This window comes from Kitasatospora sp. NPDC127116 (assembly GCF_042677365.1).
Classification (GTDB): domain Bacteria; phylum Actinomycetota; class Actinomycetes; order Streptomycetales; family Streptomycetaceae; genus Kitasatospora; species Kitasatospora lactacystinica.
This window is the reverse complement of record NZ_JBHXTL010000019.1, coordinates 1-92,315: the sequence shown is the minus strand read 5'-3', so window position 1 is coordinate 92,315 and position 92,315 is coordinate 1. Positions and strand designations below refer to the sequence as shown.

Genomic DNA, 92,315 nt, shown 5'->3' with positions numbered 1-92,315 from the left:
GGCGCGCTCCTCGGCCGACAGCAGCTCGATCCGGCCGATCGGCAGCTCGGGCCGGGCGGCCACCGCCGCCAGCAGCCGGCCGAGGCGCACGGCGACGGCCTCGACGGTCTCCCGGTCGAAGAGGTCGGTGGCGTAGTCGAGGGCGCAGTCGATCCCGGCGGGCTCGCCGTCGGGGCCGAAGGACTCCTCGGCGATCAGGCTGAGGTCGAACTTGGCGGAGCCGTTGCCCGCCGCGAGCGGCTCGACGTGCAGGCCCGCCGTGGCCGGCTCGGCCCGCTCGTTGCTCTGGAGCACCAGCATGATCTGGAACAGCGGGTGGCGGGCCAGCGAGCGGGCCGGCCTGAGCTCCTCCACCAGGCGCTCGAACGGCACGTCCTGGTGGGCGTAGGCGCCGAGGGCGGTCTCCCGGGCGCGGCCGAGCAGTTCGGCGAAGCTCGGGTTCCCGGACGTGTCGGTGCGCAGCACCAGGGTGTTGACGAAGAAGCCGACCAGCTCGTCCAGCGCCTCGTCGCCGCGCCCGGCCACCACCGAGCCGATCGGGACGTCGGTGCCCGCGCCGAGGCGGGTGAGCAGCGCGGCGAGGGCCGCCTGCACCGTCATGAACAGGGTGACCCGGTGGGCCCGGGAGAGGGCGACCAGTTCGCGGTGGCACTCGGCGTCCAGGGTGAGCGCCACCCGGTCGCCGCGGTGGGAGGCGACGGGCGGGCGGGGGCGGTCCAGCGGCAGCGTCGCCTCGTCCGGGAGGTCCGCCAGGGTCTCGCGCCAGTGGGCGAGCTGGCGGGCCGCCAGGCTCTCGGGGTCGCTCTCCTCGCCGAGCAGCTCGCGCTGCCAGAGCGCGTAGTCGGCGTACTGGACGGGCAGCGGCGCCCGGCCGGGGGCGGTGCCCTCGGTGCGGGCCGCGTAGGCGCCGGTGAGGTCGCGGACCAGCGGGCCGAGGGACCAGCCGTCGCTGGCGATGTGGTGCAGCGCCAGGACCAGCACGTGCTCCTCGGCCGCGACCCGCAGCAGGGCGGCGCGGACGGGGAGTTCGGTGCGCAGGTCGAAGGCGTGGCGGCACAGCCCGGCCACCGTGGCGGCCACCTCGTCGGCGGGGCAGTCCCGGGTGTCGAGCGGGACCACGGCCTCCCCGGCCGGAAGGACGCGCTGGTAGGGGGTGCCGTCGAACTCCTCGATCAGGGTGCGCAGGCTCTCGTGCCGGGCGACCACGTCGCCGAGGGCGAGCTCCAGCGCGGCGGCGTCCAGCTCCCCCGTCAGGCGCAGCGCCAGCGGCGCGTTGTAGAGGGCGCTCGGGCCTTCCATCCGGTCGATCAGCCACAGGCGCTGCTGGGCGAAGGACAGCGGGACGCGGTCGGGGCGCTCACGGCCCGTACCGAGCGCCGCCCGCTCGGAGCCGGCGCCCAGGCGGGCGGCCAGCCCGGCCGCGCTCGGCGCCTCGAAGACGTCCCGGATCCCCAACTCGGCACCCAGCGCCGCCCGCACCCGGCTGAGCAGCTTGGTGGCCAGCAGCGAGTGGCCGCCCAGGTCGAAGAAGTCGTCGTCGATACCGACGCCCTCCAGGCCGAGCACCTCCGCGAACAGCCCGCACAGGATCTCCTCCTGCGGGGTGCGCGCCGCACGACCGGCCGACAGCGCCCCGAAGTCCGGTGCCGGGAGGGCGGACCGGTCCAGCTTGCCGTTGGCGTTCAGCGGCAGCGCGTCCAGCGGCACGATCGCGGCCGGCAGCATGTAGCCGGGCAGCGTCCGGGCGGCGGTGGCGCGCAGCTCGGCCGGGTCGAGCGGGCCGTCGGCGACCACGTACGCGACCAGGCGCAGCCCGTCCCCGTCGGGCAGGACGGCCGCCTGGAGCACCCGCGGGTGGGCGGTCAGGGCGCGCTCGATCTCGCCCAGTTCGATCCGGAAGCCGCGGATCTTCACCTGGTGGTCGGTGCGGCCGAGGTACTCCAGCTCCCCGTCACGGGTGCGGCGCACCAGGTCCCCGGTGCGGTACATGCGCGCGCCCGGCTCGAACGGGCAGGCCACGAAGCGCTCCGCCGTCAGGCCCGGCCGCGCCAGGTAGCCGCGGGCCAGGCCGGCGCCCGCGAGGTACAGCTCCCCCGGCACCCCCGCCGGGACGGGGTTGAGGTACTCGTCGAGGACGTGGCAGCGGGTGCCGGCGACGGTGCGTCCGAGGACGGGCCGCCCGGTGGCCTCCAGCGGGTGGGTCAGGGCGTCGACGGTGCACTCGGTCGGGCCGTAGAGGTTGTGGGCGGCGGTGCCCGGGGCCTCGCGCAGCCGCGTCCAGAGCGCCTGGCCGACGGCCTCGCCGCCGAGCAGCACCAGGGCCGGCGCGGGCTCCTCCAGCAGGCCCTCCTCGATCAGCTGCTCGGCGTAGGAGGGCGTCACCTCCAGGACGCCGATGCCCTGCCGGCGCGTGTGGCGGACCAGGGCCCGGGCGTCGCGCCGCACGTCGCCGCCGATCAGGTGCAGCTCGTGGCCGGCGACCAGCCACAGCAGGCCGTCCCAGGAGGCGTCGAAGCAGAGCGAGGCGGTGAGCGCGACCCGCTGCCGGGCGACCCCGGCCATCACGCCCGCGCGGTGGGCGGCCAGCAGGGCGGCGATGCCGCCGTGCGGCACCACGACGCCCTTGGGGCGGCCGGTGGAGCCGGAGGTGAAGATGACGTAGGCGGCGTCGGCCGCCGTGGCCCGCGGGGCCGGGTCGGTCTGCGGGCCTTCCGCGCCCTCGGCGAGGTCGAGCGCGGGGTGCCCGTCGAGCACCTCGGGCAGCGGCCAGCGGTCGTCGGTGAGCACCAGCGCCGGGCGGGCCTCGGCCAGCATGTGCGCCGTCCGCTCGGCCGGGTACTCGGCGTCCAGCGGCAGGTGGGCGCCGCCGGCCTTGAGCACCGCGAGGACGGCCACCACCGTCTCGGCCGAGCGCGGCAGGGCCAGCGCCACCACGCGCTCGGGGCCGATGCCCCGGGCGATCAGCGCGTGGGCGAGCCGGTTGGCGCGGGCGTTCAGCTCGGCGAAGGTCAGCGAGAGCTCGCCGCAGACCAGGGCCACCGCGTCCGGGGTGGCCGCGGCCTGTGCCTCGAAGACGGCCGGCACCAGGGGCACCGTCGCGGGCGGCGGGGTGTGGTCGGCCGCCTCCGCGGCGCGCCGCCCGGCGGGCAGGACGTCCAGCTCGGCGACGGACCGCCGGGGGTCGGCGGCGACCTGGCGGAGGACCGACTCCAGGGCGGCGGTCAGCTGTTCGGCGCTCTCGCGGTCGAACAGGTCGGTGGCGTACTCCAGGACGCCGGCCAGCCCCGCGGCGGCGCCCTCGGCGCCCTGCCGCTCGACCAGGCGCAGGGTGAGGTCGAAGGTGGCCGTCCCGAAGTCGACCGGCTCCTCCGTCACCGTCACGCCGGGCAGGTCCGGGCCGTCCTCGGCGGCGCCCGCGAAGGCCAGCATCACCTGGAACAGCGGGTGGCAGGCGGTCGAGCGGGTCGGGTTCAGCTCCTCCACCAGGCGCTCGAAGGGCACGTCCTGGTGCGCGTGGGCGGCCAGGTCGCTCTCCCGGACCCTCGCCAGCAGCTCGGCGAAGCTCGGGCGGCCGGACAGGTCGGTGCGCAGCACCAGGGTGTTGGCGAAGAAGCCGACCAGCTCCTGCACGGCCTCGTCGAGGCGGCCGGCCAGCGGGGTGCCGATGGGCAGGTCGGTGCCCGCGCCGAAGCGGTGCAGCAGGGTGGCGTACGCGGCCCGCAGGACCATGAAGAGGGTCACGCCGTGCTCGGCGGCGAGCTCGGCGAGCCGGGCGTGCAGGTCGGCGTCGAACTCCAGCGGGACGACCGCGCCGCGGTGGGTGGCGACCGGCGGGCGGGGGCGGTCCAGCGGCAGCGGGAGTTCCTCGGGCGCGCCGGCCAGCGCCTCGCGCCAGTGGGCGAGCTGGCGGGAGAGCGGGCTCTCGGGGTCGTCCTCGTCGCCGAGCAGTTCGTGCTGCCAGAGCGCGTAGTCGGCGTACTGGACGGGCAGCGGCTCCCACGGCGGGGCGTCGCCGGCGAGGCGGGCCCGGTAGGCGTCGGTGAGGTCGCGGTAGAGCGGGCCCAGCGAGGCGCCGTCCCCGGCGATGTGGTGGACGACCAGGACCAGCACGTGCTCCTCGGCCCCCTCGGGCCGCAGGTAGGCGTGGACCGGGAGGTCGGTGGCGAGGTCGAAGGTGTGGCCGGCGAGTTCGTCGCTCGGGCGGTCGGTGACGGTGAGCAGGCCGGTCGCGGGGGCGTCGAGGACGCGCTGGTACGGGGTGCCGTCGTGCTCGCCGAAGACGGTGCGCAGGGCCTCGTGCCGGTGCACGACGTCGCCGAGGGCGGCCTCCAGGGCGGCGGGGTCGAGCGGGCCGCGCAGCCGCAGGGCGAGGGTGACGTTGTAGGTGGCCGAGGGGCCGTCGGCCCGGGCCAGGAACCAGAGCCGGCGCTGGGCGAAGGAGAGCGGCACCCGCTCGGGCCGGACGACGGGCCGCAGCGCCGGGCGGGCCGGGGCGGGGGTGCCGGTCGCGCGGTCGGCGAGCCGGTCGGCGAGCCCGGCGACGGTCGGGGCCTGGAAGAGGTCGCCGATGGCGAGTTCGACGCCGAGCTCGGTGCGGGCCCGGCCGACCAGGCGGGTGGCGAGCAGGGAGTGGCCGCCGAGGGCGAAGAAGTCGTCGTCGATGGTGATGTCGTCGATGCCGAGGAGTTCGCCGTAGAGCTCGCAGAGCACCCGTTCGCGCTCGTCGCGCGGGGCGCGCCCGGTGTCGTCGGCGGCGAGGTCGGGGGCGGGCAGGGCGCGGCGGTCGACCTTGCCGTTGGCGTTGAGCGGCAGCGCGTCCAGCAGGACGACCACGGCGGGGACCATGTAGCCGGGCAGCGCGGTGCCGGCGAAGGCGCGCAGCTCGGCCGGGGCGAGCGAGTCCTCGGCGGTGCAGTAGGCGACCAGCCGGGTGTCGCCGGGGCGGTCCTCGCGGGCGATCACGATGACCTGGCGGACGGCGGGGTGGCGGGACAGCGCCGCCTCGATCTCGCCGAGTTCGATCCGGAAGCCGCGCAGCTTGACCTGCCCGTCGATCCGGCCGAGGAACTCCACGGCGCCGTCGGCGCGCAGCCGCACCAGGTCCCCGGTGCGGTACATACGGCCGCCGGGCAGGTACGGGCAGGCGACGAAGCGTTCGGCGGTCAGGCCGGGACGGCCCAGGTAGCCGCGGGCCAGGCCGGCGCCGGCGAGGTACAGCTCGCCGGGGACGCCGGGCGGGACGGGGCGCAGCCGGGCGTCGAGGACGTAGCTGCGCATGTTGTCGAGCGGGCCGCCGATCGGCACCCGGGGGCCGTCGAGGTCGGCGGGGGCGAGCGGGTGGTGGGTGGCGAAGGTGGTGGTCTCGGTGGGGCCGTAGACGTGGGCGAGCAGCAGCCCGGGGCAGGCCTCCAGGACCCGGCGCAGCAGCACCCCGGAGGCGGCCTCGCCGCCGGTGCAGACGACGCGCAGGGCGGCGAAGGTCTCCGGGGCCTGCTCGGCGACGAGGTCGAACAGGGCCTTGGTGAGGAAGACGGCGGTGACGTCGTGGCGGGTGGTGACGGCGTGCAGGGCGGTGGCGTCGAGGGCGCCGGGCGGGGCGACCACGACGGTGCCGCCGGCCAGCAGCGGCGTCCAGATCTCGTAGGTGGCGGCGTCGAAGGCGTGCGGGGAGTGCAGCAGGACGCGCTGGTGGCGGCCGTCCTGCCAGCGCCGGTCGGCGGCGAGGTCGAGCACGTCGCGGTGGCGCACGGCGACGCCCTTGGGGCGGCCGGTGGAGCCGGAGGTGTACATCGCGTAGGCGAGCTGGTCCGGGTGGACGGGCACGCCGGGGCGGTGGGCCGGGGCGCCGGCCTCGTCGCCGGGGCGGACCACGGCGGCGCCGTGCGGGAAGCCCGGGTCGGCGCGGTCGGTGAGCAGCACGGGGGCGCCGGTGTCGGCGAGCACGCCGGTCATCCGCTCGGGCGGCAGGCCGGGGTGCATGGGGACGTAGCAGCCGCCGGCCTTGAGGACGGCCAGGGTGGCGACGACGACGTCGGCGGAGCGCTCCATCAGCATCGCGACGGGGGTCTCGGGGCCGACGCCGAGGGCGGTGAGGTGGTGGGCGAGGCGGTTGGCGCGGGTGTCGAGTTCGGCGTAGGTCAGGGTGCCGCCGTCGTGGACGAGGGCGGTGGCGTGCGGGGTGCGGTCGGCCCGGCGCTCGAAGGACTCGACGAGGGTGCCGCTCCACCGGGGGGCCTCGGTGGCGTTCCATTCGACGAGGATGCGGGTGCGCTCCTCGGGGGCGAGCACGTCCAGGGTGGCGATGGGCGCGTGCGGGTCGGCGGCGGCGCCGGCCAGCAGCCGGCCGAGCCGGTCGGCGAGGGCGGTGACGGTGGCGCGGTCGTAGAGGTCGGCGGCGTACTCGATCGAGCCGGTGAGCCCGGCGGGGGCGCCGTCCGGGCCGTGCTGTTCGGCGATGCCGATGTTGAGGTCGAACTTGGCGACGCGCAGGCCGATCGGTTCCGGTGCGCTCTCCAGCCCGGGCAGGTCGGGTGCGGCGTCCTGCCCGTGGTTCTGCAGCACCAGCAGGGTCTGGAACAGCGGGTGGCGGCCGAGCGCGCGGGGCGGGTTGAGCTCCTCGACGAGGCGCTCGAAGGGGAGGTCCTGGTGGGCGAAGGCGTCGAGCTGGGCCTCCCGGACCCGGCCGAGCAGCTCGGCGAAGCTCGGGTCGCCGGACGTGTCGGCCCTCAGCACCAGGGAGTTGACGAAGAAGCCGACCAGGTCGTCCAGGGCCTCGTCGGCGCGCCCGGCGACGCCGGTGCCGAGCGGGATGTCGGTGCCGGCGCCGAGCCGGGTGAACAGGGCGGCCAGGCCGGCCTGGAGGACGGTGAACAGGGTGGTGCGGTGGGTGCGGGCGAGGGTGAGCAGGGCGGTGTGCAGACCGGCGTCCCAGGCGAGGTCGACGGAGTCGGCGGCGCCGGTGGGGGCGGGCGGTCGGGGGCGGTCGGTCGGCAGCTCCAGTTCCTCCGGCAGGCCCGCCAACGCGGTCCGCCAGTAGTCGAGTTGACGGGCGAGCAGGCTCTCGGGGTCGCGCTCGTCGCCGAGCAGGTCGCGCTGCCAGAGCGCGTAGTCGGCGTACTGGATCGGCAGCGGATCCCACGACGGGGCGCCGCCGGCGAGGCGGGCCCGGTAGGCCTCGGCGAGGTCGCGCAGCAGGGGGCCGAGCGACCAGCCGTCGCCGGCGATGTGGTGGAGCACGACGAGCAGCACGTGCTCGGTCGGGGAGAGGGTGAACACCGTGACCCGGATGGGCAGTTCGCGGCTCAGGTCGAAGGTCTCGGCGGCGGCCGCGTCCCGGTGGGCGGGGTAGTCGGCCGGTGCGCGGTCCAGCACCAGGAAGCGCGGCCGCGCCTCCTCGGCGGGCAGGATCCGCTGCACCGGGACTCCCCCGACCACCGGGAACACCGTGCGGAGGGCCTCGTGCCGGGCGACCACGTCCGCCGTCGCGGCGCGCAGCGCGGCGGTGTCGAGCTCGCCGCGCAGGCGCAGGGCGAACGGCAGGTTGTACAGCGCGGTCGGCCCCTCGATCTGGTCGATCAGCCAGAGACGCTGTTGGGCGTACGAAACCGGGATCACGGTGCTTCCTCTACTCACGTCACGGCACGGCACGGGGTGTTCGGGATGGGGACGGTCGGTCGGCGGTCAGACGGCGGCCAGGTCCGGGCGGACGCTGGGCCGGCAGTCCAGGACGTCGACCGGCTGTCCCATCGAGACGGCGATCCTGCGGTCGCCTCGGTACGGGTCCCGGCCGTGTGCGCAGAGCACGTTGTCGACCAGCATCACGTCGCCGACCTGCCACCGCTCGCGAACGGTCGCGGCGTGGTACGCCTCGTTGAGGGCGTCGACGTCGGCGCTCCCGAGCGGTTCGGCGTCACCGAATCCGGTGTTGAACGGCAGGCCGTCCGGGCCGAACTCCTCGGTCATCGCCTCGTGGATGTCCGGGTCGAGCGACCACTCGTTCCAGAACGCGAGGTGGTTGAACCAGACCTCCTCACCCGTGCGCGGGTGGTGGATGGTGGCGGGGCGCAGCTGGCTGGTGCGCAGGTTGCCGTCCGGGCGCCACTCGCAGGTGATGCCGTTCTCCCGGCAGTAGGCCTCGACCTCGGCGGGGTCCTCGGTGGCGAAGGCGGTGCGCCAGCCGAGGGAGACGTAGTCCGAGTAGGCGCGGGTGAGCGTCCAGCCGGAGGTCCGCCCCCGCTCGACCAGGTGTGCCGGCAGGTGGTCGAGCACCTTGCGGCAGTCGGCGGTCGGGGTGGCCCCGCCCTCCTCGGGGGCGATCAGGCAGGCGAAGAGCAGCCGGCCGGGGAACGTGAGGGTGTAGCTGTTCTCGTTGTGCATCCGGATCGGCTGGGCCGGCGGCAGGTCGGTCGAGGAGAAGACCCCGTTGCCGTAGTCGCTGCGCGGGGTGGCCTTCTCGCGGTAGGGGGTGCGCTCGGGGATGAGCACGTCGCGCACGGCCGCGACGTCCTCGGTGCTCGCGACCGGCAGGCCGCGCAGGAAGATAGTGCCGTGGCGGTGCAGGGCGTCGGTGAGCTCGGTCTCGTTCTCCCGCAGCCAGTCGCAGGCCTCGCCGAGGTCGGCGGTGCGCGGGGCGTGGGCGAGGGCCGGGCGGCCGGGGTTCAGTTCCCAGGTCGGCATGGCGGCGCTCACTGGTGGGCGAGGGAGGCGACCAGGCTGGCCGGCCTGATGTCGGTCCAGTTGGCCTCGATGTAGTCGAGGCAGCCCTGGCGGGTGTCCTCGCCGTGGACGGTGGTCCAGCCGGCGGGCACGTCGATCCAGACCGGCCAGAGGGAGTGCTGGTTCTCGTCGTTGGCCAGGACCAGGTAGCCGGCGTTGTCGTCCTCGAACGGGTTGCTCATGGTGTCCTCCTTGGGTTGATTCGAAGGTACGGGCGGCCCGGGGCCCGCAACGGCAGGAGGCGAGGCAGGTACGCGGCAGTTCGGTGCGGGTGGCTGCCGCCGTCGGACGTCAGCGCGGGAGGAGGCGGACCGGGAAGCGGTCCAGGCCGAAGTTGATGATCGAGCGGTTGTGGGTGACCGGCCCGGTCGGCTCGATGACGGCGACGCGTTCCAGCATCGCCGTGAACAGGGCGCCGAGTTCGGCCTTGGCCAGCGGTGCGCCGATGCAGTAGTGGGCGCCGAGGCCGAGGGCGAGGTGCTTGTTGGGGCTGCGGTCGAGCAGGATCTCCTCGGGCCGGTCGAAGGCCTCCGGGTCCCGGTTGGCGGACCACACCCAGACGGCGACCCGGTCGCCGCGCCGGATGGTGTGGCCGTCGAGTTCGGTGTCCCGGCTCGCGGTGCGCAGGGTGTGCAGCCCGACCGAGGTCCAGCGCAGGAGTTCGTCCAGGGCCGAGTCCATGCCGACCTCGCCGCGCTGCAGCTTCCGCCACAGTTCCGGGTTCCGGGTGAGGGTGTGCAGGCCCATGGCGGCGGTGTGACGGACCGTCTGGACGCCGCCGACCACGATGTTGTCCAGGTTGAGCACGACGTCCTCGACCGGCAGCAGCTTGCCGCCGACCCGGTAGGTCGCCATCTTGCTGATCAGGTCGTCCTTCGGGTTCGTCCGGCGCAGCATCACCTGGTGCAGCAGGTACGGGATGAGCTGCTGGTGGCCGGCCCGGCGCTCCTCGGGGGTGTTGCCGAGGAACGCGACGTCGCAGACCCGTTCGACCATCTCGCGGTCCTGCTCGGGGACGTCCAGGAGGTCGCACATGACGGACAGCGGGAGGGCGGAGACGGCGTCGACGAGGTCGACCTCGCCCAGTTCGACGGCCTTCTCGACGATCGAGGCGGCGAGGTCGGTGATGCCGCGGGCGGCGCCGCGCACCGGGCCGGGGGCGAAGAACGGGTTGGCGGGGGCGCGCAGTTCGCGGTGCCGGGGCGGGTCGGTGAGGGCCATCATCCGGCCGGAGCCGACCGGGACGTTGCCCTCGCCGGCGCCGAGCAGCGAGCCCTGTTCGGAGCTGTAGAGGGCGGCGTTGCGCAGCACCTCGGCGGAGTGCCGGTAGGAGAGCACCGACCAGACCTGCCCGTCGTCGACGGTGTCGGTGCGGTGGACGGCGGACTCCCGGCGCAGCTCCGCGACCAGCGCGGGGGTGTCGGGGCGGGCCCACAGGTCGGGGTCGGTGAGGTCGACCGCGGTGGTGGTTGGCATCAGTGCTCCGTCGTGGACTGGTGGGCGGCGCCGGGCCGCGCGATGAGGGAGGAGAGCAGGTCGACCGGGCCGGGCCGGTCGACGGTGGCGAGCAGGTGGCCGCCGGGGACGACGTGGTGGCCGGAGCCGCCGCGGGTGTGGGCGGCCCAGCCTTCGAGGCCGCCCACGGCGAGGAGGGGGTCCTCGACGCCGACGACGGTGTGCAGGGCGGAGCCGATCGGCGGGTGGGGCCGGGGCCGGTAGGTGTCGACCACGGCCAGGTCGGTGCGGATGCCGCGCAGCGCGTTCTCCTTCAGGTCGGCGTCGCCCTCGACGAGTTCGCCCATCCCGGCCAGCCGCAGCAGTTCGTCGGCGGTGTACCGGGGGCGGTCCGCCCCGGCCCAGGCGGCGGGCGGCGAGGCGGCGGCGGCGACGACCAGCTCGGGGCGCCGCTCGGCGGGCAGCGCCCGGGCGACCTCGTAGCCGAGCAGGGCGCCGAAGCTCTGCCCGTAGAAGCCGAACCGGCCGGTCAGGTGCGGGGTGAGGGCCTCCAGGACGGCGTCGACCAGCAGGTCGAAGCTCGCGGGCATCGGGTGGCCGAGCCGGCCGCCGCGGGCCGGCGGTCGCAGTGCCCAGACCTCGGCGGCCGGGGCGAGGGCGCGGGCCAGCGGGGTGTAGGCGGTGGCGTCGCCCCCGGCGTGCGGGAAGCAGAACAGCCGGTAGGGGCGGTGGGGTTGGGGCACTGGGACGAACAGCCAGTCCCCCTCGACGCGGGGCCGCACCCGCAGCGCGGTGGTCATGCGCCGGCCGCCCGGGCGCGGGCGGTCAGGGCGGGCCGGGGGGCGGCGGCGCCGGCCGCGGCGGCCTGCCCGACGGTGGCGGTGAAGGCGGCCAGGTCGGCCGAGTCGAGCAGGTGGCGCAGCTGGAGTTCGATGCCGAGCCGGCGGCGCAGCAGGTGGACGACCCGCAGCGCGGCGATCGAGTGGCCGCCGAGCGAGAAGAAGTCGTCGGTGGGCCGGACGCCGGTGACGCCGAGCACGGTGCTCCAGACCTCGGCGACCTGCTCCGCCAGTCCGCCGGTGCCGGCCGCCGCCTCCTGCGCGGGGGCGGCGGGGGCGACGGGGACGGGCAGCGCCGCCAGGTCGACCTTGCCGTTGGGGGTGAGCGGCAGGGCGTCCAGCACGGTGATCACCGAGGGCACCAGGTGGGCGGGCACGGTGGCCCGCAGCCGCTCGGTCAGCTCGGCGGCGGTGACGGCGCCGGTGACGTAGCCGGCCAGGCGCCGGTCGCCGGGGGCGGGCTCGTGGACGGTGACGGCGGCGGCCTGGACGCCCGTCAGCCGGGCCAGGGCGTGCTCGACCTCGCCGAGCTCGATCCGGTAGCCGCGCAGCTTGACCTGGCGGTCCACCCGGCCGACGTACTCCAGCCGGCCGCCCTCGCCGCGCCGGGCCTGGTCGCCGGTGCGGTACATCCGGGCTCCCGGCCCGCCGGACGGGTCGGCGACGAAGCGCTCGGCGGTCAGTGCGGACCGGCCGACGTAGCCGTGGGCGAGTCCGGGCCCGGCCAGGTACAGCTCGCCGACGACGCCGTCGGGGACGGCGGCGAGCTTCTCGTCCAGCAGGTGCAGGCGCACCCCGGGCAGCGGTTCGCCCAGGTGCGGCCCGGGGCCGCTGATCGGCGCGGTGACGGCGTCGACGGTGCACTCGGTGGGCCCGTACAGGTTGAGCGCGTCGATGCCGCCGTCGGCCAGCTCCCGCCAGGTGCCCTCGGGGACGGGCTCGCCGCCCATGAACAGCCGCGGCACCCGGGCGCCGGCGAGCGGCTCGCGCAGCAGTTCCCAGTGCGAGGGGGTCAGGTCGAGGTCGGTGACGGCGTGCTCGGCCAGCAGGGCGGCGACCCGGGCCGGGTCGGCGCGGTGCTCCTCGCCGATGACCAGGACGGTGTCGCCGCGGCAGATCCGGGCCCACTGCTGGACGGAGGCGTCGAAGGAGACGCTGGCGTTCCAGCCGACCACGCCGGGCTCGGCGCGGTAGGCGCCGGTGGCCTCCAGGGCCTCGACCAGGGCGGCGACGGCGCCGCGCGGCACCTCGACGCCCTTGGGGCGGCCGGTGGAGCCGGAGGTGTGGATGACGTAGGCCGGGTCGAGCGGGTGCGCCCCGGCCGGCAGGTCGGGCCCGTCGGCGGCGGCGTCCGGGCGCAGCACCGGCACGCCCTCGGCGGCCGGGAGGCCGTCGGCGCTGATCAGGGCGGCGAGCCCGGCGTCGGTGGCCATGAAGGCGAGCCGCTCGGCGGGGTAGGCCGGGTCGAGCGGGACGTAGGCGGCGCCGGCCCGCCAGACGGCGAGCAGGGCGACCGGCAGGTCGGCGGTGCGGCCGAGGTGGACGCCGACCCGGTCGCCGCGGCCGACGCCGAGGGCGCGCAGGGCGCGGGCCAGGGCGGCGGTGCGGCGGTCGAGTTCGGCGAAGTCCAGGCGGTCGGCGCCGGCCAGCACGGCGGTGCGCCCGGGGTGGGCGGCGACGGTGGCGCGCAGGCGGTCCAGCAGATCGGTCATGACGGGTCCTCAGAGGTCTCGGGCGGCGGCGGCCATGGTGTGCAGGGCGGTGGCGTAGGTGTCGATGAACTGCTCGGCGGTGCTGTCGGTGACCAGCGAGCGCTGGTGGTCCACCGCGAGCAGCACCCGCTGGGTGACCGGGTCCTGGATCACCGAGGCGCCGAAGGCGAAGCTGTTGGGTTCGTGGCGCAGGGTCGGCTCGGTGCCGATCCGGCCGTCCACGATGCGGGCCGAGCTGAGCCGGCCGAGGGCGTGGAAGCGCAGGTAGCCGAACTGGCTGTCCAGCGCGGTGTCGGTCATCAGCCGGGCGAGCCGGGCGAAGGGCACCCGGCGGTGCGGCATCATGTCCAGCTCCTCCCGGTGGACCTCGCGGACCAGGGCGAGCAGGTCGCCGGTGGGCTCGCAGCTCAGCGGGACGGTGTTGAGGAACAGCCCGTACACCTCGGTGCCGCCGAGCCGTTCCAGCCGGCCGTTGACGGCCAGGCCGGTGGTGACGCGCGGCTTCCCGGTGACGGCGGCGAGGGCGTGCAGGTGGGCGGCGAGCGCGACCGACTTGACCGGCACGCCGAGCGCGTCGGCGACGGTCCGCAGCTGGTCGGGCGCCTCGGGCAGCACCCGTTCGACGGTGCGCGGCGCCTCGTGCACGGACTCGCTGCCGGGGAACAGCTGGCCGCTGACGCCGGACAGCCGCTCGCGCCAGTAGCCGAGCGAGCGCTCGTCCCCGGCGGCCTGCCGTTCGACGGCCACGAAGTCGCGGAAGGCGGTGCGCGGCGGCGGGGTGGGCGCGCCGAGCGGATCGGCGGCGAGGGCGCCGTGGCGCTCCAGGATCTCGGTGAGCAGCGAGGTGAAGCTCCAGCCGTCGAGGATCGCGTGGTGCTCGGAGACGGTGAGCTGGAAGGCGTCCTCGGCCAGGCGCTGCACGGTGATCCGGAACAGCGGCGGGGCGGTGAGGTCGAAGGGCGTCCACCGGTGGGTGTCGAACACCTCGCGGATCGCGGTGTCCTGGTCCGCTTCGGCCGCGCCGCGCAGGTCGGCGAACTCAACGGGGGCGGGCAGCCGGCCGTGGACGAGCTGCAGCGGTTCGCCGTAGCCGGACAGGTCCAGGCCGGTGCGCAGCACGGCGTGGCGGTCCAGGGCCTCGGCGACGGAGCGGCGGAAGGCCTGTTCGTCGAGGTCGCCGGAGATCCGGTAGGAGTTGACGTTGTGGTAGCTGTCGGTGCCGCCGGCGATCTCCATGTGGAAGACCATGGAGAGCTGCATGGACACCATCGGGTAGGCGTCGACGACGCCGGGCGGCAGGTCGGCGCGGTCCTCCGGGGTGATCAGGGCGAACGGCTCGTGGGCGTCCGGGTCCTCGGTGACGGGCTTCGCCAGCGGCAGCAGGGCGGCGACGGTGGGGGCGTTGAAGACGTCGCGCAGGCTCAGCCCCCAGCCGCGCTCGTGCAGCGCGCCGGCCAGCTGGACGGCCCGGATGGAGTCGCCGCCGAGGTGGAAGAAGTCGTCGTGGACGCCGATGCCGTCCACCCCGAGGACCTCCGTCCAGACGGCGGCGAAGGCCTCCTCCTCCGGGGTGCGCGGCTCGACGTGGCGGCCCGCCGCGGCGGCGCTGCGCTGTCCGGGGGCGGGCAGGGCGGCGCGGTCCACCTTGCCGTTGACGGTGAGCGGCAGCGACTCCAGCACGGTGAAGGTCGCCGGGACCATGTACGGGGGCAGCGAGCGGCCGAGGAAGGCGCGGACGTCGGCGGGCTCGCGTCCGGTGACGTACGCGGCGAGGCGGTCCTCGTGCACGGTGACGACGCAGGCGTCGACGTCCGGGTGGGCGGCGAGGGCGTTCTCGATCTCGCCGAGCTCGATCCGGAAGCCGCGCAGCTTGACCTGGAAGTCGGCGCGCCCGATGTACTCCAGTCCGCCGCCGGGCAGCCGCCGGGCGACGTCGCCGGTGCGGTAGAGCCGGGCCCCGGGCGGGCCGTACGGGTCGGCGACGAAGCGCCCGGCGGTGAGGCCGGGGCGGCCCCAGTAGCCGTGGGCGAGGCTGCCGCCGCCGATGTACAGCTCGCCGGCCGCGCCGGGCGGCACCGGCCGCAGCCAGTCGTCCAGGACCTGGGCGCTCAGGTGCGGCATGGGCGTGCCGATCAGGCTGCGTTCGAAGCCCGCGCTGCCGGCCAGGTCGTGGGTGGTGACGTGGACGGTGGTCTCGGTGATGCCGTACAGGTTGCAGAGCCGGGCCGGGGGCGGCGGGTCGAGTTCGAACCAGCGCTGGACGACGGCCGGGTCCAGCGCCTCCCCGCCGAGCATGATCCACTTCAGCGCGGGCAGGGCGCGCGGGCTGCGGCGCAGCACCGGCTCCAGCTGGCGCAGCGCCGAGGGGGTGAGGCAGAGGCGGGTGACGCCCTCCTCCTCCAGCAGCTGGGCGAACTCCTCGGGCGAGCGGCTGGTCACGTACGGGACGACGACCAGGCGGGCGCCGTGCAGCAGGGCGCCCCACATCTCCCACACCGTCCAGTCGAAGGCGTAGCTGTGGAAGAGCGTCCAGGTCTCCTGCGGGCCGAAGCCGAAGTGCCGCTCGCCGTCCGCCATCAGCCGGCTGACGTGCTCGTGGGCGACGGCGACGCCCTTGGGGCGGCCGGTGGAGCCGGAGGTGAAGATGACGTAGGCGACGTCGCCGGGGCGGCCGGCGGCCGGCGGGCGGGTGTCCGGCCGGGCGGCCAGGTCGGCGGCCCCGGCGCTCAGGTCGTAGGCCTGCCAGGGGCCGTCGGGCACCAGGTCCGGGCGGTCGGTGACCACCAGGGCGACGCCGGTGTCGCCGAAGACCAGGGCGGCCCGGTCGGCGGGGGCGGCCAGGTCGACGGGCACGTAGGCGGCGCCGGTCTTGAGCACGCCGAGGACGGTGACCAGGACGTCGGCGGTGCGCTCCAGCAGCATGCCGATCCGGTCGCCGGGGCCGGCGCCGCGGGCGCGCAGGGCGTGCGCGAGGCGGTTGGCCCGGCGGTCCAGTTCGGCGTAGCTCAGGGTGCGGTCGGGGTCGCTGACGGCGGGCCGGTCGGGGTGGGCGTCGGCGGCCCGCTCGAACAGGTGGTGCAGGCAGTGGCCGGGGGTGTCGGTGGCCGTGCCCGCGTCCACGGGGCGGGTGGTCAGCCGCAGCACGGTGGCGTCGGGGTCGTCCAGGGCCGCGGTGAGCAGGGCGTCGTACTCGGCGGCCAGCCGGCGGACGGTCTGCGGGTCGAACAGCTCGCTGCGGTACTCGGCCTCGCCGCGCAGCTCGCCCCCGGCGTCCCCGCCGTCGAACACGGACCAGGTGAGGTCGAACTTGCTGGTGCCGTTGGAGCGCACCCGGCTGCGGGCGGTGGCCGCCGGGCCGAGCGCCAGCGGGCTGCGGTCCTCGCCGTGGGCGCCGAACACCACCTGGACCAGCGGCGGGTGCTGGGCGCTGCGGGCGGCGCCGAGCCGGTCGACGATCTGGTCGAAGGGCAGGTCGAGGTAGCCGTACGCCTCGAAGGCGACGTCCTGGACGTGCTCCAGCAGGTCCCGGAAGCCCAGCGCCGGCGCGAGCCGCAGGCGCAGCGGCAGCAGGTTCACGAAGTAGCCGAGCAGGTGCTCCAGTTCGGGGCGGTCCCGGGTGGTGACGGGGGTGCCGACCACCAGGTCGTCGGCGCCGGTCCAGCGGTTCAGCAGCAGGGCGAAGGCGGCCAGCTGGACGGTGAACGGGGTGACGCCCTCCGCCTCGGCCAGCGCGCGGACCCGCGCCGCCGTCCCGGGCGCGAGGCCGAACTCCTCGGTCCGGCCGGCCGCTCCGCGCTCGGCGGGCCGGGGCCGGTCGGTGGGCAGCTCCAGCAGGGCGGGGGCGCCGTCCAGCTGCTGCTTCCAGTAGGTCAGGTGCTCCTCGTAGGAGGTGCCGAGCTCCTCCTCGGCGCAGTCGGCGTACTGCACGGTCAGCTCCGGCAGCCGGGCCTGCCCGCCCCGCACCGCCGCGCCGTACAGCTCGGCGAGCTCGCGTTCGAAGACTTCGGCGGACCAGCCGTCCCAGACGATGTGGTGGACGGTGAACAGCACCGTGGTGCGCTCGTCGGCGAGCCGGAAGGCCTCGGCGCGCAGCAGCGGGCCGGCGGCCAGGTCGAAGGGCTCGGCGCAGCGGGCGGTGAGCAGGTCCTCCAGGCGCTCCTCCTGCCCGGGGCCGCTCAGCGGGCGCAGGTCGGTCACCGCGAGCGGCACGGCGAGGCGGTGGTGCACCTGCTGGCGGGGGCCGTCGGGGTGCAGCGCGAAGGTGGTGCGCAGCGTCTCGTGCCGGGCCGTGACGGCGTCCAGCGCGCGCTGGAGCAGGGCGAGGTCGAGCGGGCCGGTGACGTCGAGGGTCCAGGGGGTGCAGTAGGTGACGGCCCGCGGGTCGAGGCGGTCGAGGAACCAGAGGCCGCGCTGCAGCCCCGAGACGGGCGCGGTGCGCGCCGGGCGGTCGGACGGGCTCACGGCCTCGTTCCCTTCGTGTGCGGTGCGGCCCGTCATCGGGCGGCCAGCCGTTCGGCGATGGCGCTCACGGTCCGGGCCCGGAACACCAGTTGCGGGGGGACGCGGCTGCCGGTCTCCCGGGACAGCCGCATCGCGACCCGGACGGCGGCCAGCGAGTTGCCGCCGATCCGGAAGAAGTTGTCCTCGCGGCCGACCTCGGCGAGGTCGAGGACCTCGCGCATCGCCTCGGCGACCAGGCGTTCGGCCTCGGTCAGCGGGTCGGCGGCCCCGGTCGTCCCGGAGCCGTCGACGGCCCCCGTGGCGTCGGCGGCCCGGCGGCCGGCCGGGGCGGGCAGCGCCTTGCGGTCCACCTTGCCGTTGTGGTTGAGCGGCAGGGCGTCCAGGACGTCGAGGGTCGCGGGCACCATGTGCTCGGGCAGCAGGGCGGCCAGGTGGTCGAGCAGCGCGTCCGGGGCGGGGGCGCCGGCGGCGACGGTCACGTAGGCGGCGAGCCTGCGGTCGCCCGGGGCGGGCTCGTGGACGGCGACGGCGGCCTCCCGGACGGCCGGGTGGCGGGTGAGCGCGTCCTCGATCTCGCCGGGCTCGACCCGGAAGCCGCGGATCTTCACCTGGTCGTCGATCCGGCCGGTGACCTCCAGCAGGCCCTCGGCGTTGAGGTGGCCGAGGTCCCCGGTGCGGTAGAGGCGCTCGCCGGGGGCGCCGTACGGGGAGGCGACGAAGCGTTCGGCGGTGAGGCCGGGCCGGCCGAGGTAGCCGTGGGCGAGACCGCCGCCGGTGGCGTACAGCTCGCCGGTCGTTCCGGGCTCGACGGGGCGCAGCCGCTCGTCCAGGACGAGGACGCCCTTGCCGTTCAGCGGGACGCCGATCGGGACGGAGGCACCGGCGGTGTCGGCGGGGCCGACCCGGTGGCAGGTGGTCAGGCCGAGGCTCTCCACCGGGCCGTAGCCGTTGGCCACCGCCAGGCCCGGGTAGGCCTCCAGGGCCTTGGCCACATGGGTGACGGAGGCCCGCTCGCCGGCGGTGAAGGCCAGCTTGAGGCCGTCGTAGGTCTCCGGGAACTCCTCCAGCAGGAAGTTGAACAGGCTGGCGGAGAGCTGGAGCTGGGTGACGCCGTGGCGGCGGGTCAGCTCGGCGATGGTCTGCGGGTCCGGGCGCCGGCCGGGCTGGAGGACGCAGGCACCGCCGAAGCAGAGCGCGCCGTACAGCTCCAGGGCGAAGGCGTCCCAGGAGACCGGCGAGCACTGCAGCCAGACCTCCTCGGGGCCGAAGCGGGCGTAGTCCTGGCCGAGGTAGGTGGTGGTGAGCGCGCGGTGCGGGACGGCGACGCCCTTGGGGCGGCCGGTGGAGCCGGAGGTGAACATCACGCAGGCGAGGTCGGCGCCCCCGACCGGCAGGCCGAGGTCGTGCCCCGCGTACCGGGCGAGTTCGGCGGCCGAGGCGTCCAGGTCCACCTGCCGCCCGACCGGGAAGGGCACGGTGGCGCGCCGGTGGGTGACCACCGTGGCGGCGCCGGTGTCGGCGACCGCCCCGGCCAGCCGCTCGGCCGGGAAGTCCGGGTCGAGCAGGGTGTAGGCGGCGCCGGCCTTGAGGGCCGCCAGCAGGGCGACGACCAGCTCGGGCCCGCGCTCGGCCAGCACCGCGACGGTGTCGCCGCGTCCGATGCCGAGGCCCGTCAGGTGCCGGGCGAGCCGGTTCGCGGCGGTGTTCAACTCGCCGTAGCCGACGGTCCGTTCGCCGGAGATCAGGGCGACGGCCCGCGGGTCGCGGGCGGCCCGCGCCTCGAACAGGGCGTGCACCGGCACCTCGACGGCGGCGGCCAGGGTGCCCAGCCACTCCTCGCACAGGCCGGCCATGGTGTCCGGGGCGAAGAGGTCGCTGTCGTACTCGAAGCGGCCGGTGAAGCCGGCGCCCAGGTCGTCCACCGAGACGGACAGGTCGAAGCGGGAGACCGGGTTGGAGTGCAGGGCCCGGGTGACCTCGTGCCCGCCGACCGTGAACGGCCGGGGGTCCAGCGGGTGCAGCTCCAGCAGCACCTGGCAGAGCGGGTTGCGGTCCTCGGGGCGCTCGTCGAGCACGGCGCCCGCGATGTCGTCGAAGGGCACCTCCTGGTGGCGGTAGCCGCCGATCGACACCTCGCGCACGTGCCGGACCAGGTCGCGGAAGGAGGCGCCCTCCTCCAGCTTCAGCCGCAGCGGCAGCAGGTTGACGAAGTAGCCGATCAGGCCGTCGAGTTCGGCCCGGCCGCGGACGTTCACCGGCGAGCCGAGCACCAGGTCGCGCTGCCCGGACCGGCGGTGCAGGGTGAGGGCCAGCCCGGCCAGCAGCACCATGAACGGGGTGGCGTCCTCGCTGCGGGCGAGCGCCCGGACGGCCTCGGCCACCGGGCCGGGCATCGCGAAGCGGTGGAAGGCGCCGCGGAAGGCCTGCTCCTCGGGCCGGGGCCGGTCCGGCACCAGCGCGTCGGCGGTCGGCGCGTCGCGCAACTGCTCGCGCCAGTAGTCAAGTTGCCGCTCGGCGGTGTCGTCCTGGTACTGCCAGGCGGCGTAGTCGCCGTACTGGACGGCGAGCTCCGGCAGCTCGGCGGGCCGGCCCTCGGCCGAGGCGGCGTACAGCTCCTGGAGTTCGGCCTCCAGCACGGCCAGCGAGCCCTCGTCCCAGACGATGTGGTGCAGGAGCAGCAGCAGCGTGGTCGCCCCGTCGGCCCGGAAGACCCGGGCCCGCACCAGCGGCCCCCGCTCCAGGTCGAAGGGCTCCAGCGCGGCCTCGGCGACCAGGGCGTCCACCTGCTCGGCGGTGGTCTCGGTGAGCGTGAACGGCAGCTCCACGAAGGGGTGGACGACCTGGCGCGGACCGTCCTCGGCGAGCTCGAAGGTCGTCCGCAGGCTCTCGTGCCGCTCGACCACCCCGGCCAGTGCCCGCCGCAGCAGCTCGGGGTCGACCGGCCCGGAGAAGCGGAACACCCAGGGCACCACGTAGGTCGGCGCGTCCGGGTTCCACTGGTCGAGGAACCACAGCCCGCGCTGGAACTTGGACAGCGGGGCGTGGGCGGCGCCGGAGCGGACCGGGCCCGGGCGCGCGCCGCCGGACGCGGAGGTCACCGCGGCGGCGAACTCGGCCAGCGTCGGCGCGTCGAAGATGGTGTACGGCGACACCATGCCGAAGACGTCGAAGACCCGGCCCACCACCCGCACGGCCGTCAGCGAATCGCCGCCCAGGTGGAAGAAGTTGTCGTCGGCGCCGACCTCCGGCACCCCGAGCACGTCCGCCCAGACCGCCGCGATCAGCTGCTCGGCGGGGGTGCGCGGCGGGCGGCCGGCCGGCTTGCCCTGCGGCACGGTCCGCGGCTCGGGCAGCGCCCCGCGGTCCACCTTGCCGCCGGCCGTCAGCGGGAAGGCGTCCAGCGCGGTGAGCGTCGCCGGGACCATGTGCTCGGGCAGCCGCTCGGCCAGCCAGGCCCGGGCCTCGGCGTACCCCGGCGCGGCGCCGGTGACGTACGCGGCCAGCCGGCCCTCGTGCGCCACCACGACGCAGCCGGTGACACCGGGGTGACCGGCCAGCACCTGCTCGATCTCGCCCGGCTCGACCCGGAAGCCGCGGATCTTCACCTGGTGGTCGCCGCGGCCGAGGAACTCCAGCGGGCCGTCCTCGGCGGTGCGGCGCACCAGGTCGCCGGTGCGGTACATCCGGGCCCCGCCGGCCCCGTCGGCCGCCGCGAACGGGTCGGCGACGAAGCGGCCGGCGGTGAGGCCGGGACGACCGAGGTAGCCGGAGGCCAACAACGGCCCCCCGACGTACAGTTCGCCCGCCTCGCCGGGCGGCACCGGCCGCAGCCGCCCGTCCAGCACGTGGAGGCGGCGCGCGCCGACCCCGGTGCCGATCGGCACCCGGGCGGCGGGCTGCTCCGGCGTGCCGTCGAGCCGGTGGGTGGTGGCGGTGACCACGGTCTCGGTCGGGCCGTAGGCGTTCAGCAGCGGCACCCCGGTCGCCGACCACCAGGCGGCGGCGGTGGCGGGCTCCAGCTTGTCGCTGCCGGAGATCATCAGCCGCAGGGTGCGCGGCACCCGGCCGCCCAGGGCCGCCACCACGTCCTGGAAGTAGCCCGCGGCCAGGTTGGCGACGGTGACGCCCTCGGCGTCCAGCAGGTCCAGCAGCGCGGCCGGGGCCAGGAGCCGCTGCTCCGGCAGGACCAGGCAGGCCCCGGCGGACAGCGCGCCGAGCACCTGCTCGACGGCCACGTCCACGGTCGGACGGGCGAACTGCAGCACCACGTCCCGCTCGGTCAGGCCGAAGGTCTCGACGACACCGGCCAGGTGGCCGGCCAGGGCGGCGAGCGGCACGTGCACGCCCTTGGGGCGGCCGGTGGTGCCGGAGGTGTAGATGACGTAGCCGGCGCCGGCGTTCCCGCCCGCCCCTGCGCCGATCTCGGTGAGCTCCTCGCCGTCCAGGGCGAGGTGGGCCCCGGCGTCCTCGGCGATCCAGCGGTTGCGCTCCTCGGGGGCCTCCCAGTCCAGCGGCAGGTAGGTGGCGCCGGCCCGCAGCGCCGCGAGCAGCGCGACCACGTGGTCCAGCCGGTCGCGGCCGGTCACGGCGACCGTCCGGCCGGGGGCGAGCCGGGCGGCCAGGGCGGCGGTCAGGCCGTCCAGCTCCCGGTAGCCGACCGTCCGGCCGCCGGCCCGGACGGCCGGCCGCTCCGGGAAGCGGGCGACGGCGGAGGCGAACGGCGCGAAACCGGGCGCCGTGAATTCGGTGGGGAAACCGCGCGAGGACATCATCCAACCCCAGATCGTGAGAGAAATCGGCGACGAAAGCGACGATAGGGGGAATTCGACGGCCCTATCGGCAGAATGAGCGGAAGGAAATCGGCAGTTTCATCATGCCGCTTTCCAGGCAGGCCAGGGCTACCGGCCGAGGGTGTTTCAGGAATTCTCGGGGGACCAGACGTCCGCCCCGTCCAGGGCCTCGGGGGAATATTTCCCGAGCGAACTGATCAGCAGCCGGAGTTCCAGCGCCAGGCATTCCGCGAAACGGCGCAGACCGGATTCCCGGTCCTCCGCGACGGCGAGCAGCGCCGCCCGTCCGAGGCCCACCGCACGGGCCCCCAGCGCCAGGCTCTTGACCGCCCGGGCGCCTTCCCAGATCCGCCCGGAGACCAGCAGGGAGGGCGGCGGCGCGGCCGCCAGCCGGCGCAGGCACTCCGCGAGCGGCAGGCCGACGTGCGGCAGGAACACCCCCGGCGCCCAGCCGGTGCCGCCCTCGGCGCCGTCCACCACGACGGCGTCCGCCCCGGCCTCGTGCGCCACCCGGGCGGCCTCGGCCACGTCCCGGCCGGGGTAGAGCTTCACCCAGATCCGCACCCGCGGGTAGTTGTTGCGCATCAGCCGGATCTGCTGGCGCAGGATCTCCGCGGTGAAGGTGCCCGGGGTGGCGGCGCGCAGCACCCGGCCGTCGCCGAACAGCGGGTCCAGCCCGAAGCGGTCGCCGAGCGCGGCGGCGGCTTCCGCGTCCAGCACGGTCATCCCGCCCAGACCCGGCTTGGCCCCCTGGCCGACCTTCAACTCGAAGGCCAGCCGCCCGGATTCGAGCAGCGGCAGGGCGGCCGGATCGCTGTGGACGAGGTTCCACACCTCGGCGTCGGCGTCCTCGGTGCTCTGCTGCACGGCCACGCCGCCCAGCCCGTCCGGGAGTTGCTCGCCGTAGGCGCGCAGCCGGCCGAGCAGGGTGCGGTCGGCCGCCTCGCCGAGCCGGCCGTAGCCGTTGACCGGCACCACGTTCTCGCCGATCACCATCGGGATCCCGAGCGCCCCGGCCTGCCGGCTCAGGGCCAGCCCGAGGTCGCCGCCGGCCGCCCGGGTGGAGCCGGTCGCGGACACGTAGACCGGCAGCGCCGAGGCGAACCCGCCGATGGCGGTGGCGAGTTCGACATCCCGGTAGTCGGGTTCGCGGCCGAGGTCGATCAGCTTGGCGAGCCGCTGCGGCAGGAACAGCGGCGGGACGATCCGCAGGGCGTCGAGCGCGTCGTTCGGCGCGGGCTCCCCGGGCCGGCCGGCGCCGAACAGCACCCGCCCGTACTCCTCGGCGGGCGGGAACGCCGCGGCCGCCCCGACGCGGGCCCGCCGCCGGACCTCCTCCTCCGGAAAGCCGGGCGCGGTCAGGTCCTTCACGGCGGCGGCGCCCGCCCCGCTCCGCTCGACGGTGAGCTCGCTGTGCTCCCTCACGGTGACACCACCCCGGCGACCTTGGGGAACGCGCTGGCCTGCCAGACGGCGTCCAGCCCGGCGACGTACCGGGTGAGCCGCTCCACCCCGATGCCGAAGCCCGCGCTGGCCGGCACGCCCTCGCGCACCAGGTCCAGGTACCAGCGGTACTTCTGCGGGTTCTCGCCGGTCTCCCGCATCCGGGTGACGATCTCCGCGTAGTCGTTGGTGCGCTGGCTTCCGCTGCACAGCTCGCCGTAGCCCTCGGGCGCGAGCAGGTCGAAGTTCCGCAGCAGGCCCGGGTCCTCCGGGTGCTCGCGGTCGTAGAAGCCGCGCGAGCCCTTCGGGTAGTCGGTGACGAAGAACGGCCGGTCGCGCCGGTCCGACAGCAATGCCTCGCCCTCCCAGTCGAGTTCGGCGTCCAGGCTCTGCGGGTGGCCGATGCCGCGCAGTTCGGCCACCGCCTCGGCGTGCCGGACGCGGCCGAACGAGCCCTTCAGGAGCTCGGCGAAGGCCTGCGGGTCCCGGCCGAGTTCGGCGAACTCCTTGGGCAGCTCGCGCACCGTGCTGTCGACCATGTGCACCACCAGCTCCTCGGCCAGCTGGACGGCGTCGTCCCGGCTCGCGCCGGCGACCTCCACGTCCAGCTGGTGGAACTCGGCCAGGTGCCGGCTCGTCCCGGCGGTCTCCAGCGGCTCCAGCCGGACGTTCGGGGCGATGCAGAAGATCTTGTCGAAGGCGAGCAGCGAGGCCTGCTTGTACAGGATCGCGCTGGTCATCAGCTTGTAGCGGTGGCCGTAGAAGTCGATGTCCACCTGCTTGGAGCCGCGCGCACCGGGGTCGGTGACCGGGCCGATGATCGGCGGCAGCAGCTCGGTGAAGCCCCGGCCGCGCAGGAACTCGCGGGCGGCGGCGAGCAGTTGCTGCTGGATCCGCAGGGCGCTGCGGGTGGTCGGGGCGGTCAGGTGCCGGCCCGGATCGACCGGGGGCCGGGGCGTGGTGTCGGGCATGGTCGGGGTCCTGTTCTCTCGGGTGGTCCGTGGCCCGCCGTCAAAGGCGCGGGCGGTCGTCGGTGGTGGAGCGGCGGGCGGGCGGGGGTGCTTGAACGACGGGCGGGGGTGCTGGAGCGGCGGGCGGGCGGGCAGGGCTTCGCGGCCCGGCGGGCGGCTCAGCGCGCCACGGGCAGGCCCCGGGCGGCGGACGCAGCCGCGGCGGCGGCCGCGTACTCGGCCCGGCCGTCGTAGCCGCGCCGGACGTGGGAGAGGGCGGCCAGCAGCCCGGCCGAGCCGAGGATCGGCGCCCGGCCGCGCTCGACGAGCCCCGCGATCGGCATCGAGCCGACGCCGGACCAGTGCAGCCGGCCGTCCGGGCCCAGCGAACTGCCCGTTCGCCCGGCGTTGTCGGGGTGCAGGCAGTACGGCACGTCCAGGTAGCCGGCCGCGAACGCCCGCACCAGGGCCCGCCCGACGTCGGCGTCCAGGTCGAGCACCGCGCCGATCAGCGCCCTGGCCTCGGCCTCGATCCCGGTGTCCGGCACGGCGGCGGGTCGTGGCCGGCCCCGCTCCGCCGCGGCGGCCGCGGCCGCGGTCTCCAGCGCCCGGACGTTCTCGGCGACGGTCGGGATGCGGTGCGCCTCGGCCGTGGTCTTGACGATCAGCCGGGCCGCGCCGCCGCGCACCGCGAGCCGCGCCGCGTCCTCCAGCAGCAGCCGCGCGCCGCCGGGCGAGAGCGGGTACACGCCCATGTACGCGTACACCACGAGGTGCCGGTCGACGTCCGCGAGCAGCTCCCCCGCGATCCGGCCGAGCGCGGCCAGCGCCTCCTCGTCCTGGCGGGCGTTGGCCTGCTGGGCGTAGCTGAGCGAGATGCTGCGCAGCCCGTTCTGACGGAAGAACAGCGCCTCCAGCACACTGATGGCGATCAGCAGCGAGGGCGGGCAGAGCTGTCCCATCATGCAGCCGCCGAACGTCTCCAGGTGCGGCTCGGCGCCGAACTCCCGGGCAGAGGCGAGGATTTCGCAGCTGCGCCGCCAGCGCGCCACCGCCTCGTGCAGCGGGGTGCGGCCGTACGGCAGGCAGTAGGAGACCGGTCCGCCCTCGGTGGCGTCCAGGCCGGCCGCCAGCAGCGCCTCGACGATCCGCTCCGGCGCGGCCGAGCCGTGCCGGACCTGCACCGGGAAGCCCGCGTCCGCCACCCCGCGCAGCACCTCCCGGGTGACCTCGACCGGGTGGGTGACGATCGGGTAGCCGTTGAGGCCCGCGCCGGCGGCCAGGGCGCGCCGCGCGGCGTCGAGGTCGCCGGTGCGGGTGTAGCTGTCCAGGGTGATGGTGCCGACGGTGACGGCGGCCGCCCCCCGGGTGGCGAGCAGGCCCTCCCGCATCACGGCCGCCCGCGCCATGCCCATCCGGGGCTGGACCACCAGGGCGCCGGCCTCGGCGGCCTGCGCCACGAACGCGCCGAAGCCCGCCCGGGCGGGACCCGCCGCAGCGGGGCCCGTCACCGCGGCATCCGTCGCAGCGGGGCCCGTCACCACAGGATCCGTCACAGCAGGACCCCGGAGCGCAGCCCGCCGACGAACTCGCGGAACCCGGCCACCGCGGCGCCCTCCTCGAAGACCGCGTCGAAGCCGGCCGCCAGCAGCGTCCGCTCGCGGTCGGGGTCGTCGGCCCCGGCGATGCCGAGCTTGCCGCCGATGACGGTCGGGGTGCGCCGCAGTTCCGGGCAGGCGCGGAGGGCCTCGATCACCCGCAGGCCCTCCTGGAAGCCGTGCCCGTTGACGCTGCTGATCACGATCAGGTCCGGTTCGATCCGGCGGCATTCGGAGATCAGCAGCGCGTCCGGGACGCACGCGCCCAGATTCGTCACCCGGTGGCCCGTCTCCTCCAGCAGGAACTGGAGGAAGACCAGGTTCCAGGTGTGCGAATCCGAGGCCGTCGTCGTCACGACGACGTCCAGACCGTTCTGTTCGGCGTTTCCGTGCTCCACGACTCAGCCCTCATCGGTAGAGATCCTCGATGGCGTTCCGGCGCGTTCCCGCGGCGGTCCGGCCCCACGGAGAACGCTAGGAACGATCGGGCCCGGCAAGCGGCAGCTCCTGCGGCATTAAGCGGCAGAATCGGCAGAATCGGCAGCCGTTCGACGCCTCGCGGTCAGCCCGCGACGGCCAGCAGCGGGCCGTCCCCCGCCGGCCCCAGCCGGATCCCGGGCTCCTCCCGGACGAGGCGCCGGCACAGGTTGAGCACCGTGAAGCGCACGCCGTCCCGGGCGGGCACGCTGCGGATCAGCCCGCGCGACAGCAGCTCGTGCACCGTGGCCAGGCAGGCCTGCAGCGTCCAGCCGCTGCGGACCACCGCGTCCTCCCCCGACCAGTCCCCCGGCTCGTCCACGAGCACCTCCAGCAGGGCGCGCTGGCGTTCCGTCAGGCGCCGGATCGCCGGCTCCACCTCGTCCCGCAGGTCACCGCGCGCCCCGAACACCACGGGCGGCGCCGCCAGCGTGAACGGGACGACCGCCAGCCCGGCCACCAGCTGGGAGGTGGACTGCACCAGCGCCCACCCCGCCGCGCGCTCCAGCGCGCCCGGCAGGCCGTCCAGGCGGCGGCAGAGCTCCGCGACGGCGGGCGCCTCGGAGCGCTCCAGGGTGTAGCCGGGGCGCAGCCGGCACAGGTGCGAGAGCAGCAGCCGGACGGCCCCGACCTGCGCCAGCGCCTCCGGTTCGGCGTCGAGCTCGGGGGCCGGGACGGGCAGCGGCGCGAGCGGGATGACCTGTCCCCCGGGCAGCGGCCGGGCCTCCCGGGCGGTGATCAGCACCCGCAGCCCGGGGCAGCGGTGGAACAGCCCGTCCAGCTGCCCGGCGTCCACCCCGCCGTCGGCGCCGTCCAGCACCAGCAGGGCGGGCCGCTCGCCGATGTTCCGGGCGAGGTCGTCCAGCGGCGCGCGCCAGGGGTGCGGGCCGCCGCCGCAGTCCACCCAGCGCACCGACCAGCGGACGGCCAGGTGCAGCCGGCGGGCCACCTCCAGGGCGAGCCGGGTCTTGCCGACCCCGCCCAGGCCCACCAGCGAGACCAGCCGGTCCCCGTGCACGGCGAAGGCGTCCGCCAGCACCTCGGCCTCCATGTCCCGGCCGACGATCGCCCCGCGGGCCACCGGCGGGGCGGCCGGCTCGGCCACCGGCTCGTCCGCGAGCGGGTGCCGGCGGGCGGTCTCCTCGAAGTCCGTCCGGCTGCGGCCCTCCAGCCGCAGCGCGTCCGCCAGCAGCCGGACGGTCTCGTTGCGGGGCCGGCGCACCCGGCCGCTCTCCATGTCCCGGATCGCCCGCACGCTCAGGGTCGCGTGATCGGCCAGGCACTGCTGGGTCAGCCCAACCCGCTCGCGCCGTAGCCGCAGCAGCTCGCCGAAGCCCGCCGCCGTTCTCACCGCTTGCACCGACTGCCCGCCGTCCATGCCTCGTCTGCCCTTCGTGGTCCGGACTCCTCCTGGCGTCGGGACGGTGGCGGCCTCAGCTCCGGGCGCCCGCACGGCCCGTGGTCCGGCCGTACGGGACCCGGCGATCAGGCTGTGGCCTCCGACCGGCTCCCTCCGGTTCCCGATGCTCCTGGCTCGCCGTCTACGCCCGATCAACGGCCGATCACCGGCCCCACCCACGACCTTCACCCGGGCCTCACAGGCCGTCCCGCCGCCCGTCCGGGCCGGACCAGGGCTCCCGGCCGGGACGGCCGCGGCGGGGCGGCACCGATCCTCCCGGTGCGCACGCGAAGGCCCGGACCTCGGCGGATGCCGGGATCCGGGCCGGTGGCGCGGTCAGGGACGGGCCTGCTCGGAGGTCACTCGGCCGCCGCCTTGAGGCCGCCGTGGCACAGCCCCCAGATCACGAGGGCGTCGATCGCGATCAGGACGATCGCCCACGCCGGGTAGTAGGGCAGCCACAGGAAGTTGGCGATCATTCCCAGGCCGGCGAGGGCGACACCGAAGATCCGGGCCCAGAGGGCGCCGCTGAAGACCGCCACGCCCGCCACGACGATCAGGACGCCGATGATGAGGTGGATCCACCCCCAGCCCGCGCTGTTCAGCGAGTACGCGTAGTTGCGGGTGACGACGACCAGGTCGTCCTTGGCGATGGCGGAGATCCCCTCGAAGACCGCCATGAGACCGCCGGTGATCAGCATGACCCCCGCGAAGATGGTCCACCCGGACGCGTATGGGTGGTGCTGGGGCTGGGGGATCTGGCTGCTGCCGACTCCACTGACGCTGCTCGTCATGACGGTGACTCCTTCGATGGCAACCGCCTCGCGGACCGCGGTAGGCGGGAGGGTGGAACAGAAGTCCTACGTTCACGGTAGAACCGGATCCCCGTCCTGTCGTGGCGTCGTACCGGCCGCGGCCGCGGCCCGGACGGCCCTGGTGGAGCCCCGTCAGCCCTCCTCCCGGGGGTTCTCGGCGCCGCCGCCTCCGGAAGCGCCACCCCCTCCGGACGCCCCGCCGCCTCCGGACGCCCCGCCGCCTCCGGGCGCACCGACCCCGCCCCCTCCGGGCGCGTCGACCCCGCCGGGCGCACCGCCCCGTCCCGGGCCGGCGACCCGTCCGGAGGCGGCGAGCAGGGCCAGGACGGCGAGGACCACGAGGAGCACCAGGACGAGCAGCAGCACGGTCAGCACCGTCGGGTGGTTCCAGAGGGCGAACACCAGGGCCACGATCAGCAGCGCCGCGAGGGCGAGCCAGCGGCGGTGGGCGTCGGTCCAGGTTCCGGCCCGTCCGGTGTGCACGCCGTGCGCGCCGCTCCAGCCGGCGACCGAGTCCGCGGCGTGGTCGGCCCCTCCGCGCACGGCCCGCGGCAGCCGTCCCGCCCCGGAGAGGTAGGCGCCGAGCGCGACCACCACGCCCAGGACGATGAGGGTGCGCAGGCTGACCTTCAGGAACCTCAGCAGCGTGTCGAAGACCGCGGCCGCGGCATCCCGGGACTGCACGGCGGGCGGCAGGTGGTCGAGGTAGTAGTGCCGGGCGATCACCAGGGCGATCGCCACCACCAGGCCGGCCCCCGCCGCGCCGAGCGCCGTGGACACCAGGGCCCGGCGCCGGCGCCGGGCCAGCAGGACGCCGACCAGACCGATCACCACGGTGATCACCGGCAGCCAGTTGCCCAGCACGTCCAGCGCGTGCGCGGCCCCGCGGACCTTGGCCAGCTTGTCGGACTGGAACAGCACCAGCTGCTTGTTCACGTCCGGGATCTTCTCGGCCGGTGTCAGACCCGCGGCCACCAGCTGGTCCTTCAGCTGGTCCACGGCCTTCCCGACGTCGAGGGTGACCGTGCCGTCGCTGACTCCGACCGCGCCGCGGCCGTGTCCGGTCAGGGCCTGGACCACGGCCGTGTGGGCGGCGCGGTTCGCCTGGGTCCAGACGGTGTCGAAGGCGTCGCTCCGCACGACCTTGGTCGCCGCCTTGGAGACCACCTGGTCCACCGCGTCGTCGATCTTGGGCCCCAGCGACTTGACGGCGGACGCGGCCCGGGGCGGCAGGCCCTGCGACTGCAGCCAGGAGGCCAGGTCGGAGGCGACCTGCGGGCCGTCCACCTTCACGTCCACCGCCTGGGTGATCCGCTTGACCGCGGCGTCCTGGACCGCGGGGTTCGTGGCCAGCGGCGCGACCGTGCTGACGTACCGGTCGGTGTCCAGTGCGATGTCGTGCACCCAGACGGTGAGCAGCGAGACCGGCACCAGGATGCAGGTCAGCGTGATCAGCACGGCCGAGACGGTGCTCCTGACGATCCGGCCGGCCCGGGAGGGGTGCCGGGGCCCCGCGGTGGCGCCTCCGTTCACCGGCCCGCCCGTCGGGGGCTCGGACGGCTGGGGTTCACTCGGCCCGTTCAACGGCCCTCCCGGCATTGGCTGCGCGGCCACGGCGCCGCTGGACACCATTCACGCCGCAGGGGCCCCCGCCCGGCACCCCGGGCTGGGCCACCCGGACGAGGAGCGCGACGCGGCCGCCCGCCCTCCGGCCGGGGTCCGGGGCGTGGCCGGCACCGGGCTGCCGCCTCACCCCGGGCAGGTGATCCGCCGGCGCGTCGGCGGCCCGTACGGTCGGTACCAGCGCCCGGCCCGCCGGGACGGGCGAGGGACTCCCTCGAAAGGAGCACCGCCATGGCCGAGGACGTCCTCGCCGAGACCGGGCCCATCGACTACGTGGTGGTCGAGTTCCCCGGCAACCGGATGACCGGGGAAGCGCTCCCGCTGCTGGTCGACCTGGTGGACCGGAATGTGATCCGCATCCTGGACTTCGCGTTCGTGCGCAAGGACGCCGACGGCACCGTCACCGGCATGGAGATCGCCGATTTCGACGGCGACGGCCGACTGGACCTGGCCGTCTTCGAGGGCGCCGGGTCGGGACTGCTCGACGCCGGCGACCTGAGCGAGGCCGCCGGGGTCATCGAGCCCGGCAACTCGGCCGGTGTGCTCATCTACGAGAACACCTGGGCCGCCCCGTTCGCCACGGCCCTGCGCCGGGGCGGTGCCCGGGTGGTCGCCAGTGGCCGGGTGCCGATGCCGGAGCTGCTGCACTCGCTGGACGAGCTGGACGGTGCCGGCGGGAGCGACCTGACGGACGCGCCGGGCGGCTCCGCCTCCGGGACGTGAACTCGCCGAGACACGAAGCCACTGTGACCTGAAGCCACCGAGAGGAGTACGCGTCATGCCTGGACTGCTGCGCGGTGTCGCGCGCACCGCCGTCGTCGCCGGAACGGCGACCGCCGTGTCCAACCGGGTGTCCCGCCGCCAGGCGGGCCGTTGGGCGCAACAGGAGGTGGTGGCCGAACCCGCGCCGCCGCCCCCGCCGCCGGCTCCCGCCGCACCCGCCGCACCCGCCGCGCCCGCCCCGACGGGGATGGACGCGAAGATCTCCCAGCTGCAGCAGCTGGCGCAGCTGAAGGACCAGGGAGTCCTCACCGAGGAGGAGTTCGCCACGCAGAAGCAGCGGCTGCTGGCCGGCTGACACCGTCGGCACGGCACTGAGCACCGTCGGCACGGCGGCGGCCTCACCCGCCGCGGGTGGTTCAGTGCCCGACGGCGACCTTGGCCGCCACGATGACCAGCCCGAGGAGCAGGTTGACCACCCCCTCGGCGGCGATCTGGCCCGGCGAGGCGCCCGCCCGGCGGGCGCCCAGCGTCGCCCAGGCCACCTGCTGCGCCACGGCGACGCCGAGGGCGAGCCAGGCGTTCTCCCCCGCCCCCAGCCACGGGCTGACCAGCACCGCCAGGGCGGGCAGCGCCGACGCCTCCACCAGCGGCCACTCGTGCCGGCCGACCTCGCGCACCTGGCTCCAGGCGACCTGGCGGCCGGCCTCTCGCTCCCCGGCCACCAGCGCGTAGACGTGCGCGATCCAGAACACGATCCCGGTGATCACCAGCAGCAGGATGAGCGACAGCCGGGGGTGCGGTTCGGTGAGGCTCGAGGCCGCGATCACGGAGGCGGCGAGCATCGAGCCGTACACCGCTCCGGCGTAGTCGGCCCGCTTCCGGATTCCGCCCCGGGCCGGGTCGCGCGGGGCGGGGGTACGACCGCGGGCCGTTGTCACGAAGCCTGCTCCCGTCATCGCCGCGGAGACGGCCGATGGGGTCCGTCGCGGCCATCATCACCCGCACCGCGGGTTCCGGCACGGCCGCGGTCACCCACGCCGGGTGACCCGGGCTCCGGCCACCGCCCCTAGCGTGAGGGAAGGATGTTTCCCTCCCCTCCCCCCGCAAGGAGGCGAGCCCCGTGCTCGGTAGCCACCACCAGGCGTCACGTCCCACCACCACGACCTCACCCGACGAGCTCGGACGCGTCGGATGGATCGTGCTCGGCATCTCGATGCTCATGGCCGGCGCGATCGGCCACGCGCTGTCCGGCATCGCCGCGATCGCGAGGGAACTCCTGCGCCCCGCGCCGCAGCGCGCGCCCACGCCCGCCCGCCCCGTGCACCCCGCCGACCTCGACGTCAAGGAGAAGAGCGGCTGGATCCTCATCAGCCTCCTGTTCGTCCTGACCGGCACGATGGCACACGCCGTCGCGCACGTCGTCGAGACGATCAGACAGGCCACCCACGCGACGCACGGGCAGGTGCGGGCATGACGTCGGCACCGACCGGGGCACCCGGCCGGCCCCCGGGAGCCGACGACGGCGAGCGGGTGGACCCGCCGGCCGCCGACCCGGTCTCGGCGGGGCGGCGGGCCCGCCGGACCGTGCCGCGCTCGGCCCACGGGGCCTGGACCCCCGGGCCGGACCGCGCGGACCCCGTCGACATCCTGGAGGCCCAGGCCGCCACCCGCGTCCCGGAGCTCGTACCGATCCGCTACGGCCGGATGGCGGCCTCCCGGTTCGCCTTCCTGCGCGGCGCGCCCGCCATCATGGCCACGGACCTCGCCGCCGCCCCGAACACCGGCCTCACCGTCCAGCTCTGCGGGGACGCCCACCTGTGCAACTTCGGGCTCTTCGCCTCGCCGGAGCGCGCCCTGCTCTTCGACCTCAACGACTTCGACGAGACCCTGCCCGGCCCCTTCGAGTGGGACGTCAAACGCCTGGCCGCCAGCATCGCCGTGGCCGCGCGCGAGAACGGGGAGTCCGACGGGTCCGCCCGCGCCGTGGCGCTCTCGTCCGCCCGGGCGTACCGGCTCGCCATGCGACGGCTCGCCGGCCTCGGTGAACTCGACGTCTGGTACGAACGGGTGGACACCGCCGAACTCCTGCCGCTGATCCAGGCGTCGAAGTACCGCAAGCGGGTGCGGACCACGATCGCCAAGGCACGCTCGCGCACCAGCCTGCAGGCCCTGGCCAAACTCACCGAGCCCGGCCCGGACGGCGAACCCCGGATCGTCGCCGACCCGCCGCTGCTGGAGCCGATAGACCGCGACGACCTGCCCCGCCTGCAGCAGATCCTCCTGGACTACCGGGACACCCTGCCGGAGGAGCGGGCGGCGCTGCTCGACCGCTTCGAGCTGATCGACGCGGCCCGCAAGGTGGTCGGCGTGGGCAGCGTGGGCACCCGCTGCCACATCGGCCTGTTCCGCGCCCGCGCCACCGGCGAACCGCTGTTCCTCCAGGTGAAGGAGGCCGAACGGTCCGTGCTGGAACCGCACCTCGCGCCCAGCGCCCACCGGCACCAGGGCCGGCGGGTGGTCGCCGGCCAGCGCCGTCTCCAGGCCGTCAGCGACATCTTCCTCGGCTGGGCCACCGGCCCCGCCGGCCGCCACTTCTACTGGCGCCAGCTGCGCGACATGAAGGGCTCCGCCGTCATCGAGGGCATGCCCAAGGACCTGCTGGACGGGTACGCCGAGCTGTGCGGCCGCACCCTCGCCCGCGGACACGCGCGCACCGGGGACCGCGTCGCCATCGCGGCGTACCTCGGTTCCGGCGACGTCTTCGACCGTGCCATCGCCGACTTCGCCCTCACCTACGCCGACCTGACCGGCGCCGACCACGCCGCGCTCACCGCCGCGATCGACAGCGGCCGGATCACCGCCCGGCCCGGGGTGTGAGCCGCCCCCGGAGGGCGGGGCGGCCGGCGTCGGCGTCCACGGGCGAGCCCCGAGCGGGGATCCGGTGCGGCCCTACGCCCCGGCCGTCCCCTCATTCTCGCCCGTCGGCTCGCCCCCGCGCTCCGGCCCGCGCCCGCCCGGCGCCCGCCGGGCGGGCAGGTGACCGGTGAAGGCGAAGCCGGTGAGCGTGATCGCGGCGGCCGCCAGCAGCGACACCTTGAGGCCGTCGAGCTGGGCCGCGCGGTAGGAGTCGACAATGGCGGTCGCCTCCTGCGGCGGGACGGCGGTCTGCGCGAGCGCGGTGGCGAGCTGGTCCGCGGGCACGAAGGTGACGCCCGCCTCGATCCTGATGCCCGCCTGCTGCTTCACGGCGCCGGAGATCTCCGGGTGCCCGGCCACGGCGTTGCCGAACGCCACCGTCAGGGCGCCGATCAGGATGGCGCCGATCAGCGCGGTGCCCAGGGACGAGCCGAGGTTCTGCGCGGTGTACTGCAGCCCGCCGACCTCGCTGCGGTCCTCCTCCCCGACGCTCGACTGCACCACGTTGCCCAGTTGCGAGGCGAGCAGTCCCATGCCGGTCCCCAGGGCGGCCATCGCCAGCGCGAACGACAGGTCGTCGAGCTCCGGCTGCACGGTGCCCACCAGCCACAGTGACGAGGCGAACAGCACCAGCAGCCCGATCCGCACCACCGTCCTCGGCGAGGCGAAGCGGGTGAGCAGCGGGCCGGACATGGAGGCGGCGAGCATCGTGATCGACACCGGCAGCAGCCGCAGACCGGTCTGGAAGGCGTTCTGGCCCTGGACGGCCTGGAGGTAGAGCGGGATGACGAAGAACAGCCCGAGGAGGATCAGGTTCTGGCTGAAGAGCATCAGCAGGCCGGACCTCAGCGGTGGGATGCGGAACAGCGCGAACCTGACCAGCGGATGCTCCCGGCGCAGTTCCCAGGACCGGAACAGCACCAGGAGCACCCCGCCGAGCGCGACGGCGAAGAGCGTCGGCGAGAACCCGAGGACGGTGAACGGCGGATCGCGCGGCTGGAGCCAGCCCCAGGTGCTGCTCTGCAGCACGGCCAGCACCACCAGCCCCAGCCCGGACACCGACAGCAGCACACCGACCAGGTCGATCCGCTCGTGGTGCTCCGGTGGCGGTTGCCGCTCGATCCAGCGCATCAGGAAGAGGATGACCACCACCAGGACGACCTCGCCGGCGAAGACCAGCCGCCACGTCAGGTAGGTGGTCAGCCAGCCGCCGAGCAGCGGCCCCACGGCGATGCCCGCCCCGGACAGGCCGCCGATGACACCGTAGGCGGTCGCGCGGTCCCGTCCCCGGTAGGCGCCGGCCACCAGCGCGGCCAGCGCCGGAAGCACCAGCGCCGCGCCCAGCCCCTCGATCACCGACCAGCCGAGCGCCAGCAGCCCCAGGGTGGGCGCCACTGCCGTGATCCCCGATCCCACGGCGTAGACCACCAGCCCCACTATGAACATCCGGCGGCGCCCGAACATGTCGCCGAGCTTGCCGCCGGTGATCATGAACGCCGCCATCACCAGGGTGTAGAGCGTGATCACCGCCTGGATCGCCGTGACCTCGGTGTCGAAGTCCTCGACCAACTGGCTGATGGACACGTTCATCACCGACGCGTCGAGCACCATCAGGAACTGCGCCATGCCCAGGACGATCAGCGCTCTCCAGCGGTTCACCGTGACTCCTCCCGCCCACCGGCCCACGCGGTTCGTACGCGCCTGCCTCGTACCCTCGCCCCCTCGTGACCGGGTCGCCCGTCGAGGGCGGCGGCCGCGGCCGGTGGTCCCCCGCGGCGCGCCGACGTGCGGCCCGGTCCCACCGGATCGCCGGGTACTCCGGGGCAGGTGGGCGCCGGTGCCCGCGGGTTGCGCCGAACGGCGGACCGCCCGAGGTGCCGCCCGCCGTCCCGTCGCCCAGTCTTGGAGTCCTCGGCGCTCGGCCGACGACGGGCCGCGACGGACCGGGGGCAGGCATCGACCGGAGGGAGCCCGGGGTGGCGGCACAGCGTGGTGAGCCCGGCCGCGCCGCATGGTTCCGCGCCAGGACCGCCTGGCTGAGGGGGCACACGGCCACCCTGCGCGACGTCCCGTTCCTGCGCCGGCTCGCGGCCCAGCTGCTCCACCTCCGGGTCCTGGACATGGCCACCCGCCTCGCGGCCCAGACCTTCCTCACCGCCATCCCGGTGCTGTTCGTGCTGGCCGCCTTCATGCCCCAGGACGTGCGCAACACCGTCTCCGAGTCCCTGCGCACCGTGCTGGGGCTCCAGGGGGCATCGCTCGACGAGATCAAGGGGGCGCTCCACCCCAGCGGCCAGGAGGCCACCACCGACACCTTCGGCGTCATCGGGATCGTGGTGACCCTGCTCTCGGCCACCAGCTGCAGCCGCATCCTGCAGCGCCTGTGCGAGCGGAGCTGGTACCTGCCCCACCTCGCCGGGCGCCTGGCGGCCTGGCGGTGGCTCGCCTGGCTCCTGGTCTGGATGACCGCCCTGATCCTCCAGGGCCAGGTGCGCTCCGGGTTCGGGGCGGGCACCGGCCTCGGGGTCCTGCTCTACCTGGTCACCGCCACGCTGCTCTGGTGGTGGACCCAGCACCTGCTGCTCGGCGGCCGGATCCCCTGGCTCCCGCTGCTGCCCGGGGCGCTGCTGACCGGGGCCGCGCTGACCACGCTCGCCTGGGCGTCGCGGCTCTACGTCCCCCGCTCGCTGAACCGCAGCGTGACCCAGTTCGGCCCGCTCGGCCTGGTCTTCACCCTGCTCAGCTGGCTCATCGTGGTGTTCACGGCCATCACCCTCGGCATCGGCATCGGGTACGTGGTGGCGAGCCAGGGACGGCTGGCCCGGCTCCTGGGGACTCCGGAGCCGGCCCCGGCGGACGAGGACTGAGGGCCGCCGGACGGGACCCGAAGCGGCGGCCGGCCCCCGCCGGCGGGCCGGGAGGCCCCTTTGCCAGGTCGGACGGCGTCGGCCAGGATGGGATCTGTCAGCGATCCGCGCTCACCATGCGCCGTACCCCACCCTGAGGTGAGCACCATGCCCCTCAGCCCAGCCGTCGACTCCCCCGTCCTTCCGGCGGACGCACCTCGACACCGCTCCGCCCGGCCGACCCGGATACCCGGCGGCAACCCCGTGCTCGCGGCCCGCTTCGCCGTCCCCCCGGTTCCGGGGACCTTCGTGCACCGGCCGCGGCTGGCCGAGCGCCTCGGCGACGGTCTCCGGACGTCCCTCCTGCTGGTGAACGCCCCGGCGGGGGCCGGGAAGACCCTGCTCGTCGCCGACTGGCTGGCCACGACGCGGCTGCGCGGTTCCGCGGTCTGGCTCACCGCGGAACGGGAGGACAACGCGCCGGGCGTCTTCTGGGCCTACCTGCTGGAAGCCCTCCGGCACCACGGCGTCGCCCTGCCGGACGACATCGGCACCCCCGCCCGGGCCGACCAGGTCGATCACGCGCTGCTGGCCCGGCTGGCCGCCCACCTGAGCCGCCGCGAGGCTCCCGTGGTCCTCGTCCTCGACGAGTTCGACCAGGTGTCGTCCGCCGAGGTGGCGTCCGGACTCCACTTCCTGCTCGGCCACGCGGGCCAGGGGCTGCGGCTGGTCCTGATCGGCCGCACGGAGCCGCGCCTGCCGCTCCACCGCTACCGCGCCTCCGGCTGCGCCACCGAGATCCGGGCCGCCGACCTGGCCTTCCGCCCGCGGGAGACCGCCGCGCTGATGCGGCGGCACGGCCTCGCCCTCTCCGCCGGAACCGTCCGGACGCTGACCGAGCGGACCGGCGGCTGGGCCGCCGGTCTGCGACTGTCCGCCCTCGCCGCCCAGGGCGCCGCCGACCCCGAGGCGTACCTGAAGGAGTTCGAGGCCTGCCGCAGCACGGTCGCGGACTTCCTGCTCGCCGAGGTCCTCGACACCCAGCCCGCCGAGACCCAGGACCTCCTCCTGCGCACGAGCGTCCTGGACCGGATCCACCCCGAGCTGGCCGACGCCCTGACCGGCCGGCCGGACGGCGCGCGGATCCTCGCCGACCTCGCGCGCGCCGACACCTTCGTCGAACCCGTCGGCCACTCCTGGTACCGCTGCCACCCGCTGTTCGCCGAGATCCTGCGCGTCCAGCTGGCGGCACGCAGCCCGGGGCTGGACCGGGCGCTCCACCGCAGGGCGGCCCGCTGGCTCACCGCGGCCGGGCACCTGACCGACGGGCTGGTGCACGCCGCCGCGGCCGGTGACTGGGAGTTCGCCGCGACGCAGGTCGTCGACCGGCTGGCCATCGGACGGTTGTTCACCGGCCGCGACGCGGACCGGCTCGACCGCCTGTTCGCCGACATGGCGCCCGACGCCCGGGGGCCCGCCCCGGAACTGGTCCGGGCGGCCCGCGACCTCGCCCGCCACGACGTGGACCGCGGACTCGACCACCTCCGGCGCGCCGAGACGCTGCTGTCCGAACGCGATGCCGGGGACGTTCCGACGGCCCTGCTCAGCGCGGCCCACCTCCGGGTGCTGGCGGGCCGGCTGCTCGGCTCGGCCGACATGGCCCGGGCCGCCGCCGTCGAGGCCGCGCGGCTGGAGGAGGACGTCCCGCCGGGGCTGCTCGGCGAGCACCCGGAACTTCCCGCGCTCCGGCTGGCCGACCTCGGATCCGCGCTGCTCTGGAGGGGCAGCCTCGACGCCGCCGTCGCGGCCCTGTCCGCCGCCACCGAGGCGGCCGACGACCCCACCACGGCCTGTCCGCGCCACGAATCGCTCACCCGACTCGCCCTGATCGACGTGCTGCGGGGCAGGCCGGGGCCGGCGGAGGCCCACCTGCGGAAGGCGGGGGCCGAGGCCGAACGCTCCGGGCTGTCCCCGGAATCCCGCACGGGGGCCGGTCAGCTCGTGCTGGCCGCGCTCGCCGTGGACCGCGACGACCTGCCCACCGCGCGGGCGGCGATCGACCGGGCCGCCCGGTCGGCCGCGGCCGACCACGACCCGGCCGTCACCGCGGGAATCGCCATCGTCCGGGCGAGGACGCTGCTGGCCGAGGGCCGCCCCCGCGCGGCCCTCGACCTCCTCGGCGGGCTCGCGGACGGCGGTCCCGCCACCGACCCCCCGCCGCCCTGGGTGCGGGAGGCGGTGGCCGTGGCCGTCTCGGCCGGGCACCTCGCCGAAGGGGACCCGGCCGCCGCGCTGGAGGCGCTGGAGCGCAGTGGCGCGGACGGTCCGGAACACGCCGTCGCCACCGCCCGGGCGCACCTCGCCGCCGGGGAGAACCGAGGCGCCCTGCGGATCCTGGAGGCGGTCCCGGAGCGCGACGGCCACGGGCCCGCGATCACCGTACGGGTCCTGCTGGCCCGGTCCCAGGCGGCCTTCGCCCTCGGCGACGAGGCCGCGGCCCAGCGCCTGCTCGCCCGCGCCCTCGCGGTCGCCCGGCCGGAGCGGCTGCGCCGGCCGTTCCGGGACGCCGGGCCGTGGCTGCGGCACCTGCTGCACACCCGGCCCGAACTGGCGGACTCCCACGGCTGGCTGCCCGCCGACCTCCTGCCCGGCCTCCCGGCCGGGGCGTCCGGGGACACCGCCGCGGCCGACGCCCTGGTCGAACCGCTGAGCGACCGCGAACTGGACGTCCTGAGACTGGCGGCACAGATGCTGTCCACGGAGGAGATCGCCGCCGGGCTGTTCCTCTCGGTGAACACCGTCAAGACGCACCTCAAGAGCATCAACCGGAAGCTCTCCGTCACCGGGCGCAACCGGGCCGTACGCCGGGCGCGCGAACTGGACCTGCTCTGACCCCGTGCCGCCCCCGCGGCGGCCGGGCCGCGCCTATCCCGCCCGGGTGCGCCGCTGCCTCCGGGCACGGAACCAGCGCCAGCCGACGGCCACCGCGCTCGCCCCGAGCAGCAGGAGGAACACCGCGAGCCACGCGTGGCCGGCGACCCGGGCCCCGGTGAGCAGCACGAACAGCACCGCGCCCGCGGTCGCCAGGCACGCCAGCACGGTCCGCAGCGCCACCAGGAGCATGCCCGGGCGCAGGATCGACGGGGTCCTCCTCGCCTGGGCCGCCGTGGACGCCGTCAGCCCGAACCGGAGGAGGGCCCGGTCGGCGAGCTCGCCGGTGGCGCGGCAGTACATCTGTCCGCAGGCGGGCACCCACACGAACGGCACCACGGTTCCGACCAGGAGCAGCACGCCCAGGCCGGCCCAGCCGAGCCACTTGCGCACGGCCGAGCGCGCCGGGTCCTCGGGGGTCAACAGGCCGATCAGATAGGCCTGGCGGCGGACGACGGACGGCCAGGAGGCCTTGTCCCGCCCCCCGGTTCCGGCCCGCGCCGCCTTCCGCAGGGCCTCCTGCGCCTGCTCCACCGTCGGATGGACCCCCTGCACCACCAGGATCTGTGCCGCCGCGTCGTCGCCGCGGGGGTCGTGTCCGGCCAGGGCGGCGAGCTCCAGCACCATGCGCAGCTGGGCGAGCAGCGCGGCGACGAACGCGACCGGGAGCAGGAGCAGGAACGGGCCCCCGAGGAAGGAGCCCTCCACGACGGTCCGGCGCACGCCCCGGTCGATGATCTGCTCGGTGGGATCCTGCCGGGCCGTCCCCTCCTGCCCGGGTCCGCGCAGCGCTGCGGCCGTCTCGGCCGCCTGGGGGCCCAGGTAGTCGACCACGAAGGCCGCCAGCCGCTCGGGCATGTGGGAGGGATCCGCCCTGACCGTCCTCAGCAGTCGTCCCACCACGCCGGGCCGTCGTCGCCGCGCACTCTCCGATCCGCCCATCAGCCGCAGAATAACCCCGCCGGTGGGCGGCCGCCCCGGGGCCGGATCACCCGGCCCGGGTGATGCCGGGACGGACCCGCGGCGCGTCCCTGGAGGGTGGAGCACCTCACGGCTTCCCGCCCGGACCCCGACACCCCGGGTGGCCGCTCGGGGCGCACCCGCCCGGCAGACCGCGCCCGCGGCAGCCCGTTCGGGGCACGCCGTCGATGTCAGGAGGCTCGCGGTGGACTACCCACTGCTCGACATCTTCTTCACCACCATGTGGATCTTCCTGTGGATCATGTGGTTCTTCCTGCTGTTCCGCGTCTTCGGGGACCTCTTCCGCGACGACGGCGTGAGCGGCTGGGGCAAGGCCGGCTGGTCCGTGTTCCTGCTCGTCCTGCCCTTCCTCGGCGTGTTCGTGTACCTCATCGCGCGGGGCAAGGGCATGGGGCGGCGCGAGGTCCTGCGGGCGAGCGACGCGGAGCGGGAGTTCCGCGACTACGTCCGGCAGACGGCCGCCGACAGCCCGGCACCCGCCTCCCACGTCGACGACCTGGCCCGGCTCGCGGAGCTCAAGGACAAGGGCGCCATCACCGAGGACGAGTACCGGCGCGCCAAGGCGAAGGTGCTCGCCTGACCGTCCCGGCCCCGCCCGGTTCCTCCCTCCCGGCCGTTTGACCTTGACACGGTGACAAGGTCTTCACTGCTGCCGAGGAGGTGGTCCTGATGGTCGGGGCGGAAGAGGACACGAACACCCTGCGGGCCCTGCGGGGGCTGGCGCACGAGGACTCGTCGGTCCGGTTGCGGGCGGCGATGGCCGTCGGCAGCGACCCGCACCCGCGGTTCGTCGGCGGGCTCGTCGAACGGTGCGCGATCGAGCCCGAGTTCACCGTGCGCGAGATGCTCACCTGGGCGCTCACCCGGCACGGGGCGGCGGTGACGGTCCCGCTGCTGCTCGACGAGGTGCGCGCGGACGGTGCCCAGGCGCGGAGCCAGGCCCTGCACACCCTCTCCAAGATCGGGGACCGGCGGGCCTGGCCGGCGATCACGCCGGCGCTGCTGGCCGACGCCGACGAGGAGGTGGCCCGCAGCGCCTGGCGGGCCGCGGTCGTGCTCGTGCCCGAGGGTGGGGAGCGCGAGTTGGCCGTAGTCTTGGCCGCTCAGCTCGGACGCGGCGGACGCGAGACGCGGCTGAGCCTCAGCCGGGCGCTGATCGCGCTCGGGGAGGCGATGCTGCCGGCGCTGGACGCCGCGACGGCGGACCCCGACCCCGGGGTGCGCGCCCACGCGCTCGCCACGGAGCGGCTGTGGCGCGACCCGGACGCCGGATTCGAGTTCGCGATCGAGGAGGCGAAGCGCACGGCGGTCCTCGGCGAGGGCCGCCGGGAGGGACGGTAGGCAGTGTTGATCGGCGACGTGGCACGGCGCTCCGGGGTCAGCGCCCGCATGCTCAGGCACTACGAGTCGCTCGGGCTGGTGCGGCCGACGGGCCGTACCGGCTCCGGCTACCGCCGGTACGCCGACGAGGACATCCGGCGGATCTTCCACATCGAGAGCCTGCGGTCGCTGGGCCTGTCGCTGCGCGACGTCGGGCGGGCGCTCGACGACCCCGGTTTCGCGCCCGCCGAACTCGTCGACGACCTCATCCGCCGCACCCGCGAACGCATCGCGGCGGAGACCGAGTTGCTCACCCGGCTGCGGCGGATCGACGCCGCGGAACCGGCCGGCTGGGAGGAGGTGCTCCAGGTCGTCGCGCTGCTCCAGGCCCTGGAGTCGAAGAGCCCGGGGGCGCGGCAGCGCGCCGCGCTGTCCGCGGGCGAGGACGTCGCGGTGCCGGTGGAGGCGCTGGTCGAGGCCGTGCTGGGCGAGTCGGACCCGAACGTCGCCGGGGCCCTCCGCTGGGCGCTGGCGCAGGCCGGCGGCACCGGGGCGGCCCTGCTCGCGCAGGGTCTGGGCTCGCCCGCGGCCGAGGTGCGCGAACGTGCCGTGCGGTCCCTCGCCGAGCTGCCGGACGGCACCGCGACCGCGCTGCTGCGGGACGCCCTCGGCGGCCCCGACGCCGTGGTCCGCAGGTACGCGGCGCTGGCGCTCGGCGCCCGTGGCGTCGCCGACGCGGTCCCGACGCTCATCGACATGATCGTCGAGGCGGCGAACGACGCCGACGCGGCCGACACCCTGGGCGCGCTGGCGAACGACCCCGCGGTGGCGGACCGGATCGCCACCGGGCTGGTCGACCGGCTCGCCCTCGACGGCGTCGGACCGGACGCCCGCCGGAGGCTGGCCCAGGCGCTCGCGGACGTCCCGGGGAGCACGACGTCGCGCGCCCTCGCGGAGCTGACCCGGGACGAGGACCGTGCGGTCGCGCTGACCGCGACGTACATTCTCAAGCTGCGCGACACGCGGTAGTCGCGACCGCGATCGGGGATCCGATCGGGGCAGGGGTGACCGGGGGTTCGAGGGTGGGGGTGGCGTGACAGGGGCCGGGCGGTTCCGTCGGCAGCGGCGGCTGTTCCTCTCGGTGGCGATCGACACGTTCGGCTCCGGCGTCTTCCTGCCGCTGTCGCTGCTGTTCTTCGTCACCGTCCAGCACTTCCCGGCGGCCGCCGCGGGCACCGCCGTGACGGTCGGGTCGATCGCGTCCTTCGCCGTCGTTCCGCTCTGCGGACGGCTCGTCCAGGCGGCGGGGCCCAAGTCCTGTCTGCTCGTCAGCAACGTCCTGACCGCGCTCGGGTACGGCCTGTTCTTCGCGGCCGGGAACCTGCCCGCCGTGGCCGCCGTGAGTTTCCTCGTGACGGCCGCCGACCGCCTCTACGGGGCCGCCTGGCCCACGCTGGTGGCGCGGTTCGCGAAGCCGGCGGAGCTCACCGAGTGGTTCTCCGCGGTCACCGTGCTCAAGACCACCTCGCTGGGGGTCGGCACGCTGGGGGCGACCGCCCTGATGGCGCTCGCCGGCGGAGACGGCCTGCGGGTCGCGCTCGCCCTGAACAGCGCGAGTTCCCTGCTCGCGGCCGTCCTCCTGCTCGGGGTCGCCGTGCCGGCCGCCGAGCGGCCCTCGCGCAGGGCAGCCAGGTCGAACACCCGGGCGGCACTTCGCGACCGGCCCTTCATGTCGCTGGTCGCGTCCCAGACACTGCTGTCGGCGGCCTGGCTGATCCCGACGGTCGCCTTCCCCGTGTACCTGGTGGCGAGCCTCCATCAGGCCGCCTGGTGGCCGACCGTCGTGGTCGCCGTCCGCTACGCCACCGCCACCACCCTGCAGATGCGGATCAGCCGACGGCTCTCCGGCTGGAGCCGCTCGCGGGTCCTGCGCCTGTCGATCGGCGCGGTGGCCGTCGCCATCGCCCTGACCGCGGCCGTCTCCACCGCCCCGCACGCCCTCCAGGGCCCGCTCGCCGTCCTGGTGGCGGCGGTCCTGGCCCTGGCCGAACTGGCCTCGAAGCCCACCGCGGCCGCGGCGGCGGTCGCCATGGCCCCCAAGGGCGACGAAGGCCCGTACATGTCCCTGTTCCAGCTGACCTGGACGGTGTCCTACGCGGTCGGGCCGGCCGTCATCGGCCTGGGCCTGCAGAACCCGCCGCTGCTCTGGACCGCACTGGCCCTCTGCGTGGCCGCCGCCGCCCTGGCCCACCGCCTCCGCACCCCACTGCGCCGCCCCGCGGCGCAACTCCCGCACGCCGCACGCGATCTGCGGGAGGAGGCCGAAGTCCCGTAGAGCGGCGCCCGCCCCTTCAACCGTCCTGCCGCAGCGATCGGTCGGTGCCTCCGCACGCCGACTCCCCCGCACCGCCCGGGGGATCCGCACCAGCAGGCCGACCCCCGGGGCCCGGCAGGCGTCAGCGCCGTACCGGCAGCTCGTCGACGAGCCCGTAGGCGCGCAGCTGGTACGGGAGCGCGGCCGGGCGGCGCCACTGGAGGTCGAGGCCGCAGGCGCCGAGGACGGCACCGAAGGCGTGCCGCATCGCGTCCTGGACGGCGGTGCGGGCCCGGGCGGCGCGCTCCGCGGCGGGGGTGTCGCCGTCGGCGGCGGCGGACAGCCGGCGGGAGGGGTTCCAGCGGAGGTCGGCGACGCCGGTGGTGTCGTCCCCGTCCTCGACGGCCGGGCACGGCATGAGGGTGATGCCGGGCGCGTGGAGGTGGTCGGCGACCGGCAGGCCGGCGAGCCCGGCGGTGCGGCGCACCGCGGCGACGACGTCCGCGCCGATGCCGAGGTCCCGCGGGCGGGAGCCGGCCGGGGCCGGGGCGGCGGCGTCCTGGCCGGTGGCCGGAGCGGGTCCGTCGGCCCGTCCGACCCTGGTCTCCCCGTCGAGCCGGCCGGCCACGACCTCGATGCCGAAGGCCGGCAGGAACTCGGCGAGGGCGTTCCGCATGGTGCTGCCGACGACCCGTCGGGCGGCGAACGCCGGCTGCTGGGGCCGTTCCATGGCCGCGGCGGCCGCCAGCCGGGGGCCGGGCTCCCAGTGCAGGGCGATCAGTCCGGCGCAGTCGTCGGAGTCGTCGTGCGGCCGGGCCGGGCGCAGGTGGACGCCGGGCCCGTGTCCGCCGTACCCGACGGGCAGGCCGGCCAGCAGGAGCGCCTCGGTGACGCGGTCGACGAGCACCGGATCGATCCGGGGCCCGCCCGGGGACGTGCGTTCCGCAGCCGTGTCCACGCCGTCCTCCTCCGGGCCCCGGGCGGCGGCCGACCGCCGGCGCCCCGAGCGTACGGCGTACCCCGACGGCCCGTCGGCGAATCCCGGAACCGGCCGCCGCGACGCGCCCGCCGGGAGGGCGGGCGCACCGGCGGTGCCCGTCCGGTCGGTTCCAGGGGTTGGCCGGCACCGGAGCCGCCCGCACCCGAGCCCACGCCCGCGGCTGCAACGGACCGGCGCGCCACCACGGCGCCGCCGCCCCCGTGACCGGCCCGCGGCGGTCCCGCCCGGCCGGACCGCGGCTACAACCAGCCGCGCCGGGCGGTCTTCAGCCCGGCCTCGAAGCGGCTCGCCGCGTCGAGGCGCTCCATCAGGGCGGCCATCTGCCGCCGGACGGTCCGCACCGAGACGCCGAGCCGCTTGGCCGCCGCGTCGTCCGTGAGCCCGGTGGACAGCAGCCGCAGCAGCTCGCGCTCCCCGGCGGTCAGGCTCAGCGGGGCCACCCCGTCCCGGTCGCCGGCGATCGGGACGGCGGTCTCCCAGGTCTGTTCGAACAGGGCGACCAGGGACGCGACGATCCCCGGCTCGCTGGTGCACAGCGCGCCGGCCCGGGTGTTCTCCGGGTCGATCGGCACCACGGCCGTGCTCCGGTCGAAGACCAGCATCCGCGGCGGCAGCACCGGCGCGGTCCGCACCTCGCCGCCGAGCCCGGCCATCCAGCGGACGTAGTCGAGGGTCTCCGGGGCGTCGTGGATGCTGTCCTGGTAGATGGTGCGCAGGCTGACCCCGCGCCGCAGGGCGTCCTCGTCCAGCGGCCGGGACGCGGCCAGGCTGGCCGCGGACTGGGCGCCGCCGGGCATCACCGCCAGGACCTCGCTGGTCAGCCGGGAGGTCAGCACCTCCAGCTTGTCCTGGATGGCGTCCAAGCCGAGCAGCCGCTCGCGGTCGCCCACCGGGTTGTCGGCCCGTACCTTCGCGTACTCCCCCAGGGCGCGCGCGACGGCGGCCTTGGAGGCGGCGACCTCCTGCTGCCGGCGCGCGAGTTCCTCCTCCTGACGGCGCAGCAGGATCTCCAGTCCGCGCTCCGGGCTGACCGGCCGCAGGGTGCCGGGCCGTTCGCGGGAGGCGCGCAGCAGGGTGAGGTCGGCGAGCCGGTCGAGGGCCGCGCGCACGGCGGCCTCGGGGAGGCCGAGCCGCTCGCAGAGTTCCGCGACCCCGCCCTCGGGGTCGGCGAGCATTTCCCGGTAGACGGCTTCCGCAGTGGCATCCAGCCCCAGCAGTTCCAGCACTTATCGACCCCTGATCCCCGTGGACGGTTCCGTATGCCCGGTCGGCCCGGGGCTGATCATTCCTTCGGCCGGAACGCCCTCGCAAGGGCATGATCCGGTCAACGCCCCGCCCGGGCCTTCGACGCCCTCGGCGGGGCCCGCACAAAGGCGGAATTCGGGCCGCTGCCCGGCACGGTGTTGCAGCATGCTGCCTGTCCTGATCCTGCCCGCGGATTCGCTTCCCGTGACGGGCCGGGGAACGGGAGGATTCCCGGTGCGCGCACTCCCCGTCTTTCCGGACACCCAGAACTGCGGTCTCCCTCAGCGCAGTTCCCGCACAGAACAGGACTCTCCCGTGTCCGTCCGTCCAGTTGCCGCCGTCCTCCTGACCCTCGCCCTCGCCGGCTCCGTCGCGCCGGCCTTCGCCGCCGGTTCGACCGCCCCCGACGCCGCCCCGTCCGCCGCCCAGGGCCCGGGCGGGGGGATCGGCTGGGACGGCCCCGCCGCTCTCTCGATCGGCTGGGACACCCCCTCCACCCGGTCGATCGGCTGGGACGGTCCGTCGGCCGACGCCGCCGTCGGGCAGGTCTGACCTGCCGTGTTCGCGGTGCATCTGACCCTGCCGACCGATGCCGCCGCCCCCTCGGGGGAGGCGGCGGCCGCGGAGGTCCAGGTCGGGCTGTGGGCGTGCGCCGGCCCGGACGACGGTCTGGAGCACGTGCGCGCCCGCGCCGTCGCCGACGGCATCGGCCTGGTGCTCTACGTCCGCGCTCCCGACGAGACGGCGGCTCTGGCCCGGGCGCGGAGCCTGCTGGACCGGGCGCTGGCGCTCACCGGCCGGAACCCGTCCGGCCTCCGGTAGTCCCGCCGACCGACGGGGTCCGCGTCGGCCACCCGTCGTCCCGCCCGAACGGTTTCCGCTGTTCCGGACGGGTTTCCACCGATCCCGCCCGGCCCGGAAATTGGCCGGTTCATTGCTATCGCTTTACCCCGGCATGGCCGACGGGCCGTCGGCGGCCCGGCCGTGCCCCCGTTCTTCCACCCCCCTTCCCTCCCACTGAGAACAATCGAGGAGTTCCATGTCACGCCCCCCGGGCGGATCATCACGGCACCGGTCCGAAGCCGGCTCGCCGCCCCCCTCCACGCAGCGCCGTCGCAACGGCGTGCTGCGCAACACCGCCGTCGCGCTGGCCGTGGTGCTCTCCGTCGAGGCCGCCGCCGTCATCATGACGACCGGTCAGGCCGTGGCCGTCACCACGGAGCAGGCCCCGAAGCCCGCCAAGGCCCTGGGCCCGGCCGAGGCCAAGGACATCGCCACCGCCCACCTCAAGGCCCGGCTGGAGAACCGCCGGATCGAGGTCGTGGACGAGCGCACCGAGTCGACCACCACCTGGATCAACCCGGACGGCACCACCACCCTGGACCTCGCCTCCGGGCCGGTCCGCTACAAGGACGGGTCCGGCAGGCTCCAGCCGATCGACACCGACCTCGCCCGGCAGCCGGACGGCAGCGTCAAGGCCAAGGGCCACCCGCTCAACCTCTCGCTGGCCGGCGCCACCCCGCCCGCCGCCGCGTCGGCGTTCAAGGCGGCCGGCGCCCCGGCCGGGGACCCGAAGGCCCCGACCACCCCGCTGGTCTCGCTGGACAACGGCAACGGCACCGCCATGTCGCTGTCCTGGCGCGGCGCCCTGCCCGAACCCTCGGTGGACGGCGCCAGGGCCCGGTACGCGAACGCGCTCACCGCCACCGACCTGGTCGTCGAGTCCACCCGGACCGGCTTCGAGCAGTTCCTGGAGCTCAAGGACCGCTCGGCGGTGGCCGCCAACGGCAGCGTGACGCTCACCCTGGACGCGGCCGGCCTGCAGGCCCGCCACAATGCGGACAACTCGGTCTCCTTCCTCGACCCGAAGACCGGCGAAGAGAAGGGCCAACTGCCCGCCCCGGTGATGTGGGACGCGCAGGTCGACGAGCGCAGCGGCGACCACACCCGCACCGCGCCGGTCGCGCTGAAGGTCACCCAGAACGGGAACGCGATCGACCTGACGCTGACCCCGGACGCCGCCTTCCTGACCGACCCGAAGACCAAGTACCCGGTCACCATCGACCCGGCGGTCAACATCGGCGTCGGCTTCGACACCTTCGTGCAGCAGGGCTACGCCACCGACGTCTCCTCGCAGACCGAGCTGAAGCTGGGCAACAACGGCTCCGGCCAGGTCGCGCGGTCGTTCCTGCAGTTCCCGATGGCGAAGATCAGCGGGAAGCAGATCACCGGCGGCAAGCTCAACCTGTGGAACTTCCACAGCTGGTCCTGCACCGCGAAGAGCTGGGAGGTCTGGGACACCGGCACGGCCACCACGGCCACCCGCTGGACCGCCCAGCCCGGCTGGAACAAGAAGTGGGCGACCTCCACCGCGACCAAGGGCTACTCCAGCTCCTGCAACGACGGCTGGGTGAACCAGGACATCACCTCGCTGGTCAAGGCCTGGGCCGCCAACGGGAACACCAACAACACCCTGGGCATCCGGGCCACCGACGAGAGCGACCCGTACGGCTGGAAGAAGTTCAACTCCGGCAACGCGACGTCCAACACGCCGTACCTGTCGGTGACCTACAACACCCCGCCGGCCGTCTCCACCCTGATCTCCCCGGCCGACGCCGCGCTCACCGGCGACTCCACCCCGACGCTGTCCGCCAAGGCGACCGACCCCGACGGCGGCAACATAGCCCTCGACTTCGAGCTCTGGGCGTCCAACGGCACGGCCGCGCTGCAGTCCGGCCGCACCGCCATGGCCGCCTCCGGCTCCACGTTCACCTGGACCCCGGGCACCGCGCTGCCGGCCGGCGCCTACAAGTGGCGCTCCCGCTCCTGGGACGGCACCGCCAACAGCGCCTGGTCCGCCTTCCGCACCCTCACCGTGGACACCACCGCGCCCGGCGCGACCACCGTCTCCTCCGGCGACTTCCCGGCCGGCCAGTGGGCGGGCACCCCGGACGCCAACGGCGACTACAGCGGCACCTTCACCTTCACCCCGCCGAGCAGCGACGTGAAGGACGTCCAGTACAAGCTGGACGGCGGGGCCTGGGTCACCGCGGCCACCACCGGCACGCCGGTCAGCGCCAAGCTCACCTTCAAGGCGGGCGCCCACACCGTCACCGCGCACAGCCGCGACGCCGCGGGCAACGTCTCCGCCGACCGGACCTACGCCTTCTACGCCGGCAAGGGCTCCGCCCTGGTCGCGCCCGGCGCGGGCGAGCGCCCGGCCCGCCGCACCTCGCTGCAGGCCGAGGGCAACAGCACCTACACCGGGGTGCGCTACCAGTACCGCCGCGGCGAGACGGACGCCTGGAAGGACGTCCCGGTCGCCAACGTCACCACCACCGCCGGCCAGCCGGTGACCGCCTGGCCCCATCCCGCCCCCGGCGGCAAGCCGGCCGCGCTGACCTGGAACATCACCGACACCCTGGCCGAGAACGGCCCGGTCGACGTCCGCGCGGTGTTCACCGACGGCACCGCCACCGACGCCACCGAGCCGAACACCGTCACGGTGGACCGCAACGCGGGCACCGCGCCGGAGACCAAGGTCGGCCCGGGCTCGGTGAACACCCTCACCGGTGACCTCACCCTGTCCGAGACCGACGCCGAGGCCTTCGGCCTGCACGCCGAGCGCTCCTTCTCCTCCCGCCGGCCCGCCAACGGCTCGGCCCAGGAGGGCCAGGCGGCGATCTTCGGCCCGCAGTGGAGCTCCGGCACCACCGCCGAGATCACCGACGCCGACTACTCCTACGTCCGCAAGACCTCGGCGACCTCCCTCTCGGTGGTCTCCGCGGACGGCTCCGAGGTCGGCTTCACCGCCACCGGCGCCGGCGGCTGGAAGCCCGAGCCCGGGGCCGAGAACCTCACCCTGACCGGCGCGTTCACCGCTGCCTTCACCCTGAAGGACACCGAGGGCATCACGGTCACCTTCGCCAAGGTCGACCCGGCCGCCACCACCTGGCAGGCCTCCGGCTCCTCGCTGCCCAGCGACAACTCCACCACCTCGGTGGTCTCGGAGAAGGTCGTCTCCGGCGGAAAGACCCTGGCCCGCCCGAAGTACGTCGTCGCGCCCTCCTCGGCGACCGCCTCCGCCAACTGCGCCGCCGTGCCGTCCACGGCCGGCTGCCGGGTGCTGGAGTACGTCTACGCCGACACCACCACCGCCACCGCGTCCGCCCCGGGCGACACGGCCGGCCAGGTGAAGCAGATCCGCCTGTGGTCCACCGACCCCGGCGCCGCCACCGCCACCCCCGTCGTCGTCTCGCAGTACGCCTACGACGACCAGGGCCGGCTGCGCGAGGTGTGGGACCCGCGGACCAGCCCGGCGCTGAAGACCGCGTACGGCTACGACGCGGCCGGCCGGGTCACCACCGTGACCGACCCGGGCGAGCTGCCGTGGACCCTGGAGTACGGCAAGGCCGGCAACGCCGCCACCGCCGGCGACGGCATGCTGCTCGCCGCCTCCCGTCCCACCCTCAAGCAGGGCAGCAAGGACGTCACCGACGGCACCGCCACCACCTCGGTGGTCTACGACGTCCCGCTGAGCGGCGCCAACGCGCCGTACCCGCTGGCGCCGTCCGACGTCGCCGCGTGGGGCCAGACCGACGCCCCGACCGACGCCACCGCCGTGCTGCCGCCCGACGCCGTCCCGGCCACCCACGACGGCAAGGCGCTCGGCACCGCCGGCTACAACCGCGCCTCGGTGACGTACACCAACGCCTCCGGCCGCGAGGTCAACACCGCCACCCCCGGCGGCGGCATCACCACCACCGAGTACAACGCCTACGGCAGCCCGGTGCGGACCCTCTCCGCGGAGAACCGCGTCCTCGCCCTGGCCACCACCGGCAACGACCTCAACAAGCTGCGCGCCCTCGGCATCGCCGGCCGCTCGACGGCCGACCGCGCCCAGGTGCTCTCCTCCACCTCGCTCCACTCGGCCGACGGCAAGCGCCTGCTGGAGCAGTACGACCCGCTGCAGCTGGTCACCCTGGAGCACGACGTGGCCGCCTCCGGCACCTCCCCGGCGCTCGCCGCCGGCGACGAGGTCGCGGCCCGCGCCCACACCGTCAGCGGCTACGACGAGGGCCGCCCGGCGGGCGCCGCGGTCAGCGACATGGCCACCTCGGTGACGGTCGGCGCCCGGATCGACGGCTACGCCGCCGACGCCGACACCCGCACCACCGCCACCGGCTACGACTGGGCCCAGGGCCTGCCCGTCAGGTCCGTCCAGGACCCGGCCGGCCTGAAGATCACCACCTCCACCGGCTACGACGCCAGCGGCCGGGTGACCTCGCAGAGCCGCCCGAACTCCACCGGCTCCGACGCGGCCACCACCGTCACCACCTACTGGACCGGCACCGGGACCGGCGCCTGCGCCGGCCACCCCGAGTGGGCCGACCTGGTCTGCTCGATCGCCCCGGCCGCCCAGATCGCCGGCGGCGGCGGCAACCCGCTGCAGCTGCCGACGAAGACCTTCCAGTACGACCGCTGGGGCAACGTCACGGTCCAGGCCGAGACCGCCAACGGCGTCACCCGCACCACCACCCGCAGCTACGACGCGGCCGGCCGCCCGGTGAAGATCTCGGTCACCGGCGGCACCGGTACCGCGGTCGCCGACACCGTGCTCGGCTACGACCCCGCCAACGGCGAGCTGGCCTCCCTCAGCAACGGCAGGGCCACCATCACCCTGGGCTACGACAGGCTCGGCCGCCAGGTCTCCTACGACGACGGCGCCGGCAACGTCACCACCACCGAGTACGACCGGCTCGACCGCCCGGTGAAGAAGTCCGACTCGGTGCCGTCCACCGTGACCTACGGCTACGACACCGCCAAGGACCCGCGCGGCCTGCCCACCTCGCTCACCGACTCGGTGGCCGGTACCTTCACCGCCGGCTACGACGTCGAGGGCCGGCTGGTCTCGCAGACCATGCCCGGCGGCAACACCCTCACCAGCAGCTACGACAGCCGGGGCATCCAGACCGGCAAGACCTACACCAACCAGGCGGGCACCGTCCTGCTGGCCGACACCGCCGACTACACCGTCCACGGACAGCAGGCGGGCCGCACCCAGAGCGACGGCAACAGCACCACCAGCGGCTACACCTACGACGCCACCGGCCGCCTCACCAAGGCCGCCGACAGCACCGGCCTGGCCTGCTCCACCCGGACCTACGCGTTCGACCGGAGCAGCAACCGGACCAACCGCACCAGCGTCACCGACGACTGCGACCCGGCCACCGCCGACGCCGTCACCCAGGCCGAGAACCACGGCTACGACACCGCCGACCGCCTCACCGACACCGGCTACGTGTACGACGCCTTCGGCCGCACCACCGCCCTGCCGAAGGGCACCCAGGTCGGCTACTACGCCAACGACCTGGTCCGCACCGAGACCCTCGGCGACACCCGCAGGACCTGGGACCTGGACGCCTCCGGCCGCCTCGCGGTCGGCACCACGGAGACCAAGGGCACCGACGGCACCTGGACCGTCACCGAGCAGGACACCAAGCACTTCGACGGCGGCAACGACAGCGCCTCCTGGTCCAAGGACGCGGCCGGCCGGCTGACCCGCAACGTCCTGGACCTGACCGGCCAGCTCACGGCCGCCACCGGCACCGACGGCGGCGCGATCCTGCTGCTGACCAACCTGCACGGCGACGTGTCCGTCCAGATGTCCCCGGACGGCCTGGAGGACCTCGCGGTCTACCACTACGACGAGTACGGCAACACCGTCGACTCCACCGGCTCGACCGCGTACGGCTGGCTCGGCGGGGCGCAGCGCGAGGCCGACGGCCTCTCCGGCCTCACCCTGATGGGCGTGCGCCTGTACGACTCGACCACCGGCCGCTTCCTGCAGACCGACCCGGTCCTGGAGGGCTCGCCGAACGCCTACGGCTACCCGGTCGACCCGATCACCATGGACGACCTGACCGGTCTGAACTGGAAGAAGAAGTGGACGGCCTACTTCAGCCGGTCCGAGGGCAACACGATCGGTGCCCTGCTGTACGTCTCCGGCAAGATCGCCCAGGGCATCTCGAAGATCCTGCGCAGGCTCCCGCACATCGTCGCCCGGGCCGCCGGCTACGTCCTGTGGGCGCTGTCCTACCTGATGAAGAAGATCGGCAAGCAGTTCATCAAGGCGGCCAACAAGCGCGGCAGCCACGGCGTGATCTTCACCTTCGGGATCTGGCGCTCCAGCCACTGGTGGGTGCCGGACCGTCCGATCTACCGCGTGAACCCGCGGTACTGAGCCGGGAGGAGGCCTCTCCGACGATCCACTGATGCGGGACAGGTAGGGCCGGGCCCGGGGGTGATCCCCCGGGCCCGGCCGCTTGCGCACATCGATGATCATCCCGGCGTAGGCTCTCGGCTGATCACAGGGGCAGAGAGGGAGACAATGGGCCAGAAGATCATCCGGTTCTCGGACCTGACCGGCCGGCACGCGGAGAACGACCGGGAGCTGGTGCGGGTGGTGGTGCTCCAGCACCCCGACCTGACGGACGGTCCGGTCGAGATCGACGCGCTCGCCGGGGAGTTGGGCGAGGTGCGGGAGCTGACGCTCGACCTGGTCACGATCGAGCTGCACCACCCGGACCGGGCGGAGCCGCAGACGGTGGTGATGGAGGCCGAGACCTTCAACCGGCTGGCCTCGGCCGCGCCGATGGCCGAGGTGCTGCGCGGCGCCAGGCCGGCCGCCCGGGCCGCCGCCTCCGCGACGGCCCTCACCGGCAGCCGGGAGCGGGTCAACTACGCCAGCCTGGAACACGCCGGGCGGCCGCACAAGGGCCGCACCACCGACGCGGAGAAGCAGGTCGTCCAGCAGCACCTGGACGAGATCAACGAGCGGCTCGCCGCCGAGGGCGTCCGCACCATCGACCCGGACAACGCCGAGCACGTGACCCGCTACGGCCTGGACACCCTGGCCCGGGAGACCGGCGTGATGTTCGGCTGACCGGCCCGGACGGCCGGGCCCGCCGGGCGCTCCGTCGGGCGGGCCGGCCCGGGCACTCCCCGGACAGCTCCCCGTCGGACCGGTCGCCCGCGGCCCGCCCCATGATCGGCCCCGCCGCCCGTTCCGGCGACCGCGGTGCGGCCGGGCGGGCGACCGCCGAGCAGGTGAATCGCCGCGACCGCCCCTCGTGTCGCCGACCGGCCCGGCACGGCGATCGGCTGGACTGCGCGCTATGCGTATTCCACACCGGACCGGACGGATCGTCTCGGTCCTGGCGCTGGTGGCGGGCTCACTGCTGAGCAGCAGCGTGCTGGCCCCACCGGCCCAGGCCGCGATCTCCTTCACCAAGAGCGTCGACAAGGCGACCGTCTCCCCGGGGGAGAACGTCACCTACACCCTGCGCTACACCTGCTCCATCACCGAGTGCACCGGCGGGAACATCCTCGACACCCTGCCCTCGAACATGCAGTTCCTCGGCTGGACGCCGGACCCGTCCTCGGTGGACGTGGCCGCCTCCACCGTGCCCGCCGCGGGCGCGATGGGCGGCACGATGGACATCCGGCTGAAGGACCTGAGTCCGGGCACCACCGCCACCGTCACGGTGACGATGAAGTACCCGAACTTCACCACCCCGAACGGCGCCACCTCCACCAACTCGGCCACCATGTCGGCCAACGGCGAGCCCTCGCAGACCGCCACCGCCGACACCGCCGTCCAGGTGCAGCCGCAGTACACGGTGACCAAGGGCGTCCAGACCTCCAGCAGTGACGGACGCACCGTCACCTACCAGTTCAGCGCCTGCGCCACCGACAACGTGCCCAACGTCGACCTGGACACCAGCCGGCTGCTGGACACCCTGCCGCCCGGCGCGGTGGTGGACACCGGCCGCTCGCCGGGCTGGTCGCCGGCGGCACCCGGCCCGAACACCTGGGGCTACGACATCGGCCCGTTCGTCTCCGGCAACGGGCGCGGCGGCTGCCGCATCCCCGGCGTCCTGGTCGTCAACTACCCGGAGGCCTCCTTCCCGGACGGAACGACCTCCGAGAACGTCGTGGCCCTGCACGGCGACCCGATCGGGCCGGACCCGGAGCGCCAGCTCGACACCGCGAACGCCACCACCAGCCCGTTCCAGCCGCCGGCCACCGGCGTGGTGGTGACCGCCAGCAAGGTCTGGCGCGACACCACCGTCAACGGCGACCTCAACTCCTTCAGCCTGTCGGCCACCAACACCGCCGGACCGGCCACCAGCCTCACCGTCACCGACCCCGGGGCCGGCAGCACCGACGGCATCTACAACTGGATCTTCCCGCAGTCCCTCCAGCTGGAGCCGTGGAACCCCACCAGCATCCTGCTGACCCTGCAGTACCGCCTCAACGGCGACCCCACCTGGCAGACCTTCACCCCGGGCACCCCGTTCAACGGCTCCGACACCCGCCGGATCACCTTCGAACCGGGCGCGGGCGACCCGGCCAACGACGTGCTCGGCATCCCGGCCGGGCGCTGGCTGGACGGCCTCCGGTTCACCTGGAACGGCCCGATCCCCACCGGCTGGAGCCCGGGCAACGCGGTGCAGCTGGTCACCCAGGTCGCCACCCCCGGCCACGACGGACGCCAGGCCCCCGAGCCGCTGACCAACTGCGTGGACACCACCGCCACCGACGGCACCAACAACGCCTCGGCCAACGCCTGCGCGCAGACCACCATCACCCAGGCCACCAACCTCGGCGCGGCCAAGACCACCGTCGCCGGCGAGCTGTCCGCCCCCGGCGGCCGGGCGACCTTCCAGGTCATCCCGTACAACCGCAGCGCCCGCGACCTGGACCGGCCGCTGGTGCTCTACGACGTGCTGCCGGCCGGCGTCGTCTACATCGACGGCTCGGCCCGGCCCGACCCCAACTACCCGGACGCCAAGGCCCCTTCGTCGATCACCGTGACCCCCGGCCCGGACGGCCGGCAGATCCTGCGGATGGAGTGGCCGGCCGGCGCGCCGGACATGACCTACCTGCACGACCAGCTGGCCTACCGGATGCTCTTCGACGTCCAGGTCGCCAACAGCATCCGCTCCGGTGACCTCACCAACGACGTCTACGTCACCGTGGACCAGCCCACCGCCCCCGTCGCCTGCATGTTCTCCGGCTCCGACAGCGGCAGCACCCCGGACGTGCTCGACCTCAACGGCAACGGCAACACCACCGAGCTGCTCTGCCACGCCTCCTCGCAGATCCGGGTGGACGTGCCGTCGGTGCTGCGCTCGTACAAGGAGGTCAAGGGCGACCTGGACTCCGACTACGTGAGCATCGGCACCGCCACCCCGGGCGGCCAGATCTCGTACCGGATGACCGTGCGCAACGACTCCCCCGACCCGGTCACCGACTTCATCGCCTACGACAGGCTCCCCACCCCGGGCGACAACTACGTGCTCACCCAGGACGCCCCGCGCGGCAGCGCCTGGACCCCGTCGCTCAGCCAGCCGATCACCAGCAGCGACCCGACCGTGGTGATCGAGTACACCACCGACCCCAACCCCTGCGTGGAGCCCGTCGTCGTCAACCGCACCGGCTGCAACAGCGCGGCGGTCTGGAGCACCACCTTCCCCGGCCCCGGGACGGCCACCTGGTTCCGCATCCACCGCCCCGGCACGATGGCCTCCGGCGAGTCCTTCACCCTGACCTGGCCGATGGTCGCCTCCTACGACGCGCCGGAGGGCGAGTACGCCTGGAACAGCTTCGCGTACACCGCCACCGACGCGGCCGGCCGCCAGCTGCTGCCGGCCGAGCCCGCCAAGGTCGGCGTCGCGGTCAAGCGGGTCACACCCTCCAACAACGCGCTGGGCGACTTCGTCTGGCAGGACAAGGACGGCTCCGGCGTCCAGAAGCCCGGTGACACCGGGATCGCCGGGGTCACCGTGCACCTGCTGGACGGCAACGGCCAGCCGGTGCGGGACAAGGACGGCAAGCCGGTCACCGCGGTGACCGACGCCACCGGCCACTACCTGTTCGACAACCTGCCGGACGGCAGCTACGCGGTCCGCTTCGACCTGGCCACCCTGCCCAAGGGCGCCACCGTCACCAAGCAGCACGCCGGCACCGACCCGGCCAAGGACTCGGACGCCGACCCGGCCACCGGCCTCACCCAGACCGTCACCCTCAGCGGCGGACAGCGCGACCTCGACCTCGACATGGGCGTGATCCTCCAGACCACCTCCCCGTCGCCGTCGCCCTCGCCGACCTCCTCCCCGTCGCCGACCTCCTCGCCCTCGCCGACCTCCTCGCCGTCGCCGACCTCCTCGCCGACGCCGTCGCCGAGCCCGAGCCCGAGTTCGTCGCCGTCCCCCTCGCCGTCGCACTCGCCGTCCCACTCGCCGAGCCCGACGGCCACCGCCACCCACACGCACACCCACGTCCCGAGCCCGTCGGAGAGCGGCGAACTGCCGCACACCGGCGGCTCCTCCCCCGACACCCTCGTCGCGGCACTCGGCGCCATCGCCCTCCTCGGCGGCGGCACCCTCTGCTTCGTCGCCTACCGCCGACCGGGCCGGCACGGCTGACGCCCACCCGGACCCCGCTGAACGCCAGTGGCGCCGCCCCGTCGAGGGCGGCGCCACTGGCGCGTTCGGGAGCGGGCCCGGCGGTCCTAATCCAGTTGGGACAGCGCGTCGGTGACCAGCTTGGTGGCGAAGTCCTCGCCGTTGCCGGAGATCCGGTTGACGTACTCCGCGAGCAGGACGGCCGTCGCCTCCAGGGGGTTCATCTCCTCCTTGGTCCACGGTCCGTACTGGGCGCGCCACAGGTTGGGGCTCAGTCCGGTGCCGGCGGCGATGAGCAGGCCGGCCATGGTGGGGATCACCTCCGGGCTGAAGGTCCTCGGCATCATGCGCATGGTGGCCACCAGGCTGGGGATCGCGTGTTCGAGCACGTCCTCCTCGTGCTTCTCGAAGGCCGAGCGCAGCCAGTTCATGTACATGTAGACGAGCGTGCAGGCGCCTTCCACCAGCGCCTCGGCCTCGTCGGGCCCGAAGGACGCGGTGAGCTGCTCGACCATCCGCCGGTGCTCGGGGCCCGTCCCGGACTTGCCTTCGTAGACGGACCTGAGCCGGGAGTCGATCACCATGAGCGCTGCGCTCACATCACCGACGGGAGCGTGTTCGGGGTCGCAGGACGACACGGGACTCCTTCTGGAACGGCCACGGCCGGGACGGCCGGTCGGTTCGTAGGGTAGGCGACCGATCGGACGGGATCCGCCGGATCCGGCCGGGGCGTCCTCGGGTGACGGTGCGCGAGTGCCGTCCCGGGCGGACCGGGGCGGCACGGCGGCGGTGGGACGGGCCCTGTCCCCCGCCTCCGTCACCCGGCAGCGACGTCTCACCCGTCAAGGTGACACTCCGGCAGCCGAGTTGACGACGACGGGTGGCGGGCGGCCGGCCGCGGTCCGCGACGGCCCCGGGCCCGCGGGCGACACGCCCGGCGTCACACGGCCGTCACGTTCCCGCTGGATACTCGGAAGGCCCACCGCCCGCGCCCCGTACGACGGAGGACCACCGCAGATGACCGCCGGCCCCGACCGCCCCGCCTTCCTCCTGGTCCACGGCGCCTGGCACGGCGCCTGGTGCTGGGACGCGGTGCGCTCCGCCCTCGCCGCCGACGGGTGGCGCACCCACACCGTGGACCTGCCCAGCTCCGCCGCCCACCCCGATGCCGCCCGCCCGGCGGGCCTGCTGGAGGACGCCGACGCGATCCGCGACCGCCTGCGGCGGATCGACGGCCCGGTGGTGACGGTCGCCCACTCCTACGGCGGCGCCCCCACCACCGAGGCCATCGCGGGCGCCGCCAACGTGGTGCGGGCGGTCTACCTCGCCGCCTTCCAACTGGACGTCGGCGAAAGCGTGTTCTCCTTCCTCGGGGCTCCCGTTCCGGAGGACGACACGGGCCGCACCCCGCCGAACGCCGACGCCCGCCGCCTGCACTACACCGACGTGCCCGCCGCCGAGGCCGACCGCGCCCTGGCCCGGCTGACCCCGCAGAGCGTCCGGTCCTTCACCCGGCCGGTGACCACGGCGGGCTGGCGCACCGTGCCGTCCAGCTACATCGTGTGCGAGCACGACCGGGCCCTCGAACCGTCACGGCAGCGCGAGCTCGCCGCCCGCGCCGACACCGTCCACCGGCTGCCCAGCGGCCACGCCCCGTTCCTGTCCATGCCCGGGGAGCTCGCCACCCTGCTGGGCCGGATCGCCGGCTCGGCCGCTCCGCAGGGTGCCGACGTCCGGAGTGACGAGGGGCGCTGACGGCGGGCGGGACGACCCGACCGGCTCCGGGCCGCCCCGTCCGCCCCGCCCCACGGTCTTCGACCCGGGTCAGCCGGCTTCCGTGCGCGGCTCCAGCCGGGTGCCGCTGCGGAGGGTGATCGACATCAGGTCGCTGGGGGCGTCGAGCTCCAGCCGGTGCCAGCGGCCCCGGGGCACGATCGCGGCGGTGCCCGCCGCCAGCCGCACCACGGACTCGGCGTCGCCGGGCTCGACGGGGCGGAGGTGGAGGCGCACGGCGCCGGCCAGGCAGCAGACCGCCTCCTCCGCCTCGGGGTGCATCTCCCAGTGGTCGGCGTGGACGTCTGCGTCGCTCTCCACGTGGAAGGTCGCGATCTGCCAGACCCCGGCGTCGCCGGCGGCCATCCGGCGCCCGGCCGCCCGGACGTCGCCGTCGGGGTGGATGTGCAGGGCCGAGGCGAACAGGTCCACGGCCGCGAGCGGAGTGGTCGTCATGAGCGGGTTCCTTCCAGTCGGTTCTCTGCGGGGGTGAGCGGGGCGGGGTGCCCTGGCGCCTGCGGCCGGCGCCGGGGCAGCACAACGATCGCCACCAGCGCGGCGAGGGCGAAGAGCCCGGCGGTGGCGGCCAGTCCGGTGGCGTAGCCGGAGTTGAGGGCCGACGGGTCGGTGGCGCCGCCGGAGCGGTGGGCGGCGACGGTGGCCAGGGCGGCCAGGCCGACGCAGCCGCCGAGCTGGCGGGAGCTGTTGAGCAGGCCGGAGGCCGTCCCGGCCTCGTGGGCGGCCACGCCGGTGGTCCCGGCGGCGGCGACCGGGGCCAGGACCAGCCCGGTGCCGATGCTGGTGACCAGGGACGGGCCGAGGACGTCGGTGAGGAAGCCGCCGTCCGGGCTGATCAGCGAGAACCAGGCCAGGCCCGCGGTGGCCAGCACCGCCCCGGGCACCAGGGCGGCCCGGGGAGTGCGGCGCGCGACGACGCGTGTGGCGAGCACGGTGCCCGCGACCAGTCCGGCCGAGAAGGGCAGGAAGGCGAGGCCGGTGGCGGCGGCGCCCAGGCCCAGCACCTGCTGGAGGTAGAGCGAGACGAAGTAGAAGGCCGTGAACTGCCCGGCGGCGGCCAGGAACACCAGGACGTTGGCACCGGCCACCCAGCGGCTGCGCAGCAGGCCCGGGCGGAGCAGCGGTGCGGAGGTCCTGGCCTCGGTGACGGCGAAGGCGGTCAGCAGCGCGAGCGCGGCGGCGAGCGTCCCCAGGGTGGCCGGGGAGCCCCACCCCCGGACGTCGGTGCGGACGACACCGAACACCAGCAGCCCGACCCCGGCGGTCGCGAGGACGGCGCCGAGCACGTCCGGCCGCTCCCGCCGTACGGGCGGTGCCTGGGCCGTTCCGGCCTCCTCGGCGGGACCGCTGGCCGGCAGCAGCGCGAGCGCCGTCGCCACGATCGGCAGGTTGACCAGCATGACCCAGCGCCAGCTCGCGTACTCGGTCAGCAGTCCGCCCGCCAGCACGCCCAAGGCCCCGCCCGCGGCGTTGGCCGCGCTCCACACGCCGAGCGCGCGCACCCGCCGGGGGCCTTCGGTGAACGTGGTGGTGAGCATCGCGAGCGCGGCCGGGGCCGCCGCCGCCGCGCCCGCGCCCTGTCCGGCGCGGGCGGCGACCAGCTGCCAGGGCGACTGGGCCAGTCCGCCCGCCAACGAGCAGAGGCCGAACACGGCCAGGCCCACCAGGAGCAGCCGCCGCCGGCCGTACAGGTCGCAGGCGCGGCCGCCGAGCAGCAGGAGCCCGCCGAAGGTGAGCGCGTAGACGTGCACGACCCAGGAGAGGTCCAGCGGCGCGAATCCCAGGTCGGCCCGGATCGCGGGCAGGGCGACGTTGACCACCGACATGTCCAGGGCGAAGACGAACTGGGCGACCGTCACCGCCGCCAGCACCCGGCCGGGGCGCCCTCGTAAGTTTTTGTACATGTATAGAAAGTAGTCCCGGGCGCCCCCCGCTGTCGAGCCCCGGGTGATGATGGGGGCATGCAGCAGCCCTCCGCCCAGCCGCCCGCAGCCCCGCAGCCTGCCGCCCAGCCGCCCGCCGGATCGCAGCCGACCGGACCGCAGCCCGCCGGGGTGCCCGCCGCCCCGCGGCCCGGCGCGCGGCGCAAGGCCACCGGCCGACCGCCCCGGATCACCCGGGAGGAGGTCGTCACCACGGCGCGCCGGATCGTGGACGAGGAGGGCGTCGAGCGGCTGACCATGCGCCGCCTGGCCACCGAGATCGGCAGCACGCCGATGGCGCTCTACCACCACGTCCGCGACAAGGAGGAGCTGCTCGTCCTGCTGCTGGACGACTACGCCGCGCGGACACTGCGACCGACCGAACCGCCGGCCGACCCGCGCGAACGGGTCGTCACCGCGGCGGCCGCCATCCACGAGGCGCTCGCCGCCTGCCCGTGGATCGTCGAGGTCCTGACCGGGGACAGCGTGATGTCCGCCCACTCGCTGTGGTTCGTCGAGCAGATCGTCGACGGCCTGGTCACCTGCGGCCTCTCACCGGAACGGGCCGTCCAGGGCTACCGCGCGATCTGGTACTACACCGCCGGCGAGATCATGGTCCGCGCCACGGCCACCCGCGGCCGGCCCGCCGACGACCGCCCCACCCACCGCCAGCAGGTCTTCGCCGATCTCGACCCGGAGCGACTCCCCCGCCTGGCCGGGCTCGCGGACCGCTGGGCGCCGCTCACCGCCCAGGACACCTACCGGGACGGCCTCGACGCCCTGGTGGACGGCCTGCTCGCGGCCCGCTGAGCGGCTGCGCGGCCTTCCGCGCCCCGGACGCCCGCCGGGCGGAGCCGGCTACCTCCCGACCAGAGCCCGGACGACGAGGCCGCTGAGCGCGCGGGGCGCCAGCCGCCGGGCGGTCCACATCGCGTGGGTGCCGCGCCCGGGAAAGGCCCACAGCCGGCCCCGTGCCAGGGCGCGGTCCATCGAGTCCAGCACCTTCTCCGGGCTCAACCCCCGGCGTGGACCGATCACTTCAGGGGTCTCCACCCGGATGCGCGACAGCATCGGGGTCTCCACCGCGGGCGGGCAGACGCACAGCACCCGGATGCCGTCGCCACGGTGTTCGGCCGCGACGATCTCGGCGAGGAAGTGGACCGCCGACTTGGCGGCGCCGTAGCCGCCGCCCAGCGGGATGGGCACCCAGCCGCCGATGGAGCCGAAGAGCACGACCTGGCCGCCGCCCTGTGCCGCCATCGCCGGCACCACGGCACGGACCATGTGGAGCGTGCCGCCGTACACGACGTTCATCAGGCGCAGGGTCTCCGCCGGGTCCTGATCGAGCAGCCGGCCCATCACCCCGACGGCCGCGCAGTGCACCAGCCGCCGGGGCGGGCCCAGCTCGCGGCCGACGTCGCGGACCACGGCGGCGACCGCCGCGTAGTCCGTGACGTCGCAGACGAACGAGCGCACCCCGGGGGCCCGCTCCGACAACGCGTCCAGACCGGCCGCGTCGACGTCGACCGCCGCGACCGCCCAGCCCGCCCGGGCCAGCCGCAGCGCCGCCGCCCGGCCGATCCCGCTGGCGGCACCGGTGACGATCGCCACCTCACCCGGCACGGACGCCATCTGTCACGCTCCCACGGCTGCGAGAAGTACCGGACGCGCCCTCGGCGCCGGAGGCCGAGCCTCCCGAGCAACCATGCCTACCCGGCCGACGGCGCCCCGACTCTCACCCGGCCGGACGACCGTCGGCCTCAGCCGTTGCCGAAGAAGCCGAGCGCCCCCGCCGCGCAGACCCCGCCGGCCCCCATGAACACCGGGGTCAGCACCTTCAGCTCCACCCAGCTTCCGGCCCGGAACCGCATGCCCTTCGGCGGCCCGATCGGGTACCAGCGCCGGCGCCCGATCGGGATCGGCCACAGCACCGGGCAGCCCGAGACGGTCAGCGCGTCACCCAGGCAGTGCACCAGCGCGCCGAGCGCGATCGGCAGCCCGATCCACAGGTACTGCTGCCCCGGCTCCTCGAACAGCCACTGCGAGCCGTTGCCGGGCTTGTCGAGGACCTCCGCGAGCATCCACGCGCTGGCCGCCCCCAGCAGCCACACCAGGACGTCACTGGAGACCCGGGCCTGCCGCCACAGCAGACCCTCGATCGCCAGCACCATGTGCACGAACAGCACCACCAGCACACCCCAGCGGCCGCCGAACACGGCCACCGCCGCGGCGCCCGCCCCGCACAGCACCGCCCAGAGCCAGGTGTGCGTCAGCGTCCGGTGCCCGCCCGAGCGCCTCGGGTCGCCCTTGCCCCGGGTGGCCTTGTACACCGCGTACGAGAGGTTGTCGATCACCTCGCACAGCGCCCGGGACACCGGCCCGAACGCCCGGGATATCGTCGCCGCCTTGTGGTCCAGGTCCGGCGCCAGCGCCGCCCCCGCGCAGATCAGCGCCCCCGCGAGCAGGACCGGCCAGGGCATCGGCTCCCCCATCCCGGCCGCCACCGCGCCCACCCCCAGCCATGCGGCCGCACCCGACAGCGAATGCGCCGGTCCCATCATGTCCGTACACCACCGATCCTCATCAGCTCGGCCCTCACCGCGAGGACCTGACGTCACGGCAGCCTATCCGTCCAAGATCACCGACCCCGCCCCTCGCCCCCGGCCCGCCCCTTCCTTCCCCCCGATCCGGCCGGGCGGGCCCCACCCGCTCCGCCCCGCCGGACCCTCCGGCGCCCCGCGGATCAGGCCAGGGCCTTCTCCAGCGCGGCGAGGTAGCTGCGCATCATGTGGTCGCGGATGCCCTCGCCGTCCGGCGAGAACGCCGCCGCGCCCAGGCCCTTGGCCCGGTCGGTCAGCCCGGGGACCAGCCCGACCTTCTCCGTGACGCGGCCCGAGGAGTCGATGTGGCGCAGCGCCTCGACATGGGTGAAGGCGGGCTCCGGCGGCAGCTCCGGGACGATGTCGTTGCCGTGCACGAAACGGTAGGTGCGCCCCCGCAGGCCCTTGTCGTACGCGGCGGCGAGCAGCCGGTCGCAGGTCCGGGGCTGGCCGAAGGTGTAGACGCCGTCGGCCGCCAGGCTCGGGTCCTCCAGGTCGAGCCGGGCCGCGACGAGCATGGCGAGGGCGCCGCCGAGGCTGTGGCCGGTGAACCAGACCGTCTGATCGTCGGTCCGCAGATCGGAGACGGCCTTGGCGACGTCCGGGTAGATCGATTCGAGGGCCTCGGCGAAACCGTAGTGGACATAGCCCGTCCGGGCGGGGCCGGGCCAGGGCGGGGTGGTGGCGTCGGTGAGCCAGTCACGGATCTGCGCGGGTTCGGTACCGCGGAACGCGGTGACGATCATGTCGTCGCCGGCCATGGTGTACGCCTGGGTGTCCTGGAGCGGGAACGGCGGGGTGAAGCGCGTCTGGTGGTGACACACGGCGTCGAAGCCCCAGGCGTGGGCCTGCTCCTCGATCGCGGCCTCGTCCTTGTAGGCGAGTTCCGCGGCCTTCGCCAGCCAGTAGGCGTGCGGGAGGCTGTAGCCGGTGGCCTGCTGGTCGAAGTCGGTGGGTACGGCCATGGGGGGCACTCCTGTCGGGTCGTCGGACGGAACGGCGGATCGGCCCCCAGGCCCCGACCGGCATCCGCCGCCGGGTGCGCACCGCAGCGCCCTGGTGACCAGGAGTGACGCTACCCCGCACACAGTTCGTGAGCGACCGGGCCACACCCCCGCCCCATCCGCCGGGCGCCCGCGGCACGACACCCGCCCCGACCACGCCCGCCCCGCCCCGCCCCGCCCCGCCAAGCACCGGCACAGGGAACCCGCGCTCCCGCGCCCGGATCACCCGCCGATGCAGCGGCCACGGCAGCGGCCACTGCCGCCGATCCCCCCGCCGCCCACCGCAGTCGCCGTCAGTCCGCTTCCACCGACCGCGCGATCCGCTCCCGCGCCGCGACCGCCCGCGCGTCCTCGTACCCGTCCAGCAGCGCGAGCGCCTGCGTCCGGTGGCGCCGCGCCGCTTCCCCGTCGTCGGCGAGCACGGTCGCCGCCAGAGCGTCGAGGGCCAGTGCCTCGTGCCAGGGGTCGCCGAGTTCGTGGTGGGTGGTGGCGGCCCGGCGGAGGAAGGCGGCGGCCTCGGTGTGACGGTCGAGGTGACGGTAGGTCTCGCCCGTGCCCTGCCAGGCGAGGGCTTCGCGGCTGCGGTCACCGAGGCGGCGATGGAGGACGGCGGCGCGCTGGTAGGAGTCGAGGGCGTCGGCGGGTTGGCCGTCGGCCCGTTGGGCGTCGCCGAGGGTGAGGAGCCAGAAACCCTCCAGGCGGTGGTCACGGAGGTTCAGGGCGATGTCCAGTGCCGCGTGTGCCGAGGCGAGTGCACCGGCCGGGTCGCCGTCCTCGCGTTGGATGTCGCTCAGCAGGCGCAGGGCGTTTCCCTCGCCGCGCTGGTTCTTCAGTGCGCGGTGGGCGGTCAGTGCCTGGCCGACGGCGGCCGCGGCCTCGGGGAGGTGTCCGGCGCGACAGTGGGTGCTGGCGAGGTTGGAGAGTGCGGTGGCCTCCCAGTGGGCCTCGCCCAACTGCCGGAAGGCGGCGAGCGCCTGCTCGAAGTGCCGGGCGGCGTCGTCCAGTTGCCGGCTGTGCAGGTGGACCAGTCCCAGCAGGTTGAGCGAGTGTGCCTCGTTGAGCCGGTCGCCGAGTTCACGCCAGAGCGCCAGGGCACTGCGGTGGCACTCCAGGCTGTCGCCGAGGGAGTTGACCCGGGTGTACGCCATGCCGAGGTCGGTGAGCAGCACGGCGCGGGCCGTGTCGTCGGAGAGGCGTTCGGCGGCTGCCAGCCCGAGCCGGCCCGCCACCGGCCAGTCCGCGCCGGGGGCCGAGGGGGCCTGGGCGTTCCAGAGGACCGCGGCCAGCTGCCAGGTCCGCCGGTCCTCGCCTGCCGCGGAGGCGGTGTGGACGGCCTGGAGGAGGTTGGCGCGTTCGCGTTCGGCCCAGTCCACGGCGGCGTTGTAGTCGGCGAGGACCGTCGGCCGGACTCCGTCCGCCGCCTGGTCGAGCGGCAGCCGGGCTTCGGCCGGCCGCAGCCACTGCTGGGCGGCGTCGGCGGTGTGCAGGTACCAGTCGAGTACCCGCCGCAGTGCGGCCCGGCGCTGTGCGGGGGCTTCCTCCTGCTGGGCCTGGTCGGTGGCGTAGGCGCGCAGGAGGTCGTGGAACTGGTAGCGGTCGGGTGCGCCCTGTTCCACGAGGTGGGCGCCGACGAGGGAGTCGAGGAGCTGTCGGGTGCGGTTGGGGGTGAGGTGGGCGAGGGCGGCCGCGGCGTGGAGCCCGAAGTCGGGGCCGGGATGGAGCCCGAGGAGCCGGAACAGGCGGGCGACCTGGTCGGGCAGGGCCCGGTAGGACCAGGCGAAGACCGTACGGACGGCGTCGACGTCCTCGTCGTCGCCCACGCTGAGGGCGTCCCAGAGCGCGGATTCGTCGCGGAGGTCGTCGATCAGGTCGTCCAGACCCATGTGGGGCAGGCTGGCCGCGCGTTCGGCCGCGATCCGCAGGGCCAGCGGCAGTTGGGCGCAGAGACGGGCCAGTTCGGCGAGCTTCGCGGGGTCGTCCTCGGGCCTGTGCCCGGCGGTGACGGCACGCAGCAGGGCGACGGCCTCCGCCTCGGGCAGGGTCCCCAGGGTGAGCCGACGGGCACCGTCGCGTACGGCGAGGCCGGACAGACGGCTGCGGCTGGTGACCAGCACGAGGCTTCCGGCGCTGCCGGGCAGGAGCGGCCGGACCTGGTGCGCGCTGGCCGCGTTGTCGAGGACGACCAGGAGACGGCGCTCGGCGAGGAGCGAGCGGTAGAGGGCGGCGGCCGCGTCGGGGTCGGACGGAACGGACTGGGCAGCGACGCCGAGGGAGATCAGGAAACGGTGGAGCGCCTCCTGGGCGGTGACGGGCCGGCCCGGATCGTAGCCGCGGAGGTTGACGTACAACTGGCCGTCGGGGAACCGATGCCGGGCCTGGTGGGCCCAGTGCAGGGCGAGTGCGGTCTTCCCGGCACCGGCGGTCCCGGCGATCACGACGACCGCGGCGGACGTGGTGCCGGCGGAAGCGACGGCATCGGGCGGGTTCCGGTCCTCGCCGGTCAGGGCGGAGTCCAGCTGGTGAAGCTCGTCCGTACGGTTCACGAAACCGCGTACGTCCGCAGGCAGTTGGCGGGGAGTCGGGGCGGCACTCGACCGGTCGGACCGGCCGTGGAAGTGGATGCCTCCGCTGACGTCCCTGGCCTGGACGACGTCCTGGGCCGAGGACCCGGACACGGTGGAACGCGTGCTTCCCGGGCCGTCGATGCTCCCGCCGTGCTGCTCTGCCACTGCGCTCCGTTCCTATGCGGGTGGGAGGAGGTGTGCCACCTCACGATCGAAGTACACCAGGACGTCTTCGCCCGCCCGGTGGAGATCCGTGATGTAGCTCTCCCACCGGCGGACGAGATCGGGGTCGGTGTATCTGATCGCCCCGACGGGAATTCCTGTTTCCGAATACCGAACCTGATAGAGCGTACGACCACCGAGAATGACGATTTCCGGCAGCTGCCCGGATTCCTCGGAAGCGGCCAGCGTCATGGCGTCGACGATATGGATTCGCTCGCCGCATTCGGCCCTGATCCGCAACGAGTGCAGCTCCCACCGCAGGTACGGCGTCAGCGGCATCTCGACCACCCGCACCCGGTGAAAGCAGGACTGGCGCTCCTCGTCCTCCCGGCCGATCTCGCGCAGCGCCTCGCGTCGGCCTTCCAGGAGGTGCAGCGCCTCGCCCCAGTCGCCTCGACGGGCGGCCTCCCAACTCGGGCTGCCCTGCTCCTCGAAGTGCTGGCGCCGCTCCAGCTTCCAGGAGTCCCGGCCTCGCACCAGCGCGTCCCGCTCGCGGAAGTCGCGCTTGTAGTCGTCCCGGGCGAGAACCTCTCCCCACTCGGCCCTCAGCTCGGGAGCCCGCCGATCAGGCATCCGCGATGTCCGCTTTTGCCGTGCTGAGCATGACACCCGGAATGACGACGAGCCGCTCACCCGGCCCCAGGGCAACGTCCTCGGGAAGTCGGTCACGGTAGTTGTCGGTGAGGTCCCGGCCGATCACGGCGATGTCACCGTTCGAGAGCTGCCAGATGTCCGGGCATTCGTCCCGGTCCTCGGACGTCCCGAGTTCCTTCGCTGACTTTCCCAGACGCTTCGCCAGAAAAGCGGAAGGATCGGCTTCCCATCCACGAGCCATGCCCGCCCCCCTATCGATATTGCTTTCGGCGCAGAACCGCGGGTTTGGTCATCCTACACCTGACGGTGAGCCAGGGGAATATTTAGTACATTCGCTATGTACTTCTAAATGATCACCATCGCAGCACATCGGCACCATTTGCGGCGGTATTCATCCACCCGGGGCGGGAGAAGCGGTCCGCCGCGCATATGCCACTGGCTCATGGACTGCGGCAAATTCTCCTTGGGGAGTCAACAGTTCGTTGCAGCACTGGAGTTCACACACCAACACGCCCAGCCATGCAAGAGATGCCCACCCACCCCATCAGGCCAGGTCGCGGGAGGAACCCTCCACACCCACGGGGGCCGGCCGGCTCCCGGGGTGACGTCGGTCTCGGGGACACCGCGTTCCCCGCACCCACGAGGACCAGCTGGTCGCTGTCCTTGGCCTCAGGGCGTGCGTGTTCCGTTGAGGTAGGCGAGGACGGCGAGGACGCGGCGGTTGTCGTCGTCGGAGGCACCGAGGTCGAGCTTCGCGAAGATGTTGGAGGTGTGCTTGCTGACCGCGCCCTCGCTGAAGTGCAGCCGTTGGGCGATGGCGGCGTTGGAGCGGCCCTCGGCCATCATCGCGAGGACGTCGCGTTCGCGCGGGGTGAGGAGGGCGAGGGGCTGGTCGTAGGCGTTGCGGGCGAGGAGGCGGGAGATGACCTGGGGGTCCATGACGGTGCCGCCGGCGGCGACGGTGTGGACGGCGTCGACGAACTGGTCGGCCTTGGAGACCCGGTCCTTGAGGAGGTAGCCGACGCCGCCGGTGCCGTCGGCGATCAGTTCCCGGGCGTAGAGCTGTTCGACGTGCTGGGAGAGGACGAGGACCGGCAGGCCGGGCCGTTCGCGGCGGGCGGCGAGCGCGACCTGGAGGCCCTCGTCGGTGTAGGTGGGGGGCAGGCGGACGTCGACCACCGCGATGTCGGGGCGGTGGTCGGCGATCGCGGCGGCCAGTTCGGGTCCGCTCTCCACCGCGGCGACGATCTCGTGCCCGTGGGCACCGAGCAGCAGGGAGAGGCCGTCCCTCAGCAGGACGAGGTCCTCGGCGAGGACAACACGCACGGTAGCTCCATGATCAGCCTGGTCGGACCCCCCGGGGGGCTGGTCAGCGTGAGCGTACCGTCGAACGGGGCGAGCCTGCGCCGGATGCCCTTCAGGCCGCTGCCGCCGTCCGGGTCGGCGCCGCCGCGGCCGTCGTCGGTGACCTCGGCGCGGAGCAGTCCGGCGGCGTGGGTGAGGTGCACGGCGGCGTGCCGGGCGTCGCCGTGCTTGACGGCGTTGGTGAGCGCCTCGCTGACCGCGAAGTAGACCGCCGACTCCACCGGCGCCTCGGCCCGTCCGGGCAGTTCGGTCCGCACCTCGACCTTCAGCGGGACGTCCAGGGCCAGCGCCCGCACGCCTTCGGCGAGTCCGCGTTCGGCGAGGACCGGCGGGTGGATGCCGCGCACCAGGTCGCGCAGTTCCTGGAGCGCCTGGGTGACGTTCTCCTGGGCGTCGGTCACCACCCGCTTGGCCTGCTCCGGATCACGGTCGATCAGTGCCGCCGCCGCGCCCAGGCGCAGGCTCACCGCGACCAGCCGGGCCTGCGCGCCGTCGTGCAGATCCCGTTCGATCCGGCGCAGTTCGGCGGCCTGGGCCTCGGTGGCGTCCAGCCGGATCTCGGTGAGCTGCTCGACCCGCCGGGCGAGCCGGGAGCGTTCGGTGGGCCCGAGCAGGGTGCCGGTCCACCGGCCGTGCAGGCGCAGCGCGGGGCGGGCGAGGGCGAGCCCGGCGACGATCGGTACGGGCCCGAGGAGGCCGAGGAGCAGTGCGGGCAGACCGCCGAACGGCAGGTCGTACGGCAGCGGCGCCTGGACGATCCCGTACAGGCCGGTGCCGACCAGCAGCACGGGTGCGGCCACGACGGCGCCGCCGACCAGCGGGTCGGCGATCAGCCACAGGGCGTCGCGCCAGGTCGCCGGGTCGGTCCAGAGCCAGCGGACGCGCAGGGCCAGGCCCGCGAGCCAGCGGTTCCTGTGGTAGTCGTGGCCGGTCCAGTACCAGCCGTGGAGCGTGCGTTCCAGGGCCGGGCGCGGCCGGTACGGCGGCGGCACGGGCACCCCTGACCAGTGGCCGGCCGCCCACCGGGCCGCCTCGGCGGCGGAGCGGACCATCCGGGTGGCGGCCGGGAAGAGCGGGAAGATCCCGAGGCAGCCCCAGAGCAGGAAGGACAGCAGGAAGACCGTCGTCAGCGCCGCCCCGACGGGTATCAGCAGTGTCAGGACGGCGAGCCACCCGAGTGCCCGGGCGGCGGCGCGCAGCTCGCGGGCCGCGGCGCCCGGCTCGCGGACGGCGTCGGCCCAGGCGCGGACGGCGTCGGCCCGTTCGCGGGCGTCGCCACCGGGCGGGCGTGCGTCGCCGCCCGGCTCGCGGGCGGCTGGGGTCTGCGGGCTGCTCACGAGTCCTCCGGTCGGGTTCGGTGCTGCGGGTCGTTCATGATCGCAGTCGTCCGCCCGGGCAGCCGCGCCCGCGTCCGGACCCGAGCTCGGCCCCGCATCCGGCTCCGCATCCGCCCCGGTGTCGAACGCTGCTGACCGCGGGTCAGCCGGTGGAACGACCCGCGCGGCACGGGCAGCTCGCCCCCGTCGCCGGCCACCACCGAGCCGAGCCGCTTGCGCAGCCCCGACAGCCGCAGTGCCGGGGCCCTCTGCCCCGCACCCACCGCTTCCCGCACCTCGTCCTCCCCGCGTCGTCACGGCCGCCCAGGGCATCGGGCGGCACGCGATCAACGCTAGGGACGGCGGGACGACGGCAGAATCCACCTGCACCCCCGCCGGGGGTGGGGCTGGACCCACCCCGCCCCGATGCCTCCACCGCGGGCGGGGGCGCGCCCGGGACGCGCGGAGGGTGGCACAGTGACGGGTTTCCCACCACACACTCCTTCCCCCCGGGCCACAATGGTGAGCCCCAGCACCACCAGGAGGACGTCGTGAGCGACCGGATCCCGCGCGACCGGCAGGGCCAGTGGCGCAGGCAGCGAGGCCTCGGCTCCCGCGGTCCCACCAGGGTGCCCGCCCACCCGCCGATGCCATTGCCGATGCCGTTGCCGTTGCCGTTGCCGTTGCCGTTGCCGGACGGGATCGCGGCTCCGGAGGAATCCGAGCAGCGGCCGTCGGGCAAGGGAACCGGCAGGCTCGGCGAGCCACCCCCGGACGGCCCGACCCCGACCCCGCCCGCCGACCCGCCGCGGTAGCCCGGGCCGCGCACCAGGTGTTACGCGGCCTCGACCTTGACCATCGCGTCGCCGGCCGCGGCGGCCGCGGCGAAGAAGTCCCTCAGCCTGCGGAGGTCGGCGGTCAGAGCGTCGGCCCACGCCTGGGACCACGGGGTGGCGAACCCGAGGGACACGACCTCGGCCGCCACCGCGGTGTCCACGGTCCTCACCAACCCGTCGACGCCCACCGCGTCCAGGAAGCCCGATGCCGTCCGGACCTCATCGGGCCGGAGCACCCACACCTTGATCTCGGTGAACTCGTCGTCACAGTCGGGATCCCCCTCGACGACCACCCGTTCCTCACCACCGAACACCGGCAGTCGGGCCGCCGGGGAGTCCGGGCCCGAGCTGCCGGACGCCTTCGTCAGCGCGACGTCCATCAGGTACCCGTTGCGCTCCACGCCCAGCACCGCACCGGCCTCGTCCAGCGGCCCGAAGTCGTCGTCGAACCAGCCGGGCACCAGGGCACGGAGCTCCCTCGGCGACAGTTCGTCCAGAACCGCTCCGTCCACCCGCCGCCAGAAGAAGTCCACGCTCATGCCCCGCCTTTTCCTGTTCTCTGCGCCAGGTTAGGCGGGCCCTCCGACAGCCGCCGTCGTGGACGACCGGGCGCCGCCCGGGAGCCCGGTCCTACGGGCGCCGGCCGCGGAAGCCGTGGCTCAGGCCCACGGCGGCCTGCCCCGCCCGTCCGCCCACAGGGCGAGCGCCCGCTGGTCGACGGCGCGGATGCCGACCTGGGTGCAGAACGCGGCGGCGGCCTTGGTGAACGAGCCGGTCGTCACCACGGCGGCCAGGTCGCAGTGGTGGACGTCGCGGTAGGTGCCGTTGACCTTCTGGACGTCCTGGGAGCCGACGGAGGTCCGCGGCCCGTACCGCTTGGCCTGGATGAGGATCCGCTGCCCGGCCGGGGTGGTGGCCAGGACGTCCGCCGCGAGGTCGCCGGCCCCGCCGACCACCTTCACCTTCGTGCAGCCGTCCCGGCGGCACAGGTCCGCCAGCGCGTGCTCGAAGGCCTTCGGGGTCATCGCCAGGAACGGCCCGATGTGCCGCAGTTGGGCGGTCCGCGCATCCAACTCCCGCCGCCGGGCCCGCACTCGCGAGCGCAGAACGGCGACACCCGCACCCGCGCCGGCCACCAGCAGCACGGCGACCAGCACGAGGTGCTGGGCAAGCCAGCGGACCACCAGCGAAGCCAGAACGACCGCGACCAGCGCGACCACCCCCAGCAGCGGCGCGTTCCGCTTCATCCACCGCACCCGGCGGGCGGTCATCGACCGACGTCGCCGGACAGGACTACGGGCCACGGCACTCCCCCTCACGCCACGGTATGCGGACGAGCGTAGAAGCAGCCGTGCCGGTACGCCCGCGATCCGGGCGAACTCCGGTGGCCGGACGGCCGAGTTGACCGAATCCCGGCAACCGACGGCCGAACCCCCGCCGCCCCGGCCTCCCGCGCGTGCGGGCAAGGGCGCTCTCCGACCTGCGGCGCAGTACAGCCTTTGCCATTTCTTGACTATGCTGCGGTGCCGAGGCTGCCGGGTCGGACGGTGCCATGAGGCGTGCCCATCATGCCCATCGCGCCCGTCGCGCCTGTCATGCGTCGTGCCCGTCGTGCCACGCGTCCGGTGGCGAGGGGCAGCCGCGGACCTCCGCTTCGGCCCGCCGCACTGGATGTCGCCGCGTCAACCCCCTGGAAGGCTCAACACCATGACCCGTCTCTCCTGGCTGTCGCGGGCTGCGGCGACCGTGCTGCTCGTCCTGGAGTCGGTGGCGGTGGTGCTGTACTTCGGCATCGCGGTGCCGCTGCTCTACAACGGCATCGGGTTCGAGGACGAGGTGGCGCCGAGGTCGAAGGTGGTGCCGCACCTGCTGGCGCTCGGGGGGTACACGATGGCCGGGATCAACGGGTTGGCGGTGCGCGAGCTCTGGCGTCTGCGGCCCGGTGACGGCAGGGTCCTCGTCGTGGCGATGGCCGGGGTGCAGGTGCTGCTGCTGGGGTATGCGGCGCTGTCGGGCAACTACCTGTTCGCGATCTTCGCGGCGCCGGTGCTGCTGTTGCTGGGGGCGATGGCCGTCTCCGAGTACCGGAGCGGTGCCCGCCGGGCCGCCACGGGGTGACGGGGCCGGCCCGGGGCTTCCGCCGGGCCGGCGGCACCGTCCGGACGGGCAGCGCAGCGAGCCGCGGCCGGCTCAGCCCGGGCCGCTCGGCCCCCGTCCGCGTGCTTCGGCGTACTCCTTGAAGCGTCTCAGGTCCCCCTTCACCCGGTGGTCGACCGCGGCCCTGGCCTCGCCGGCCTTCTCCCCCGGCCGCTCGGGCCGGAGGTCGACGGCGAGGGTGACCCGGGTGTGGCCCGGGTCGAGCCGCCGGAAGGTCACCTTCTCCTTCCGGTCCGTCTCGCCGTCCACGGACCGCCAGGCGATCAGTTCCTCGGGCTCCTGGTCGACGATCTCGGTGTCGTATTCGCGGGCGACGCCGTCGATGCTGGTGCGCCAGTGGATGTGGCGGTCGTCCAGCCGGGTCACCGAGTCGACGCCCTCCATGAAGCGCGGGAACTCCTCGAACTGCGTCCACTGGTTGTAGGCGGTGTGCAGGGGCACGGCCACGTCCACGGATTCCTTCACCGTGCTCATGAGGACCTCCTCGTAGGCTGCGGCCGGGGCCTTCCCGCCCGTCTGTGCACCTGCCCGTCCGGCACCGGCGCAACCATCCCGCGTCCCGCCACCGTCCCGGCGGTCGGGTCCGACCCGGACCGGCCCGGACCAACCGGCCCGGACCAACCGGACCGGCCCGACCGGCCCGCCTCAGGGCGCGGAGCGCGGCCCGTCGCCCTCGGCCAGGTGCCGGGTCACGGTGTCGAGGTCCGTGCCCAGCCGCTGGGCGGCGCCGACGAGCAGGCTCAGCGCGGTGTGCGGGGTCACGTCGAACCGTTCGGCGGTGATGCCGATGGCGAGGCCGGTGGCGTGCCGCCGGTCCAGCAGGTCGGCGACCGCCCTGGACAGGGCGAAGCGGTCGAGGGCGGCCGACGCCTGGAGGGCGAGCACCTCCACCAGGCCGAGGGCCGGGGTGCCCGGCTCGACCGGGGTGCGCAGGTAGGCGCTGAACACGGTGCAGCCGTGCGGGTGGGTGCGCAGGTGGGCGCCGGCCACGGCCCGTACGCCGCAGCGCCGGGCCCGGTCGGCGAACCGGTCCGACCGGCCGGGGTCCAGCCGGACCACGACCTGTCCTTCGCCCTGGCGGCGGAGCCGGGGCAGCGGGCCCGCTTCCGAGCCGCCCTGCGCGCGTTCGAGGGCGAGCAGGTAGGAGGGGGTCGCCGCGAAGGTCTCGACCGAGCCGTCGTCGTGCCAGGTGCTGACGGCGGCGCCCACGCAGTCCGGGACCGTGACCCGGGTCAGCTGCACCACGTCGTGCAGGCTCTGGAGGGGCCCGGACCGGACCCGTTCGTGGGCCGCGAGTTCGCCGAGTTCGGCCAGGAGCGCCGCGCGGGCCCGGTCGTTCGCCGGTGCCCCGGCCGCCGCCGTGGCGACGTCGGCCGGGCCTTGGCGTGCCAGCAGCAGGCGGGCCCTGGCGACCGCGCGGACCGCGTCGGCCTCCCCGGTGTAGATGCCGATCGTGTAGCAGACGTCGCGCAGCCGCTGCCCGGCCTCCGGCGAGCTCGACGGGGACAGGGCCTCGTACTCCGCGACCAGCCGGCCGAGCGCAGCGACATCCACCATGGGCATGAGCACCTCCGTGTGTTTACGGAAAGTATGCGCCGATCACGCAGCGAAACCGCGCTGTCGGTCGCCTCACCCCGGTGGTCGGCCCGCCGACGGCCGCTGACACCCGCCGGAGGCCGTCAGCGGACGTCGGGGGCCGTCAGCGGACGTCGGGGGCCGTCGAGGGTGTCCGGCCGTCGGCACAGGCGCGGAGCACCGTGAAGGCGGTCGCCAGTGTCAGGGCCCAGCAGCCCGCGAGGCCCCAGAGGAAGGGGGTCTTCGACGCCCCCAGTCCGGCGGCCAGGAGTCCCAGCGACAGCAGGGCGAGCCCGAGGACGGTCCGCGGCCGCAGGCCTCGCACCAGGTCCCAGGCCCGGCCGCGCAGGCCGAGCCGGACGGCGCGCAGCCACGGTTCCGGGGCGCGGTCGCGGCGCGGCGGCCTTCCGGTTCCGCGCGGTCGCGCCCGCTCGTGTCCGCCCATGGTGTCCGCCTCCTCGCCGCGCCGTCCCCCGTGGTCCCGCACCGGGTACCCCGGATGCGCGATCGCTAACGCCCCGGCCCCGGCCGCCCGGCGGCCCGGCGGCCCGGCGGCCCGACGACAGACCCGAGGCGGACCCGCAGCGGCCACCCGCCGTCTCAGCCGACGCCCTCGGCCGCTCCGCCGGCTCCGTCGGCCCAGCCGGGGGCGTCGCGGTCCTCCAGTTCCTCGCGCAGCCGGGCCAGGGTGGCGCTGAGCAGTCGGGAGACGTGCATCTGGGAGACGCCGATCCGCTCCGCGATCCGGGACTGGGTCCAGCCGTTCCAGAAGCGGAGTTCGAGGACGGTCTGCTCGCGTACGGGCAGCCGGGCCAGCAGGGGGCGCACCGCGATGCGGAAGTCGGCGAGTTCGATGCCGGGGTCGCAGCCGCCGAGGTGGTCGAGCAGGGCGCTGCCGCTCTCGTCGGTGTCCTGGTCGCGCAGGGCGTCCAGGGAGTTGGGGCGGTAGACGCGGCCCGCCATCAGTCCCTCGATGGCCTGTTCGACGGTGAGGTCCAGGTCCTCGGCGATCTCCTCGGGGCGGGGCAGTCGGCCGAGTTCCTGTTCGAGGCGGTCCGAGCCGCGGGCGACGCAGAGGTAGAGCTCCTGCGTGCCGCGCGGGACCCGTACCGGCCAGGAGGTGTCGCGGAAGAACCGTTTGATCTCGCCGGTGATGGTGGGGATCGCGTAGGTGAGGAATTCGACGCCGCGCTGCGGGTCGTAGCCGTCGACGGCCTTGATCAGGCCGATCGTGCCGACCTGGAGGATGTCGTCCATGTCCTCGGCGCGGTGGCGGAAGCGGGCCGCGATGAAGCGCACCAGCGGCATGTTGAGCTCGATGATCGTGCCGCGCACGTAGCTGTAGGCGTGGGTCTCGCGGGCCAGCCCGGCCAGCCGTCCGAACAGGGCGTCGCTCAGTTCGCGGGCCTCGGACTTGCCCATCCGGCGCAGTTCGGCCGCCGTCGGTCTTCGCGGCAGGTCGGGGGGCAGGCCCTCGGGCGGGGCCTCCCGGTCGGTCGTTTCCAGGTGGATGGACACGTGATCACTCCTGGGCATCGGGGTGAACGCCCGGCGACGCGTGCGGATCCGCACCTCGTGCGTCGCGGACCTCTTCCCCAGGACCCGTGCCCGGTCTCTTCGAGCGCGGTCCCGGCGGCACCGTCCACGGTGCCGAGCGGCCGGAACGGTCACGGCCGCTGCATCAGTCTTCCTACCCCGGGGAGACGTTTCCGAACTCACGTTCCGGGTGTTCTCCCGCCCGTCTTCCGGGCGGTCACGCAACGGCACGACCCGCGCGGGCGGTCGGGCACGCCTCCCGACCGGTGTCCGCGCTGGTGGTCGGGCGTGCCGCCTCCCGACCGCCGTCCGCCCGGCCGGGAGGCGGCACGCTCAGTGGTCGAGCGGGCGGGGCCGTCCCGGCCAGGCGGGCCGGCCCGGCTCCCGGGGCAGCCGCGGCTGGACGTAGTCGACCAGCTGCATCATGCCGAGGTCCTCGTGCTGGAGCTGGTGGCAGTGCAGGACGGTGCGGCCGGTGAAGTCCTCGTACTTGACCAGGAGGGTGACGGTGTCGCCCGGCTTGCCGCCGAGCAGGTCGACGGTGTCCTGCCAGACCGGCGGGTCGAGCCGTCGGCCGTTGCGGTGGGTGACGAGGACGTGGTTGGTGTGCAGGTGGAAGGGGTGGTGGAAGGCCGGCATGGAGTCGTCGGTGTGCAGGGTCCAGCGTTCGACGGTGCCGAGTTCCAGGGTGTGGTTGACGAACTCGGGGTCGAACAGGCCGTAGGCGGGGTCGCGGGTGAGGTCGCCGCCGGGGTCGGCCGCGGGGGTGGGGTGGCTGCCGAGGACGCGGTAGGCGTTGGGGAACGGCGGGTCGAAGACCTTCGCGTCGACGTGGAAGACCACCTCGCGGTCGCCGCCCGGGTCGGCGAGGTCCTTCTCGTCGAGGAAGGGTTTGCCCTGCGGCAGCGTGGTCGGCAGTTCCATCGGCGGCCGGACGGCCTCCCCCGCCACCTCGATCGTCATCAGCGGCACGGGCACGCCCTTGGCCCGCAGTTCGTACGTCCCGGCCTCGCCGCCCCGGACCAGCACGTCGGCGCGGTTGCCCACGGCCAGGGACACCGTCTCGGCGGCGACCGGCGCGGGGAAGGTCACGCCGTCCATCGAGATCTGATGCATCGTCAGTTTCCGCTCCCCGGAGGTGACCTGGAGCGAGAGGGTGGTGAAGGCGGTCGCCGCGACCAGGCGCCAGCGCTGGACCTCGCCGGGGCGCAGCGCGAGGGTGGGGTTGACCGCGCCGTTCACGGTGAAGGTGGGCGGGACGGCGGCCAGGGCGTCGCCGGAGGTGAACTCGGGGACCTTTCCGTCCTTGAGCCGGAGTTCGTTGACGCAGACGACCAGGTCGGCGGCGGCCTTGATCTGCGGCACCTCGTCGACGTCGCCCTCGACGATGATGACCCCGGCCATCCCGCCGGCGATCTGTTCGGCGGTGGCGCCGTGCGCGTGGGGGTGGTACCAGTAGGTCCCCGCCGGGTGGCCGGGCGGGATCTCGACGGTGGTCAGGTACCGCGGCTCGGGGGCGCCGGCCGCGGCCTCGTCGGCGCTGCGCGGCGGGAATTCGCGCAGGACGTTGTCGGCGTTCCCGGAGGGCGAGACGTGCAGGCCGTGGGTGTGCAGGTTGAAGCTGTTCGCGCGGTGCGGCCGGTTGTGCCCGCCGTGGTGCTGCGGATTCGGCGGGTTCGGCGGGTTCGGCGGCAGGCCGTTGACCTGGGTCAGCCAGAGCGTGTCCCCGGCGCGCACCCGCAGGGTGGGCCCCGGGATGGTGCCGTTGTAGGTGCGCGTGGTGACCGTCCCGTAGCCCGGGACGGCGGTGTCCGTGAACCGGACGTCGAGCGCCTGGTCGAGCACCGCCCTCGACCCGTCGGAGGCGGACCGGGAGCTGCGGACGGCCGGCTGCGGGAAGGGGGTCGCGGCCGTCGCGGCCGTCGCGGGCCCGACGAGGATCCCGTCGGAGCCCGCCACGAGGACGGCGACTGCGGGAACGGCCTTGAGTACCGATCGTCGACTGATTCCGACAATTTCTCTCATAGCCGGGCAATCTAGGTCGACTTCCGCGGGCCCCCGGTCAGGCACACCGCGTGCCTGCCCGGGGTTGGGCCTTCCGTACCACGCTACGAACGCTCCGGATGGGTCAGGTTGGCCCCGTCGCGGGGGTCGAAGACGTGGATGCGCGACGTGTCCACCCACAGCTCCAGCGGGCCGCCCTCGGCGGCGCGGGTGGCCGGGTTCAGCCGGGCCACCACGCGGTGCTCCTGCATGCCGGTGTCGGCCCGGCCCGAGTCGGCGGCGAGTTCGGCCAGTTCGGCAAGTCCACCGAGGCCGGCGAGGCCCTCGGTCGCCGCCGGTCCGCCCGCCTCCGCGAAGTGGACGTAGACGTCCGAGCCGACCGACTCCCGGACCTCGACGGTCACGGTGACGGTGACCCCTCCGGTGTGCCCCTCGGCCAGGGCGGCGTCCTCGAAGTCCTCGGGGCGGATGCCGACGATCAGTTCGCGCGGCGCGTCCGCGCGCTCCAGGGCGCGCCGGGTGCGGTCGTCCAGCGGCAGGTCGCCCAGCGAGGTGCGCAGGACGCCCCGCTCCAGCGCGGCGCCGAGGAAGTTCATCCCGGGCGAGCCGATGAACCCGGCGACGAAGAGGTTCACCGGCTCGTCGTACAGCTGCTGCGGCGAGCCGACCTGCTGGACGACCCCGGAACGCATCACCACCACCCGGTCGCCGAGCGTCATCGCCTCGACCTGGTCGTGGGTGACGTAGACGGTGGTGGTGCCCAGCCGGCGCTGGAGGGCGGCGATCTGGGTGCGCATCTGCACCCGGAGCTTGGCGTCCAGGTTGGACAGCGGCTCGTCCATCAGGAAGACCTTGGGGTCGCGGACGATCGCCCGGCCCATCGCGACCCGCTGGCGCTGCCCGCCGGAGAGGTTGGCGGGCTTGCGGTCGAGGTGCCGGGTGAGGTCCAGGATGCGGGCGGCCTCCTCGACCTTGGCGGCGATGGTCGGCTTGTCGACCTTGGCCAGGCGCAGCGCGAAGCCCATGTTGTCGCGCACGCTCATGTGCGGGTAGAGGGCGTAGCTCTGGAAGACCATCGCGATGTCCCGGTCCTTGGGCGCGCGGTCGTTGACCACCTCCCCGGCGATCCTCAGGGTGCCCTCGGTGATGTCCTCCAGCCCGGCGATCATGTTGAGCGTGGTGGACTTGCCGCAGCCGGAGGGGCCGACCAGGATCACGAACTCGCCGTCGGCGATGGTGAGGTCGACGTCGCGGACGGCGAGGGCGCCGTCCGGGTAGCGCTTGGTGATGCCGTCGAGGACGATCTCGGCCACGATCCGCCTTCCTGGTCCGCCGGGTGGGGCGGGCTCAACCTCGGGAACTCGACAAAGGGACTCGATGCGGGAACTGGATGCGGAAGCTCGATGGGGGTCTCAGCCCTTGACCGCGCCGGCGGTGAGCCCGGCGACGATGCGGCGCTGGAACAGCAGCACGAAGACCACGATCGGGATCGTGATGATCACGGCGGCGGCCGCGATCGAGCCGGTCGGCTGCTCGAACTGGGAGCTCCCGGTGAAGAAGGCGATCGCCGCCGGAACCGTCCGGGCCGAGGTGGTGGAGGTCAGCGAGATCGCGAACAGGAAGTCGTTCCAGCAGAAGATGAAGACCAGGATGCCGGTGGTGAACACGCCGGGTGCCGCCAGCGGCGCGATGACCAGCCGGAACGCCTGCCACGGCGTGGCGCCGTCCACCTTGGCCGCCTTCTCCAGGTCCCAGGGGATCTCCCGGAAGAACGCCGAGAGCGTGTAGATCGCCAGCGGCAGCGAGAAGGTCATGTACGGGATGATCAGCCCGGCCCAGGTGTCGAACAGCCCGAGTGCCCGCTCGATGTCGAACAGCGGCGACACCAGCGAGATCGGCGGGAACATCGCGATCAGCAGCGACACCCCGATGAGCAGCCGCTTGCCGGGGAAGCGCAGCCGGGCCACCGCGTACGCGGCCATGGTGCCGAGCACGACGGCGATGGTGGTGGCGATCACCGCGATGCCGATCGAGTTGATCAGGGCGCGGGTGAACTCGGAGGTCTGGAAGATGCCGCGGTAGTTGGCCAGGGTCCACTGGCGGGGCACGAAGGCGCCGTCGGAGAGGGTGCTCGGCTCCTTGAAGGAGAGCGCCACGATCCACCACACCGGGAAGAGCGCGTAGAGCACGACCACCAGGTTGGCGATGCCCCAGCCGGTCAGGGTCCGGGTGTGCCGGCCGCTCATCGGTGCTCCGGTTCCGCGCCGGGCGCGGCCGCGCCGAACAGCTTGACGAAGACCAGCGCGATGAGGGCCACGCAGACGAAGATCAGCACCGAGATCGCCGAGCCGATGCCCAGGTTGAGCGCGGTGAAGAGGTTGTCGTAACCGAGGATCGACACCGAGCCGGTGCCGTTGGAACCGCCGGTCAGCACGTAGATGTTGTCGAAGATCCGGAAGGCGTCCAGGGTGCGGAAGAGCAGGGCGACCAGGATCGCCGGCTTCATCAGCGGCAGGATCACCAGTCGCAGCCGCTGCCCGAAGCTCGCGCCGTCGACCATCGCCGCCCGGACCGTCTCGTCCGGGACGAGGGCCAGGCCGGCGAGCAGCAGCAGCGCCATGAACGGGGTGGTCTTCCACACCTCCGCGAGGATGATCAGACCGACGGCCGGCCACTGCTCCGTCAGCGGGGCGCTGCCCTCCGGCAGCAGGGCGGCCAGGTAGCCGGTGCCCGGGGTCCAGGCGTACTGCCAGGAGTAGGCCGCCACCACGGTGACGATCCCGTACGGCACCAGCACCGCGGTGCGCACCGTGCCGCGCCCGAAGAGCGTCCGGTGCATCACCAGCGCGAGCGCCAGGCCGAGCACCAGCTCGACCGCCACCGACACCACGGTGATCAGCACCGTGACGCCGAGCGCCTGCCACCAGAACGGCGAGGTCAGCACCGCGCCGTAGTTGGCGAGCCCGATCCAGTGCGCCTGCTCGGGGAAGCGCAGGTCGTAGCGCTGCAGGGACAGGTAGACGGCGTAGCCGATCGGGTAGGCGGTGACGCCGAGCATCACGATCACCGCGGGGGCGCACAGCAGCAGGCCCAGCCGGCGTTCCTGGCGGGCCCCGCGCGAGGGCCCGGCCGGTTGCGGTGCGGCCGCGGCGGCGGTCTCGGTGGACGGTGTCACGGGATCAGCCCCTTCGAGCCGAGGGCGTCCTGGATCTGCCCGCGGAGGTCGGCCACGTCCTTCTCCGGGTGGATGCCGGCGGGCGGGGAGAGGGTGTGCGAGATGGCGATGGAGACGTTCTGGTAGGCCGGGGTCTGCGGGCGCACGCTGGCGGAGTCGAGGGCGGCCAGCACGTCGGCGGCGAACGGGTAGCTGGCGGTGAGCTCGGCCGTCTCGTACAGGCTGCGCAGCGAGGGCGGCAGGCCGCCCTTCAGCGCGTTGGTGAGCTGGTTGTCCCGGTCGCGCAGGCAGAGGGTGGCCTCGGCGGCGAGGTCGGGGTGCCGGCTGTACGCGCCCACCGCGAGGTCGATCCCGCCGATGGTCACGCTGGCGGGGCGGTCGGCGCTCACCGCGGGGTACGGGGCCCAGCGGAAGTGCGGGAACAGCTCCGGCCGGTTGGCCTTCATCGAGGGGTAGACGAAGGGGTAGTTGAGTTCGAAGGCGGCCGTCCCGGACTCCATCGCGAGCCGGTTCTGGTCCTCCATCTGGTTCGGCAGCGAGGGGTCGGCGGCCACCGACGTCGCCAGGTCGTGCATCACCCCGGCGGCCGTGACGGCGGGCGCCCCGAGCGAGGGCGCCTGCGCGTCGGGGGTGAGGATCGTGCCGCCCGCGCTGGTGACCAGCGTGTTGAACCAGACCGTCAGCCCCTCGTACTGGGCGCCCTGGATCTCCACGAAGTGCGGCTTGCCCTCGGCGGCCAGCTGCTGCGCCCGGGAGAGCATCTCCGCCCAGGTCCCGGGCGGGGTCGGCACCAGGTCGTCGCGGTACCAGAGCAGCTGGGTGTTGGAGTTGTACGGCACGGCGTACAGCCGGTCCCGCCAGGTCGCGGTCCGCACGGCCGCGTCGAGGGTGTCGGCGGTGGCCCGCGCGCGCATCTCCCCGGTCCACTCGCGGATCCAGCCGGCCTCGGCGAACTCGGCGGGCCAGGTGACGTCCAGGCCCAGGACGTCCACCTCGGTGTCGTGCGCCGCCATCCGGCGCACCAGCTGCTGGCGCTGGCCGTCGGCGCCGCGGGGCAGCTTGTTGTAGCGGATCGTGTAGCGGCCGCCGGACTGCTGCCCGCAGCGGTCGGCGGCCTGCTGGAGGGCGCCCGAGTCGTCCGGGAAGTTGTACCAGTTCAGGGTGACCGGGCCGCCGCTCCCGCCACCCCCGCAGCCCACCAGGGCGGAGGCGAGCACGGCCAGTCCGGCGGCGGCGCTCGCCCACCGCGAGCGGAACGTGGGGACCCTCGGCATCGTTCTCCCGCGCTGGGACGGACCGGTCCGGCCGACCCTAGCCGGGCTCCCCCGGCCCGCCCCGGCCTGCCGGGCCGCCGGGCCGGGCGACCAGCCGGACGGCGGAACCGGGCCCCGGGCTCCCGGGAGGCGCCGGTCCGGGTCGGCACGGATACTGGCCGCACCGAAACCTCCGGAGGCTGGGACCGCACCGGAACCGAGGAGCACGCCGTGACCGGACCCGTCGTCGTCGGATTCGACGGCTCACCCGAGAGCCTGGCCGCCGCCGCCTGGGCCGCCCGCGAGGCGCAGCGCCGCGGCCTGCGCCTGGACGTCCTCCAGGCCTGGCCCCGGCCGAAGCAGATCGCCCCCGGGAGCAGACCCGGCGACCACCCCGCGCTGGCACAACTCGCCGAACGGGAGAGCGAGTTGCGCTCCCTCGCGCCGACGGTGGAGGTCGCCGCCTCCTCGGTGGCCGCCGATCCCGTCGAGGCGCTGGAGGCGGCCGCGCACGGGGCCGCCCTGCTGGTGCTCGGCTCGCGCGGGCTGGGCACCCTGCGCGGCTTCCTGGTCGGCTCGGTGAGCCAGGAGGTGCTGCGCCGGGCGGACTGCCCGGTGGTGCTGGTCCGGGCCGGCGGGGACGAACCGGACGGACCGGTGACGGTCGGCCTGGACCTGGCGCACCCGGCGGACGAGGTGCTGGCCTTCGCCTTCGAGGCCGCCGCCCTGCGCTCGGCGCCGCTGCGCGTCCTCCACGTCTGGTCCCCGCCGGCCGGCAGCGAGTACATGTCCTACGGGGCGATCGGCGGCCTGGAGGGCGAGGTCTCCGCCGTCGAGCGCAGCGGGCTCGACGGGGCCCTGGACCCCTGGCGGGCCCGGCACCCCGAGGTGACGGTGACCACCGACCTGATCCGCGGCAAGCCCGCCGTCGACCTGGTGGACGCCGCCGCGACGGCCCGGCTGCTGGTCGTCGGCCGCCGCGTCCGGCGGATGCCGCTGCGCCACCACCACCTCGGCCCGGTGGCGCACGCCGCGATCCACCACGTGCACTGCCCGGTCGCGGTCGTCCCGTACGGCTGACCGGGAGCCGGCCCGGGCGCGCTACAGTCCGGTGCCATGAGTGAGTCCGTACGCCCGCCCTTCGGGAACTTCGCCTCCGCCGCGGCCGCGCTGGAGGCCGGCGCGGAGCTCGCCGCGCCCGTCGCCGACGCGCTGAAGAACTGGGACGACCAGGAGGCCGCCGCCTCGGTGCTCTACGTGGACAGCGATCCGCTGAAGGCGGACACCGCCGTGTTCTGCGCGGCCTACGACACCCCACCGGAGCTCTCGGCGAACTGTGTGGTGGTGGCCGCCAAGCGCGCCGGGGAGGTGACCCTGGCCGCGTGCCTGGCCCTGGCCACCACCCGGGTGGACGTGAACAGGGCGGTGCGCACCCACCTGGGGGCGCGCAAGGCGTCCTTCGCGCCGATGGACACCGCGGTCGAGCTGACCGGCATGGAGTACGGCGGGATCACCCCCGTCGGCCTGCCCGGCGACTGGCCGCTGCTGATCGACGAGGCGGTGGCCGCGGCCCCGTACGTGCTGGTCGGCAGCGGGCGGCGGCGGGGCAAGCTCATCCTGCCCGGGTGGGCGCTGGCGAAGCTGCCGGGCGCCCGGGTGCTGCCGGGTCTGGCCGGCTGACCGGCCCGGCAGCGCCCGGGCCCGGGGCCGGCGGGGCCGGAACCGGCGGGCCCGGGGTCAGCGGGTCCGGGGGGCGAGACCGACCGGGCAGACCACCGGGGTGCCGTGCACCGGGTCGGTGAGGATCACGCTCTCCACCCCGTACAGCTCGCGCACCAGCTCCGGGGTGACGATGTCGCGCGGCGCGCCCTGGGCGGCCACCTCGCCGTCGCGCATGGCCACCATGTGGTCGGCGTAGCGGCAGGCGGTGCTGAGGTCGTGCAGGACGAGGACGACGGTGCGGCCGCGCCCGGTCGTCAGGCCGCGCACCATCTCCAGCACCTCCAGGGCGTGGCCCATGTCCAGCGCCGAGGTGGGTTCGTCGAGCATCAGGATGTCGGTGTCCTGGGCGACGGCCATGGCGATCCAGGCGCGCTGGCGCTGGCCGCCGGAGAGGGTGTCCAGCGGGCGGTCGGCCAGCTCGTGCAGGTCGGCGGCGGTGAGCGCGTGCTCGACCGCCTCGGCGTCGGCGGCGGACCACTGCCGCAGCAGGCCCTGGTGCGGCTGGCGGCCGTAGCGGACCAGGTCACGGACGGTCAGCCCGTCCGGGGCGGTGGCGGACTGCGGCAGCAGGCCGATGATCCGGGCGATCGCGCGGGTGGACAGCGAGGTCAGCGGCTTGCCGTCGAGCAGCACGGCGCCGGAGCGCGGGGCGATGGTCCGGGCGAGGCCGCCGAGCAGGGTGGACTTGCCGCAGCCGTTCGGGCCGACGATGACGGTGACCTGCTGCCGCGGCAGTTCGAGGTCGAGCTCGCGGACCACGACGGTGCGGTCGTGGCCGAGGCTGAGCGCGCTGGTCGCCAGCCGGGGCGCTCCGGCAGCAATCCCATCGGTCGCGGCGGGCACGGCGGTCGCGGTACGGGCGGTCATGCGGTCCTCCGGGGACGGGTGGTGAGCAGCAGCCAGAGCAGGTACGGGCCGCCCACGACGGCGGTGACCAGGCCGGCCGGGACCTCGATCGGCGACAGGGCGGTGCGGCCGAGCAGGTCGGCGAGCAGGGTGAAGGCGGCTCCGGCGGCGGCCGAGGTGAGCACCGGGACGCAGCGCGGTCCGGCGATCCGGCGGGCGGCCTCGGGCGCGGCGAGCGCGATCATGCCGAGCGGTCCGGCGACGGCCACCGCCAGGCCCGCGCAGACCACGGCGACCACCAGGACGCCGACCCGCAGGCCGCGCACCCGGACGCCCAGCCCGGTGGCGACGGCGTCGGAGAAGCGCAGCAGCGACAGCCGGCGGCCGAGCAGCACCGCGGCGGGCAGGCAGACCAGCAGGCCGAGTTGGAGGAGGCCGACGGCGTCGGCGTCCCGGCTGTTGAGGGTGCCGACCGTCCAGGCGTACGCGGAGTTGGCGGCGTCGATGGCGGCGCGGGAGAGCATCAGGTTGGTCACCGCGCCGAAGACCGCGCCGATGCCGAGGCCGACGACCAGGAAGCGGTAGCCGTTGCGGCCGGCCCCGCCACCGAGGGCGAAGGCGAGCGAGGCGGCGGTGGCGGCGCCCACCAGGGCGGCGGCGGAGGGCAGCAGCTGGGTGGCGACGCCGGTGACGGAGGCGACGGCGAAGGCGGTGGCGCCCTCGTTGAAGCCGACGGTGTCCGGGGTGGCCAGCCGGTTCTGGGCGAGGGTCTGCATCAGGCAGCCCGCGACGCCGAGGGCGGCACCGACGGCCAGTGCGGCCTCGGCGCGGGGCAGCCGCAGCTTCTCCACCAGCAGCACGTCGCGTGCGGTGCCGTCACCGAAGGCGGCGCGCAGGGCGGTCACCGGGTCGAGGTTCGTCTCACCGACGGCCAGGCAGACGGCGGTCACCGCGACCACGACGAGCAACAGGGCGGCGCCGCCGAGCAGCGGCCGGACCGGGACGAGCACCGAGCGGCCGCCGAGGGCGAGCAGCCGGGTGCCGGGCGGGGTCGGCAGCCGGGTCGCGGCCGGGGGCGTGCCGGGGCTCGCGGCGTTCTTCGCGGCGGCGGCTTTCGCGGTCTTCACGGTGGGGGTCACAGCGCGGGCATTCTGTGCGAGCGGACGACGGCGACCAGGACGGGGGCGCCGCACAGGGCGGTCATCACGCCGAGCGGCATCTCGTACGGGCGGGCCACCAGCCGGGAGGCCACGTCGGCGAGCAGCACGACGGCGGGCCCCAGCAGGGCGGAGACCACGAGCAGTCGGCGCAGGTCCGGGCCGACCAGGGCCCGGGCGGCGAAGGGCACCACCAGGCCGACGAAGGAGACCGGTCCGGCGATCGCGGTGGCGGCGCCGACCAGCAGGGCGACGGCGGTCACCGCGAGGGCGCGGGCCCGGCGGGGCTTGTGGCCGAGGCCGGTGGCGACGTCGTCGCCGAGGCTGAGCGCGGTCAGCGCCGGGCCGGAGAGCAGGGCCAGGACCAGACCGAGCAGCAGCACCGGCAGCACGGCCAGCAGTTGGTCGGTGCCGCGGCCGGCGACCGAGCCGATGGTCCAGAACCGGATCTCGTCGGCGGCCCGGGCGTCGGACAGCAGCAGGACGGAGGAGCCGGCGTTCATCAGTCCGCTCAGCGCCGCGCCGGCGAGCACCAGGCGGACGGGGTCGTCGCCGGCGCCGCGCAGCCGGGCCGCGCCGAGCGCCAGCAGGCAGCCGGCGGCGGCGCCCAGCACGGCGACGTACGGGCCGACGCTCGCGGCGCTGGCGCCGAGCACGATCGCGATCACCACGGCGAAGGAGGCGCCGGTGCTGACGCCGAGCAGGCCGGGCTCGGCCAGCGGGTTGCGGGCGGCGGCCTGCAGCACGGTGCCGGCCACGCCGAGCGCGAGCCCGACCGCGAGGGCCACGGCGGTCCGCGGGACGCGCAGGTGGAAGACGGTGAACCGGGAGTCGGAGTCGCCGTCACCGAGCAGGGTGGCGAACGCCCGTGACGGCCCCACGTCTCCCGCGCCGAGCAGCAGGCTCGCCAGCACGGCGAGCAGCAGTATCGCACCGGCGGGCAGCAGTCCGCGCAGCAGGAGTGATCGGAATGTCACACCGGGCCTCCCCGTCAGGGCCTTACGTATGGTTAGGCTAACCTCAGAAAAACGGTTCGTCCGTAAACTACCATTCCTCGGAGAACACCCATGCTTGGCACCCGCTTTACCAAGACCCTGCTCGGAACGGCCGTCGTCGGCGCCCTCGCCCTGGGCCTGACCGCGTGCGGCTCCTCGGGTTCCGGCAGCTCCGCGGGTGGCTCCGACTCCTCCTCCAGCGCCGCGAAGGGCGGCAAGCGCAGCATCGACACCGCCTTCGGCGCCGTGGAGGTCCCGGCCGAGGCCAAGAAGGTCGTCGCCCTCAACGACACCTCACTGGACACCGCCCTCGCACTCGGCGTCACCCCGGTGGGCACCAGCGCCAGCCGCGGCGGCACCACCGCCCCCGCCTACCTGAAGGCCGACGCCGTCCCGCTGGTCGCCACGGTCAAGGAGCCCAACATCGAGGCCATCCTCAAGGCCGGCCCCGACCTCATCCTGGCCTCCTCGGGCATCGAGAAGTCCCAGTACGAGAAGCTCTCCGCAGTGGCCCCGACCATCGTCCCCAAGGCCGGCGACTGGCGCTCGGTGCTCGCCGTGTACGGCGACGCCCTCGGCCGCAAGGACGACCTGACCGCCAAGCTGGACGCGCTGGACAAGCGCGCCGCCAAGGCCGGCGAGGGCAAGGCCGGCAGCGCCGTCGTGATGCGCTGGATGCCCAACGGGCCGATCGTGATGAACACCACCAACATGCCCGGCGACCTGCTGAAGAAGGCCGGCGCCGGCACCATGCCGATCGCCGACGGCCTGGGCGCCCAGCCCCACTCGGACCCGCTGTCCCTGGAGAACCTCAACAAGGCCGACGCCGACCGGGTGTTCGTCGCCACCCTGAACGCCGAGGGCGAGAAGGCCCTGGAGACCGCCCGCAAGCAGGAGGCGTTCACCCGCCTCAAGGCCGCCGGCACCAACCAGCTCATGGGCGTCGACGGCCAGGTGTGGAGCAGCAGCTCCGGCCCGATCGCGGCGGAGAAGGTCGTCGAGGACATCGAGAAGGCCTTCGGCGCGAAGTAGTCGCCGCGGCCGGGGAATTACCCCCCCGAGCATTCCGAAGGGCCGTCGTCGCAGCGCATGCGGCGACGGCCCTTCCGGCGGTTCCTGCCGGCGGCGCGCGCGAGCGGCAACGCGTTGTGAACGGCGGACCCCCGGGCAGTCGCCCGGGGGTCCGCCGTCATGCCTCCAGGACCAGCCGCAGGAGTTCGCGCAGCGCCCCGCGCTGCTCGGCGTCGAGCCGGGCCAGCGGGTCGCCGGCGAAGGGCATGCGGGCGCGCAGATCGGCGGCGACCTCGCGGCCGGCGGCGGTGGCGGCGACGTGCTTGACGCGACGGTCGGCGGGGTCGACGCTGCGCTCGACCAGGCCGCGGGACTCCAGGCGGTCGACGATCACCGTCACATTGGACGGCTCCGCGTGCAGCCGCTCGGCGATCCGGCGCGTCGGGACCGGGGCCTCGGCGGCGAGCAGCGCCTTGGCCTGCAGCGCGGTCAGGTCGTGGGCCGCCGCGGCCGCCTCGGACTCCCGGCCGTAGCGGCGGTTGACGGCCGCGAAGAGTCCGACGATCTCCTGGGTGAGGTCATCCGGTGGGTGGGACATGACCACCAGACTATCCAGGTGCTTGACAAAGTGAAATGTCAGCCCACATAGTTATGGATCATATTGGTTATGATCCATAAGCACTGGGAGTCCAGCGAGATGAGCGACCGGACCGTCCTGATCACCGGCACCTCCTCCGGCATCGGCCTGGCCACCGCCGTCGCCGCCGCCCGCGCCGGCTGGCACGTCATCGCCACCATGCGCAACACCGCCAAGGCCGGCCCGCTGCTGGCGGCCGCCGAGGAGGCCGGGGTCACCGTCGACCTCCGGACGCTCGACGTCACCGACCCCGCGTCGGTCGAGGCCTGCCTGGCCGGCGTCGACCGGCTGGACGCGCTGGTCAACAACGCCGGCGCGGGCCACATCGGCACCCTGGAGCAGGAGAGCCTCGACGACGTCCGCGCCGTCATGGAGGTCAACTTCTTCGGGGTGCTGCACGTCACGAAGGCCGCCCTGCCCCTGCTGCGGGCGAGCAAGGGCCGCGTGCTGACCGTGACCAGCGTCGGCGGCGTGGTCGGCCAGCCCTTCAACGAGGCCTACTGCGCCGCCAAGTTCGCGGTCGAGGGCTACATGGAGTCCCTCGCCCCGGTCGCGGCCACCGCCGGCGTCTCCGTCAGCGTCGTCGAGCCGGGCGCGGTGGCCAGCGAGTTCGTCAGCAACGTGGGCCTGACGGACGACGCGGCCGAACAGGCCGGGCCGTACGCCCCCGCACTGGCCGCCTACCTGGACCGCACCCGCGGCGCCTTCGCCAACGCCCAGGCGGCCGAGGACGTGGCCGCCGGGATCCTCGACCTGCTCGCCGCCGAGCGTCCCGCCTTCCGGATGCTCACCTCCGACGCCGCCCGGGCCTTCGCCGGGGTCAAGCTCAAGGACCTCGACGGCTCGGCCGTCCAGGGCCTCACCTCCGGCTGGGTCGCATAGGGCCCGGCCCGTCGATCACCGGGGCAGGAGGCCCGCGACCGGCACGGTGGCCGGCCGGGTTCCGCGGACGTCCGCGACGCGGCAGCCGGGCACCGCCAGCGGATGCGGCTCCGGCTCCCCGCGGGCCCGGCGCTCGCGGTCGAGCTCGGCACCGGCCCGCACCGCCCGGTACACCGCCCGGGCCAGCCGCGCCCCCCACAGCGAACGCGGGCCGCCGAAGGGGTCGGCGGGGGCGTCGGGGGACGCGGCGCGCACGGCCACGCAGACCGCGTCGGACGGGGTGCCCGAGCAGTCGTAGCCGGCGTCCAGCAGGGCCTGGACCTTGGCCTCGGTCGCGGTGGCCAGCAGGTTGACCAGTCCGGCGTCCGCGACCGCGGCCGGCACCACGGCCAGGATGTTGATCGTGCCGGGCCGGTACTCGGCCGGCGCCGCGGCGGGGTCGGCCGCCCAGAGCGCGACACCGATCCCGGTGGTCACCAGCGCGGTGACACCGCCGTCCTCGGCCCGGGTGCAGTCGTCCACCGGGGCCGCCGTCATCAGCCCGACGCCCGGGCCCGTCAGCCCTTCCGCGGCGGCCAGTTCGGCCAGGTGCTCGGCCGGGTCCATTCGCGCATAGCCGGGCCGCACCTGGGCGTTGAGCACCCACCCGCGGCCCCCGAGCCCGCCGCCGAGCACCGCGCTGCTCACCATCCGCCAGCCGGGACCGGCCCGCCACACCAGCAGGTGGCGGCAGGCGCCGTCCTCGGTCCGTACCGTCCGCCCCACCCGTACCGCACCGTCGTCCACGCCCACTCCCCCTCCACCGGGTACGGCACCCCGGCCCGCCGGACGCGGTCCGTCCGCTCGCAGGTCCGACAGCCGGGGCCGGTCGGGGTGGCCGTTCGCTCGGCTGCGGCGCCGACCGGTCCGGGCGGCGGTTGCGAAGGTATCACCACGCCGGTTCGCGGGATTCGCAGGTTCACGGGGTGCGGATGGATCGATTCCCCAGCGAGCCGGATCACCGACCGGGACCGGGGTGGGCGGGGGCCGCCGGGCCCCCCCCCCCCCCCCGCCCCCGCCCCGCCCCGGCCACCCCCCCCCCGCGGGGGGGGCCCCCCCCCCCAAACCACCCAGGCCCGGGGGGCGGG

General features: G+C 74.8%; 69 protein-coding genes. 22 read left to right on the top strand and 47 right to left on the bottom strand.

Features of this window, described 5'->3' with window-relative positions:
* The 15 genes from ACFVHV_RS11620 to ACFVHV_RS11550 all read right to left on the bottom strand — a co-directional run.
* On the bottom strand, positions 1–7,614 hold a 7,614-nt coding region (locus ACFVHV_RS11620; protein ID WP_380350840.1), incomplete at its 3' end, for an amino acid adenylation domain-containing protein.
* 66 nt (positions 7,615–7,680) lie between these two features.
* On the bottom strand, positions 7,681–8,676 hold the full coding sequence (locus ACFVHV_RS11615) for a TauD/TfdA family dioxygenase (protein WP_359898259.1): 996 nt from the start codon (positions 8,674–8,676) through the stop codon (positions 7,681–7,683).
* Positions 8,677–8,684: 8 nt separating this feature from the next.
* A complete protein-coding gene (locus tag ACFVHV_RS11610) occupies positions 8,685–8,897 on the bottom strand; it encodes an MbtH family protein (RefSeq protein WP_189922088.1) in 213 nt (70 codons plus the stop codon).
* A gap of 109 nt (positions 8,898–9,006) precedes the next feature.
* On the bottom strand, positions 9,007–10,191 hold the full coding sequence (locus tag ACFVHV_RS11605) for a cytochrome P450 (protein WP_359898260.1): 1,185 nt from the start codon (positions 10,189–10,191) through the stop codon (positions 9,007–9,009).
* Complete coding sequence (locus tag ACFVHV_RS11600) at positions 10,191–10,970, bottom strand: thioesterase domain-containing protein (protein ID WP_359898261.1); 780 nt, start codon at positions 10,968–10,970, stop codon at positions 10,191–10,193. Before ACFVHV_RS11600 ends, ACFVHV_RS11605 begins: the two co-directional genes overlap by 1 nt.
* Positions 10,967–12,721: a non-ribosomal peptide synthetase gene (locus tag ACFVHV_RS11595; RefSeq protein ID WP_380350838.1), complete on the bottom strand. Its 1,755-nt coding sequence runs from the start codon at positions 12,719–12,721 to the stop codon at positions 10,967–10,969. The genes ACFVHV_RS11600 and ACFVHV_RS11595 overlap by 4 nt, the downstream gene beginning before the upstream one ends.
* A gap of 9 nt (positions 12,722–12,730) precedes the next feature.
* Positions 12,731–17,182 (bottom strand): amino acid adenylation domain-containing protein, encoded by a 4,452-nt coding sequence (locus ACFVHV_RS11590; RefSeq protein WP_380350836.1) that lies wholly within the window; start codon positions 17,180–17,182, stop codon positions 12,731–12,733.
* Between the two features lie 32 nt (positions 17,183–17,214).
* Positions 17,215–21,954, bottom strand: coding sequence for an amino acid adenylation domain-containing protein (locus ACFVHV_RS11585; RefSeq protein ID WP_380350834.1), 4,740 nt, complete (start codon positions 21,952–21,954; stop codon positions 17,215–17,217).
* Positions 21,955–22,098: 144 nt separating this feature from the next.
* Complete coding sequence (locus tag ACFVHV_RS11580) at positions 22,099–23,343, bottom strand: glutamate synthase-related protein (RefSeq protein ID WP_359898340.1); 1,245 nt, start codon at positions 23,341–23,343, stop codon at positions 22,099–22,101.
* 50 nt (positions 23,344–23,393) lie between these two features.
* Positions 23,394–24,386, bottom strand: coding sequence for an asparagine synthetase A (locus tag ACFVHV_RS11575; RefSeq protein WP_359898265.1), 993 nt, complete (start codon positions 24,384–24,386; stop codon positions 23,394–23,396).
* A gap of 158 nt (positions 24,387–24,544) precedes the next feature.
* On the bottom strand, positions 24,545–25,876 hold the full coding sequence (locus tag ACFVHV_RS11570; protein ID WP_380350832.1) for a methylaspartate mutase: 1,332 nt from the start codon (positions 25,874–25,876) through the stop codon (positions 24,545–24,547).
* Positions 25,877–25,917: 41 nt separating this feature from the next.
* Positions 25,918–26,361, bottom strand: coding sequence for a cobalamin-dependent protein (locus ACFVHV_RS11565; protein ID WP_359898267.1), 444 nt, complete (start codon positions 26,359–26,361; stop codon positions 25,918–25,920).
* A gap of 164 nt (positions 26,362–26,525) precedes the next feature.
* Positions 26,526–27,800, bottom strand: a complete 1,275-nt coding sequence (locus tag ACFVHV_RS11560) for a helix-turn-helix domain-containing protein (RefSeq protein ID WP_359898268.1) — start codon at positions 27,798–27,800, stop codon at positions 26,526–26,528.
* A gap of 398 nt (positions 27,801–28,198) precedes the next feature.
* Positions 28,199–28,633 carry a hypothetical protein gene (locus ACFVHV_RS11555; protein ID WP_359898269.1) on the bottom strand — a complete coding sequence of 145 codons (435 nt, stop codon included), beginning with the start codon at positions 28,631–28,633 and terminating at the stop codon, positions 28,199–28,201.
* 153 nt (positions 28,634–28,786) lie between these two features.
* A complete protein-coding gene (locus ACFVHV_RS11550) occupies positions 28,787–30,112 on the bottom strand; it encodes a hypothetical protein (RefSeq protein WP_359898270.1) in 1,326 nt (441 codons plus the stop codon).
* 396 nt (positions 30,113–30,508) lie between these two features.
* Here ACFVHV_RS11550 and ACFVHV_RS11545 point away from each other — a divergent pair, with 396 nt between their 5' ends.
* Complete coding sequence (locus ACFVHV_RS11545; RefSeq protein ID WP_380350829.1) at positions 30,509–31,000, top strand: DUF6325 family protein; 492 nt, start codon at positions 30,509–30,511, stop codon at positions 30,998–31,000.
* 55 nt (positions 31,001–31,055) lie between these two features.
* On the top strand, positions 31,056–31,355 hold the full coding sequence (locus tag ACFVHV_RS11540; protein WP_359898272.1) for an SHOCT domain-containing protein: 300 nt from the start codon (positions 31,056–31,058) through the stop codon (positions 31,353–31,355).
* A 61-nt stretch (positions 31,356–31,416) separates the two neighbouring features.
* On the opposite strand, the gene ACFVHV_RS11535 is transcribed toward ACFVHV_RS11540, so the two are convergent.
* On the bottom strand, positions 31,417–31,938 hold the full coding sequence (locus ACFVHV_RS11535; RefSeq protein WP_380350827.1) for a hypothetical protein: 522 nt from the start codon (positions 31,936–31,938) through the stop codon (positions 31,417–31,419).
* Between the two features lie 182 nt (positions 31,939–32,120).
* On the opposite strand from ACFVHV_RS11535, the gene ACFVHV_RS11530 reads away from it, so the two are divergent.
* Entirely contained in the window at positions 32,121–32,474 is a 354-nt protein-coding gene (locus tag ACFVHV_RS11530) for a hypothetical protein (RefSeq protein WP_359898274.1), read from the top strand.
* On the top strand, positions 32,471–33,877 hold the full coding sequence (locus ACFVHV_RS11525) for a DUF2252 domain-containing protein (RefSeq protein WP_359898275.1): 1,407 nt from the start codon (positions 32,471–32,473) through the stop codon (positions 33,875–33,877). The genes ACFVHV_RS11530 and ACFVHV_RS11525 overlap by 4 nt, the downstream gene beginning before the upstream one ends.
* A gap of 72 nt (positions 33,878–33,949) precedes the next feature.
* On the opposite strand, the gene ACFVHV_RS11520 is transcribed toward ACFVHV_RS11525, so the two are convergent.
* Entirely contained in the window at positions 33,950–35,575 is a 1,626-nt protein-coding gene (locus tag ACFVHV_RS11520) for an MFS transporter (RefSeq protein WP_359898276.1), read from the bottom strand.
* Between the two features lie 317 nt (positions 35,576–35,892).
* On the opposite strand from ACFVHV_RS11520, the gene ACFVHV_RS11515 reads away from it, so the two are divergent.
* Both ACFVHV_RS11515 and ACFVHV_RS11510 read left to right on the top strand, forming a co-directional pair.
* A complete protein-coding gene (locus ACFVHV_RS11515) occupies positions 35,893–36,783 on the top strand; it encodes a YhjD/YihY/BrkB family envelope integrity protein (protein WP_359898277.1) in 891 nt (296 codons plus the stop codon).
* Between the two features lie 147 nt (positions 36,784–36,930).
* Entirely contained in the window at positions 36,931–39,654 is a 2,724-nt protein-coding gene (locus ACFVHV_RS11510) for a LuxR C-terminal-related transcriptional regulator (protein ID WP_380350824.1), read from the top strand.
* A 33-nt stretch (positions 39,655–39,687) separates the two neighbouring features.
* Here the strand turns inward: ACFVHV_RS11510 and ACFVHV_RS11505 are convergent, their stop codons facing one another.
* On the bottom strand, positions 39,688–40,551 hold the full coding sequence (locus ACFVHV_RS11505; protein WP_359898279.1) for a hypothetical protein: 864 nt from the start codon (positions 40,549–40,551) through the stop codon (positions 39,688–39,690).
* 307 nt (positions 40,552–40,858) lie between these two features.
* Between ACFVHV_RS11505 and ACFVHV_RS11500 the strand changes: the two genes are divergently transcribed.
* The 4 genes from ACFVHV_RS11500 (at position 40,859) to ACFVHV_RS11485 (ending at position 44,329) form a co-directional block, all read left to right on the top strand.
* The gene (locus ACFVHV_RS11500; RefSeq protein WP_359898280.1) at positions 40,859–41,254 is read left to right on the top strand and encodes an SHOCT domain-containing protein; all 396 of its coding nucleotides are present in this window, start codon (positions 40,859–40,861) and stop codon (positions 41,252–41,254) included.
* A gap of 89 nt (positions 41,255–41,343) precedes the next feature.
* Positions 41,344–42,015, top strand: coding sequence for a HEAT repeat domain-containing protein (locus ACFVHV_RS11495; RefSeq protein ID WP_380350822.1), 672 nt, complete (start codon positions 41,344–41,346; stop codon positions 42,013–42,015).
* 3 nt (positions 42,016–42,018) lie between these two features.
* Complete coding sequence (locus ACFVHV_RS11490) at positions 42,019–43,023, top strand: HEAT repeat domain-containing protein (protein ID WP_380350820.1); 1,005 nt, start codon at positions 42,019–42,021, stop codon at positions 43,021–43,023.
* 64 nt (positions 43,024–43,087) lie between these two features.
* Positions 43,088–44,329, top strand: coding sequence for an MFS transporter (locus tag ACFVHV_RS11485; protein ID WP_380350818.1), 1,242 nt, complete (start codon positions 43,088–43,090; stop codon positions 44,327–44,329).
* A gap of 121 nt (positions 44,330–44,450) precedes the next feature.
* Here ACFVHV_RS11485 and ACFVHV_RS11480 read toward each other — a convergent pair whose 3' ends face one another.
* Positions 44,451–45,266: a hypothetical protein gene (locus tag ACFVHV_RS11480; RefSeq protein WP_380350816.1), complete on the bottom strand. Its 816-nt coding sequence runs from the start codon at positions 45,264–45,266 to the stop codon at positions 44,451–44,453.
* A 281-nt stretch (positions 45,267–45,547) separates the two neighbouring features.
* Positions 45,548–46,534, bottom strand: coding sequence for a LuxR C-terminal-related transcriptional regulator (locus ACFVHV_RS11475; protein ID WP_359898285.1), 987 nt, complete (start codon positions 46,532–46,534; stop codon positions 45,548–45,550).
* Between the two features lie 334 nt (positions 46,535–46,868).
* Here ACFVHV_RS11475 and ACFVHV_RS11470 point away from each other — a divergent pair, with 334 nt between their 5' ends.
* The 5 genes from ACFVHV_RS11470 to ACFVHV_RS11450 all read left to right on the top strand — a co-directional run bounded on the left by ACFVHV_RS11470 (position 46,869) and on the right by ACFVHV_RS11450 (position 58,045).
* Positions 46,869–47,105 carry a hypothetical protein gene (locus ACFVHV_RS11470; protein WP_359898286.1) on the top strand — a complete coding sequence of 79 codons (237 nt, stop codon included), beginning with the start codon at positions 46,869–46,871 and terminating at the stop codon, positions 47,103–47,105.
* A gap of 15 nt (positions 47,106–47,120) precedes the next feature.
* Positions 47,121–47,375 carry a hypothetical protein gene (locus ACFVHV_RS11465; protein ID WP_359898287.1) on the top strand — a complete coding sequence of 85 codons (255 nt, stop codon included), beginning with the start codon at positions 47,121–47,123 and terminating at the stop codon, positions 47,373–47,375.
* A 217-nt stretch (positions 47,376–47,592) separates the two neighbouring features.
* On the top strand, positions 47,593–53,796 hold the full coding sequence (locus ACFVHV_RS11460; protein ID WP_380350814.1) for a DNRLRE domain-containing protein: 6,204 nt from the start codon (positions 47,593–47,595) through the stop codon (positions 53,794–53,796).
* A gap of 147 nt (positions 53,797–53,943) precedes the next feature.
* Positions 53,944–54,498, top strand: coding sequence for a hypothetical protein (locus tag ACFVHV_RS11455; RefSeq protein WP_380350812.1), 555 nt, complete (start codon positions 53,944–53,946; stop codon positions 54,496–54,498).
* A 232-nt stretch (positions 54,499–54,730) separates the two neighbouring features.
* The gene (locus ACFVHV_RS11450) at positions 54,731–58,045 is read left to right on the top strand and encodes an SdrD B-like domain-containing protein (RefSeq protein WP_380350811.1); all 3,315 of its coding nucleotides are present in this window, start codon (positions 54,731–54,733) and stop codon (positions 58,043–58,045) included.
* A gap of 86 nt (positions 58,046–58,131) precedes the next feature.
* On the opposite strand, the gene ACFVHV_RS11445 is transcribed toward ACFVHV_RS11450, so the two are convergent.
* On the bottom strand, positions 58,132–58,608 hold the full coding sequence (locus ACFVHV_RS11445; RefSeq protein WP_359898341.1) for a hypothetical protein: 477 nt from the start codon (positions 58,606–58,608) through the stop codon (positions 58,132–58,134).
* A gap of 433 nt (positions 58,609–59,041) precedes the next feature.
* Here ACFVHV_RS11445 and ACFVHV_RS11440 point away from each other — a divergent pair, with 433 nt between their 5' ends.
* The gene (locus ACFVHV_RS11440) at positions 59,042–59,779 is read left to right on the top strand and encodes an alpha/beta fold hydrolase (RefSeq protein WP_380350809.1); all 738 of its coding nucleotides are present in this window, start codon (positions 59,042–59,044) and stop codon (positions 59,777–59,779) included.
* A 69-nt stretch (positions 59,780–59,848) separates the two neighbouring features.
* Here ACFVHV_RS11440 and ACFVHV_RS11435 read toward each other — a convergent pair whose 3' ends face one another.
* Both ACFVHV_RS11435 and ACFVHV_RS11430 read right to left on the bottom strand, forming a co-directional pair.
* Positions 59,849–60,253 (bottom strand): cupin, encoded by a 405-nt coding sequence (locus ACFVHV_RS11435; protein ID WP_359898292.1) that lies wholly within the window; start codon positions 60,251–60,253, stop codon positions 59,849–59,851.
* Positions 60,250–61,719, bottom strand: coding sequence for an MFS transporter (locus ACFVHV_RS11430; protein ID WP_380350807.1), 1,470 nt, complete (start codon positions 61,717–61,719; stop codon positions 60,250–60,252). Before ACFVHV_RS11430 ends, ACFVHV_RS11435 begins: the two co-directional genes overlap by 4 nt.
* A 207-nt stretch (positions 61,720–61,926) precedes the next feature.
* On the opposite strand from ACFVHV_RS11430, the gene ACFVHV_RS11425 reads away from it, so the two are divergent.
* The gene (locus tag ACFVHV_RS11425; RefSeq protein WP_359898342.1) at positions 61,927–62,547 is read left to right on the top strand and encodes a TetR/AcrR family transcriptional regulator; all 621 of its coding nucleotides are present in this window, start codon (positions 61,927–61,929) and stop codon (positions 62,545–62,547) included.
* A 48-nt stretch (positions 62,548–62,595) separates the two neighbouring features.
* Here ACFVHV_RS11425 and ACFVHV_RS11420 read toward each other — a convergent pair whose 3' ends face one another.
* The 10 genes from ACFVHV_RS11420 to ACFVHV_RS11375 form a co-directional block, all read right to left on the bottom strand.
* A complete protein-coding gene (locus ACFVHV_RS11420) occupies positions 62,596–63,369 on the bottom strand; it encodes an SDR family NAD(P)-dependent oxidoreductase (RefSeq protein ID WP_380350805.1) in 774 nt (257 codons plus the stop codon).
* Between the two features lie 128 nt (positions 63,370–63,497).
* Positions 63,498–64,298 (bottom strand): metal-dependent hydrolase, encoded by an 801-nt coding sequence (locus tag ACFVHV_RS11415; RefSeq protein ID WP_359898295.1) that lies wholly within the window; start codon positions 64,296–64,298, stop codon positions 63,498–63,500.
* Positions 64,299–64,480: 182 nt separating this feature from the next.
* Positions 64,481–65,302 carry a lipase family protein gene (locus tag ACFVHV_RS11410; RefSeq protein WP_380350803.1) on the bottom strand — a complete coding sequence of 274 codons (822 nt, stop codon included), beginning with the start codon at positions 65,300–65,302 and terminating at the stop codon, positions 64,481–64,483.
* 332 nt (positions 65,303–65,634) lie between these two features.
* Positions 65,635–68,070 carry an ATP-binding protein gene (locus ACFVHV_RS11405; RefSeq protein WP_380350801.1) on the bottom strand — a complete coding sequence of 812 codons (2,436 nt, stop codon included), beginning with the start codon at positions 68,068–68,070 and terminating at the stop codon, positions 65,635–65,637.
* Between the two features lie 12 nt (positions 68,071–68,082).
* Complete coding sequence (locus tag ACFVHV_RS11400) at positions 68,083–68,700, bottom strand: DUF6879 family protein (protein ID WP_359898298.1); 618 nt, start codon at positions 68,698–68,700, stop codon at positions 68,083–68,085.
* On the bottom strand, positions 68,693–68,962 hold the full coding sequence (locus ACFVHV_RS11395; RefSeq protein ID WP_359898299.1) for a hypothetical protein: 270 nt from the start codon (positions 68,960–68,962) through the stop codon (positions 68,693–68,695). The genes ACFVHV_RS11400 and ACFVHV_RS11395 overlap by 8 nt, the downstream gene beginning before the upstream one ends.
* A gap of 428 nt (positions 68,963–69,390) precedes the next feature.
* The gene (locus ACFVHV_RS11390; RefSeq protein WP_359898300.1) at positions 69,391–70,047 is read right to left on the bottom strand and encodes a response regulator transcription factor; all 657 of its coding nucleotides are present in this window, start codon (positions 70,045–70,047) and stop codon (positions 69,391–69,393) included.
* Entirely contained in the window at positions 70,011–71,423 is a 1,413-nt protein-coding gene (locus ACFVHV_RS11385) for a sensor histidine kinase (RefSeq protein WP_380350798.1), read from the bottom strand. Before ACFVHV_RS11385 ends, ACFVHV_RS11390 begins: the two co-directional genes overlap by 37 nt.
* Positions 71,424–72,237: 814 nt before the next feature.
* Positions 72,238–72,777, bottom strand: a complete 540-nt coding sequence (locus tag ACFVHV_RS11380) for a hypothetical protein (protein ID WP_380350796.1) — start codon at positions 72,775–72,777, stop codon at positions 72,238–72,240.
* 120 nt (positions 72,778–72,897) lie between these two features.
* A complete protein-coding gene (locus ACFVHV_RS11375; protein WP_380350794.1) occupies positions 72,898–73,485 on the bottom strand; it encodes a restriction endonuclease in 588 nt (195 codons plus the stop codon).
* Between the two features lie 460 nt (positions 73,486–73,945).
* On the opposite strand from ACFVHV_RS11375, the gene ACFVHV_RS11370 reads away from it, so the two are divergent.
* Positions 73,946–74,356 carry a hypothetical protein gene (locus ACFVHV_RS11370; RefSeq protein ID WP_359898305.1) on the top strand — a complete coding sequence of 137 codons (411 nt, stop codon included), beginning with the start codon at positions 73,946–73,948 and terminating at the stop codon, positions 74,354–74,356.
* Positions 74,357–74,428: 72 nt separating this feature from the next.
* Here the strand turns inward: ACFVHV_RS11370 and ACFVHV_RS11365 are convergent, their stop codons facing one another.
* The 9 genes from ACFVHV_RS11365 to ACFVHV_RS11325 all read right to left on the bottom strand — a co-directional run bounded on the left by ACFVHV_RS11365 (position 74,429) and on the right by ACFVHV_RS11325 (position 83,959).
* Positions 74,429–74,869, bottom strand: coding sequence for an SRPBCC family protein (locus ACFVHV_RS11365; RefSeq protein ID WP_380350792.1), 441 nt, complete (start codon positions 74,867–74,869; stop codon positions 74,429–74,431).
* Positions 74,870–75,040: 171 nt separating this feature from the next.
* Entirely contained in the window at positions 75,041–75,952 is a 912-nt protein-coding gene (locus tag ACFVHV_RS11360) for a DUF5133 domain-containing protein (protein ID WP_359898307.1), read from the bottom strand.
* A gap of 142 nt (positions 75,953–76,094) precedes the next feature.
* Entirely contained in the window at positions 76,095–76,415 is a 321-nt protein-coding gene (locus ACFVHV_RS11355; protein WP_380350790.1) for a hypothetical protein, read from the bottom strand.
* A gap of 155 nt (positions 76,416–76,570) precedes the next feature.
* Positions 76,571–77,506 (bottom strand): SigB/SigF/SigG family RNA polymerase sigma factor, encoded by a 936-nt coding sequence (locus ACFVHV_RS11350; RefSeq protein WP_380350788.1) that lies wholly within the window; start codon positions 77,504–77,506, stop codon positions 76,571–76,573.
* 333 nt (positions 77,507–77,839) lie between these two features.
* Complete coding sequence (locus ACFVHV_RS11345; protein WP_380350786.1) at positions 77,840–79,531, bottom strand: multicopper oxidase family protein; 1,692 nt, start codon at positions 79,529–79,531, stop codon at positions 77,840–77,842.
* Positions 79,532–79,614: 83 nt separating this feature from the next.
* Complete coding sequence (locus ACFVHV_RS11340; RefSeq protein WP_359898311.1) at positions 79,615–80,823, bottom strand: sn-glycerol-3-phosphate ABC transporter ATP-binding protein UgpC; 1,209 nt, start codon at positions 80,821–80,823, stop codon at positions 79,615–79,617.
* 99 nt (positions 80,824–80,922) lie between these two features.
* Positions 80,923–81,756, bottom strand: coding sequence for a carbohydrate ABC transporter permease (locus ACFVHV_RS11335; RefSeq protein WP_359898312.1), 834 nt, complete (start codon positions 81,754–81,756; stop codon positions 80,923–80,925).
* Positions 81,753–82,685 (bottom strand): sugar ABC transporter permease, encoded by a 933-nt coding sequence (locus ACFVHV_RS11330; RefSeq protein WP_359898313.1) that lies wholly within the window; start codon positions 82,683–82,685, stop codon positions 81,753–81,755. The genes ACFVHV_RS11335 and ACFVHV_RS11330 overlap by 4 nt, the downstream gene beginning before the upstream one ends.
* On the bottom strand, positions 82,682–83,959 hold the full coding sequence (locus ACFVHV_RS11325; protein ID WP_380350784.1) for an ABC transporter substrate-binding protein: 1,278 nt from the start codon (positions 83,957–83,959) through the stop codon (positions 82,682–82,684). The genes ACFVHV_RS11330 and ACFVHV_RS11325 overlap by 4 nt, the downstream gene beginning before the upstream one ends.
* 210 nt (positions 83,960–84,169) lie before the next feature.
* Between ACFVHV_RS11325 and ACFVHV_RS11320 the strand changes: the two genes are divergently transcribed.
* Both ACFVHV_RS11320 and ACFVHV_RS11315 read left to right on the top strand, forming a co-directional pair.
* Entirely contained in the window at positions 84,170–85,018 is an 849-nt protein-coding gene (locus ACFVHV_RS11320) for a universal stress protein (protein ID WP_380350782.1), read from the top strand.
* A gap of 36 nt (positions 85,019–85,054) precedes the next feature.
* Complete coding sequence (locus ACFVHV_RS11315; protein ID WP_380350780.1) at positions 85,055–85,618, top strand: YbaK/EbsC family protein; 564 nt, start codon at positions 85,055–85,057, stop codon at positions 85,616–85,618.
* A gap of 57 nt (positions 85,619–85,675) precedes the next feature.
* On the opposite strand, the gene ACFVHV_RS11310 is transcribed toward ACFVHV_RS11315, so the two are convergent.
* Genes ACFVHV_RS11310 through ACFVHV_RS11300 form a run of 3 tightly spaced genes read right to left on the bottom strand, consistent with a single transcriptional unit; the run spans position 85,676 to position 88,640 of the window.
* Positions 85,676–86,527: an ABC transporter ATP-binding protein gene (locus ACFVHV_RS11310; RefSeq protein WP_380350778.1), complete on the bottom strand. Its 852-nt coding sequence runs from the start codon at positions 86,525–86,527 to the stop codon at positions 85,676–85,678.
* On the bottom strand, positions 86,524–87,645 hold the full coding sequence (locus ACFVHV_RS11305; protein WP_380350776.1) for a FecCD family ABC transporter permease: 1,122 nt from the start codon (positions 87,643–87,645) through the stop codon (positions 86,524–86,526). The genes ACFVHV_RS11310 and ACFVHV_RS11305 overlap by 4 nt, the downstream gene beginning before the upstream one ends.
* Positions 87,642–88,640, bottom strand: a complete 999-nt coding sequence (locus ACFVHV_RS11300) for an iron ABC transporter permease (RefSeq protein WP_359898319.1) — start codon at positions 88,638–88,640, stop codon at positions 87,642–87,644. The genes ACFVHV_RS11305 and ACFVHV_RS11300 overlap by 4 nt, the downstream gene beginning before the upstream one ends.
* 90 nt (positions 88,641–88,730) lie before the next feature.
* On the opposite strand from ACFVHV_RS11300, the gene ACFVHV_RS11295 reads away from it, so the two are divergent.
* The gene (locus ACFVHV_RS11295; RefSeq protein WP_380350774.1) at positions 88,731–89,690 is read left to right on the top strand and encodes an ABC transporter substrate-binding protein; all 960 of its coding nucleotides are present in this window, start codon (positions 88,731–88,733) and stop codon (positions 89,688–89,690) included.
* A 157-nt stretch (positions 89,691–89,847) separates the two neighbouring features.
* Here ACFVHV_RS11295 and ACFVHV_RS11290 read toward each other — a convergent pair whose 3' ends face one another.
* Positions 89,848–90,267 carry a MarR family transcriptional regulator gene (locus ACFVHV_RS11290; RefSeq protein WP_359898321.1) on the bottom strand — a complete coding sequence of 140 codons (420 nt, stop codon included), beginning with the start codon at positions 90,265–90,267 and terminating at the stop codon, positions 89,848–89,850.
* A 69-nt stretch (positions 90,268–90,336) separates the two neighbouring features.
* On the opposite strand from ACFVHV_RS11290, the gene ACFVHV_RS11285 reads away from it, so the two are divergent.
* Positions 90,337–91,188 (top strand): SDR family oxidoreductase, encoded by an 852-nt coding sequence (locus ACFVHV_RS11285; RefSeq protein ID WP_380350772.1) that lies wholly within the window; start codon positions 90,337–90,339, stop codon positions 91,186–91,188.
* A 15-nt stretch (positions 91,189–91,203) separates the two neighbouring features.
* Here the strand turns inward: ACFVHV_RS11285 and ACFVHV_RS11280 are convergent, their stop codons facing one another.
* A complete protein-coding gene (locus tag ACFVHV_RS11280) occupies positions 91,204–91,980 on the bottom strand; it encodes an adenosylcobinamide amidohydrolase (protein WP_380350770.1) in 777 nt (258 codons plus the stop codon).
* Between the last annotated feature and the right edge of the window lie 335 nt (positions 91,981–92,315).

Bases quoted from the DNA above. Each gene is read 5' to 3' on its own strand.
- ACFVHV_RS11615 (WP_359898259.1), bottom strand. From the start codon at position 8,676: ATGCCGACCTGGGAACTGAACCCCGGCCGCCCGGCCCTCGCCCACGCC.
- ACFVHV_RS11610 (WP_189922088.1), bottom strand. From the start codon at position 8,897: ATGAGCAACCCGTTCGAGGACGACAACGCCGGCTACCTGGTCCTGGCC.
- ACFVHV_RS11605 (WP_359898260.1), bottom strand. From the start codon at position 10,191: ATGCCAACCACCACCGCGGTCGACCTCACCGACCCCGACCTGTGGGCC.
- ACFVHV_RS11600 (WP_359898261.1), bottom strand. From the start codon at position 10,970: ATGACCACCGCGCTGCGGGTGCGGCCCCGCGTCGAGGGGGACTGGCTG.
- ACFVHV_RS11595 (WP_380350838.1), bottom strand. From the start codon at position 12,721: ATGACCGATCTGCTGGACCGCCTGCGCGCCACCGTCGCCGCCCACCCC.
- ACFVHV_RS11585 (WP_380350834.1), bottom strand. From the start codon at position 21,954: ATGATGTCCTCGCGCGGTTTCCCCACCGAATTCACGGCGCCCGGTTTC.
- ACFVHV_RS11575 (WP_359898265.1), bottom strand. From the start codon at position 24,386: ATGCCCGACACCACGCCCCGGCCCCCGGTCGATCCGGGCCGGCACCTG.
- ACFVHV_RS11555 (WP_359898269.1), bottom strand. From the start codon at position 28,633: ATGACGAGCAGCGTCAGTGGAGTCGGCAGCAGCCAGATCCCCCAGCCC.
- ACFVHV_RS11545 (WP_380350829.1), top strand. From the start codon at position 30,509: ATGGCCGAGGACGTCCTCGCCGAGACCGGGCCCATCGACTACGTGGTG.
- ACFVHV_RS11540 (WP_359898272.1), top strand. From the start codon at position 31,056: ATGCCTGGACTGCTGCGCGGTGTCGCGCGCACCGCCGTCGTCGCCGGA.
- ACFVHV_RS11525 (WP_359898275.1), top strand. From the start codon at position 32,471: ATGACGTCGGCACCGACCGGGGCACCCGGCCGGCCCCCGGGAGCCGAC.
- ACFVHV_RS11510 (WP_380350824.1), top strand. From the start codon at position 36,931: ATGCCCCTCAGCCCAGCCGTCGACTCCCCCGTCCTTCCGGCGGACGCA.
- ACFVHV_RS11505 (WP_359898279.1), bottom strand. From the start codon at position 40,551: ATGCCCGAGCGGCTGGCGGCCTTCGTGGTCGACTACCTGGGCCCCCAG.
- ACFVHV_RS11495 (WP_380350822.1), top strand. From the start codon at position 41,344: ATGGTCGGGGCGGAAGAGGACACGAACACCCTGCGGGCCCTGCGGGGG.
- ACFVHV_RS11460 (WP_380350814.1), top strand. From the start codon at position 47,593: ATGTCACGCCCCCCGGGCGGATCATCACGGCACCGGTCCGAAGCCGGC.
- ACFVHV_RS11455 (WP_380350812.1), top strand. From the start codon at position 53,944: ATGGGCCAGAAGATCATCCGGTTCTCGGACCTGACCGGCCGGCACGCG.
- ACFVHV_RS11450 (WP_380350811.1), top strand. From the start codon at position 54,731: ATGCGTATTCCACACCGGACCGGACGGATCGTCTCGGTCCTGGCGCTG.
- ACFVHV_RS11445 (WP_359898341.1), bottom strand. From the start codon at position 58,608: ATGGTGATCGACTCCCGGCTCAGGTCCGTCTACGAAGGCAAGTCCGGG.
- ACFVHV_RS11440 (WP_380350809.1), top strand. From the start codon at position 59,042: ATGACCGCCGGCCCCGACCGCCCCGCCTTCCTCCTGGTCCACGGCGCC.
- ACFVHV_RS11435 (WP_359898292.1), bottom strand. From the start codon at position 60,253: ATGACGACCACTCCGCTCGCGGCCGTGGACCTGTTCGCCTCGGCCCTG.
- ACFVHV_RS11430 (WP_380350807.1), bottom strand. From the start codon at position 61,719: ATGTACAAAAACTTACGAGGGCGCCCCGGCCGGGTGCTGGCGGCGGTG.
- ACFVHV_RS11420 (WP_380350805.1), bottom strand. From the start codon at position 63,369: ATGGCGTCCGTGCCGGGTGAGGTGGCGATCGTCACCGGTGCCGCCAGC.
- ACFVHV_RS11415 (WP_359898295.1), bottom strand. From the start codon at position 64,298: ATGATGGGACCGGCGCATTCGCTGTCGGGTGCGGCCGCATGGCTGGGG.
- ACFVHV_RS11410 (WP_380350803.1), bottom strand. From the start codon at position 65,302: ATGGCCGTACCCACCGACTTCGACCAGCAGGCCACCGGCTACAGCCTC.
- ACFVHV_RS11400 (WP_359898298.1), bottom strand. From the start codon at position 68,700: ATGCCTGATCGGCGGGCTCCCGAGCTGAGGGCCGAGTGGGGAGAGGTT.
- ACFVHV_RS11395 (WP_359898299.1), bottom strand. From the start codon at position 68,962: ATGGCTCGTGGATGGGAAGCCGATCCTTCCGCTTTTCTGGCGAAGCGT.
- ACFVHV_RS11380 (WP_380350796.1), bottom strand. From the start codon at position 72,777: ATGAGCGTGGACTTCTTCTGGCGGCGGGTGGACGGAGCGGTTCTGGAC.
- ACFVHV_RS11375 (WP_380350794.1), bottom strand. From the start codon at position 73,485: ATGAAGCGGAACGCGCCGCTGCTGGGGGTGGTCGCGCTGGTCGCGGTC.
- ACFVHV_RS11370 (WP_359898305.1), top strand. From the start codon at position 73,946: ATGACCCGTCTCTCCTGGCTGTCGCGGGCTGCGGCGACCGTGCTGCTC.
- ACFVHV_RS11365 (WP_380350792.1), bottom strand. From the start codon at position 74,869: ATGAGCACGGTGAAGGAATCCGTGGACGTGGCCGTGCCCCTGCACACC.
- ACFVHV_RS11360 (WP_359898307.1), bottom strand. From the start codon at position 75,952: ATGGTGGATGTCGCTGCGCTCGGCCGGCTGGTCGCGGAGTACGAGGCC.
- ACFVHV_RS11355 (WP_380350790.1), bottom strand. From the start codon at position 76,415: ATGGGCGGACACGAGCGGGCGCGACCGCGCGGAACCGGAAGGCCGCCG.
- ACFVHV_RS11350 (WP_380350788.1), bottom strand. From the start codon at position 77,506: ATGCCCAGGAGTGATCACGTGTCCATCCACCTGGAAACGACCGACCGG.
- ACFVHV_RS11345 (WP_380350786.1), bottom strand. From the start codon at position 79,531: ATGAGAGAAATTGTCGGAATCAGTCGACGATCGGTACTCAAGGCCGTT.
- ACFVHV_RS11335 (WP_359898312.1), bottom strand. From the start codon at position 81,756: ATGAGCGGCCGGCACACCCGGACCCTGACCGGCTGGGGCATCGCCAAC.
- ACFVHV_RS11325 (WP_380350784.1), bottom strand. From the start codon at position 83,959: ATGCCGAGGGTCCCCACGTTCCGCTCGCGGTGGGCGAGCGCCGCCGCC.
- ACFVHV_RS11315 (WP_380350780.1), top strand. From the start codon at position 85,055: ATGAGTGAGTCCGTACGCCCGCCCTTCGGGAACTTCGCCTCCGCCGCG.
- ACFVHV_RS11310 (WP_380350778.1), bottom strand. From the start codon at position 86,527: ATGACCGCCCGTACCGCGACCGCCGTGCCCGCCGCGACCGATGGGATT.
- ACFVHV_RS11295 (WP_380350774.1), top strand. From the start codon at position 88,731: ATGCTTGGCACCCGCTTTACCAAGACCCTGCTCGGAACGGCCGTCGTC.
- ACFVHV_RS11290 (WP_359898321.1), bottom strand. From the start codon at position 90,267: ATGTCCCACCCACCGGATGACCTCACCCAGGAGATCGTCGGACTCTTC.
- ACFVHV_RS11285 (WP_380350772.1), top strand. From the start codon at position 90,337: ATGATCCATAAGCACTGGGAGTCCAGCGAGATGAGCGACCGGACCGTC.